The 95784-nt window shown below is 64.5% G+C and carries 92 protein-coding genes, 1 tRNA gene and 2 pseudogenes (1 of these 95 only partly in view); 61 read left to right on the top strand and 34 right to left on the bottom strand.

The annotated features are described in order from the left end of the window. The first annotated feature begins 1222 nt into the window (after positions 1–1222). The 3 genes from ACIPUD_RS26705 to ACIPUD_RS26695 all read left to right on the top strand — a co-directional run bounded on the left by ACIPUD_RS26705 (position 1223) and on the right by ACIPUD_RS26695 (position 2300). Positions 1223–1441 carry a hypothetical protein gene (locus tag ACIPUD_RS26705; RefSeq protein WP_085351389.1) on the top strand — a complete coding sequence of 73 codons (219 nt, stop codon included), beginning with the start codon at positions 1223–1225 and terminating at the stop codon, positions 1439–1441. 203 nt (positions 1442–1644) lie between these two features. Then, positions 1645–1866 carry a hypothetical protein gene (locus tag ACIPUD_RS26700; protein WP_026232889.1) on the top strand — a complete coding sequence of 74 codons (222 nt, stop codon included), beginning with the start codon at positions 1645–1647 and terminating at the stop codon, positions 1864–1866. Positions 1867–1919: 53 nt separating this feature from the next. Continuing rightward, positions 1920–2300, top strand: coding sequence for a hypothetical protein (locus tag ACIPUD_RS26695; RefSeq protein WP_018455151.1), 381 nt, complete (start codon positions 1920–1922; stop codon positions 2298–2300). Positions 2301–2552: 252 nt separating this feature from the next. Here ACIPUD_RS26695 and ACIPUD_RS26690 read toward each other — a convergent pair whose 3' ends face one another. Continuing rightward, entirely contained in the window at positions 2553–3470 is a 918-nt protein-coding gene (locus tag ACIPUD_RS26690; protein ID WP_026233559.1) for an NADP-dependent oxidoreductase, read from the bottom strand. Between the two features lie 364 nt (positions 3471–3834). Next, positions 3835–4647, bottom strand: a complete 813-nt coding sequence (locus ACIPUD_RS26685; protein ID WP_446481845.1) for an aminoglycoside phosphotransferase family protein — start codon at positions 4645–4647, stop codon at positions 3835–3837. A 212-nt stretch (positions 4648–4859) separates the two neighbouring features. On the opposite strand from ACIPUD_RS26685, the gene plsY (ACIPUD_RS26680) reads away from it, so the two are divergent. Then, a complete protein-coding gene (gene plsY / locus ACIPUD_RS26680; RefSeq protein ID WP_018458341.1) occupies positions 4860–5543 on the top strand; it encodes a glycerol-3-phosphate 1-O-acyltransferase PlsY in 684 nt (227 codons plus the stop codon). 1383 nt (positions 5544–6926) lie between these two features. Here plsY (ACIPUD_RS26680) and rpmG read toward each other — a convergent pair. Both rpmG and ACIPUD_RS26670 read right to left on the bottom strand, forming a co-directional pair. After that, entirely contained in the window at positions 6927–7094 is a 168-nt protein-coding gene (gene rpmG, locus ACIPUD_RS26675; protein WP_007603295.1) for a 50S ribosomal protein L33, read from the bottom strand. A 124-nt stretch (positions 7095–7218) separates the two neighbouring features. Next, a complete protein-coding gene (locus tag ACIPUD_RS26670) occupies positions 7219–8544 on the bottom strand; it encodes an LLM class flavin-dependent oxidoreductase (protein ID WP_446481844.1) in 1326 nt (441 codons plus the stop codon). Positions 8545–8759: 215 nt separating this feature from the next. Here ACIPUD_RS26670 and ACIPUD_RS26665 point away from each other — a divergent pair, with 215 nt between their 5' ends. Then, complete coding sequence (locus ACIPUD_RS26665) at positions 8760–9320, top strand: hypothetical protein (protein WP_446481843.1); 561 nt, start codon at positions 8760–8762, stop codon at positions 9318–9320. Here ACIPUD_RS26665 and ACIPUD_RS26660 read toward each other — a convergent pair whose 3' ends face one another. The 4 genes from ACIPUD_RS26660 to topA are packed head-to-tail and all read right to left on the bottom strand — an operon-like array spanning position 9321 to position 15644. Beyond that, the gene (locus ACIPUD_RS26660) at positions 9321–10070 is read right to left on the bottom strand and encodes an NUDIX hydrolase (protein ID WP_247369729.1); all 750 of its coding nucleotides are present in this window, start codon (positions 10068–10070) and stop codon (positions 9321–9323) included. A 33-nt stretch (positions 10071–10103) separates the two neighbouring features. Then, entirely contained in the window at positions 10104–10544 is a 441-nt protein-coding gene (locus ACIPUD_RS26655; RefSeq protein WP_446481842.1) for a DUF983 domain-containing protein, read from the bottom strand. Beyond that, complete coding sequence (rnr, locus tag ACIPUD_RS26650) at positions 10538–12892, bottom strand: ribonuclease R (RefSeq protein WP_085351395.1); 2355 nt, start codon at positions 12890–12892, stop codon at positions 10538–10540. Before rnr ends, ACIPUD_RS26655 begins: the two co-directional genes overlap by 7 nt. A 7-nt stretch (positions 12893–12899) precedes the next feature. Continuing rightward, positions 12900–15644: a type I DNA topoisomerase gene (gene topA, locus ACIPUD_RS26645; protein ID WP_446481841.1), complete on the bottom strand. Its 2745-nt coding sequence runs from the start codon at positions 15642–15644 to the stop codon at positions 12900–12902. Between the two features lie 227 nt (positions 15645–15871). Between topA and ACIPUD_RS26640 the strand changes: the two genes are divergently transcribed. Then, complete coding sequence (locus ACIPUD_RS26640) at positions 15872–16111, top strand: hypothetical protein (protein WP_085383375.1); 240 nt, start codon at positions 15872–15874, stop codon at positions 16109–16111. 33 nt (positions 16112–16144) lie between these two features. Here ACIPUD_RS26640 and ACIPUD_RS26635 read toward each other — a convergent pair whose 3' ends face one another. Together ACIPUD_RS26635 and ACIPUD_RS26630 are read right to left on the bottom strand one after the other, a co-directional pair. Continuing rightward, positions 16145–16756, bottom strand: coding sequence for a flavodoxin family protein (locus ACIPUD_RS26635; protein WP_446481840.1), 612 nt, complete (start codon positions 16754–16756; stop codon positions 16145–16147). Positions 16757–16902: 146 nt separating this feature from the next. Next, positions 16903–17373, bottom strand: coding sequence for a winged helix-turn-helix transcriptional regulator (locus ACIPUD_RS26630; protein WP_446481839.1), 471 nt, complete (start codon positions 17371–17373; stop codon positions 16903–16905). A 121-nt stretch (positions 17374–17494) separates the two neighbouring features. Between ACIPUD_RS26630 and ACIPUD_RS26625 the strand changes: the two genes are divergently transcribed. Together ACIPUD_RS26625 and ACIPUD_RS26620 are read left to right on the top strand one after the other, a co-directional pair. Beyond that, positions 17495–18268 (top strand): SDR family oxidoreductase, encoded by a 774-nt coding sequence (locus ACIPUD_RS26625; protein WP_026233555.1) that lies wholly within the window; start codon positions 17495–17497, stop codon positions 18266–18268. Between the two features lie 179 nt (positions 18269–18447). Then, a complete protein-coding gene (locus ACIPUD_RS26620) occupies positions 18448–18630 on the top strand; it encodes a hypothetical protein (RefSeq protein ID WP_085357424.1) in 183 nt (60 codons plus the stop codon). Positions 18631–18702: 72 nt separating this feature from the next. Here the strand turns inward: ACIPUD_RS26620 and ACIPUD_RS26615 are convergent, their stop codons facing one another. Continuing rightward, a complete protein-coding gene (locus tag ACIPUD_RS26615) occupies positions 18703–19311 on the bottom strand; it encodes an FMN-dependent NADH-azoreductase (protein WP_085383368.1) in 609 nt (202 codons plus the stop codon). 83 nt (positions 19312–19394) lie between these two features. On the opposite strand from ACIPUD_RS26615, the gene ACIPUD_RS26610 reads away from it, so the two are divergent. Next, the gene (locus ACIPUD_RS26610; RefSeq protein ID WP_085357426.1) at positions 19395–19805 is read left to right on the top strand and encodes a winged helix-turn-helix transcriptional regulator; all 411 of its coding nucleotides are present in this window, start codon (positions 19395–19397) and stop codon (positions 19803–19805) included. On the opposite strand, the gene dprA is transcribed toward ACIPUD_RS26610, so the two are convergent. Continuing rightward, the gene (gene dprA / locus ACIPUD_RS26605) at positions 19802–20944 is read right to left on the bottom strand and encodes a DNA-processing protein DprA (protein WP_446481838.1); all 1143 of its coding nucleotides are present in this window, start codon (positions 20942–20944) and stop codon (positions 19802–19804) included. The two genes, ACIPUD_RS26610 and dprA, sit on opposite strands and share 4 nt — an antisense overlap. Before the next feature lie 85 nt (positions 20945–21029). Between dprA and ACIPUD_RS26600 the strand changes: the two genes are divergently transcribed. Further along, positions 21030–22274 (top strand): amidase, encoded by a 1245-nt coding sequence (locus ACIPUD_RS26600; RefSeq protein ID WP_446481837.1) that lies wholly within the window; start codon positions 21030–21032, stop codon positions 22272–22274. Here the strand turns inward: ACIPUD_RS26600 and ACIPUD_RS26595 are convergent. The 4 genes from ACIPUD_RS26595 to ACIPUD_RS26580 form a co-directional block, all read right to left on the bottom strand. After that, positions 22266–23471: a patatin-like phospholipase family protein gene (locus tag ACIPUD_RS26595; RefSeq protein ID WP_162496458.1), complete on the bottom strand. Its 1206-nt coding sequence runs from the start codon at positions 23469–23471 to the stop codon at positions 22266–22268. The two genes, ACIPUD_RS26600 and ACIPUD_RS26595, sit on opposite strands and share 9 nt — an antisense overlap. A gap of 145 nt (positions 23472–23616) precedes the next feature. Continuing rightward, a complete protein-coding gene (gene plsY / locus ACIPUD_RS26590; RefSeq protein WP_085357430.1) occupies positions 23617–24213 on the bottom strand; it encodes a glycerol-3-phosphate 1-O-acyltransferase PlsY in 597 nt (198 codons plus the stop codon). A gap of 32 nt (positions 24214–24245) precedes the next feature. Then, entirely contained in the window at positions 24246–25553 is a 1308-nt protein-coding gene (locus tag ACIPUD_RS26585) for a dihydroorotase (RefSeq protein ID WP_018458321.1), read from the bottom strand. Beyond that, on the bottom strand, positions 25553–26500 hold the full coding sequence (locus ACIPUD_RS26580) for an aspartate carbamoyltransferase catalytic subunit (RefSeq protein ID WP_007603315.1): 948 nt from the start codon (positions 26498–26500) through the stop codon (positions 25553–25555). Before ACIPUD_RS26580 ends, ACIPUD_RS26585 begins: the two co-directional genes overlap by 1 nt. A 177-nt stretch (positions 26501–26677) precedes the next feature. On the opposite strand from ACIPUD_RS26580, the gene ACIPUD_RS26575 reads away from it, so the two are divergent. Genes ACIPUD_RS26575 through ACIPUD_RS26565 form a run of 3 tightly spaced genes read left to right on the top strand, consistent with a single transcriptional unit; the run spans position 26678 to position 29894 of the window. Next, a complete protein-coding gene (locus ACIPUD_RS26575) occupies positions 26678–27442 on the top strand; it encodes a M15 family metallopeptidase (protein WP_425304751.1) in 765 nt (254 codons plus the stop codon). Positions 27443–27462: 20 nt separating this feature from the next. Next, entirely contained in the window at positions 27463–29106 is a 1644-nt protein-coding gene (locus ACIPUD_RS26570) for an acyl-CoA dehydrogenase family protein (RefSeq protein ID WP_446481836.1), read from the top strand. A gap of 23 nt (positions 29107–29129) precedes the next feature. Next, positions 29130–29894, top strand: coding sequence for a CPBP family intramembrane glutamic endopeptidase (locus tag ACIPUD_RS26565; RefSeq protein ID WP_085351451.1), 765 nt, complete (start codon positions 29130–29132; stop codon positions 29892–29894). Here ACIPUD_RS26565 and ACIPUD_RS26560 read toward each other — a convergent pair. Then, entirely contained in the window at positions 29891–30814 is a 924-nt protein-coding gene (locus tag ACIPUD_RS26560) for an AEC family transporter (RefSeq protein WP_085357369.1), read from the bottom strand. The genes ACIPUD_RS26565 and ACIPUD_RS26560 overlap by 4 nt on opposite strands. A gap of 3 nt (positions 30815–30817) precedes the next feature. After that, on the bottom strand, positions 30818–31309 hold the full coding sequence (gene ruvX / locus ACIPUD_RS26555) for a Holliday junction resolvase RuvX (protein WP_007603328.1): 492 nt from the start codon (positions 31307–31309) through the stop codon (positions 30818–30820). A gap of 46 nt (positions 31310–31355) precedes the next feature. Here ruvX and ACIPUD_RS26550 point away from each other — a divergent pair, with 46 nt between their 5' ends. Then, positions 31356–31571, top strand: coding sequence for a hypothetical protein (locus tag ACIPUD_RS26550; RefSeq protein WP_446481835.1), 216 nt, complete (start codon positions 31356–31358; stop codon positions 31569–31571). Here ACIPUD_RS26550 and ACIPUD_RS26545 read toward each other — a convergent pair. Then, the gene (locus ACIPUD_RS26545) at positions 31558–32448 is read right to left on the bottom strand and encodes a LysR family transcriptional regulator (protein ID WP_085357371.1); all 891 of its coding nucleotides are present in this window, start codon (positions 32446–32448) and stop codon (positions 31558–31560) included. The genes ACIPUD_RS26550 and ACIPUD_RS26545 overlap by 14 nt on opposite strands. Positions 32449–32543: 95 nt before the next feature. Between ACIPUD_RS26545 and ACIPUD_RS26540 the strand changes: the two genes are divergently transcribed. The 8 genes from ACIPUD_RS26540 (at position 32544) to ACIPUD_RS26505 (ending at position 40584) form a co-directional block, all read left to right on the top strand. Next, positions 32544–33518: an NAD(P)H-dependent flavin oxidoreductase gene (locus tag ACIPUD_RS26540; protein WP_085357372.1), complete on the top strand. Its 975-nt coding sequence runs from the start codon at positions 32544–32546 to the stop codon at positions 33516–33518. 17 nt (positions 33519–33535) lie between these two features. Then, a complete protein-coding gene (locus ACIPUD_RS26535) occupies positions 33536–34612 on the top strand; it encodes an NAD(P)H-dependent flavin oxidoreductase (protein ID WP_085357373.1) in 1077 nt (358 codons plus the stop codon). Positions 34613–34791: 179 nt separating this feature from the next. Further along, positions 34792–35079 (top strand): Asp-tRNA(Asn)/Glu-tRNA(Gln) amidotransferase subunit GatC, encoded by a 288-nt coding sequence (gene gatC, locus ACIPUD_RS26530; RefSeq protein WP_007611211.1) that lies wholly within the window; start codon positions 34792–34794, stop codon positions 35077–35079. 83 nt (positions 35080–35162) lie between these two features. Further along, the gene (locus ACIPUD_RS26525) at positions 35163–35375 is read left to right on the top strand and encodes a hypothetical protein (protein ID WP_085351414.1); all 213 of its coding nucleotides are present in this window, start codon (positions 35163–35165) and stop codon (positions 35373–35375) included. Beyond that, positions 35372–36847: an Asp-tRNA(Asn)/Glu-tRNA(Gln) amidotransferase subunit GatA gene (gene gatA / locus ACIPUD_RS26520; RefSeq protein ID WP_446481834.1), complete on the top strand. Its 1476-nt coding sequence runs from the start codon at positions 35372–35374 to the stop codon at positions 36845–36847. Before ACIPUD_RS26525 ends, gatA begins: the two co-directional genes overlap by 4 nt. After that, positions 36838–37140, top strand: coding sequence for a hypothetical protein (locus ACIPUD_RS26515; RefSeq protein WP_446481833.1), 303 nt, complete (start codon positions 36838–36840; stop codon positions 37138–37140). Before gatA ends, ACIPUD_RS26515 begins: the two co-directional genes overlap by 10 nt. Further along, entirely contained in the window at positions 37137–38612 is a 1476-nt protein-coding gene (gatB, locus tag ACIPUD_RS26510) for an Asp-tRNA(Asn)/Glu-tRNA(Gln) amidotransferase subunit GatB (protein WP_446481832.1), read from the top strand. Before ACIPUD_RS26515 ends, gatB begins: the two co-directional genes overlap by 4 nt. 1705 nt (positions 38613–40317) lie before the next feature. Next, the gene (locus ACIPUD_RS26505) at positions 40318–40584 is read left to right on the top strand and encodes a hypothetical protein (protein ID WP_007611206.1); all 267 of its coding nucleotides are present in this window, start codon (positions 40318–40320) and stop codon (positions 40582–40584) included. Between the two features lie 290 nt (positions 40585–40874). Here ACIPUD_RS26505 and ACIPUD_RS26500 read toward each other — a convergent pair. Further along, a tRNA-Ser gene (locus tag ACIPUD_RS26500) sits at positions 40875–40967 on the bottom strand. Positions 40968–42063: 1096 nt separating this feature from the next. Here ACIPUD_RS26500 and ACIPUD_RS26495 point away from each other — a divergent pair. Further along, positions 42064–42936, top strand: a pseudogene (locus tag ACIPUD_RS26495) (porin); the annotation flags it as partial. A 318-nt stretch (positions 42937–43254) separates the two neighbouring features. Here the strand turns inward: ACIPUD_RS26495 and ACIPUD_RS26490 are convergent. Further along, complete coding sequence (locus ACIPUD_RS26490) at positions 43255–44073, bottom strand: YkgJ family cysteine cluster protein (RefSeq protein ID WP_247298797.1); 819 nt, start codon at positions 44071–44073, stop codon at positions 43255–43257. Positions 44074–44274: 201 nt separating this feature from the next. After that, a complete protein-coding gene (locus ACIPUD_RS26485; RefSeq protein ID WP_446481831.1) occupies positions 44275–46668 on the bottom strand; it encodes a transglycosylase SLT domain-containing protein in 2394 nt (797 codons plus the stop codon). Between the two features lie 294 nt (positions 46669–46962). Between ACIPUD_RS26485 and dapA the strand changes: the two genes are divergently transcribed. From dapA to ACIPUD_RS26465, 4 genes are read left to right on the top strand one after another with little or no spacing between them, the layout of a single operon-like run. Beyond that, positions 46963–47853, top strand: coding sequence for a 4-hydroxy-tetrahydrodipicolinate synthase (gene dapA / locus ACIPUD_RS26480; RefSeq protein ID WP_007603384.1), 891 nt, complete (start codon positions 46963–46965; stop codon positions 47851–47853). Between the two features lie 52 nt (positions 47854–47905). Beyond that, complete coding sequence (gene mscL, locus ACIPUD_RS26475) at positions 47906–48322, top strand: large conductance mechanosensitive channel protein MscL (RefSeq protein WP_026233574.1); 417 nt, start codon at positions 47906–47908, stop codon at positions 48320–48322. Between the two features lie 59 nt (positions 48323–48381). After that, positions 48382–48855 carry an SsrA-binding protein SmpB gene (gene smpB, locus ACIPUD_RS26470; protein ID WP_007603387.1) on the top strand — a complete coding sequence of 158 codons (474 nt, stop codon included), beginning with the start codon at positions 48382–48384 and terminating at the stop codon, positions 48853–48855. A 4-nt stretch (positions 48856–48859) separates the two neighbouring features. Continuing rightward, complete coding sequence (locus ACIPUD_RS26465; protein ID WP_018458412.1) at positions 48860–49453, top strand: peroxiredoxin; 594 nt, start codon at positions 48860–48862, stop codon at positions 49451–49453. Here ACIPUD_RS26465 and ACIPUD_RS26460 read toward each other — a convergent pair. Beyond that, on the bottom strand, positions 49450–50124 hold the full coding sequence (locus ACIPUD_RS26460; RefSeq protein WP_106944134.1) for a uracil-DNA glycosylase: 675 nt from the start codon (positions 50122–50124) through the stop codon (positions 49450–49452). The two genes, ACIPUD_RS26465 and ACIPUD_RS26460, sit on opposite strands and share 4 nt — an antisense overlap. Further along, on the bottom strand, positions 50105–50752 hold the full coding sequence (locus ACIPUD_RS26455) for a LabA-like NYN domain-containing protein (RefSeq protein WP_007603390.1): 648 nt from the start codon (positions 50750–50752) through the stop codon (positions 50105–50107). Before ACIPUD_RS26455 ends, ACIPUD_RS26460 begins: the two co-directional genes overlap by 20 nt. A 329-nt stretch (positions 50753–51081) precedes the next feature. On the opposite strand from ACIPUD_RS26455, the gene rpoZ reads away from it, so the two are divergent. The 12 genes from rpoZ (at position 51082) to ACIPUD_RS26395 (ending at position 63583) form a co-directional block, all read left to right on the top strand. Further along, positions 51082–51474, top strand: coding sequence for a DNA-directed RNA polymerase subunit omega (gene rpoZ, locus ACIPUD_RS26450; protein WP_007603391.1), 393 nt, complete (start codon positions 51082–51084; stop codon positions 51472–51474). A 209-nt stretch (positions 51475–51683) separates the two neighbouring features. After that, complete coding sequence (locus ACIPUD_RS26445) at positions 51684–53969, top strand: RelA/SpoT family protein (protein ID WP_247362571.1); 2286 nt, start codon at positions 51684–51686, stop codon at positions 53967–53969. Positions 53970–54014: 45 nt separating this feature from the next. Continuing rightward, entirely contained in the window at positions 54015–54767 is a 753-nt protein-coding gene (locus ACIPUD_RS26440; protein WP_026233571.1) for a pyridoxine 5'-phosphate synthase, read from the top strand. After that, positions 54764–55204, top strand: a complete 441-nt coding sequence (gene acpS / locus ACIPUD_RS26435; RefSeq protein ID WP_446481830.1) for a holo-ACP synthase — start codon at positions 54764–54766, stop codon at positions 55202–55204. The genes ACIPUD_RS26440 and acpS overlap by 4 nt, the downstream gene beginning before the upstream one ends. Positions 55205–55430: 226 nt before the next feature. Next, positions 55431–56195, top strand: a complete 765-nt coding sequence (gene lepB, locus ACIPUD_RS26430) for a signal peptidase I (protein ID WP_018458408.1) — start codon at positions 55431–55433, stop codon at positions 56193–56195. Beyond that, on the top strand, positions 56192–57058 hold the full coding sequence (rnc, locus tag ACIPUD_RS26425; protein ID WP_247542712.1) for a ribonuclease III: 867 nt from the start codon (positions 56192–56194) through the stop codon (positions 57056–57058). The genes lepB and rnc overlap by 4 nt, the downstream gene beginning before the upstream one ends. Then, a complete protein-coding gene (gene era / locus ACIPUD_RS26420) occupies positions 57048–57974 on the top strand; it encodes a GTPase Era (protein ID WP_446481829.1) in 927 nt (308 codons plus the stop codon). Before rnc ends, era begins: the two co-directional genes overlap by 11 nt. 21 nt (positions 57975–57995) lie before the next feature. Then, positions 57996–58376, top strand: a complete 381-nt coding sequence (locus tag ACIPUD_RS26415) for a hypothetical protein (RefSeq protein ID WP_018458405.1) — start codon at positions 57996–57998, stop codon at positions 58374–58376. 122 nt (positions 58377–58498) lie between these two features. Continuing rightward, on the top strand, positions 58499–59251 hold the full coding sequence (gene recO / locus ACIPUD_RS26410) for a DNA repair protein RecO (protein WP_085353424.1): 753 nt from the start codon (positions 58499–58501) through the stop codon (positions 59249–59251). A 99-nt stretch (positions 59252–59350) separates the two neighbouring features. After that, a complete protein-coding gene (locus ACIPUD_RS26405) occupies positions 59351–59635 on the top strand; it encodes a hypothetical protein (protein WP_018458403.1) in 285 nt (94 codons plus the stop codon). Between the two features lie 60 nt (positions 59636–59695). Then, a complete protein-coding gene (gene parC, locus ACIPUD_RS26400; RefSeq protein WP_446481828.1) occupies positions 59696–61954 on the top strand; it encodes a DNA topoisomerase IV subunit A in 2259 nt (752 codons plus the stop codon). Between the two features lie 84 nt (positions 61955–62038). After that, on the top strand, positions 62039–63583 hold the full coding sequence (locus tag ACIPUD_RS26395) for a GMC family oxidoreductase (RefSeq protein ID WP_085394303.1): 1545 nt from the start codon (positions 62039–62041) through the stop codon (positions 63581–63583). A 53-nt stretch (positions 63584–63636) separates the two neighbouring features. On the opposite strand, the gene ACIPUD_RS26390 is transcribed toward ACIPUD_RS26395, so the two are convergent. Next, the gene (locus ACIPUD_RS26390; protein WP_085353423.1) at positions 63637–64851 is read right to left on the bottom strand and encodes a YeeE/YedE family protein; all 1215 of its coding nucleotides are present in this window, start codon (positions 64849–64851) and stop codon (positions 63637–63639) included. Between the two features lie 1255 nt (positions 64852–66106). On the opposite strand from ACIPUD_RS26390, the gene ACIPUD_RS26385 reads away from it, so the two are divergent. Then, the gene (locus ACIPUD_RS26385) at positions 66107–66496 is read left to right on the top strand and encodes a nuclear transport factor 2 family protein (RefSeq protein WP_247298205.1); all 390 of its coding nucleotides are present in this window, start codon (positions 66107–66109) and stop codon (positions 66494–66496) included. A 196-nt stretch (positions 66497–66692) separates the two neighbouring features. Here ACIPUD_RS26385 and ACIPUD_RS26380 read toward each other — a convergent pair whose 3' ends face one another. The 3 genes from ACIPUD_RS26380 to ACIPUD_RS26370 form a co-directional block, all read right to left on the bottom strand. Continuing rightward, complete coding sequence (locus tag ACIPUD_RS26380; protein ID WP_018458398.1) at positions 66693–67388, bottom strand: DUF899 family protein; 696 nt, start codon at positions 67386–67388, stop codon at positions 66693–66695. A gap of 278 nt (positions 67389–67666) precedes the next feature. After that, positions 67667–69052 carry a chromate efflux transporter gene (chrA, locus tag ACIPUD_RS26375; RefSeq protein ID WP_446481827.1) on the bottom strand — a complete coding sequence of 462 codons (1386 nt, stop codon included), beginning with the start codon at positions 69050–69052 and terminating at the stop codon, positions 67667–67669. After that, positions 69052–69870: a chromate resistance protein ChrB domain-containing protein gene (locus ACIPUD_RS26370; protein WP_026233570.1), complete on the bottom strand. Its 819-nt coding sequence runs from the start codon at positions 69868–69870 to the stop codon at positions 69052–69054. Before ACIPUD_RS26370 ends, chrA begins: the two co-directional genes overlap by 1 nt. Positions 69871–70064: 194 nt before the next feature. Here ACIPUD_RS26370 and dmeF point away from each other — a divergent pair, with 194 nt between their 5' ends. From dmeF to ACIPUD_RS26355, 3 genes are all read left to right on the top strand, one after another. Next, positions 70065–71009, top strand: coding sequence for a CDF family Co(II)/Ni(II) efflux transporter DmeF (gene dmeF / locus ACIPUD_RS26365; protein WP_085357530.1), 945 nt, complete (start codon positions 70065–70067; stop codon positions 71007–71009). A gap of 89 nt (positions 71010–71098) precedes the next feature. Then, positions 71099–71938, top strand: coding sequence for an N-acyl homoserine lactonase family protein (locus ACIPUD_RS26360; protein WP_085353415.1), 840 nt, complete (start codon positions 71099–71101; stop codon positions 71936–71938). A gap of 83 nt (positions 71939–72021) precedes the next feature. After that, entirely contained in the window at positions 72022–72900 is an 879-nt protein-coding gene (locus tag ACIPUD_RS26355; RefSeq protein WP_446481826.1) for a DMT family transporter, read from the top strand. Here the strand turns inward: ACIPUD_RS26355 and ACIPUD_RS26350 are convergent. Both ACIPUD_RS26350 and ACIPUD_RS26345 read right to left on the bottom strand, forming a co-directional pair. Further along, a complete protein-coding gene (locus ACIPUD_RS26350; RefSeq protein ID WP_085353412.1) occupies positions 72897–73088 on the bottom strand; it encodes a hypothetical protein in 192 nt (63 codons plus the stop codon). The genes ACIPUD_RS26355 and ACIPUD_RS26350 overlap by 4 nt on opposite strands. Positions 73089–73119: 31 nt before the next feature. Continuing rightward, positions 73120–74277 (bottom strand): MFS transporter, encoded by a 1158-nt coding sequence (locus ACIPUD_RS26345; RefSeq protein ID WP_018458391.1) that lies wholly within the window; start codon positions 74275–74277, stop codon positions 73120–73122. 184 nt (positions 74278–74461) lie between these two features. On the opposite strand from ACIPUD_RS26345, the gene ACIPUD_RS26340 reads away from it, so the two are divergent. After that, positions 74462–75721 (top strand): adenylate/guanylate cyclase domain-containing protein, encoded by a 1260-nt coding sequence (locus tag ACIPUD_RS26340; RefSeq protein ID WP_026233569.1) that lies wholly within the window; start codon positions 74462–74464, stop codon positions 75719–75721. Positions 75722–75835: 114 nt separating this feature from the next. Here the strand turns inward: ACIPUD_RS26340 and ACIPUD_RS26335 are convergent, their stop codons facing one another. Beyond that, positions 75836–77080 carry an MFS transporter gene (locus tag ACIPUD_RS26335; RefSeq protein WP_018458389.1) on the bottom strand — a complete coding sequence of 415 codons (1245 nt, stop codon included), beginning with the start codon at positions 77078–77080 and terminating at the stop codon, positions 75836–75838. 167 nt (positions 77081–77247) lie between these two features. Between ACIPUD_RS26335 and ACIPUD_RS26330 the strand changes: the two genes are divergently transcribed. Continuing rightward, the gene (locus ACIPUD_RS26330; protein WP_018458388.1) at positions 77248–78600 is read left to right on the top strand and encodes an Nramp family divalent metal transporter; all 1353 of its coding nucleotides are present in this window, start codon (positions 77248–77250) and stop codon (positions 78598–78600) included. 121 nt (positions 78601–78721) lie between these two features. Here ACIPUD_RS26330 and ACIPUD_RS26325 read toward each other — a convergent pair whose 3' ends face one another. The 3 genes from ACIPUD_RS26325 to hemB all read right to left on the bottom strand — a co-directional run bounded on the left by ACIPUD_RS26325 (position 78722) and on the right by hemB (position 81608). Further along, entirely contained in the window at positions 78722–79498 is a 777-nt protein-coding gene (locus tag ACIPUD_RS26325) for an arginyltransferase (RefSeq protein ID WP_018458387.1), read from the bottom strand. A 133-nt stretch (positions 79499–79631) separates the two neighbouring features. Continuing rightward, positions 79632–80201 carry an RDD family protein gene (locus tag ACIPUD_RS26320; RefSeq protein ID WP_446481825.1) on the bottom strand — a complete coding sequence of 190 codons (570 nt, stop codon included), beginning with the start codon at positions 80199–80201 and terminating at the stop codon, positions 79632–79634. Between the two features lie 345 nt (positions 80202–80546). Further along, complete coding sequence (gene hemB / locus ACIPUD_RS26315) at positions 80547–81608, bottom strand: porphobilinogen synthase (RefSeq protein WP_018456862.1); 1062 nt, start codon at positions 81606–81608, stop codon at positions 80547–80549. Between the two features lie 122 nt (positions 81609–81730). On the opposite strand from hemB, the gene ACIPUD_RS26310 reads away from it, so the two are divergent. The 16 genes and pseudogenes from ACIPUD_RS26310 to ACIPUD_RS26235 all read left to right on the top strand — a co-directional run. Next, the gene (locus ACIPUD_RS26310) at positions 81731–82228 is read left to right on the top strand and encodes a DUF6163 family protein (RefSeq protein WP_247369760.1); all 498 of its coding nucleotides are present in this window, start codon (positions 81731–81733) and stop codon (positions 82226–82228) included. Positions 82229–82634: 406 nt separating this feature from the next. After that, the gene (gene ldtR / locus ACIPUD_RS26305; protein ID WP_018456861.1) at positions 82635–83153 is read left to right on the top strand and encodes a transcriptional regulator LdtR; all 519 of its coding nucleotides are present in this window, start codon (positions 82635–82637) and stop codon (positions 83151–83153) included. A gap of 202 nt (positions 83154–83355) precedes the next feature. Continuing rightward, positions 83356–83592: a hypothetical protein gene (locus tag ACIPUD_RS26300; RefSeq protein WP_026233256.1), complete on the top strand. Its 237-nt coding sequence runs from the start codon at positions 83356–83358 to the stop codon at positions 83590–83592. A 37-nt stretch (positions 83593–83629) separates the two neighbouring features. After that, positions 83630–83851, top strand: a complete 222-nt coding sequence (locus ACIPUD_RS26295) for a hypothetical protein (RefSeq protein ID WP_018456859.1) — start codon at positions 83630–83632, stop codon at positions 83849–83851. Between the two features lie 247 nt (positions 83852–84098). Next, on the top strand, positions 84099–85397 hold the full coding sequence (gene glyA, locus ACIPUD_RS26290) for a serine hydroxymethyltransferase (RefSeq protein WP_446481824.1): 1299 nt from the start codon (positions 84099–84101) through the stop codon (positions 85395–85397). Between the two features lie 29 nt (positions 85398–85426). Beyond that, positions 85427–85909 carry a transcriptional regulator NrdR gene (nrdR, locus tag ACIPUD_RS26285; protein WP_007603426.1) on the top strand — a complete coding sequence of 161 codons (483 nt, stop codon included), beginning with the start codon at positions 85427–85429 and terminating at the stop codon, positions 85907–85909. Continuing rightward, entirely contained in the window at positions 85906–87054 is a 1149-nt protein-coding gene (gene ribD / locus ACIPUD_RS26280; protein ID WP_085357405.1) for a bifunctional diaminohydroxyphosphoribosylaminopyrimidine deaminase/5-amino-6-(5-phosphoribosylamino)uracil reductase RibD, read from the top strand. Before nrdR ends, ribD begins: the two co-directional genes overlap by 4 nt. Continuing rightward, a complete protein-coding gene (locus ACIPUD_RS26275) occupies positions 87054–87677 on the top strand; it encodes a riboflavin synthase (protein WP_018456855.1) in 624 nt (207 codons plus the stop codon). The genes ribD and ACIPUD_RS26275 overlap by 1 nt, the downstream gene beginning before the upstream one ends. Positions 87678–87749: 72 nt before the next feature. Then, complete coding sequence (ribH, locus tag ACIPUD_RS26270) at positions 87750–88241, top strand: 6,7-dimethyl-8-ribityllumazine synthase (RefSeq protein WP_018456854.1); 492 nt, start codon at positions 87750–87752, stop codon at positions 88239–88241. 2 nt (positions 88242–88243) lie between these two features. After that, the gene (nusB, locus tag ACIPUD_RS26265; protein WP_007611091.1) at positions 88244–88741 is read left to right on the top strand and encodes a transcription antitermination factor NusB; all 498 of its coding nucleotides are present in this window, start codon (positions 88244–88246) and stop codon (positions 88739–88741) included. Positions 88742–88917: 176 nt separating this feature from the next. Continuing rightward, positions 88918–89916: a thiamine-phosphate kinase gene (gene thiL / locus ACIPUD_RS26260; protein ID WP_446481823.1), complete on the top strand. Its 999-nt coding sequence runs from the start codon at positions 88918–88920 to the stop codon at positions 89914–89916. A gap of 235 nt (positions 89917–90151) precedes the next feature. Next, positions 90152–92272: a sodium-translocating pyrophosphatase gene (locus ACIPUD_RS26255; RefSeq protein ID WP_085357407.1), complete on the top strand. Its 2121-nt coding sequence runs from the start codon at positions 90152–90154 to the stop codon at positions 92270–92272. A gap of 353 nt (positions 92273–92625) precedes the next feature. Further along, positions 92626–93834 carry a methyltransferase gene (locus tag ACIPUD_RS26250; protein ID WP_446481822.1) on the top strand — a complete coding sequence of 403 codons (1209 nt, stop codon included), beginning with the start codon at positions 92626–92628 and terminating at the stop codon, positions 93832–93834. Beyond that, positions 93831–94867: pseudogene (locus tag ACIPUD_RS26245) on the top strand (AMP-binding protein); the annotation flags it as partial. The gene ACIPUD_RS26250 and the pseudogene ACIPUD_RS26245, both read left to right, overlap by 4 nt. Continuing rightward, positions 94859–95383, top strand: coding sequence for an AMP-binding enzyme (locus ACIPUD_RS26240; RefSeq protein WP_446481848.1), 525 nt, complete (start codon positions 94859–94861; stop codon positions 95381–95383). The pseudogene ACIPUD_RS26245 and the gene ACIPUD_RS26240, both read left to right, overlap by 9 nt. 35 nt (positions 95384–95418) lie before the next feature. Next, on the top strand, positions 95419–95784 hold the 5' end (the start) of the coding sequence (locus ACIPUD_RS26235; RefSeq protein ID WP_026233253.1) for a hypothetical protein. The gene runs 1113 nt beyond the window's last position; only the first 366 of its 1479 coding nucleotides appear in the window; the start codon lies at positions 95419–95421; the stop codon falls past the right edge of the window.

The following is a 95784-nucleotide window of genomic DNA, read 5'->3' as shown; positions in this document are numbered from 1 at the left end:
GTTGGCTCTTGTGCAATGGTTGGTGCTCCGCCACGAACTTCCAGATCAGCACGTCCTCGATCATCGGATCGTCGCCAGCTACGCACCAATTGCCCCGCTCGTCACGATGAGCTGTCGCCTATTGCTTTGCCGTGTCGCCAGCCGCGGCGTTCTACCGCGCGAGCGGTTTAGTCCTGTGGACCCAAAGCGGACTCCAGCGCATCGCGCTGCCCCTGAGGGAGCGGCGCGCGTTAACCGCGCTGAAGCAGCGACACCCTGCCGCAGTGAGGCTGACATATTAATCCGCTATTTTACCTCTGGTAGTCTTTCACTTTTGCTACTCGCGCTCTTTTTGCTCTGACGCCGTCCTGATAGTGCTTTTTGTGCTGCGCAGGACATTTATGCGAGGCTCTCGCGCAATCCTTTACGTCGAACAACTTAGCGAACTCACGTCTCAGCTCTCAGAATTGGAAGATCTTCGAGGTCTGGTCGAAGAAGCAGAGCGCAGCGCCCGCGGTGTGCCCCCAATACGCTTGACACATCCTGCTTCGCGCCGCCTTCGAACTCGTGAACCAGGCGTCCTGTCTGTCCGCCTCCGTCGCCGCGCACCACCAAGCTGGAATGCAGGCGCTATCAGCTCCCCTGACAACGACAACCAAGTCGATCGGACTTTGCTGGTGCCATTCCCCGACGCATGGTGGGCTTCCTCCTAAAAGCTCTCCAAGCGCTCGCCTTCACTCCTGCTGAGAAGGAGGGGACGAGAGCCAGGGAAGCGCCAGCAATGATAAGCGACTTCGCACGTTGATACGCATCGCCGGCCGAGAGCCTAACCGTAGGCGTCGGTGGCTGAGAGACAATTCCGCGCTCCCGCCTGCATGTTAGGAGCGCAAAATGGCCGAAGAATTCAGCGCCTAGACACGTGCCTGCTCGAGCGAGCCAACGAACCATCGCTCAAAGTCGTCACTTAGCCACGGAACATCGCGCACTCGTCCCTGAGTGCGAACTAAATCTCCGATACAGGCTGCTCAACATAGTCACCCTGCATACTGATGACCGGAGATTGCCGGGTCCGCGCACCTGACGACGCTTGAGGGCTTCGGTCCGCTGCCCCTGAGGGAGTTCCGAAAAGTGGGAAGCCGGACGAAACTTATTGTCGCACTTTGTGACCGGGCTTATTAACATGGTTCAATTGATTTAATAATATTTAAGGTATTTAATCTCTGTGCCAGCTCCGGAGAGACCCATGCCCGACGAAGACGATGACCGCCGCGAATTTCTGAAGACCTGCGGAAAGTTCGCGGTGGTGACACCTCCAGCCATAACGCTGCTGCTCTCCACCTCCCTCACGTCCGATGCAATTGCTAAATCGGGTGCGAGCGCGGTCCATCACCACGGCAACAATGGCTGGGGTAACGGCGGCGGCGATGGTAGTCCCAACGGCAAGGACGACAGAGGCCGCTGAACATTTGTAGGCGGAACGGCAGTTTGGAACGACTCGTCAGTTACCAAGTTTTCCCAATGCCCATCCCCAAGTGGGTGATTCAGTCGGGCCCCAGCTCTTCCCCCATTGCCCCCCGGGAGCTGGGGCCCATTTTGTTGCGCCTTCCGGCGCCGGTTTCGGAGCTTCGACAACATTCAGTCATGAAGCAACAAGGAGGGATCCGCATGCCGATCCAAGTCGTGATGGACAGTACCGGCGACAGCCGTCACTTTTTCGACGCCAACGATGCACGAGAAGTAGCCAAGGCGGAGCAGCGATTCCGCGAGCTGAGGAACGTCGGCTTCACCGCCGCGGTCCGGACCGGTTCAAATCAGGTGTCGCAGATCCGATCGTTCGACCCCACTGCGGAAGAAACTCTCTTCTTCCCCAGGCTGGTCGGCGGCTGAATCGCTGAGCCGTGTGGCTGTTCAGGCCGTCCCGGCCGGGTGAACGCTCACGGATGAGGGCTGCAAAGGCGCTGTTCATTAGACACGGCGCCGAGAGCACTCCCGAAGGACGCGCGCTGCTGCTGCTGCGGCATTGCCTCTCGCCCCTCCAGCGGCGGCAATTCACGCAAACAGGCTATTTCGATGTGGTCGGCGGCGATACGGGCAACCGCTATAGGATCTATGCGGGAGCGGCTGCGAATGTCTGCGAGATCGGCGAAAACGGTCGCCCAAAGATCGGCTTGTGCTTCCTGCCCGTTGGCGATCTTCCGATTGGCGACGTCATGCTGGCCCAGAAGATCGCGCTCGAAACGTGCGAGGCCAGCGCGCTCGCGGTAGCCCGAAAGTTCACTCCCAGCGGTTTCTTGTTCAGCCGGTCCCGCCCGCTTCGCTAGCCGCGGTGTTGCGTCAGTCAAGTTTGGGTGTCGGTGACGTCGCCCATTGGCCCATCTGCGACCTCGAAGGCCTTCAGGTCTGCGGCCGATGTTGGCGGTAAACCGGACATCTGGCGGGCGGCCGCGTAATGAGTACACGCCCTAGGCAGGGCGGAAGCGCATGCTTCGTCTCCATCGCGGCGGATAATCCAGCAGGCATCCGAGCTGCTGGTGATCGCCGGCCGGCTGCGTGCATCAATGGGCGTGCGTCCCTCAGGGGCGAATGTGGATAATCGTATTCCCCTTGCGTCGCTTGGTCGGATTTAACGCGGCGACGGCATCATCGAGGGTCGAGACGTTGCCGATATTCGTCCGCAGTCGTCCGTCCCGCACCCGCCGTACGATCTCACTCAGTTGGGCTCGATCGGACTCGACGACGAAGTCGACCGCCAGACCATCGGAGGGCCGCGTCTCGGCCGGCCCCACGACGGTCACCAATGTTCCTCCGGCTCGAATCAGTGCTGCGGATTGCTTCTGGATGTCACCGCCGATGACATCGAACACCAGATCGACTTTGCCCACGTCCTTCAGGGTATCGTTGTCGAGGTCGACGAACTCCTTCGCGCCGAAGTCGAGCACCGTCTGACGGTCGGCGGCGCGTCCAGAGCCGATGACGTAGGCGCCGGCCTCTCGTGCGAGTTGCGTCACCATCGATCCGACTGCGCCGGCCGCGCCGTGTGCGAGGACGCTTTGCCCCGCCTGAAGGCGGCCGTGTTGGAACAGCCCTTGCCACGCTGTCAGGCCCGAGACCGGCAGGCTTGCGCCCGCCGTGAAGTCGACGTCGCCCGGGAGCGGCGCAAGGTTGCGTGCCTCGATCGCCACATACTCGGCCAGCGTGCCGTCGCGATACCAGTCCGCGAGGCCGAACACCCGCTGTCCGACTGATAGTCCCGTCGTGCCATATCCGAGGGCGGAGACCACTCCGGCCAGCTCGTGCCCAGGGATCGACGGTGTTCGGTCACGTTCGAGGCGATCGGTCCAGGTCGAGGGCCACGCCAGCTCAGTCGGTACAAATCCCGACGCATGAACCTGAACGACGACGTCGTTTATCGCTGCCTGCGGCTCGGGCCGGTCCATGAGCTTCATCCCGGCCCTTCCTGCGGCCTGGTCCGTTACAACGATCGCCTTCATGGGAATTATCTCCTCGGTCATTTGTCTCTCGAATAATGCAGAGAGCTTGGTCGCACCGGCTATCCACAGAATGCCAGGCTGTGTGGAACTCCTGTCTCCGTGCGCAATCTCCGCTCTCCGCATTGACCGGGGCTCCCACTCATCCTGATCGATCGGGATCGCTCCGGTCGCCGGTCGTCAGCGAATAGATGCGTTGCGCCCGGCTATAAAACAGGACCAAGAATGCCGATTTTGGCTGTACCAAGCGCGAGGGCCGCCTTCCGATACAGCCCGATTGTGCCAAACGGCTCCACTGGCTGCCGAGATTTGCTCGGTGATCGAGAGCGCCTTGAGACGGCGAACAGGAATCTAGATTGCGGACGGTTCAGTCTTTCGGGCGCAGCCCCGCTTCGATGCGCTGGATCAGTTGCTCCCGCAGCGCAGGCACCACGTTTCCGAGGACGACGAAGGTGCGGACGATAGGCAAATACGGCTCCATTGCCGCCGTCAGCTCCGCCAGAGACATGCCGGCCAGCCGCGCATATTCGGATTGCGCCGCCGCATTGGTCGCGCGCGGCCGCTCCGGATTGTCGGCTATTTCCGGGCCGAGCTCGGACAGGATGACATGCAAGAACCCAAGATCGAGGGCGGCGGGCTCGCGCATCGCGAAGGTCCAGTCGACGAGCTTGGGGCCTTCCGCAGTCATGATCACGTTGCCGGGGCTAAGGTCGCAATGGCAAAGCCCGTCGCCGGTCGACAGGCGATCGATCAGGGTGAGGATGTCAGTGGCGACGTGCTTCGGGACCTTGCCGTCGTCGTGCCGCAACTCGCTCTCCATATACGCGCGCATGGAGGGGAGCTCCGGCGGTGGCGACGTCTTGTGAAGAGACATGGCCAGAGCCGCGATGATCGCGCCCGCCTGTTCGAACGTCACCGCGCCGGTCCGCGAGAGATGCCGCAGGGTCGGTCCGTCGAGGCGCTCCAGCACGATGCCGAAGCGCCCGTCCAGCGTCACCTCTCCCAACACCGCCGGCACGGGGACGCCGGCGGCGTGCACGGCGCGGATCATGCGTACCTCGTGTCGGCCGAGCAGATGAGAGACGCCGGCCTTAAACAGCTTCACGACCTGACCGGGCGCCCAGGCGTAGGCCTCGGAGAAGGCGCCTTCACCGATCTTTTCCCCCAGCGATCCCTGCATGTCCGTTCTCCGCCGCGCAGATGAAACACCGGCGGCGAGAAAAAAGGAACCCTTCCCGTCGCGGGGGCAGCCGGACATTATCATCGCGTTTCAACCTGCAGAGACCTTCGATCGCAGTCGCAGCCTCGGGGCCGTGATCGGCCACTTGTGACGTATAGCGGTCAGACGAAGTCGCGGATAAAACAGCGTTCAAGAAACTGGATCCAAAACCCATGGCTTTTTGGACAGCGGGCGCGGTTGGGTTGTTGATCGCCTATCTCCTTGGCTCGGTCCCCACGGGCTATCTGGCGGGGAAGCTGCTCAGGGGCATCGACATCCGAAGGCATGGCTCCAAGTCCACCGGGGCAACGAATGTCTTGCGCACTCTCGGCAAAGGGCCTGCCTTGTTCGTGCTCGTCGGCGATGTGCTGAAGGGCGTGGGTGCCATCGTCGTCGCGCGTTCGTTCTGCCCTTGGCTGTACGCGGAAATATCCCCGCCGCCGACAGCGTCTGATCTGCAGGTCTGGGTGCCATGGGCTGTTTGTCTGGCTGGACTTGCTGTGCTGTTGGGACATAGCCGATCGATCTGGCTGAACTTCACGGGCGGCAAGTCGGCTGCGGCGGGGCTCGGTGTGTTGCTGGCGATGTCTTGGCCCGTCGGATTGGGGGCTGCAGCCGTCTTTGGCTTCGTGCTGGCTATGACCAGGATCGTTTCCTTGAGCTCGATGCTCGCGGCGTTGACGGCAATCGTTCTTGTCTGTGCGGTCGAGCACCCATTGCCGTATCGGTTGCTGGTGATCGGAGGCGGCCTCTACGTGATCATCCGCCATCGTGCCAACATCCAAAGGCTTTTGGCGGGAACGGAGCCGCGTCTGGTTCGAAATGGCCAAGGTACGAAAGCGGAAGCGCAGGTCTAGCAGACGACTTATTTGCCGCGCTATTGAGGTTGCAGCAACGCTCAGTTGTCGAACGGAGCTGAGCGATATCAATTCACAATAGCGAACCCAACGGAGGGAACATGGCCTTCAGATCAGCGAGCTTTGTCCTCAACGCTGGAACATGGGAGGCCAAGGTAGGAGACCGTCCGTTTCACGGTTATTACTCATCCATACTGACCAGCGAAAATGGACAACTGAGGATCATCGAAGAAACGGTTGCAGTCGCAGCGCCCTGATCGTCTCGCGTGATCAGCCGAAGCGGGAGCGCATAGCGGAGGCGACAGTTCCAGAAGCACGCTTGCTCGCGCTCTCGTGCCCCGGCGCAGCGCGGCGCTTCTTTAGCGGTGCGTTGCAGAGCCGGGGCCCAGTCGCTGGTTGTATTGTGTGGCTTTCTGGGTCCCGGTTCTGCGCAGCAACGCCTGCGCGTTGCAGCGCGCCCGGGACACGCGAGCGCCCAAGACGGGCCAGAAAAGGCTCATTCAAGCTCCGTGACGTCCGCGAACTTACGACAGGAGAGCTAAGTTCAACTGCGCCAGAAAGCCGGCGGACGCGATGGACTAACGCGTGCGTCCTGACCGCTTGAGATCGGCGACCTTAAACCTGTTGCCGGCGGCCAGACTGCTGCACAACCAGTGAGCCTTGTTTCGGTTGTCGCCCAGGAACGTCCTGGTTTCGACGCAGTCCATGTAGGATTTGTGGGTGATGGTGTCTCGGCAGGTCGGCGAGAAAGGTCCGTAGTCTATGTTGCCGCCCGACACGCTGCATCCAACCCAGGGATCTTTGCCGCTTGGGAAGCTTGATGCACAGCCACCGTTGCAGCTGCTGGCGACTTTCTCCAGGCTGGCAATCCTCCCCATCACAGAACCCGGCGCATACGAAGGCGTTCGCGCGACTGACGTTTGAGCTGTTGAGGCAGTCCGACGCGGCGCAATTGTGTTTGCTCCTCGCTCCGACACGTGCGGCCTTGCCACCTGTTTCGGCGCGTCGACCGTGACGGGAGGAATCGTGGCGGCGGAGCCGGTTGGGATTTGCGACGCTGCCGGCGCGCACAGCAAGACGGTCGACAAGACAGCGATGGTTGAAGGCACGACAAGGCTTGATGAGAATCTCATGACCATGTCCTTCCAAATCCGGACGGAAATTTCCGCCCGGCAAGTGCACGGTAACATACATTCGGGAGCGAGCAACCGAGGGTTGAAAAAAATCTGGCCATGACTCGCTGTGCCGAGCTCAGCCCTGGTGCCCAGCTCGCAGCGTAGCGTCACGTCCACGGGGCGCTGCTGCGTATCCGGACACGAGAGAGGGGCCAAAATAAAACGGGGCCCGAAAGGGCCCCGCAAAAGTCTTCTACGTTCCGCGATTTTACTTGATCTTGGCTTCGCGGAATTCGACGTGCTTGCGCGCCACGGGGTCGTACTTCTTCTTGACCAGCTTGTCGGTCATGGTGCGCGAATTCTTCTTGGCGACGTAGTAGAAGCCAGTGTCGGCCGAGGACACGAGCTTGACCTTGATGGTGACCGCTTTGGCCATGTTCAGAACCTCAGGAATGAAGGGAATCTGGAGCCGGCCAAATGGCCCGCGTTGGCCGGCAACCTAGCCAGAAACCGCCTGATGTCAAGATTTTAGGGCTCGAAAAGCACTCAAATCGGGCCGATCACGTCTCGAAGAACCGGTTTTTGGGCCGCGGCAGGCCCAGATTCTCCCTCAAAGTGGGCCCTTCGTACTCTTTGCGGAAAATCCCGCGGCGCTGCAGCTCCGGGACCACCTTGTCGACGAAATCGTCGAGGCCGGCGGGCAGGAACGGGAACATGATGTTGAAGCCATCGGAGCCGCGCCCGACCAGCCACTCCTCCATCTGGTCGGCGATGGTTTTCGCCGTGCCGACGAAGGATAGCCCGCCATAGCCGCCGACGCGTTGGGCAAGCTGGCGCACCGTGAGCTTGTCGCGGGAGGCGAGGTCGACCATGCGCTGGCGACCGCTCTTGCTGGCATTGGTCTCCGGGATTTCCGGCAATTGCCCATCCGGATCGAAGCCGGAGGCATCCGTGCCGAGGATGACCGAGAGCGAGGCGATGGCGCTGTCGTAATGCACGCGGCTGTCGAGCAGCGCGCGCTTCTCCCTGGCCTCGTCGACGCTGTCGCCGACCACGACGAAGGCGCCGGGCAGGATCTTGAGGTGTTCAGGATCGCGGCCGACCTTCTCCATGCGGCCCTTGATGTCGGCATAGAGTTTCTGGCTGTCGGCAAGGCTGCCGCCGCCGGTGAAGACGGCTTCCGCGGTCTCGGCGGCAAGCTGCCTGCCGTCCTCGGAGGCGCCGGCCTGCACGATCACCGGCCAGCCCTGGACCGGGCGGGCGATGTTGAGGGGACCGCGCACCTTCAGATATTTGCCGTGATGGTCGAGCACATGCATCTTGGCGGGATCGACGAACACGCCGCTTTCGACGTCGCGCACGAAGGCGTCGTCGGCAAAGGAATCCCACAGGCCGGTGACGACGTCGTAGAACTCGCGGGCGCGTTTGTAGCGCTCGGCGTGCTCCATGTGGTCGTCGAGGCCGAAATTCAGCGCCGCATCCGGGTTCGAGGTGGTGACGATGTTCCAGCCCGCCCGCCCGCCGCTGAGATGGTCGAGCGAGGCGAAGCGCCGTGCGACGTGATAGGGCTCGTCGAACGTGGTCGAGCCCGTCGCGATCAAGCCGATCCGCTCGGTGACGGCCGAGAGCGCCGACAACAGCGTGAAGGGTTCGAACGAGGTGACCGTGTGGCTGCGCTTGAGCGCATTGACCGGCATGTTCAGCACGGCGAGGTGATCGGCCATGAAGAAGGCGTCGAACTTGCCGGCCTCGAGCTTCTGGATCAGCGTCTTGATGTGGCCGAAGTTGAAATTGGCGTCGGGCCAAGCCCCCGGATAGCGCCAGGCGCCGGTGTGGATGCTGATCGGGCGCATGAACGCGCCAAGCTTGAGTTGCCGTTGTGCCATCGCCCGGTGTCCGTTTTTGGTGTCGTTCCGGAAGACATAGGCATGCCGCGGAACTCCGCCATCGGGGAAGGCGGGAAGATTATTTTGTTTTTCGATGCGCTCTCAGCACATTCGCGTCATTCCGGGCCGCGCCCGGAATGACGGAGGAGTCCCATCGAACCGATCCACGGCTCACTCCGACCAAGCCATGACTTTCGCTCCCGAGGAGACCTTCGATGGCAGGTGCAACGACCGTGGACGGGCGCATCGTCCGCATCGACCGGCCCATGCCCTGGGTCGGGCGGCTGCTGTCATTGCCGCTGCTGGCGGCGAGCTTCTATCTGCTGTGGAATGTCGCGCTGGGCCTGCGGCAGGATTTCTCCGGTTTTGGCCGGCTCGCCGATGATCTCATGCCGGTGCTGGTGTTCACGGGACTCGGGCTGCTCGTCGGCATCCCCGGAATCATCCTGCTCACCTTCCGCACCTTCGTCGTACTGAACGAGACGCTGCGCCAGATCGTCATCACCAGGCAGTTCGGCCCGCTGAATTTTCGCAACCATCGCGATCTCGGCGATTATCATTTCATCAGCATTACCGACGAGGACGATCCGGAGCTGACGACATACGATGTCAATCTCTGCGGCAACAAAGGGACCGAGCCGATCACGCTGATGAGCTTCACCAAGCGCGAGGAAGCCAGTCGGTTCGCCAGCGAGCTCGGGCGAGTGCTGAACGTTCCCGCGCGCGACTATGTCGGCACCGAGCCTGACGCGCACGATGCGGACGTCACAAACTGATCAGCTCAAAATATCCTTCTGCATCTTGCCGCCGTAGAAATGGAAGAACGGCACCGGTGCATCATGGCGGAGCGGGCCGGTGGCAAGGCGCGCGTCGAGCTCGTTGAGCACGTTGCGCGTCATCGGATGCAGATCGGCGAGCGGCTTCGAGCCGAGCTCGACCCAGACCAATTCGACAAGCTCGGCATCGGCATGGATCACGCCATCGACGCGATGGGTGATCGCGGAGGCGTCCGCCGTGAAGAAGCGCGTGTCGAACCGCTTGACGCGGCCGGGCGGGGTGATCGCGCGCGCGATCAGGAACAGGCTGGAGGGATCCGGCAACAGGCCCGCATCCGCGAACGGCTTCCAGGCGCCTTCGAGTTTTGCCTTGCCCTCGGCCTTGCGTCCCAAGCAGAGACCGGTCTCCTCGCAGGCTTCGCGGATCGCGGCGATGGCCAGCGATTTTGCGCGCGAGGCCGGCGTCTTCGGGCTGCCCTTGGCGAGATTGGCTTCCAGTTCGGCGGTGATCGGCGCCGCGCATGGTACGCGATAATCGTCCTTGTCGACGCGGCCGCCCGGGAAAACGAATTTTCCGGGCATGAACACCACCTTGTCGTGGCGCTTGCCGACCAGGACTTTTGGAATGGCTCCGCTGCGGTCGACCAGGATCAGTGTCGCGGCATCCCTAGGGCGGAAATAGGGATGATGATCGGCTTCCTTGCCCTCGTGGATCTTTGCCTTGTCGGCTGCCTGCGACGTATCCGTCATGTCCTCACCCAAACCACTTCTTGTTTATTTTGCTTACACCGGCGGAATACCATCCGTCGGGTTCTCGTCAAACCCGTGCATGCGCAGAGCCCATTGCAATCCGACCACGGCTCCCTTCACCGGCTGCAGCAGTGCCAGCGAGGCGACGAAGGTGAAGGGCAGATAGGCCGCGAAGCTGATCCAGACCGGCGTGGTGTAATTTGTTTCGATCCAGAGGATGCTGGGCACCACGATATGGCCGACGATGACAATGACGAGATAGGCAGGCAGATCGTCGGCCCGATGCGGCGTGACATCGAGGCCGCAGACGGAGCAGTTATCCGCGGTCTTCAGGAAGGCGCGGAACAGCTTTCCCTCGGCGCAGCGCGGGCAGCGGCCGCGAAAGCCGCGCCTCATCGCAGCAAGGACGTCGCGCTTCTCGACGAGGCCGGTCTCGCGGGTCCAGATCTTCGGCGCCGTGCTCGTCGTCACCATGCCTTGCCCTTCTGGCCCTTGCCCTTGCTTTTTCCCTTGGCCGTTTTCCCCTTGCCGGGCTTCTTCGGCTTGTCCGGCTTGCGCTTCTTGTCGGGACTGCGCCCGGGGTGCGCCTTGAACGAGGGGCGGCGTTGCGGACCGGAGGACCTGCGGCCCCGCGGTGCGGTCTCGCCGGACGAGGACAGCAGCTCGAAGCGCAACGCGCCTGCGATCGGAGCCGCCTCGATCAGGCGGACGTCGACGACATCACCGAGCTGATGCATGGTGCCGCTGCGGGTGCCGACCAGGGCGTGGCGGCCCTCGTCATAGTTGAAATATTCCGTGCCGAGGGATCGGATCGGGATCAGGCCGTCGGCGCCGGTCTCGGCGAGCTTGACGAACAGGCCGGCGCGCGTGACGCCGGAGACGCGGCCCTGGAAGCTCGAACCGATGCGGTCGGCGAGGTGATGGGCGATCAGGCGATCGACGGTCTCGCGCTCCGCCTTCATCGCGCGCCGCTCGGTCACTGAGATATGAGCTGCGACCTCGCTCAACGTTTCCGGCGTCTCGGTGTCGGGCAGCGCGCCTTCGCCGAGGCCGAGCGCGCGAACCAGCGCACGGTGCACGACAAGGTCGGCGTAGCGGCGGATCGGCGAGGTGAAATGCGCATAGCGGCGCAAATTCAGGCCGAAATGACCGTAATTCTCCGAGGAGTATTCGGCCTGTGCCTGGGCGCGCAGCACGACCTCGCTGACCAGCGGAAAGTGGTCGTGGCCTTCGAGCTGCGCCAGCACGCGGTTGAACAGAGCGGGGCGCAGCGCGCCGCCTTTCGCGAACGGAACGTCCAGCGTCGCCAGGAATTCCGCGAGCGCGTGGACCTTTTCCAGGGTCGGCTCGTCATGCACCCGGTAGATCAGCGGCAGCGACTTCTTCTCGAGCATCTCGGCTGCCGCGACATTGGCGAGGATCATGAACTCCTCGATCAGCTTGTGCGCGTCGAGCCTGTCGGGCACGACGACGCGGTCGACCGTGCCGTCGGGCTTGAGCAGGATCTTGCGCTCGGGCAGATCGAGATTGAGCGGATCGCGCTCGTCGCGCGCGCGCTTGACGCAGGCATAGGCGGCATAAAGCGGCCTCAGGATCGGATCGAGCAGGGGGCCGGTGGTGTCGTCCGGCCTTCCGTCGATCGCGGCCTGCGCCTGCGCATAGTTCAGCTTGGCCGCGGAGCGCATCAGGATGCGGTGGAAGCTGTGCGACCGTTTCCGCCCGTCCGGCGCGATGATCATCCGCACCGCGAGCGCGCCGCGCGGCTCGCCCGGCACCAGCGAGCACAGATCGTTGGAGATGCGCTCGGGCAGCATCGGCACGACGCGGTCGGGGAAATAGACCGAGTTGCCGCGATCGAGCGCGTCGCGGTCGAGCGCGGTGCCCGGCCGCACGTAGAAGCTCACATCGGCGATGGCGACATCGACGATGAAGCCGCCCTTGTTGTTGGGATCGGGATCCGGCTGCGCGTGTACCGCGTCGTCGTGATCCTTGGCATCCGGCGGATCGATGGTGACCAGCGGCACATCGCGCCAGTCCTCGCGCCCCTTCAAATTGGCCGGCTCCGCCGCTTCGGCTTCGCGCTCTGCCGCGGGACGGAATTGTAGCGGGATGTCGTGCGCGTAGATCGCGATCAGGCTGATCGCCTTCTCCGACTTGACCGAGCCGAGCTTCTCCTTGACGCGGCCTGACGCCAGCCCAAAGCCGCGCGAGCGGATGATGTCGACGCTGACGAGATCGCCGTCCTGCGCGCCGTGCGTCTCGGTCGGGGCGATGTTCAGCTCGCGGTCGGCGGACTTCTTGTCGACCGGGATGATCCGTCCGCCGCCTTCGGGCAGGCTGCGGAAGACGCCGAGGATGCGGCTCTTGGTCTTGTCGAAAACCTTGATGATGTGGCCGCGATAGGCCGGGCCTTCGGTCTCGTCGGATCGCTCGACCCGCAGCAGCGCGCGATCGCCAACGCCGGCCGCGGTGCCGGGCTTCGGCCGGCGCGGCATCGTGATGAGGATCTTTGGCGGCTCGCCGCTTTCGACCTCGTCCCATTCAGTGGGGGAGGCGACCAGCTCGCCGTCGGCGTCGCGGCCGGTAATGTCGGCGACCAGCGTCGGCGGGAGGCTGTCCGGCTCTGAAATCGTATGGCGCTTTTTCTTGACGAGCCCGTCGTCGGCGAGCTCGCGCAGCATGCGCTTGAGCTCGATGCGGTCGGCGTTCTTCAGGCCGAACTCGCGTGCAATTTCGCGGGTTCCGACCTTTCCGGGATTTGCCTTGATGAAGGCGACAATGGCTGCCCTGTCGGGAAAGCCACGGTCATTCTTGCGTTTCACTTAGCCTCTATTTGGTGCCGGCACTTTTCTTGGCCGGAGCTTTGGCGCCAGCTGCCTTGGTCGGTGACGTTTTGGCCGTCGACGACACGGCTGCGCGCGCCTTGCTGGTGGATTCGGATTTGGGTTTGGCCGCCTTCTTCGCGGCCGGCTTTTTGGTTTTTGGTGCGGCGTCATCGCCGTCGGCGGCCTTCGCCGCAGCCTTCTTGGCCTTGGCCGGCTTCGCCGCCTTCTTCGGCTTCTTGCCGCCGCCCTTGGCCGCACGCTCGTCGATCAGCGCGATTGCCTGCGGCAGCGTGATGGCGTCTTTCTCGATGTCGCTCGGGATCGTGGCATTGACGCCACCCGCGGTGACATAGGCACCGTAGCGGCCGCCCTTTACCGTGACGGTGCCGAGGGTGGGATGATCGCCGATCGCCCTGCCGGGATCAGCGCCGAAGCGGCGGCTCGGGCCCTTGGCGATCTTCTCCGCGATCAGCGTCACCGCGCGGTTGATGCCGATGTCGAACACCTCATCGCCGGCCTCGAGGCTGGCATAAGTCTTCTCGTGCTTCACGAACGGCCCGAAGCGGCCGAGACCCGCGGTGATCGGCTCACCGGTTTCCGGATGCTTGCCGATCTCGCGCGGCAGCGACAGCAGCTTGAGCGCAAGCTCGAGCTCGACATCTCCAGGGGACATCCCCTTCGGAATGCCTGCGCGCTTCGGCTTCTCGCCCTCCGCATAATCCTTCTGCTCGCCGAGCTGGATGTAGGGGCCGAACCGCCCGGCCTTGACCCAGACATCGCGGCCCGTATCCGGGTCCTGGCCGAGCGAACGATCGGCCGTTGCCTCGCCGTCGGCGGCGAGCTGACGGGTGTAGCGGCATTCCGGATAGTTCGAGCAACCGACGAAGGCGCCGAACTTGCCGGCCTTGAGATTGAGCCGTCCGTTGCCGCAGCTCGGGCATTGCCTGATGTCGCCGCCATCGGTGCGGGCCGGATAGATGTGCTGTCCGAGCATGTCGTCGAGCACGTCGAGCACCTGGGCGACGCGCAGATCCTTGATCTCGTCGACCGCGCCGATGAAACCGGTCCAGAAATCCTTGAGCACCTGCTGCCAGGAGATCTCGTTGTTGGAGATGCGGTCGAGCTGCTCTTCCAGATTGGCGGTGAAGTCGTATTCGACGTAGCGGGCAAAGAAGCTTTCGAGGAACGCGACTACGACGCGGCCCTTGTCCTCGCCGTGCAGGCGCTTCTTCTCGAGCTTGACGTAGCCGCGGTCCTTCAGCACCTGAAGGATCGAGGCATAGGTCGAGGGCCGGCCGATGCCGAGCTCTTCCATGCGCTTGACCAGCGAGGCCTCGGAGAAGCGCGGCGGCGGCTCGGTGAAGTGCTGGGTGACGGCGAGCGACTGCCGCTTCAGCGCATCGTTGGGGCTCATCGCGGGCAGGCGGCGGGAGTCCTCGTCCTCCTCGTCGTCGCGGCCTTCCTGGTAAAGTGCGAGGAAGCCGTCGAACTTGACGACCTGGCCGGTGGCGCGCAGGTCCAGCGTGCGGCCGCCGACCTTCGCCGTGATGTCGACCGTGGTGCGTTCCAGCTCGGCCGATTCCATCTGGCTCGCGATGGTGCGCTTCCAGATCAGTTCATAGAGTCTCGCCTGATCGGACTCGAGCTTGCGGCTCATGCTGTCGGGACGGCGCGACATGTCGGTCGGCCGGATCGCTTCGTGGGCTTCCTGGGCGTTCTTGGCCTTGGCCTGGTACTGACGCGGCGCGTCCGGCACATAGGCGTTGCCGTAATCCTCGCCGATCACCTTGCGTGCCTGGGTGATCGCGGACGGGTCGATCTGCACGCCGTCGGTACGCATATAAGTAATGAGTCCCGTGGTCTCGCCGCCGATGTCGATGCCTTCATAGAGCCGTTGCGCGATGCGCATGGTGTGCGCCGGCGCAAAGCCGTATTTGCGGCTGGCTTCCTGCTGCAGCGTCGAGGTGGTGAAGGGGGCCTGCGGATTGCGCCGGGCCGGCTTGGCATCGACCGTGGTCACCGCGTAGGCGGCTGCTTCCAGCGCCTTCTTGAAGTCTTCGGCTTCCGCGCCGGTGCCGATGTCGAGGCGCTGGATCTTCTTGCCGTCGGCGCCGACGAGACGTGCCTCGAAGGCGTCGCCGCGCGGCGTCAGCAGGGTCGCGATCAGCGACCAGTATTCGCGCGCAACGAACTTTTCGATCTCGAGCTCGCGGTCGCAGACCAGCCGCAGCGCCACCGACTGCACGCGGCCCGCCGAGCGGGCGCCCGGCAGCTTGCGCCACAGCACGGGGGAGAGGGTGAAGCCGACCAGATAGTCCAGCGCGCGGCGCGCCATATAGGCGTCGACCAGCGCACCGTCGATCTGGCGCGGATTCTTCATCGCGTCCGTCACCGCCTGCTTGGTGATGGCGTTGAACACCACGCGCTCGATCTTGTGGTCCTTGATCGCGCGCTTCTCTTTCAGGACCTCCAGCACGTGCCAGGAGATGGCCTCGCCCTCGCGATCAGGGTCGGTGGCGAGAATCAGGCGATTGGCGTTCTTGAGGGACTTGGCAATGTCGTTGAGCCGGCCGGCCGCCTTGGGGTCGACCTCCCAGATCATCTTGAAATTGGCGTCCGGATCGACGGAGCCGTTCTTTGCCGGCAAGTCGCGGACATGGCCAAACGAGGCCAGAACCTCGTAGGACGAGCCCAAATACTTGTTGATCGTCTTGGCTTTCGCCGGCGACTCCACAATGACGATATTCATGTAGTTCCAGTAACTTATGGGGAAATTTGGGGCCGAATTCGATGAGATTCGGGTCGGCCCTTTCGTCCCGAACATGGGTGGTGAGGCCGTCGCTGTCAAATCGAGGGCTGTTGAGAGCCCTCCCGATGGGAAAAGTTTCATATCGAGAAAGTTGCAAAATACCACCTTTGAGTTGCGGTCCATGTCGGCGTAATGTTGCCGCGGGGCATGGATTCGGGTAGGGGCTGGTGACTAAGCCAGGAAAGAAACGGGCGGGCGCCGCATCGCGCGCGGCGGCAGGCTCGCGTCACGAGGAACCGGGAGAGGGCGGCGTCGAGGAGGCGGTCGCCTTCATCGCCGAGCAGGTCGGGGCCCTGCGCAAGCTTGCCGAGCGGCACAGGCTCGACGTGCTGCATTATCTTCTGGGCATGACCAAGCTGGAGGCCGACGAGCACCTGCGGCTGCGGAGCAAGCGCAGGCTGTCGTGAAGGGGGCGATGTGCTGCTCCAACGACGGTACGGTTAGCCGTTGCGGCTTGCCATTTTGGCCAATCCCAGGCCGAGATATGCGGCCGTGCCGAGGTCGCTCTCCGGCAACGAGCCGTCAATCAAGTGTGTTGCCAGGCCAAGCTGGCTACCCAAACGATTGCGGCCGCTCGGATCCTCGCCACCGGGAATATCCAGTCCGCACCAGAGCATGCCGTGCTGCGCGGCCAGAATGGAAAAGTAGGATAGTGTGTGGAGTTGATCGCCGCTTGCGCAGGCGCCCGTGGTGAACCCGGCTGCGATCGTGTTGGCCCAGCGCTGCTGGCTCCATCGATCACTTGAAGCATCGGCAAACGCTTTGAATTGAGCGGCTGGTCCGCCCATATAGGTCGGGCTGCCAAACGCAACTGCGTCGGCGCCATCGATCGTCTCCAGTAAGCTCTCATTCTGAAAACGGCCTGACACGATGTCGCCGCCGGTGATGCGACACAGCGTGACCTGCGCTCTGCCATCTGCTCCGCGCGCAACCGCATGCGCCGGCTTCTCGGTGGTGCCCGAGATGGAAAAATAGGCGATGGCGAGCAGGGGCATGGTGGTGCCAGCTTGGTGGGACCTCGCCATCTTTGACGCTGTCGATGTCTTGTACAAGTCCGCCATCCCGTCATTGCGAGTTGGGACGCTCGGGTACATGCCGACCCGCCTTCGATGAAAGTGGGTCAACCTGCGGAGCAATCGCGGGCTGTCGTAGCCGCGAAGACCGAGCGGAATCGGTCGCCAGGAGAGACAGCGCGCCGCTATCCCGCCGACCGCCGCCGCGGCGCCGGCCGCGGCTTCAGCGTCGTGTCCGCGGGGGCGAGCAGTCGCCCATCCTCCGCGCGCAGTTCGAGCTTCTTCACCGGTCGGCCTTTCTCGCGATCGACCAGGATGGTCGCGATCTCCGACGGGCGATCGTCGAATTCCTCGCTCCATTGGCGCAGCGCTACCAACACCGGAAAGACGCCGCGGCCCTTCGGCGTCAGCACATATTCCTCGTAAGGGCTGCTGTCGGAGGCGGGGGCCATCGTCAGGATGCCGTGATCGACCAGCGCGCGCAGCCGCGTCGACAAGATGTTCTTGGCCATGCCGAGCTTGCTCTGAAATTCGCCGAAGCGGCGCAGGCCGAACAGCGCTTCGCGGATGATCAGCAGCGACCACCAGTCGCCGATCGCCTCCAGCGATCGCGCGATCGGGCAGGCGTCCCCCTCGAAGCTCGTCCGTTTCACCATGATCTGGTCCTTTCGCGATCGCACGGTCCTGTCACCGTTCACGCGGTCCTGTGGTTGCATCTTAAAACCAGATGGCCTAGATGGCAATCATAGTTTTATGATGAAACCACTGGAGGCGAACGTGAGACTGAAGAACAAGACGGCCCTGATCACCGGCGGCAATAGCGGCATTGGACTGGCAACGGCAAAGCTGTTCGTGGCCGAGGGCGCCAAGGTGGTGATCACCGGGCGCAACAAGGAGACGCTCGAGGCGGCCGCGAAGGAGCTCGGGCCGAACGCGCTCGCGCTCGCCGCCGACGCCACCGACATTGCCGCGACCGAAGCTGCGATCAAGAAGGGCGCCGAAAAGTTCGGCAAGTTCGACATCCTGTTCGCCAATGCCGGCATCGCCGGCGGTACGCCGCTGGGGTCGGCCACGCTGGAGGTCTTCGAGAAGGTCATCAGCACCAATCTGACCGGCGTGTTCTTCACCGTTCAGTCCGCGCTGCCTTATCTCAACGACAATGCTTCCATCGTCCTCAACGGCTCGGTGATCTCCGTGCTCGGCATTCCCGGCTATTCGGCCTATGGCGCCGCCAAGGCCGGCGTGCGGGCGATGGCGCGGATCATGGCCTCGGAGCTCTCGCCGCGCGGCATTCGCGTCAACGTGGTCGCGCCCGGCGCGATCCGCACGCCGATCTGGGGACCTGCGACCGCGACGCCCGAAGCCGAGAAGGCGTTCGAGAAGCGGATCGCGCTGACGACGCCGCTGGGGCGCATTGGTGAAACAGATCACGTCGCCAAGACGGTGCTGTTCCTCGCCTCCGACGATTCCGCGCATGTGCAGGGCCAGGAAATCTTCGTCGACGGCGGCGCGGCTGCCTCTCCGAGCGGCGCGCCGATCTATCGCGGCTGATCAATCTTGGTGCAAATTGAATCGGTCGGCGCAGCGGCGAGCGGTTGCGCCGGCCGGTTCCCACGTCTCGCGCGTTGTACTTTTCTGAAACCTTTGCGTGAGGCGTTGAACCTTCGCTTGGTCTGCCAAGACCCTTTTACGGGCAGGGGTCACGAAGACTCATTTCAAGGGAGCCCGAAATGCCAAAGGCAGCTCGTATTATTTCCCCTATTTCAGCACCGCGTATTTACACCGAAAACACCGCCGTTCCCGCCAAGCGTTCCGACACCTCCGAGTTCATCGGGGTGGCTCTTTTTGCCGGCATCGGCCTGTTCGTTTCGCTCGTCGCCGTCATCCTCGGCATTCAGGGCGCCTGGTTTTAGCTTCGTCGACCGTGCACCGTTCGATCAGCCGCCGCAGGCGATGTTGCGGCGGCTGATGATGTGCGCGTTGCCTCAGGCCGCGTGAAGGGTGGTCGCCGCCTCAAGCGCGCTTGCGAGCGACTTCTCGCGATGCTCGGGCCCGACCTGGATTCCATCGGCGCTGATGAATTCGGGGTGATGGATGCCCATGAAACCGAACACCCCACGTAGATAGCTTTCGAGGTGCTCCAGCGACGCGGCAGGCGAGCCCGCGCCGTAATAGCCCCCGCGCGAGATCGCGAAGATCACGCGCTTGCCGCCGGCAAGGCCCTGCGGGCCGTTCGCGCCGTAGCTGAACGTCTTCCCCGCCACCAGAATACGGTCGATCCACGCCTTGAGCTGGCTGGGAATGGTGAAATTGTACATGGGCGCGCCGATCACGACGATGTCGGCGGCAAGGAATTCGTCCAGCGCGGCCTTGCTGGCGGCGAGATCGGGGCCGAGCTCCGCCGGCGCAGGCGCGCCTTGCGCGGCTGCGAGGTGCGAGCCGGAGAGATGGGCGAGCGGGCTCTGCGTCAGGTCGCGATAGACGATGTCGAGCGATGGCGTCGCCTGCCGCAGACGTTCGACAATGGCGGCGGAGACCTGCCGGGAAACGGAGTGGGGGCCGAGCACGCTGGAGTCGAGATGGAGGAGTTTCATTCGGGATCACCCTGGTATAAGTTTGTAACCAGAGCTACATGAGTGACTATCGAAATCCCCGCAAGAACGCACCTTTTTGAGCCATGGGCACATCCTTGAAACCTGCGCACATCGATTTGCCTGCCACGCCGATGCCGGATCGCGACCACGCGGACTGCCGTGGTGTCGCCTCGATCCTCGCGCGCGTCGGTGACAAATGGAGCGTGTTCGTCATCATGATGCTGAGTGACGGGCCGAAACGCTTCAACGAGCTCAAGCGCATGATCAACGGCATTTCGCAGCGGATGCTGACCTTGACGCTGCGCGGGCTCGAGCGCGACGGCCTGGTCACGCGCACGATCTTCCCGACCATTCCGCCGCGTGTGGACTACGAGCTGACCGAACTCGGCCGCGGACTGCAACAGCCGGTGAAGGCACTCGGCGAATGGGCGATCACGCATCAGCAGCAGATCGCCTCGGCGCGCACGCGCTTCGACGAGCGGAACACTCCTTAAAGCAGCGAGACCAAGCCACCGCCGTGGCGTTCGAGCCGGCCGGCGAGTTCGAGCTCGAGCAGCACGGTGCGCACGATGGCAGGCGAGGCGCCGGACATCCGCACGAGATCGTCAATCGTGACAGGGGCGGGGCCGAGCAGGCCGGTGATCTGATCGCGGTCGTGTCCTTGCGGGTCGCTTTCGAACGGCTCGCTGTCGGGCTCGCGCGCGGTGCGCATCAGCGGCCGCTCCATGATCGGTGCGACAGCGTTGACGACATCGGCGGCTTCGGTGACGAGCGTCGCGCCCTGCTTGATCAGATCGTTGGTGCCGGCGGCGCGCGGATCGAGCGGCGAGCCCGGCACCGCGAACACTTCGCGACCCTGTTCGGCGGCCATGCGCGCGGTGATCAGCGATCCCGAGCGATGCGCCGCCTCCACCACGACGACGCCGAGCGCGGCGCCCGAGATCAGCCGGTTGCGGCGCGGGAAGTCGCGGGCGCGCGGCTCGTGGCCGAGCGGCATCTCGGAGATCGCGGCACCCTTGCGGTCGAGGATCGAGGCCAGCAGATCGCCATGCTCCGGCGGATAGATGCAGTCATGGCCGCCGGCGAGCACCGCGATGGTGCCGCTCTCAACGCTGGCGCGGTGTGCGGCCTGATCGACGCCGCGGGCGAGGCCGGAGATGACGACAAAGCCGGCTTCGCCAAGCTCGCGGGCGAGCTGACCGGCGAATTTCAAACCTGCACCGGAGGCGTTGCGCGAGCCGACGATCGCGATCATCGGCCGCATCTGCGTTGCATTGTCGCCGCGCACGGCGAGCAGCGGCGGCGCATCGTCGAGCGTTGCCAGCCGCGCCGGATAACCGTCCTCGCCGGGCGCGAGCCAGGCAATTCCGAACTTGCGGCTCGCGGCGAGCTCGGCTTTCGCCTCGTCGGCGCTGCAGATGCGCGCCGATCGCTGCGCGCCGCCGCGGCGTGCGAGATCCGGCAGCCGCTCCAGCGCCGCGCACGCCGAGCCGAAATGCTCGACCAGCGACCGGAACGTGCGCGGCCCGACATTGTCGGACCGGATCAGCCGCAGGCGGTCGATCCTGTCGGCTTCGGTCAGCTCTACGCTTCGGTTGATGGCGTCCACGGCGGCTCCTTGCAGGCACAGCATGGAACAACCTGAGGGCGTGGGCAAGCGTGAGCTTGCGCGGCTTCGTCGCGATGCTAAAAGCGGTCCCAATAAGAAGGGTATTGCCATGATCTCACTCGCCGACCTCCAGCGCCGCATCGAAGCGGGCGAGCTTTCGCCCGAGGCCGCCATCGCGCAATCGCATGCAGCCATCGAGGCGCGGGAGAAGGAGGTCCACGCCTTCGTCCGTTACGACAGCTCGGCGAAGGCGCAAGGCACCGGGCCGCTGCGCGGCATCGCGGTCGGGATCAAGGACATCATCGACACCGCCGATTTTCCGACCGAGATGGGATCGTCGATCTATCGCGGCTGGCAGCCGCGCGCGGACGCGCCTGTCGTGATGATGCTGAAGCGGGCGGGCGCCACCATCATCGGCAAGACCACGACCACGGCGTTCGCCTCGCGCGATCCGACCCCGACGCTCAATCCGCACAATCTCGGGCATACGCCGGGCGGCTCGTCCTCGGGCTCGGCCGCGGCCGTCGGTGCCGGCATGATCTCGCTGGCGCTGGGTACCCAGACCGGCGGCTCGGTGATCCGGCCCGCCGCCTATTGCGGCACCGCCGCGATCAAGCCGTCGTTCCGCATGCTGCCGACGGTCGGCGTCAAATGCTATTCGTGGGCGCTCGACACCGTCGGTCTGTTCGGCGCCCGCGCGGAAGATCTCGCGCGCGGACTGCTCGCGATGACCGGCCGCACCGAATTCGCCGGCATCGTCCCGGCGAAGGCGCCGCGCATCGGCGTTATCAGGCAGGAGTTCGCCGGTGCGGTGGAGCCGGCCGCCGAGGAGGGGCTGCAAGCCGCGATCAAGGCGGCGACGCGGGCCGGCGCCAGCGTGCAGACCATCGATCTGCCGGAAGCGGTGCAGGAGGCCTGGCGCATCCATCCGATCATTCAGGACTTCGAGGCGCATCGCGCGCTCGCCTGGGAATTTTCCGAACGACACGACGAGATCGCGCCGATGCTGCGCGCCAGTCTCGATGCGACGGTCGGTCTCACACCCAAGGACTACGACGACGCACGCCGGATCAGCCGCCGCGGGCGCCGCGAGCTCGGCGAATTGTTCGAGGGGTTCGACGTGCTCCTGACCTATTCGGCGCCGGGCACGCCGCCGGCTAAGGAGCTCGCGAGCACCGGCGACCCCCGCTACAACAGGCTCTGGACGCTGATGGGTAACCCTTGCGTCAACGTGCCGGTGCTCAAGGTCAATGGCCTGCCGATCGGCGTGCAGGTGATCGCGCGCTTCGGCAACGACGCGCATGCGCTGGCGACGGCGTGGTTCCTGGAGCAGGCGCTGGCGAAATCAGGCTAGCGCAGGTTCGAGAGCGACGATGCGCTGGCCGGATGCGGCCGGCGCTGCGCAGTGATCTGGACCTTGCTTGAGCCAGCGCCCGGCGGCTTCGCGGCCGCTGCGGTGCAGCGCGCGAATGAAGCCGCGGCCGAGATCGGTGGACGAGCGCTGCGCCAGGCCGTCGACGAAATCTTCTGCGGCGATCCTGGACAGCCGCAACGCCGATGCGGCCTGCGATTGCGCCCATTCCATCGCCGCGATCTCGGCATTGAGGGCGGCGTTGGCCGCGATCTGATCCAGCCTGCGGTCGATCGCGGCGAGTGTGATCGGCACGTAGCTGTCGCGCGCCGGCGTGACCTGGACCAGCAGGATTTCGGCGCTCGTCGTGTCCTGCACGAGCCGCAGCAGGGGCGGATTGCCGCCGAGGCCGCCATCCCAATAAGCCTCGCCGTCGATCTCGACCGCGCAATGAACCAGCGGTGGACAGGTCGAGGCCAGCGCGACGTCGGCGGTGATCACGTCGTTGCGGAAGATCTGCTGCTGCCCGTCACGGATCCGGGTGGCTGCGATCAGAAGCTTCGGGCAGCGCGGGTCGCGCAAGGCGGAAAAATTGATGTCGCGGGACAGTGCCTGCCGCAGCGGATCGAGATCGAACGGATCGAACTGGCCGGAGCGCAGCGTCGGACCGAACGCGACCGAGCTTCCCGCCGGCGAGAAGCCGCCGATCAGCATCAGCGATCGGAACGAGGCTTCGTGCATCAGCCGGATCCAGAACCGATTCAGCCGCGCGCGGGCGCCTTCACGGCCGCCCTCGGCGAAGCCGGAAGCGAGCAGCAGCGCGTTGATGGCGCCGGCGCTGGCGCCGCTGATGGTGTCGATCGCGATGGATGGCTCTTCCAGCAGCCGCTCCAGCACGCCCCAGGTGAACGCAGCGAAGGTGCCGCCGCCCTGGAGGGCCAGCGACAATTTTCGCGGCGGCCATTGCCGCGGCGTTCGATCGTGTGTGACGGTCGCTGCGACAGCCACGATTTCGATCGGTGTCCGCGCTTCCACGATCGGATCGGGCTCGCGCTGTGGGACGGAAGCAGGCGCTGGAGCGACAAGCGGCGAGGGCGCACTAGACCAGATGTCCGTCGTCGAGAGCAGCCGGCTTGCCGCGGTGCAGGCAGCACCTCGCAAATCGCCATCGTCTTGCGCGCTGAGAATCTTCTCGCTCATTCTGAGCAACCGCGTAGAGCTATGCCCATGATCAGGGCCAAGCCAGGAACCCGTTCGTCCATACAGCCGTGATTCGGCTGCAAGTTGCGAACACCGTTTGAGATATAATGCAGAAGGGGTGCCGCGGTATCCGTGGATTCCCGGCTTATGCCTTCTCGCCGATCCGGCTTTCCTTGCCCGATTGCAGCCGCTTGATGTTCTCGCGATGGGCGTAGAACAAGAGCAGCGTCAGCACCGCGGCCATCGCCGCAAGTGCGAGATGGCCGAACCACCACAGGAACAGCGGCGTGATGAAGGACGCCACCAGCGCCGAGAGCGAGGAAAAGCGGGTGGTGAAGGCGGTCGCGAGCCATAAAAGGCAAAACACCAGCGCGGCCGGCCAGAACAGCCCGAGCAGAATGCCGATATAGACCGCGACGCCCTTGCCGCCGCGGAACTTGAGCCAGACCGGGAAGAGATGACCGAGGAAAGCGCCGAGTCCGGCCAGCATCGCGGCGTTGGGACCGGCGATGTAGCCGGCGATCACCACCGCCACGGTGCCCTTGAGCGCGTCGAGCAGCAGGGTCGCCGCGGCCAGACTCTTCCGTCCGGTGCGCAGCACATTGGTGGCGCCGATACTGCCCGAGCCGATCGAGCGAATATCCTGCGTGCCGGCGAGCCTGGTCAGGATCAGTCCGAACGGAATCGAGCCGAGCAGGTAGCCGATGACGAAAGCGACCGGCAGAAACAATTCAAGCGCCATGTCTGCAAATTCCCTGGCTGCAGCTCCGCACGTCAGACATGCTCGTACACTGTCCGCCCGCCGACAATGGTGCGCACCACGCGGCCTGTAAAGCGGGCCTCGTCGAACGGGGTGTTCTTGCAGGGCGATTTGAGGTCGGCGGGATCGACCACCCAGGGCACATCGGGGTCGATCACGATGACGTCGGCGGGGCTGCCCGTGCGCAGGGTTCCGCCAGGCAATCCCAAAATCTCGGCCGGCCGGGTCGACATCGCCCGGATCAGCGTCTTGAGGTCCAATTCGTCATTGTGCACGAGGCGCAGGCCAGCCGGGAGCATGGTCTCCAGCCCGATGGCGCCGGGGGCTGCTTCTGCGAAAGGCAGGCGCTTGACCTCGACGTCCTGCGGGTTGTGGTCGGACATGATGACGTCGACGAGGCCGGAGGCGACGGCGGCGACCAGCGCGCGGCGGTCGTCCTCGGTGCGCAGCGGCGGCGACAGCTTCAGGAACGAACGGTAAGGGCCGATGTCGTTCTCGTTCAGCGCAAGGTGGTTGATCGAGGCTGAGGCCGTCACGGCGAGGCCGGCGTCGCGGGCGCGCTTGAGCACGTCGAGCGACTCGATGCAGGTCAGCGACGCCGCGTGATAGCGGCCGCCGGTGAGCGCGACCAGGCGCATGTCGCGCTCCAGCATCACGGCCTCCGCCGCGTTCGGGATGCCCATCAGGCCCAGCCGCGAGGCGAACTCGCCCTCGTTCATCACGCCTTCGCCGACGAGATCGCGATCCTCGGTGTAGTGCACGATCAGCGCGTCGAAATCGCGCGCGTAGGTCAACGCGCGGCGCATCACCTGCGCATTGCTCACGCTCTTGTCGCAGTCGCTGAAGGCGATCGCGCCGGCCGCCTTGAGGAGGCCGAACTCGGTCATCTCCTCGCCGTGCATTCCCTTGGTCAGCGCCGCCATCGGCTGGATGTTGACGATCGCGGTGTCACGGGCGCGACGCATCACGAAGTCGACGGTCGCCGAGTTGTCGATCACCGGCAGGGTATCGGGCTGGCAAATGATGGTGGTGATGCCGCCGGTCGCAGCCGCCTGGCTCGCGGACGCAAAGGTCTCGCGATGGCTGAAGCCGGGCTCGCCGACGAAGGCGCGCATGTCGATCAGGCCGGGTGCGACGATCTTGCCGGCGCAGTTGACGACGTCGGTGCCCTCGGGGACGCCGGCAGCGCCAATGCCGCGGCGGGTCTCCCGGATGATGCCGTCGGCAATCAGGACATCGCCGGGGCCATCGAAATCCCTGCTGGGGTCGACGACGCGGGCATTGGCAAGCAGGATGGGTCGGCGGTCGGTCAACATGAGCATCACGCGTTCGGCAGGTTGCGGGCGAGCGCTTCCAGCACCGCCATGCGCACGGCCACGCCCATCTCCACCTGTTCGCGAATCAGGGACTGCGCGCCGTCCGCGACCGCGGTGTCGATCTCGACGCCGCGGTTCATGGGGCCGGGATGCATGACGAGGGCGTCTGGCTTGGCGTAGGCGAGCTTCTTCTGGTCCAGCCCGAAATAGTGGAAATACTCGGAAGTCGACGGCACGAAGGAGCCGTTCATGCGCTCGCGCTGGAGCCGCAACATCATGACGATGTCGGCGCCGTTGAGTCCCTCGCGCATGTCGCGCGCGACCTCGACGCCCATCCGCTCGATGCCGGGCGGCAGCAGCGTGGAGGGGCCGACGACGCGGACGCGGGCGCCCATCGCGTTGAGCAGGATGATGTTGGAGCGGGCCACGCGCGAATGCAGCACGTCGCCGCAGATCGCGACGACTAGGCCCTCAAGCCGGCCCTTGTTGCGGCGGATGGTCAGCGCGTCGAGCAGGGCTTGTGTCGGATGCTCATGCGCGCCGTCGCCGGCATTGATCACGGAACCGTCGACCTTGCGGGCCAGCAGTTCCACCGCGCCGGAGGCGTGATGGCGCACCACCAGGATATCCGGATGCATGGCGTTGAGCGTCATGGCGGTGTCGACCAGCGTCTCGCCCTTTTTGATGGACGAGGAGGACACCGACATGTTCATGACATCGGCGCCCAGCCGTTTGCCGGCGAGCTCGAACGAGGATTGGGTCCGGGTGGAAGCCTCGAAGAAGAGGTTCACCTGCGTCCGTCCACGCAGGACGGTGCGCTTCTTGTCAACCTGGCGGTTGAGCTCGACATATTCTTCGGACAGGTCGAGGAGGCCGGTAATGTCGGCCGCGGAAAGGCCCTCGATGCCCAGCAAATGCCGGTGGCCGAGGACGAAGGTCGATTTCGATGTCATTAAAGCGAGAGCTATAGGCGGGGATGGCGGGGGGGGCAAGGGCCAAAGCCCGGGCGGGGAGTTATCCCCCGGTAGTGCTCCTTCCTCCGTCATGCCCGGGCTTGTCCCGGGCATCCACGTTCTTGCACGCTCGGCGCAAAAAGGGCGTGGATGGCCGGGACAAGCCCGGCCATGACGATGCGGAGGGATATTGTGAGATCACTTGTAATTGCGGCCATAGCCATAACCATAGTGTCGTCAGCCCACGCCCAATCGCTTCCCGGCGGTTTCGTCTATTTGCACGATATCGACCCCAGCATCATCCAGGACATCCGCTATGCCACCTCGAACAATTTCGTCGGCCGTCCGCTCGCCGGCTACGGCGCGGGCGAATGCGTGGTGAAGCGGGAGGTTGGGCTGCGGCTGAAGGCGGTCCAGCAGGAACTGGCGGCGCAAAATCTCTCGCTGAAAATGTTCGACTGCTACCGGCCGGCGCGGGCCTCGCTCGACATGGTCAGGTGGTCGCAGAACGGCCACGAGACGGCCGCCGAGCGGCGCTACAATCCCAAAATTCCCAAGACCGAGCTGTTCCGCCTCGGCTACATCGCAAGCCGCTCGCAGCATTCGACGGGCGCGGCGCTCGATCTCACGCTGGTCGATCTCAAGGCGGACAATTCAGGCAAATACGACCCGTCAAAGTCCTACGCTGATTGCACGGCGCCGGTCGAGGCGCGATTGCCGGAGGGCAGCGTCGACATGGGCACGGGCTATGACTGCACCGACGTGAAAGGGCACACCGCCGCATCGACGATCAGTCCGGATCAGCGCGCCTGGCGCAAGCGGCTGGTGGCTGCGATGGCGAGGCAAGGCTTTGTGAACTATGCGAAGGAGTGGTGGCACTTTTCGCTGCCGGGAGCGGGCGGTGCGCCGTATGATTTCCCGATCCAGCCGCGGCGGAACTGATTCCGCGCCGAGGACACGAGATGACCCAGCCCAGCTTCGCGACCCACGAGGTCTTCAACCAGTCACCGCCGTTCGAGGACGTCGATCTCTTCGCCGCGGACCAGCCGCTGGTCGCGGCGGTCAGGGTCAATGGCGCTGCGGCGGCGGAACCGGAGCTCTCGGAGTTCGGCAAGCATTGGGGCTCGGCTGCGATGGCCGATCGGGGACGCGTCGCGAACGAGAACACGCCGAAGCTGCGCACCTTCGATGCCAAGGGCAATCGGCGCGACCAGGTCGAGTTTCATCCGGCCTATCACGAACTGATGGCCCGCAGCGCCCGTGCCGGCGTGCACAATTCGACTTGGACCGCGGATGGAAGACCCGCGGGCGATGCCGCCGAGGTGGTCCGCGCGGCGAAATTCTACATGGCCTCGCAGGTCGAGACCGGCCATCTCTGCCCGATCACGATGACGCGCGCCTCCGTGGCGGCGCTGGCGATGCAGCCTGATCTGCTCGCCAAGGTGATGCCGGTGCTGTCGACGAAAAGCTACGATCCCACCTTCGCGCCGTGGTGGGAGAAGCGCGGTATGACGCTCGGCATGGGCATGACCGAGAAGCAGGGCGGTACCGACGTGCGCGCCAACATGACGCGCGCGGTGCGCGACGGAGGCGCCTACCGCATCACCGGCCACAAATGGTTCATGTCGGCGCCGATGTGCGATGCCTTCCTGGTGCTCGCGCAGGCGGACCAGGGACTGACCTGTTTCTTCATGCCGCGCTTCGCGCCGGGCGGTTCGGTGAACGCGATCCAGTTCCAGCGGCTGAAGGACAAGCTCGGCAACCGCTCCAACGCGTCATCCGAGGTCGAGTTCGTCGGTGCCTATGCGGAAGCCGTCGGCGATGAGGGCAAGGGCATCCGTACCATCATCCAGATGGTGCAACTGACGCGGCAGGATTGCGCGATCGCCTCGGTCGGCCTGATGCGCTCGGGGCTCGCCCACGCGCTGCATCACACCCGGCACCGCAGCGTGTTCCAGAGACATCTCGCCGATCAGCCGCTGATGCAGGCGGTACTCTCGGACATGGCGCTGCATGTGGAGGCGAGCACGGCTGTGGTGATGCGGCTCTGCCGCGCCTTCGATCGGACGCCGCTCGATCCGGCGGAAGCCGCCTACATGCGGCTGCTGACGCCTGCGATCAAATACTGGACCTGCAAGAGCGCGCCGCCGTTTCTCTACGAAGCCATGGAATGCCTCGGCGGCAACGGCTATGTCGAGGACGGCATTCTGGCGCGGCACTACCGGGAGTCGCCGGTCAACGCGATCTGGGAGGGCTCGGGCAACGTCATGTGTCTCGACGTGCTGCGCGCGCTCTCGCGCGAGCCGGAGGCAGCGATGTCGGTCCTGCAAGCGCTTGCTGCCGAGACCAAAAGTCTGCCAGGGGCAGGCGAGACGGCGGGATTCATCGGCAAGAGCTTCGGCCGCCCGGATGGCGAGCGCGTAGCGCGCCTTGCGGTCGAGAAGCTGGCGCTGCTTGCGGCCGCCGCCGCGCTCAACGGCGTGTCACCGCGTCAAGCAGAACTGTTCGCGGCCACGCGCCTCGCCACGAACCACGCCAGCATGTACGGCGCGGTCGAGCTCGAGAGCGGCGACGTGCGCACGCTGCTGGAGCGGGCGCTGCCGTGAGCCTGCCAAACGAAAGCCTCCTGATGGACTCCCTCAATCCCGATCTGCCGCCGCTCACCGAGACGCCGGCGCCGCCGCGAGTCTGGAAGTTCTGGGGCACGGCGCTGTGGGGCATCGCCATCTTCGCAGCCATGTTCGTCGGGCAGATCGGGGCCATCGTCTATCTGGTCTGGGTCGCCCGTGACCCAATCGACCTCGCATCGATGCAGCACATCGGTCGCGAGCCGGCGTCGCTCGCGTTTTCGGTCACGATGGGCCTGCCGGCGACGATGGCCGCGGTGTGGCTGGCCATCCGCATCAAGAAAGCCTCCTTCGTCGACTATCTCGCGTTCTATTGGCCGTCCTGGAAGCAACTCCTGTTCGGCGCCGTCGGGCTGATCCTGATCGTGGTCGCCTGGGAGACGATGTCGCGGAGTCTGGGCCGCGAGGCGACGCCTGGCTTCATGACCGACCTGTTGAAATCCGGCCGCGACAAGGGCGCGGCATTGATGCTGCTGTTCGCCTTCAGCGTGGCCGCGCCGATGTCCGAAGAGGTCCTCGCCCGCGGCTTTCTGTTTCGCGGCTGGTCGGCGAGCTTCCTGCGCGTGCCCGGCGCCATCATCCTGTCGTCGCTGGTGTGGACGGTCGTGCATCTGCAATACGACCTGTACTTCCTCGCCGAGGTCTTCTCCATCGGCCTGTGGTTCGGCTACATGCGCTACCGCAGCAGCTCGCTCTGGCTCACGATCGTGCTGCACGCGCTGAACAATCTGACGGCAGTGGTGCTGACGATGTGGCTCGGGAGTTAGGCCACCAGCGCGATCGCGATCGGCATCGTGATCGCCGCCAAAATCGTCTGCAGCGTGATGATCTGCGCCAGCAGCGGGGCATCGCCGCCCATCTGGCGGGCCAGCACATAGGCGCTGGTGGAGGTCGGCACCGCGGCGCAGATCGCGACGATCGCGAGGCTGTCGCCGGATAGTCCGAACCAGACGGCGAGCACCAGCGCGACCACGGGCATCAGCACCAGCTTGAACACCACGCCGATAGCCGCGCCCGCGCTGGGACGGAGCAGGCCTTCAAGATGCAGTCCGGCGCCGGTGACGAGCAGGCCGATGGCGAGCGAGGAGCGGCCGAGTGCGTCCGCCACCTCATGCCAGATCTTCGGCAATGGCAGGTGGATGACGTTGACGACGAGCCCGATCACGCAGGCCCAGATCAGGGGATTGCGGACAACCGTCATGACAACGGTGCGCGCGGATTGCTTCTTCGGCGCTGCGTAGTGCGCGAGCACCGCGACGCTGAGGACGTTGACCAGCGGAATGATTGCCACCATCGCGACGGAGGCGAGCGCCAGCCCGACCTCGCCGAACATATTGGCGGAGACGGACAGCGCCACATAGGTCTGCCAGCGGATCGCGCCCTGGAAGATCGAGGTGAAGGCGGGGCCGTCGATATCGAGCCGCGACAGGGCGGGGCGGAGCGCGAGGCAGAGCAGCGACATCGCGAGCGCCGACAGCAGCAGCGCGCCGCCGACGCCTGCGACCGGGACCTTGGACAGGTCGGCCTTCACCAGCGTCTGGATCAGCAGCATCGGAAACAGCACGAAATAGGTCAGCCGCTCAAGCCCGTTCCATTGCGTATCGAGCCGCATCAGGGTGCGCTTCAGCACCACGCCGAGCACGATCAGGATAAAGACGGGGAGGAGCGCCGCGATCACGACGGCCATGGATCAGTCAGGCCCCGGGGCTGCGCGCAAATTGGCGAGGCGGTCGAGCGCGCCTTGCAGGATGAAGATCGCGGCGTGCTCGTCGATCACTTCGGCGCGCTTGGCGCGGCTGACGTCCATGCCGATCAGTTCGCGCTCGACAGCGGCGGTCGACAGACGCTCGTCCCAGAGGCCGATGGGCAGCGCGGTCAGGCCGGCGAGGTTGCGGGCAAACGCCCGGGTCGATTGCGCGCGCGGGCCCTCGCTGCCGTCCATGTTGATGGGCAGGCCGAGCACGAAGCCGACGGCCTTGCGTTCACTGGCGATCGCGAGCAGCCGGGCGGCATCCTGCTTGAACGCCTTGCGCTGGATCGTTTCGACGCCGGTAGCTAACCGGCGGTCTGGATTGGAGACGGCAACGCCAATTGTCTTGGTGCCGAGATCAAGGCCGACCAACCCGCCGCGTTCGGGCCAGTGGGTTGCAGCATCGACGAGAGGCAGGATAAGAGCCGGCATGGTGTTAGCGCATATCACGCGTCGCGCTACGGAGTGAACCCGGAACATGGATGCGCTGACATTATTCGGCTTGCTCGCCGTGACAGCGATGCTGGTCGCTTACGCCCTGGAAGACCGCAGCCACTGGTTCGTGCTGATGTTCGCAATGGCCTGCGTGCTCGGTTCGGCTTACGGCTTCCTGCAAGGGGCCTGGCCGTTTGGCGTGGTCGAGGCGATCTGGGCCGTCGTGGCGCTGCGGCGCTGGCATCTCAGGCCGCGATGACGTCGTCGTCTTGCTTCAGGCAGGCGGCAAACCCGTTCAGTGCACTGGTTTGATGTCCGGCACGACGCTGGATGAAGAGCGTCTCGACCTGCGCGTGCGAATGGCTCAGCGCGTGGATCGAGACGCTGCCGTTGATCGCACTGCGTTCGACCACGGCGCGTGGCAGCAGTGTCACGCCCATGTCGGCGGCGACACAGCCGATCATGCCGTCGAGCGTGCCGAGTTCGAAGCGTGCGGCTGACGGCCAGCCGAACTCGACAAAGATTTGTTCCAGCCGCTGGCGGTAGGTGCAGCCCGTGCGGAACGTCAGTGCGGTCGGGCCCGAGTCCGGCGTGCCGGCGCGCAGCTCGGCGAGCGTGGCCCAGCGCCGCGCACTGACCAGCACCAGCTCTTCGCGGAACGCGCTTGTCGCGGTAAGATCGGAATGCACGATCGGACCTGCGACGAAGGCGCCGTCGAGCGTGCCTTCGAGCACGCAGGCGACGAGGTCGGCGGTGGGCGCGGTGCGCAGGCTCAGCCGGACGGCGGGAAAGCGGCGATGATAATCGGCCAACAGCGGCGGCAGCCGCACCGCTGCGGTCGTTTCCATCGAGCCGATCGCGAGCGGTCCCTTGGGCTCGCCGTCGTCGCAGGCCGCGAGCACGGCCTCGCGCGCTAGTGCGGACATCCGTTGCGCGTAAGGCAAAAGGCGCTTGCCCGCGCCGGTCAGGGTCATGCCGCGGCTATGGCGTTCGAACAGCGGCGTGCCGATCTCGGCTTCCAGTGCCTTCACGCGCTGGGTGACGTTCGACTGCACCGTGTTGAGCTCTTCGGCCGCGCGGGTGATGCCTCCGGTCCGGGCGACGGCGGCGAAGGTCTGGATGTCGCTGAGTTCCATAACATCGTTTCGCTTTTGAGATGGTAGCGTTCGTTAGAATTCAATTTTAGAGAATGGTATTCTGAACTAATGTTTGTGTCGAGAGCGGAGGAGCCATGCCGATCACCACGCCGCTGACCCAGCTCCTGGGGATCAAACATCCGATCCTGCTGGCTCCAATGGACACGATCGCCGGCAGCCGGCTGACACGGGCTGTCAGCGAGGCCGGCGGCTTCGGGATCCTGGGTGGTGGCTACGGCGATCAGGAACGGCTCGAGGCCGAGACCAGGCAACTAAGCGGCTTTGCTTCGTTCGGTATCGGCTTCATCACGTGGAGCCTGGCAAGACAGCCAAGACTTCTCGACATCGCACTCGACGCCAATCCGCAAGCGATCATGCTGTCATTCGGCGATCCCGCACCATTTGCAGCGCGCATCAGGGCGTGCGGGGCGCGCTTGATCTGCCAGGTGCAGAGCGAGGACATGGCGAAGCAAGCGCTCGATGCCGGTGCGGACATCCTGATCGCGCAGGGTACCGAAGCCGGCGGCCACGGCGCATCGCGCACAACCGTCGATATCGTACCTGCGATCGTCGATCTCACGGCCGGCCGCGTGCCGGTGGTTGCCGCCGGCGGAATTGCCGATGGTCGCGGGCTCGCCGCGATGATGATGCTGGGCGCCTCCGGCGTGCTGATCGGCACGCGCTTCTATGCGAGCGTGGAGGCCAATGGCGCGGAGGAAGCCAAGCAGCGCATTCGCGACGCTGATCCCAATGACACGGTGCGTGGCGTCATCGTCGACTGGTCACGCAGCCTGTTCTGGCCGGCCCCGTTCACCGCGCGAACGCTGGTCAACGATCATATCAGGCGCTGGACCGGCCGCGAGGTCGAGCTGATGCAGCGCGCCGCCGAGGTGACCGTCGAATTTGCCGCGGCAAGGGCCGCGGGCAATTTCGAGGTCGCCGCGGTCTTTGCCGGCGAGGCCGTCGGCCTGATCCATGATATTCCGTCCGCCGCCGAAATCGTCGAACGGATCGCGACCGAGGCCGAGCAACTGCTAGCCGGCCGGCGTAATTCCAGCGTGTCCGCCTAAACTGCGAGAGAACAACCATGTGGCCGAACCGTCGATTGATCGATCTCTTCAAGACCGAATTCCCGATCGTGCTGGCGCCGATGGCCGGCGTGATGGACGCGGAGCTGGTGATCGCCGTTGCGCAAGGCGGGGGCCTCGGCTCGCTGCCGAGCGCGATGCTGTCGCCGGAGAAAGCGCGCGAGCAGGTCAACATCATCCGGCAGCGCGTCTCCGCGCCGGTCAACATGAACTTCTTCTGCCACACACCGGTCGAGCTCACGGCCGAGGCGGAGACGCGCTGGAAGCAGCGCCTTGCGGGCTACTACCGCGAGCATGGCCTCGATCCCGCCGCACCCATCAATGCCGCGAACCGCGCGCCGTTCGACGCCGGCTTCTGCGAGGTCGTGGAGGAGCTGAAGCCCGAGATCGTCAGCTTCCACTTCGGCCTGCCGGAGGCCGCGCTGCTCAAGCGGGTCAAAGCGGCAGGATGTCTCGTCATCTCCTCGGCGACGACGGCGAAGGAAGCGGTCTGGCTCGAGCAGCACGGCGCTGATGCGGTGATCGCACAAGGCGCGGAGGCTGGCGGCCATCGCGGCATGTTCCTGACCGACAAGATCTCGGAACAGCCCGGCACCTTTGCGCTGGTGCCGCAGGTGGTCGACGCGGTGAAGGTCCCGGTGATTGCGGCCGGCGGCGTCGCGGATGGCCGCGGCATCGCGGCGGCGTTCGCGCTCGGCGCATCCGGCGTGCAGATCGGAAGCGCCTATCTGCGCTGTCCGGAATCCAAGGTCAGTGCGGCGGCCCGCGCGGCGCTCGCTGAGGGGCGGGATGATTCCACTGTCATCACCAATGTCATGACCGGGCGGCCGGCGCGCGGCGTCCAGAACCGCCTGATGCGCGAGGCCGGCCCTATTTCGCCGGACGCGCCGCCATTTCCCCATGCCGCAACGGCGCTGGGACCGCTGAAGGCGGCGGCGGAGAAGCAGGGCAGGGTCGATTTCACCAATCTCTGGGCCGGGCAGGCCATCGCCCTCGGCCGCGAGGTCCCGGCAGCCGAATTGACCCGCGATCTCGCCAAATCGGCGCTTGCCCGGATGAAGGCGCTGGGCGGATAGGTCCCTAAAGCGCGATGAGCTTCGCGTGAAGCCTCATCGTGCTTTAGGTTCTTGTTTGCGCATGATCTTTTCGGAAAACCGCTTCACACTTTTCCGGATCATGCGCTGGCGCCGGTTGCGGCGCAAAAGCGGCCTCTGCTATACGGCACATAGGTTTTTGCCGTGAGAGGCCTTATATAATGTCCGTCGACGCCGCTACCGTCCGCCGCATCGCGCATCTGGCGCGCATTGCGGTTTCCGAGGGCGAGGTTCCGCATCTGCAGGGCGAGCTCAACGCCATGCTCGCCTTTGTCGAGCAGCTCTCGGAGGTCAATGTCGAGGGCGTGGAGCCGATGACCTCGGTCACCCCGATGCAGATGAAAAAGCGGCAGGATGTGGTCAATGACGGCGAGATCGCCGACGATATCGTTGCCAACGCGCCTGCAACCGAAGGTCACTTCTTTCTGGTGCCGAAGGTCGTCGAGTAATTTACATAGCGTTTTCGAGCGAAGTGGAAGCCGGTTCGCGGAAAGAAAACGCGTCAAACTAAAGAGTCTTAGGACGAAGTCCGATGTGCATGCTTTGCGACGACGAGAAGGCCTATCAGGCTTACATGAACTATCTCGACAAAATGGAGCGGCAGGGCAAGGCTGCCGACCCCAACGTCGCCGTCAATGCCGTGCTCGACGAGATCGAGGCGGCTGCGAAAGCGGCCACCAAGAAAGACGACCCGGCCAACGACAAATCCCTGTCTCCGTTCTTCTGCAGCCCGATCAATAAATGACCGATTTGACATCGCTGACGCTCACGGAGGCCCGCAAGGGCCTCGCGGCAAAGACTTTCACGTCCCTCGAGCTGACCGACGCGCATCTGAACGCGATCGAAGCCGCCCGCGTGCTCAATGCTTTCGTCATGGAGACGCCCGACCGCGCGCGCGACATGGCGAAGGCCGTCGACGAGAAGATCGCCAAGGGTGACGCGGGGCCGCTTGCCGGCATTCCGCTCGGGATCAAGGACCTGTTCGCGACCAAGGGCGTGCGCACCACGGCGTGCTCGAAAATCCTCGGCAACTTCGTGCCGACTTACGAGTCCACGATCACCTCGCAGCTGTGGCGCGACGGCGCGGTGATGCTGGGCAAGCTCAACAATGATGAGTTCGCGATGGGCTCGTCGAACGAGACCTCGTGCTTCGGCCCGGTCGGCAATCCCTGGCGGCGTGATGGCTCCAACACGACGCTGGTGCCGGGCGGCTCGTCTGGCGGCTCGGCCTCCGCCGTGGCGGCTCTGCTCTGCATGGGCGCGACCGCGACCGATACCGGCGGCTCGATCCGCCAGCCGGCGGCGTTCACCGCGACCGTCGGCATCAAGCCGACCTATGGCCGCTGCTCGCGCTGGGGCATCGTCGCCTTTGCCTCCTCGCTGGACCAGGCTGGTCCGATCGCGCGCAGCACGCGCGATGCCGCGATGCTGCTGCGCTCGATGGCTGGCCACGATCCCAAGGATACGACCTCGGTCGATATGGCTGTGCCGGACTACGAGGCTGCGATCGGCAAGTCCGTGAAGGGCATGAAGATCGGCATCCCCAAGGAATACCGTCTCGACGGCATGCCGGCCGAGATCGAAAAGCTTTGGGAAGCGGGCGCGGCCTGGCTGAAAGCGGCCGGCGCCGAACTCGTCGAAGTGTCACTGCCGCACACCAAATACGCGCTGCCGGCCTATTACATCGTGGCGCCGGCGGAGGCGTCCTCCAATCTCGCGCGCTACGACGGCGTGCGCTTCGGCCTGCGCGAGCAGGGCCGGAACATCAACGAACTCTACGAGAACACCCGCGCCGAAGGTTTTGGCGCTGAGGTGAAGCGCCGCGTCATGATCGGCACCTACGTGCTCTCGGCCGGCTATTACGACGCCTATTATTTGCGCGCCCAGAAGGTGCGCACGCTGATCAAGAAGGACTTTGAGGATTGCTTCGCCAAGGGCGTCGACGCGATCCTGACGCCGGCGACGCCGTCGGCGGCCTTCGGCATCGGCGAGAAAGGCGGCGCGGACCCGGTCGAGATGTACCTCAACGACATCTTTACGGTGACCGTGAACATGGCGGGCCTGCCGGGCATCGCCGTGCCCGCCGGCAAGGACGCGCAGGGCCTGCCGCTCGGCCTGCAGCTGATCGGCCGGCCCTTCGACGAGGAGACGCTGTTCTCGCTCGGCGAGGTGATCGAGCAGGCCGCCGGCCGCTTCACGCCGGCGAAATGGTGGTGAAGATGGCGGCGTATATCGCCAGCCTCGACGGCGCCGCGCCGGCGCCGGATCTCAGCGCGCCGCTCGCCGCACTGTGGTGGGCCGCCAAGGGCGACTGGGACGAGGCGCACAAGATCGTCCAGGACGAGAGCGGCCGCGCGGCCGCCTGGGTGCACGCCTACCTGCATCGCGTCGAGGGTGACCTCGGCAATGCCGGCTATTGGTATCGCCAGGCTGGCCAGCCCGTGGCAACGGATTCATTACAGGCAGAGTGGGAGCGGATCGCTGCCACGCTGCTCGGGAGCAAGCCATGAACGCACCCCACAAACTTCTCAAGGGCTCAACCGGTGACTGGGAGATGGTCATCGGCCTGGAGGTCCACGCTCAGGTGACGTCGAACGCGAAGCTGTTCTCCGGCGCCCCCACCGCATTCGGCGGCGAGCCGAACTCGCACGTGTCGCTGGTCGACGCGGCGATGCCGGGCATGCTGCCTGTGATCAACGAGGAATGCGTCAGACAGGCTGTCCGGACCGGCCTCGGGTTGAACGCGCAGATCAATCTGCGTTCGGTGTTCGACCGGAAGAACTATTTCTATCCGGACTCGCCGCAGGGCTACCAGATCAGCCAGTACAAGTCGCCGATCGTCGGCGAAGGCGAGGTCGTGGTCGAACTGGACGGCGGCAGGACCGCCACGATCGGCATCGAGCGGCTGCATCTGGAACAGGACGCCGGCAAATTGCTGCACGATCAGTCGCCGACCATGTCCTATGTCGATCTCAACCGCTGCGGCGTAGCGCTGATGGAGATCGTGTCGAAACCCGACATCCGCGATGCCGAGCAGGCCAAGGCCTATGTGACCAAGCTGCGCTCGATCCTGCGCTATCTCGGCACCTGCGACGGCGACATGGAGAAGGGATCCTTGCGCGCCGACGTCAACGTCTCCGTGCGCAAGCCCGGCGCGCCGCTGGGCACCCGCTGCGAGATCAAGAACATGAACTCGATCACCTTCATCGGCCAGGCGATCGAGTACGAGGCCCGGCGCCAGATCGAAATCCTCGAGGACGGCGGCGCGATCGACCAGGAGACCCGGCTCTACGACCCCAACAAGGGCGAGACGCGGTCGATGCGGTCCAAGGAAGAGGCGCACGACTATCGCTACTTCCCCGATCCCGACCTGCTGCCGCTGGAGTTTTCGCAAAGCTTCGTCGACGAGTTGACGGCTGAGCTCCCCGAGCTGCCGGACCAGAAGAAGACGCGCTTCGTCGCGGATCTCGGCCTGTCGGCCTACGACGCCAGCGTGCTGGTCGCCGAGCGCGAGAGCGCGGTGTTCTACGAGACCGTGCTGGGGAAGCTCGCCAACCGCGCGCGCGACGGCAAGGTCGCCGCGAACTGGGTCATCAACGAGCTGTTCGGTCGTCTCAACAAGGAAGGCCGGGATATTACGGACTCTCCGGTCGATGCCGCACAGCTCTCAGGGATCATCGACCTGATCGGCGAGGGTACGATCTCCGGCAAGATCGCCAAGGATCTGTTCGAGATCGTCTGGCAGGAGGGCGGCGATCCCCGCGCACTGGTCGAAAGCCGCGGCATGAAGCAGGTCACGGATCTTTCGGCGATCGAAAAGGTTGTCGACGACATCATCGCGGCCAATCCCGACAAGGCGGCGCAGGTCAAGGACAAGCCGCAGTCACTCGGCTGGTTCGTCGGCCAGGTGATGAAGGCATCCGGCGGCAAGGCCAACCCGCAGAGCGTCAACGAGTTGCTCAAGTCCAAGCTCGGCATCTGACCTCGCACGTTCGAACGAGGTGACGGACAGGCGTCGTCACCTCGCTTTCGGTTCGCGATGCGACGCTCGCGCGCATCCTCTGCGACGAACTTCATCCCGATCGAATGCGATACGCCGACCGAATCGCCGTCACGCGATTCGCGCAAAACGGCGACTTGCACGCGCTCTGACGAGCGCTCGCGCCGTTAATCATGAAAATATTTTCGTTGCCAAAAGTCGCGACTCAGAGTCCGCGAAGCGCCTTCGCGAGGCGCTCGCGCGATCGGCAGGATGCATCATTGCAACGATCGTGCGCGATGCACGCGTGCAAGAAAATACTTGCTGCATAGTGTTTTTCTACAATCGCATCTTCTGCAAACGTCGATGCCGCGGGCACTCTCTGCGATCGCAAGCACACCTCATGCAGTCCGTTTGCATCGCGTTCGCCAGCGCAGGCGCGTTTCGCCGTCAACACTTCTTTAAGCGAGACGCTGTTTTTTTCGTTGTGTTGGTGTATTCGGGATGAGTGTGCACTCGATCCCCGACTGCATGCAGCGATTAAGCCATCTCACACATCGGAGGGCAACATGGCCAAGAAAGCTAAGAAGGCGAAGAAGGCGAAGAAGGCGAAGAGCGCAGTGAAGAAGACTGCGAAGAAGACCCGCAAGGTCGCCAAGAAGAAGTAACTTCGCTTTTTGAAGTTGCCGGCTCCTAGAGAGCCGGCACGTCATCAGCGCCTCTCAAAAGGTTCTGGTCGACGATAGAGGGTGTCGGCGAGACATCAGGTCAACGGTCGGATCGTTCTCTTCGCGGGTTCGCTCGCTAAGCCCGGTCCGGCAGAAGAAACAAGTTTTCTTCGTTCGGTGCGGCTCTCCGTAAGGGGCTCCGCAATTTCACAGGCGGCCTTCGGCCAACGTGGAATCTGGTCCTGACGTGTTCGCCGACGCCCTCGTTCTCATGAGGCCGGGGTATTGCCGGCATTCCCATCTCCCGACATTGTTGATCTGACCGCGATGTGGCCGTTCTGCCCTTGAGCAGTCAGGGTTGTCGCATATGACGTCAGCGGCGCCTGAGCGAGCACCTCGTCCTTCGAGAGGACCGCTTCGCGGTCCCCTCCGGATGAGGCTCGGCTGCATCCATCTGCGTTGATGCTGCCGCATCCTCATCCCTCATCCTGAGGGCCCGCCGCAGGCGGGCGTCTCGAAGGATGGCCGCAGTCGAGCTTGCAGCCATATGTTTCTTCATATGCGCGCCCTGCTTGAGCAGGGAGGCTGCAGCGCAATTGCAGGCAGTTCGCGCACCGCTTCTCCGTTCGCGGTGTCATCGCGCGGCTCCGACCGGGCGATCCAGTACCCCGCAGCTTCTCGTGGGACCATTGCTGTCTCTGGAATACGGTGACGACAGCAGGCGGGGACACCACAGGACGCGCCTCACCGTGCGCAATGGTTATCGTTCTCCCAAAATCCCAAGGTAAACCGAATCTGACGAATTGCAGAAGTCCCTGCAAAATAGGGATTTCCTGCATTTGTCGTGCGCGCCTGGCGTGGGCGCGTTTACGTCTGCTTCATCGCGATACTTAAACTGCCATTCAAATTTGCCCGCCATCATTACCTCCAACAAGCCGGCAAACGGCACGAGCAAAAAGCCTCGGGGATGAGTTGAACAGTTGATTGGACGGGAGCCGCGCTCGGGGGACGAGGCGGCATAAGAAAAAAGGGGATGCGTTATGTTTCAGGGTACTTTCGATCTGGAGACCGCGACGCCGATCGACGCAGGCGCGCTGTCGGACGTGCTGTTCGAGCGCGGCCTCTATTGGGCGAGCGGACGCTCCGGTCTCGTCGATCTCGTCGCCGCGCACAAATGGTTCAACCTCGCCGCGCTCAAGGGCCGCAAGGATGCCGTGACGCTGCGCCAGGAAGTCGCCGGACAGATGTCGGACGCCGACATCTCGGCCGCGCAACGCGAGGCGAGGGCCTGGGTCTCCGCCCACTGAGCGGTGAATCACGTCCCGGCGGTCGTTTCGCAGGCGAACCTGATTTTCGCTCATCGGGTTCCCTCGTGGTCCGCCGTCCGGATTCGGAGCGGCGTGAGCGATCCCGACGAGATGACTGGGCGCAGATCAGAGGCGGCGGATTCAGATCGCGCCCTTGCACTATGATCTGGGATACTTCGACCCGGAGCAGAAAACCCTGCAACCTCTCGACAACCCGTTCGGCACGAGGCTGTCACCCATGTCTTAGGTACGTTCCGTTACCCATGTCTTCGGGCCGGACAGCTGCGGAGTGGCGGAGAGGGAGGGATTCGAACCCTCGATACAGCTTGAGACCGTATGACGCTTTAGCAAAGCGTTGCCTTCAGCCACTCGGCCACCTCTCCGGTGCGAGCCTTATGCATCTAATTACTTGGGCTGGTCAATTTGGAAGCGTGTGTTTTTGCTCGAATATTCCCAGCGAATTCCGAAACCAGGCGGTTTGCTCTCGGGCCGAGAACGTAACGCCGCGATAACGGACGCCAAGCTGAGGTTCTGGCGCTTGTATTAAGAGTGGTTCTGGCGCGGACAACGGCTCCCTTCATCCATATAAACGATTGATTTTGCTTTCAAATTGGATCGGATGGCCCGCGTGTGGGACGACTGCCTTCGTCGCCGACCGCCTCATCAGTGATTCATTTGCAAGCGATTGATTTGATTGTCTCTTTCCGTGATTCGCCACAAACTATGAGCGGTGATTGCCCTCAGATCGGCCGACGGGGCTGCGGGAAGGGCGCTCTCACTTGGGATAACTCGCTCGCCGGCCGAGGATCTGCCCCGTCGCGCCAGGCGTCGCCGCAATCAGGGAGGGCCTTGTCTGGCGATTTCTCTTTCCGTGGAAACGGCCCTTGGAAATCAAAGCAGGGACGATCTGGCACGCTGTTTCATTCTTCAACTATCAGGACTCCGCCGCTACGGATCTCATCTTACAATAGTCAGGACGTAGAGCATCCAGCTGGGTAGCTCACTGCGAGATATCGATAGGCAATATCCCGATCGCTTCGAGACGTACGCGTTTTCAATCGGTCCTGACGACAACAGCGATCTCCGCAAGCGGCTCGAAGAGTCATTTCATCGCTTTGTCGATTGCGAGACAAGCTCGACGGTGAAGTCCTGCAAGCGATCGACGATGCGCAGATCGATATTTTGTCGATCTTGCAGCCGCTTGATGGTCAGGCCAGCCAGTTCCCGAAGGACTGGCGCACGGCGAGTCCCTGGTTGATTCCACGATTCGGGCGCCCCAGACCCACAGCGAGGCGTCTCCACGGATGTGAGGGGCTGGTGCGGGAACTTTTGATGGCAGATGAAACCTGTCGAAAAAGATCAGCAGATTCAACGTGTTCCAAAGTCACCCTGATCACATCTGCGTGTTATTTGTGCAACACCCGCTGGAAAACACGCTCGATCGGCCGGTTCTGAAGCGTTCTGTTGTTGTGTGTGCAAGGGGGTTCGGTAATTGTGACTGAGCGACGGAGGGGGACATCCTACACCGCTGACTTCGGTCAGGGCGTGACGGCGTCGTTCTCGGCTGAAGATGCGACGAATGCCATCGGCGGTTCGCGTTCGCCGAACCTCGTCGGTATGGTCCGTGTCGACCAGGCTTGGGGTCTGTTCCAGGCGTCGGTCGCTGCGCATGACAACCACGTTGCCTACTACGGCGCCACCGAGCCGACTGGCCATCCCGACGACAAGTGGGGTTGGGCGGCTCAGCTCGCTCTGTCGATCAAGAACATCCCGACTGGCGCGGGTGACGTGATCAACATCCAGGGCGTCTACACCGACGGCGCATCCCGCTACAACTTCCCGAACCTGGCGGGCGGCAGCTACTCGATGTTCGGCAGCTCCGGCGTTGCCTACCAGAGCGTCGGCTTCGCCATCGCTCCGGACACCGTGTTCGTGACCGGCAGCGGTCAGGAAACCGTCAAGACCTGGGGCTTCCGCGGTGCCTACACCCATAACTGGGATCCATACTGGAACACCGCGATCTACGGTGCTTACGCTCAGGCGCAGTACGGCACTCTTGCCAAGACCACCCTCTGCGGCGCTGGCGGCGCTGGCGGCGTGTTCGGCGGCCTGGCGGGCGTGACGGGTTGTAATCCTGACTTCGCCATCGGCCAGGTCGGTGTCATCACCCGCTGGACCCCGGTCAAGAACCTGACGTTCTCGGCCGACCTCTCCTGGACCCATCTGGACCAGAAGTACGCTGGTACGGTTGCTTACGCTGGTGCCGGCACGACGGCCAAGCCGGCCGCCGTGTACGAGCTGAAGGATCAGGACACGCTCGTTCTGCTCCTCCGCGCTCAGCGCAACTGGTAAGTTCGGTCTAACGACCTGACAGAGAGCCCCGGCGGGAAACCGCCGGGGCTTTTTTTTGCACCAGGCGGACCACGGATCTCCGACATGTTCTGAAGAACGAGTGGAGTGTGGAATGATGAGTAGCTTTGGGTGATCAAGAGCTGGGTTCGGATCGCGCGATCAAGACCACTTCAGCCGCCGCGGCAAGAGGCGGAGTCGCCGGCAGGTCCTTGAGATTCATGGCCACCACGGCGTCCAACGTGGTCTGCCCGTCTCGACCGCAACCAGCGCGAGTCGAGCGGCATAGAGCGGACTAGGCCGCGTCGACGACGTCGGAGTTCAGGCGTGGTGCGACAGCCGTAGAAGAGCCGGCCGATAGGGGGCTTGCGGATCGTCGTCCTCATTCGAGGGAATGGTGCAGGAGCCGAATTCCTGTCTGATCCGCTCGATCTCGGCGATGCGCTCGTGCAGCCGCTGCAGATGCTCCGGGGATTTCGCCCGCCAGAATCGAAATGTGTCGGCGGTGAGCGGGAGGAACGCGGTGCCGAACAGCGTCGGCTCCGGAACGACGGTTCGCCCGAGCAGCAGGAACCGCTCGGCACCGGAGACGACGAGGGTCGCGTAGCCGCGGTTTCCGATCCTCTTGATGCCATTCAGCGACCATTCGGCGAGCTTGCTGAAATAGGGCTCCTCCCGCCAGCGATCGGGGCAATGGTCATCGACGGTAACGTTGACCGCGTCCTGGCTGAAATGCACGATGATGCCCGATTTCGCCGGAAACCAGTCGTCATCCAGATGGCCCTGCAGCCAGGCGCAGACGAAGGACCGGCACATCTGCGGACGGCGCTCGTAGATGGTGCATCCAGTGCCAGTCTGCCAATGCCTGCACAGCTGGTTCACCGGCTTGTCGACGGCCGCCACTTCGAGGATATCGCAGCAGGCATTGCACGAGCCGCATTGCCGGGCTGGCTGGGCTGTCCTCGTCGGGCTGGTTCCGCGAAAACCCTGCCCGTCGCGGACCAGCAGCTTCTGCTTTTCCAGCGCATTCAACGCACGTTCGATTTTGAGACGAGATAGTCCCGTGGCGTCGATCACACCCTTCATCGTCGTCGCGCCTGCCTCTACTGCACGGGCGACGCTCAACATTGCCTGATCCATGTTTGTAGTTCTTTTCTTCTCTTATTGCGGCGCGCCCGATCCGCCCTGCACGATCTTCTCGTTCAGCTTCTCACCGTACGGTCTGGAGCACTCCGGCCCATGTTGATGGCCCCGCCTCAAACGCCGGGAGCTGACCGCGTTACCCCCTCGCGCGGATACCTTGTTATCGGATCGCCGCAAGCGAGTCTCATAGGCACGCCGCTATTCCACGCTGCCGGCGCCACGGCGCAAATCAGCCTCGATCTGCAACCGGGTGCCGCCGCCGAAGCGGGCGCGGTAGACCTGAAGGTTCTCCATGATCCGCTGCACATAGTTGCGCGTCTCGGAGAACGGGATCAGCTCGACCCAGTCGACCGCGTCGACCTTGGGGTCACGCGGATCGCCGTAGCGGTCGATCCACTTCTTCACACTGCCGCGGCCGGCATTGTAAGCGGCGAAGGTCATGATGTAGGAGCCGCGATAGTCTTCGAGCAGTCCACCGAGCTCGGCCGAGCCGAGCGTGGCGTTGTAGGCCGAATCGTTCTTCAGACGCCCCAGATCGTAGGTCCCGCCGTGCCGCTTGCAGACATAGCGTGCAGCGTCCGGCGTCACCTGCATCAGCCCATAGGCCTGCGCCGGCGAGACGACCGAGGGATTGAAGGCGCTCTCCTGCCGCGCGATGGCGTAGATGATGCTGCGCTCGACCTCGGGTCCGATCGGCGTGAATTGCGGAATGCCGTTGACGGGATAGGCATAGAAATCGAACGGCAGCCCGCGATTGAGCGCGGCCTTGCCGAGCAGCAGCATGCCGCGCGCGTCGCTGTGGCGCTGGGTGAGCTCGCCGAGGCCGGCTAGCGCTTCGGGATCGCCGTTCTCGCCCATGTCGGCGAGCAACGGTATCACCATCTCGCGCTCGTCGAGCTCGTAGAGCAGCTGCGCGGCGCGCACGATCTCCAGCCGTTCGGCACCGCGGCTGCGCGGCTGAGCGTTGAGCTCGATCTGCTGCAGGCCGAGCTTGGCGCGTGCGAGCTGGCCGTAATAGCTGGTGGATTGCTCGGCGGCCCGCGCGTAGGCGTTGCGCGCCTCCTGCTGGCGGCCTGCAGCTTCGGCGGCGCGGCCCTGCCAATAGCCGGCGCGCGCCAGCGTGGTCGGATTGACGCTGCCGATCCCGATGCGGGCAAAGTGCTGGGTGGCGGCCGCGGGATCGTTGAGGAAGCGCAGCGCGATCCAGCCGGCGGTGAACTCTTGCTCGGTCTTGTAGATGTCGCGCGAGGGCAGGGCCGCATCGCGCGCGATCAGATAGGCGCTGCGGAATTCCTCGGTGTCGATCATCTTGCGCGCCAGGAGGCGCCGTTCGATCCACCATTCGTCGAGATTGTAGAGCCGGCCCGGATCCTTCGGTGCCGACAGCATGAGCTGGGCGGCTTCCGCAAATTTCTCCTCGCGGCGCAGCAGCTGGATCTTGCTGAAGATGAAGCCCGGATCGCCGTGCAGCTCGCGCGGCACGGCTTCGAGCAGCGCACGAGCGTTCGGCGCTTTCTTGAGGGAGGCGATGCGGGCTTTGGCGAGTGCGACATAGCCGGCCCCGAGGCGCTTTGCAGCCCGCAATGCGGCCTCGTTCTCGCTGCCGTACAGCAGCGTATCCATCCGCGCCTTCTGATCGCCGGGCGTCAGCAGCGCGCCGAACTGGTCGAGTGCGTTGTTTTCGGTCTCTTCCGACATCGGGTCGCTGCGCCAGGCATCGCGCACCAGACGTTCGGCGTTGGCACGGTCGCCGCGCGCCAGCATCGCCTTGGCGAGCGTGAAGCGGCCCTTGGCGGACACGGGGGATTCGTTCTCGAACCACGACCACGCGACCTGGTCGTCGCGCCCGTCGTCCCACATCGCGGCCTCCAGGCGCCGGCGCAGGAAGGTCTGCGAGGGCCAGCTCGGATTGGCGGACAGGAAGGCGCGGTAGCGCTCCACAGTCGCGCCATTGTCCTCGCTGCGAAGGATGATCCATTCCGCGAGTTTTCGCGCGACCGGATCCGAGATCGTGGCCGCGGCACTGGTGGCGTCGCCCGCCTTGCGCTTGCGCACGAGCTCGATCACGGTCTCCAGCGTGTCCTTGTCGGCTTGCGGCGTCGAGGAGGTCGCAGCAACCGCAGCCGGTGTGACCGGCTTGCGCGGGGCGGCATGCTGGCGGGTCGCCGGAGCCAGGACAGGAGCCGCGACGGGCTTGGCGGAGGCCGGGGCGGTCGGTCTGACGATGGCCGTTGCTGCCGGTGCGGGTGCGGTCTTCGGGACCGAGCCGCCAGCGGCCGGCTGAGGTTTCGGCGCGACAGCCGCAGGCTTCAGCTTGTCCTTCGCAGGTTCCTTGGCTGCGTTCTTGCCAGCATCCTTGCCAGCGTCCTTGGCAGGCTTCTTCGGGGCATCCTTGGCGGGTGGACTGGTCGCGCCTTTGCTTGCGCCCTTGGCGGCGTCCTTCGAAATGTCCTTGCCGGTTCCCTTGGACGCCCCCTTCGCGGTGTCCTTGGCGGCTGGCTTTGCGATTTCCTTCGCGGTTTCCTTCACGGTCTCCGCGGTTGTTTCATTGGATTTGGCCCAGGCGGCGCAGCCGGCCGACAGCCCTGCCATCAGGCACACGACCAGACAGATGGATCGCCATGCGGCGCGCGGAAAGGAGATCACGGCGTTTCGTCGCCCCGAATCAGTCAATTGGCTCAAGACCTAGCTGTACAAGATCTGGCTATATTTGATTGAATATGCGGACAAAATACCAACAGCCGCTTACCTTTGCCGGGTTTGCACCACCACCGCGGCAAAATCGCGGCCTAAACCCGTGCGTCACACGGAAGCGGGTCTTTTACCGGCGGGATAGACCCGATATGAATGCGGCTTGCTCGAGATCGCCGCGTACGGAGGAAGTCCATGGCAGCCAAGACGAAATTCCGGGGATCGTTCACCGCCTTGGTCACGCCGTTCAAGAACGGCTCGCTGGACGAGGCGGCGTTCCGCTCGCTGGTCAACTGGCAGATTTCGGAGGGCACCAACGGCCTGGTCCCGGTCGGCACCACCGGCGAAAGCCCGACGCTGAGCCATGACGAGCACAAGAAGGTCGTCGAATGGTGCATCGAGGAAGCGAAAGGCCGCGTGCCTGTCGTCGCCGGCGCCGGCTCCAACTCGACCAAGGAGGCGATCGAGCTCGCCCAGCACGCTGAAAAGGCGGGCGCCAACGCGGTTCTGGTCGTGACGCCCTACTACAACAAGCCGACCCAGGAAGGCATGTACCAGCACTTCAAGGCGATCAACGACGCGATCGGGATTCCGATCATCATCTACAACATCCCGCCGCGTTCGGTGATCGACATGTCGGTCGACACCATGGCGCGGCTGTGGGAGCTGAAGAACATCGCCGGCGTCAAGGACGCCACTGCCAGCATGGTTCGCGTCTCGCAGCAGCGCGCGGCAATGGGCGAGGACTTCAACCAGCTCTCCGGCGAGGATGCGACCATCCTGGGTTACATGGCCCATGGCGGCCATGGCTGCATCTCGGTGACCTCGAACGTCGCGCCGCGGCTGTGCTCGGAGTTCCAGGCCGCCTGGGCGAAGGGCGACCATGCCACCGCGCTGAAGCTGCACGACAAGCTGATGCCGCTGCACAACAACCTCTTCATCGAGAGCAATCCGGCGCCGATCAAGTACGCGCTGTCGCTGCTCGGCAAGCTGGACGAGACGTTGCGGCTGCCGATGGTGCCGGTCACCGAGCCGACCCGCGTTGCCGTGCGCAGCGCAATGGTTCATGCCGGCCTCATCAACTGACGCGCTGGCCGATCGGGGAGCTTTCATGGCGATCGAGGAAAGAGGCACGCGGATGCTCAGGGAGTTCCGCGAGTTCGCCATGAAGGGCAACGTCGTCGACCTCGCGGTCGGCGTCATCATCGGCGCGGCCTTCGGCGCCATCGTCACATCGCTGGTGGGCGACGTGATCATGCCGATCATCGGTGCGGCCACCGGCGGTCTCGACTTCTCGAACTACTTCACGCCGCTTTCGAGCAAGGTCACCGCCGCAAATCTCGCGGACGCGAAAAAACAGGGCGCCGTCTTGGCTTGGGGCAACTTCCTCACGCTGACGATCAACTTCATCATCATTGCCTTCGTGCTGTTCCTGGTGATCCGTGCCATGAACAAGTTGAAGCGCAAGGACGAGGCGGAACCTGCCGCTCCGCCGAAGCCATCGGCCGAGGTCGAGCTGCTGACCGAAATCCGCGATCTCCTCAAGAAGTCTTGACGCGCGGGCTTCATCCAAACTGTTAGCGTCCTCGCGCATCTCGATCAGGTTTGTCTCGCATGGCCGACAAGAACGAACGTCCGATCAAGGTCATGGCGGAAAATCGCAAGGCCCGCTTCAACTATGCGATCGAGGATACGATCGAGGTCGGCATTGCGCTGACCGGCACCGAGGTCAAGTCGATCCGCAACGGCAAGAGCACGATCGCGGAATCCTACGCCGATTCCAAGGACGGCGAGATCTGGCTGATCAACGCCACCATCCCGGAATATCTCCAGGGCAACCGCTTCAATCACGAGCCCAAGCGGCCGCGAAAACTGCTGCTGCATCGCAAGCAGATCAACAAGCTGATGGGCGCGGTCGACCGCGAAGGCATGACGCTGATCCCGCTCAAGCTTTACTTCAACGAGCGTGGTCGCGCGAAATTGCAGCTCGCGGTTGCAAAGGGCAAGAAGCTGCACGACAAGCGCGAGTCCGAGAAGAAGCGCGACTGGAGCCGGGAGAAGGGCCGCCTGATGCGGGCGAGGGGATAGCAGGATGACTCAGAGAAACCTGCTCGAGGTCGATTGGACCCGGATTCCCGCCCCTGCGGACGACGGCGGCGCCGCGCACCTGAAAGGCATGACGCTGCCGCCGGTCAGCCTGCTCGCCACTGACGACACGTCAGTTGCGCTGTCGGGGCTGCGTGGCCGGACCGTGGTGTTCGCCTATCCGCGCACCGGCGAGCCCGGCAAGATCGCGCTGGTCGACGATTGGGACATGATCCCGGGCGCGCGCGGCTGCACGCCGCAGACTTGCGCGTTTCGCGATCTGTTCGCCGAGCTGAAGGCCGCCGGCGCCGCGCAGGTGTTCGGCCTCTCGACCCAGAGCAACGCGTACCAGACCGAGATGGCCTCGCGGCTGCATCTGCCGTTCCCGGTGCTCTCGGACGAGAAGCTGGCGCTCACGCGCGCCCTGAATTTGCCGACCATGGAGGTTGCGGGCCTGACGCTGATCAAGCGCCTTGCGCTGATCGTCGACGACGCCAGGATCACGCATGTGTTCTATCCGGTGTTTCCGCCCGACCGGAACGCCGGCGATGTGCTGGACTGGCTGAAGGCCAATCCGGCCAAAGGCTTGTCTAGGGATTAGTCGAGGTCGGCCTTCACCTTCGCGAACACGGAGCGGAACATGTCCGGCGTCAGCACGCGGGTGTTCGTGTTGTAGCGGGAGCAGTGATAGCTGTCGTAGAGCCTGAATGCGCCGGCCTGATGCACGGCGCCGTGGCCGAAGGGGGCTTGCGATCCCTTCAGGTTCAGCGGCTTGAGCACGGTGTCGTGCGCAATGCGCCCGAGGGCGACGATCGCGCGCAGGTTCGGCATCGTTGCGAGATTCGCGGCGAGAAACTGCCGGCAGGTGTTGATCTCGACCGGCAGCGGCTTGTTCTGCGGCGGCACGCAATGCACCGCATTGGCGATCCGGCAGTCGACCAGCTTCAGGCCGTCGTCGGGACGCGCCTGATATTGGCCCTTGGCGAAGCCGTATTCGAGCAGCGTGGCGTAGAGCAGGTCTCCGGCATAATCGCCGGTGAAGGGACGGCCGGTGCGGTTGGCGCCCTGCATCCCCGGCGCAAGGCCGACGATCAGCAGGCGCGCCTTGATGTCGCCGAAAGGCGCAACCGGTGCATTGTGCCACAACGGCTCGCGCGCGCGGTTCGCCTCGCGAAAGGCGACCAGGCGGGGACAGAGCGGACAGTCACGGTCGGGGACGAGGCTGAGAGGCTGGCGGCTTGACCGGGCCGCCTCACTCCTCGAAGTCGTCATCGCCCCTCGCCGGCGCCATCGTGGTTGCGCGCTGGAGGAACTGCGGAGCGTGGTGGCGCGCCTCGCGGTCGCCGCGGTCACGCGGGGCGGGGCGTTCGGACGGGTCGCGACCGAGCTTGGACTGCAGCTCGACGAGGTCGGTGAAGACGTCGGCCTGGCGGCGCAGCTCGTCGGCGATCATCGGCGGCTGGCTCGCGATGGTGGAAATCACGGTGACCCGCACGCCGCGGCGCTGAACGGCCTCGACCAGGGAGCGGAAGTCGCCGTCGCCCGAGAACAGCACCATCTGGTCGATGTGCTCGGCGAGCTCCATGGCGTTCACAGCGAGCTCGATGTCCATGTTGCCCTTGACCTTGCGGCGGCCGGAGGCGTCGATGAACTCCTTGGTCGCCTTGGTGACGACGGTGTAGCCGTTGTAGTCGAGCCAGTCGATCAGCGGCCGGATCGAGGAGTACTCCTGATCCTCGATGATCGCGGTGTAGTAGAACGCCCTAAGTAGCGTCCCGCGGCTCTGAAACTCCTTCAGCAGGCGCTTGTAATCGATGTCGAAGCCCAGAGTTTTTGCCGTCGCGTAGAGATTGGCTCCATCGATGAAGAGCGCGATCTTGTCGGTAGAGGAAGGTGACATTCAGTTTGCTCGCGTAGAGTTCGTGATTGATCGTTTATTGTTGGCGCGGCGACAGCAAGCCGCGCGCTTCTAAAGTCCCGCCGAAACCCGTCGAAACCGCAAATCCGGAGAAGTCGGGGCAATCAAGGTATAGTTATGGCCAACTTGCACATACCCGGCGCCGCCCTCGCCGGCGGCCCGGGTAACCACCCATCCCAGCGCCAATGTGGGGGTAGCAGAGCCGTTTGGCGAGGCCAAATCACAAATTGGCCTTGCGAAACCCTCCCGGTCGCTATAACTACCGGCATTCATCCACATATTTCGTCCCACCCACAACGGAGCGACAGTCGATGGCTCGCGTCACCGTAGAAGATTGTATCGACAAGGTCGACAACCGGTTTGACCTGGTCCTGCTGGCCGCCCACCGCGCCCGCATGATTTCGTCTGGTTCACAACTAACGGTTGACCGCGATAACGACAAGAACCCTGTTGTGTCTTTGCGCGAAATTGCTGAGACCACCATTTCGCCGGAGGACCTCCGCGAGGAGCTGGTGCACTCGCTGCAGAAGTTCGTCGAGGTCGACGAGCCCGAGCCTGACACTGTGCCGCTGATCGGTTCCGCCGGTGCAAGCGTGGATGCAGACGATACCGAAGTCGCCGTTGAGCGCATGACGGAAGAAGAGCTCCTGAAGGGTCTCGAAGGCCTCGCGCCGCCCGAGGAGCAACCCGAGGAAGACGAGTAAATCGTCCCGTCGCGCTCATCGACTTCTTTGTGATCTGATCAAAGGCCCGAACCGTTGTTCGGGCCTTTGCTTTTGTTGGCGTTTTCGTGGTTACCATAGCGTCGTCGGTTCGCGCCTGTCCCTGTCACTGAATTGATCGGACACGCGCGCGATCGGAGCTAAGATGTATACAACGGGCTCTGTCGTGGTCCGTTTGAAGGCAGGACGGCATGGCATATCGACGCCGCACACCAACGCAGATGCAGGCCGCAACCGAATCGGTTGCCGTGGCCCCGACTGCGCCGGTAGCGCGCCCGGCGAAGCCTCGCGCCCGCATGATGCGTCAATATGACCTCGTCGAGCGCGTCCGGTCCTACAATCCCAATACCGACGAAGATCTGCTGAACCGCGCCTATGTCTACGCCATGAAGGCGCACGGCTCGCAGACCCGCGCCTCGGGCGACCCGTACTTCTCCCATCCGCTCGAAGTGGCGGCGATTCTCACCGACCTGAAACTCGACGACGCCACCATCGTGGCTGCGCTGCTCCACGACACGATCGAGGACACCGAAGCGACGCGGGCCGAGATCGACCAGATCTTCGGGCCCGAGATCGGCGCGCTGGTCGAAGGCCTGACCAAGCTGAAGCGGCTGGAGCTGGTGTCGCGGGAAGCCAAACAGGCCGAAAACCTGCGCAAATTGTTGCTGGCCATTGCCGACGACGTCCGCGTGCTCCTGGTGAAGCTCGCCGATCGCCTGCACAACATGCGCACGCTGGACTTCGTGCCGACGGAATCGCGACGGCGCATCGCCGAGGAGACGCTCGACATCTATGCGCCGCTGGCCGGGCGCATGGGCATGCAGGAAATGCGCGAGGAGCTGGAGGACCTGTCCTTCCGGACGCTCGACCCGGAAGCCTATTCGGTGGTGATGCAGCGGCTCGATGCGCTGGCCGAGCGCAACCGCAATCTGATCGGCGAAATCGAGGACCAGCTCTCCAACAATCTGCGCCACCGGGGCCTGGGGGCGCGGGTCTATGGCCGCCGCAAGAAGCCATTCTCGATCTGGACCAAGATGGAGCGCAAGTCGGTCGGCTTCGAGCAATTGTCCGACATCTTCGGCTTCCGCGTCGTCGTCAACGACATCGAGGCCTGCTATCGCGCGCTCGGCATCGTCCACACGAACTGGCCGGTCGTGCCCGGGCGGTTCAAGGACTACATCTCGACGCCGAAGCAGAACGACTACCGCTCGATCCACACCACCGTGATCGGCCCCGGCAACCAGCGCGTCGAGTTGCAGATCCGCACCGAGGCAATGGACCAGATCGCCGAGCGCGGCATCGCCGCGCACGTGTTCTACAAGGAAGGCGTGGGCTCGCCGACCGAATTCCTCAAGCGCGAGTCCAATGCGTTCGCCTGGTTGCGCCACACCATCGGCATCCTCTCGGAGAGCGCCAACCCCGAGGAATTCCTCGAGCACACCAAGCTCGAGCTGTTCCACGACCAGGTGTTCTGCTTCACCCCAAAGGGCAAGCTGATCGCGCTGCCGCGCCATGCCAACGTGATCGACTTCGCCTATGCCGTGCATACCGACGTCGGCAACAGCGCGGTGGGCTGCAAGATCAACGGCCAGTTTGCGCCGCTGTCCTCGGAGCTCCAGAACGGCGACGAGGTCGAGGTGTTGACCTCGGAAGCACAAGCCGCGCCGCCGTCGGCCTGGGAAACGCTCGCGGTCACCGGCAAGGCGCGCGCCGCAATCCGCCGCGCCACCAGGACTGCGGTGCGCGATCAATATGTCGGTCTCGGCCGGCGCATCGTCGAGCGCCTGTTCGAGCGCGCCAAGATCGAATATGCCGACGACAAGCTCAAGGGCGCGCTGCCGCGGCTGGCACGAACCTCGATCGAGGACGTCATGGCGGCTGTGGGACGCGGCGAGATCAAGGCCTCCCACGTCGCGCGTGCGATGTATCCCGACTACAAGGAGGAGCGCATCGCGCGCTACGGCGTCAAGAAGGGGCTTGCCGGCAAGCTCAAGGAGAAGTCGTTCGAACCGCCGCGCACCCCGGTCGCGATCCCGATCCGCGGCATCAATTCCGACCTGCCGGTGAAGTTCGCGCCGAATGGCGGTGCAGTGCCCGGTGACCGCATCGTCGGCATCGTCACGCCGGGCGAGGGCATCACCATCTACCCGATCCAGGCGCCGGCCCTGAAGGATTTCGAAGAAGAGCCGGAGCGCTGGCTCGACGTGCGCTGGGACATCGAGGACTCCGCGCCGCAGCGCTTCCCGGCCCGCATCAAGGTCGAGAATGTCAACGAACCCGGCGCGCTGGCGCAGATCGCGACCGTGATCGCCGAGCACGACGGCAACATCGACAACATCAGCATGCAGCGCCGCTCACCGGACTTCACGGAGACGACGATCGATCTCGAAGTCTACGATCTCAAGCATTTGAGCGCGATCCTGGCCCAGCTGCGCGCGAAGGCGGTCGTCGCCCGCGCCGAACGTGTTAATGGATAGACGCCTTCCGTCATGGTCCATTCCTATGATTCCGTGAGTCCTGAAATGCCTGCACCTCCGCTCCGCCTCGGCGTCAATGTCGACCATGTCGCGACCCTGCGTAACGCGCGCAGCGGCCGCAATCCCGATCCGGTGCGCGCGGCGCTGCTGGCGATCGAGGCCGGCGCCGACGGCATCACCGCTCATTTGCGCGAGGATCGCCGGCACATCCGCGACGAGGACATGGCGCGGCTGAAAGCCGAGATCTCCAAGCCGCTTAATTTCGAGATGGCGGCGACCGAGGACATGATGCGTATTTCGCTCGCCACCAGGCCGCATGCGGTGTGCCTCGTGCCGGAGCGGCGCCAGGAGGTGACGACCGAAGGCGGGCTCGACGTCGTCGGCCAGCACAATGCGCTGGCGCCTTATATCGCGCGGCTGAACGATGCCGGCATCCGGGTGTCGCTGTTCATCGCGGCCGATCCCGCCCAGATCGAGACGGCGGCGCGGCTGCGCGCACCCGTGATTGAGATCCACACCGGCGCCTGGTGCGACGCCGTCGTCGAGGGTCACGCCGACAAGGCCGAGGCCGAATGGCGGCGGATCGTGGCAGGGGCGAAGCTGGCGAAAGAAGCAGGGCTGGAGGTTCACGCCGGACACGGGCTGGACTACGCGACGGCGGAGACGATCGCCGGCTTGCCGGACATCATGGAGCTCAACATCGGCTACTACATGATCGGCGAAGCCCTGTTCGTCGGTCTCGCCGAGACGGTTCGCAGCATGCGCGCGGCGATGGACCGCGGCCGGAGCCGGGCATGATCATCGGCATCGGCTCCGATCTGATCGACATCACCCGGGTCGGCAAGGTGATCGACCGCCATGGCGAGCGCTTCCTCGACCGCATCTTCACCGCGGCCGAGCGGGCCAAGGCGGAGCGGCGCGCCAAGAACGAGAAGATGGTGGTGGCAACCTACGCCAAGCGCTTCGCCGCCAAGGAGGCCTGCTCCAAGGCACTCGGCACCGGCATCAGGCGCGGCGTGTGGTGGCGCGACATGGGGGTGGTCAACCTGCCGGGAGGGCGGCCAACCATGCAATTGACGGGCGGGGCGCTGGCCCGGCTCCAGGCCCTGACGCCCGAAGGGTTCGCGGCGCAGATCGACCTGTCGATCACCGATGACTGGCCGCTGGCACAGGCCTTCGTCATCATTTCGGCCGTGCCGCTGGCAAACCCTGACGGTGCTCCGATAATTTTATAATTCGCATTCAAAATCAAGCGCTTATGCAGTTTTGACGCGATCCTTGATTGCGTGGCCTCCGACAACCGTCTAAAAGTCCGCGGACGCAAATCAGGCTGGGCGAATTCGGCTTTACGCCGGAATTGGCCCTCATTATCAGAATCAGGACAATCTCCTTGGGCCGCGAGCGATGGGCTATTCGCGGGAGGAGGGCGCGCTGTGACCGCCCGCCGGAATTGAGAGAGCAATGAGCGTGACTTCAGGAACGAAAACTGAGAGCGGCATCGGCGAAACGATCCGGGTCGTGATCCACGCTCTCCTGATCGCTCTGGTGATCCGCACCTTCCTGTTTCAGCCGTTCAACATCCCATCCGGCTCGATGAAGGCGACACTGCTGGTCGGCGACTATCTGTTCGTCTCGAAATATTCCTACGGCTACAGCCACTACTCGATCCCGTTCTCGCCGCCGCTGTTCTCGGGGCGGATCTGGGGCTCGGACCCGAACCGCGGCGACATCGTCGTATTCCGCCTGCCGAAGGACGATTCCACCGACTACATCAAGCGCGTGATCGGCCTGCCCGGCGACCGCATCCAGATGCGGGACGGGCTGCTCTACATCAACGACACGCCGGTCGAGCGGCAGCGCATGAGCGAATTTGTCGGCGAGGACCCCTGCGGCGCCGAAGGCAGCGGCGTCTCCCGGGTGAAGCGCTGGAAGGAAACGCTCCCGAATGGCGTGTCCTACGAGACGCTGGACTGCGCCGACAACGGCTACGTCGACAACACCAACGTCTACACCGTGCCGACCGGCCACTTCTTCATGATGGGCGACAACCGCGACAACTCCACCGACAGTCGCTTCCTCGGCCAGGTCGGCTACGTGCCGCAGGAGAATTTGATCGGGCGCGCCCAGATGATCTTCTTCTCGATCGCCGAAGGCGAGCATGCCTGGATGTTCTGGCGCTGGCCTTGGGCGGTGCGCTGGAATCGCTTCTTCAAAATCGTCCGATGAAAGACGAAGCCAAGGACATCACGACCCTACCGACCGAGGCGCAAGCGGGCCCCGACGGCGAAGCTGCGACCAAGACTCTTGATACCAAGACCCTTGAGGTCAAGACGCCTGAGATCAAGACGCCCGCAAAGAAGAAGCGGGTGCGGAGCAGCAAGGTCAGGGGCTCGGATGCGAATGCGGGGCTCGAGGCACGCATCGGCTACAGCTTTGTCGATCCGAACCTCTTGATGCAAGGCATCACGCATGTCTCCGCGCTGAAGTCCGGGCGCAAGCGCGGCGACAGCTATCAGCGGCTGGAATTCCTCGGCGACCATGTGCTCGGGCTCGTCGTCTCCGACATGCTCTATCACGCCTTCCCGAACGCCGACGAAGGCGAGCTGTCCAAGCGACTTGCCGAACTGGTGCGCAAGGAGAGTTGCGCCGATGTCGCCAAGTCGCTCGGTCTGCTCGACGACATCAAGCTCGGCTCGGTCGGCTCCAGCGCCGACGCGCGCCTGCGCAAGAGCGTGCTCGGCGACATCTGCGAGGCCGTGATCGGCGCCGTCTTCCTAGACGGCGGCTACGCGGCAGCGGCCGATTTCGTCAAGCGCAACTGGACCGAGCGCATGCACAAGCCGCGACGTCCCTTGCGCGATCCCAAGACCGTTCTCCAGGAATGGGCACAGGGCAAGGGATTGCCGACGCCGGTTTATCGCGAGGTCGAGCGCACCGGCCCGCATCACGATCCGCAATTCCGCGTCGCGGTCGACCTGCCGGGGCTGGCACCGGCGGAAGGCATCGGCGGCAGCAAGCGCGCGGCAGAGAAAGTGGCAGCTTCAGTGATGATCGAACGTGAAGGCGTTGGCGGCGGCAATGACGGTTGAAGCAAGCGGCGAGGCGCCCACTGCCACGCGCTGCGGCTTCGTCGCGCTGATCGGCGCGCCGAATGTCGGCAAATCCACGCTGGTCAATGCGCTGGTCGGGGCCAAGGTCACGATCGTCTCGCGTAAGGTGCAGACCACGCGCGCGCTGATCCGCGGCATCGTGATCGAGAACAACGCGCAGATCATCCTGGTCGATACGCCCGGAATCTTCCTGCCCAAGCGCCGGCTCGACCGCGCCATGGTCTCGACCGCCTGGAGCGGCGCGCATGACGCCGACCTCGTCTGCGTGCTGCTGGATGCCAAGGCCGGCATCGACGAGGAAGCGGAGGCAATCCTCACCAAGGTCGCCAGCGTCAAGCACGAGAAGATTTTGGTCATCAACAAAGTCGACCTGGTCCAGCGCGAGAAGCTGCTGGCGCTGGCGCAGGCTGCCAACGAGCGCATGGCCTTCGCAAAGACGTTCATGATCGCGGCGATCTCCGGCGACGGCGTCGATGACCTCAGGCGTACGCTGTCCGAGATCGTACCGCCGGGGCCGTTCCTCTATCCCGAAGACCAGATGTCGGACGCGCCGATGCGGCAGCTCGCGGCCGAGATCACGCGCGAGAAGATCTTTCGCAAACTGCACCAGGAACTGCCCTACCAGTCCACCGTCGAGACCGACAAGTGGGAAGAACGCAAGGACAAGTCGGTGCGCATCGAGCAGACGATTTTCGTCGAGCGCGAAAGCCAGCGCAAGATCGTGCTCGGCGCCGGTGGCGCCACCATCAAGTCGATCGGCGCGGAATCGCGCAAGGAGATCGGCGAGATCCTGGGCGTGCCGGTGCACCTGTTCCTGTTCGTCAAGGTGCGCGAGAACTGGAGCGACGATCCCGATCGCTACCGCGAGATGGGCCTGGAATTTCCCAAAGAATAACCAAGAAAAGATCGGTCGACGATGAGCGTACCCAGCAACGTACGGCGCTTCGAAGCGTTGCTCTATGCATCGTTGATGCTGGATGCCTTGTCGGTGGCGGTGCAGGACCGCACGCCGACTGCCGAGATGACCGAACAGATGATCATGACGTCGTCGCTGCTCGCTGGCGGCATGATCCTGCTGCTGGTGTATTTCGTCCGGCTGGCCGCGCACGGGCGCAAGAACTGGCCGCGCTGGGTGCTGGCGGCAGCGCTCGTGCTGTCGGTGATCTCGCTCGGCCAGATCATCGGCGAGAAAGGCATGGAACTCGACAGCGCCATCGAGATCGTCTCCTGCGTGCTGACCGCGATGGGATTGTATTTCTCGTTCCGCGGCGACGCGCAGGGCTGGTTCAACGCGTGAGGCCGTGTCGGGTGGATTGGCGGCGCGCAATTCACCTTCCAGGCGTGCCCCCGCGATTGGCCGATTAGGCCTTCGGCCAATCCGCCCTACGATTGAAGACCGGAATCCGCTAGACTTCACCGATGGAATGGACCGACGAAGGCATCGTGCTGGGGGTGCGGCGGCATGGCGAGAGCAGCGCCATCGTCGAGTTGCTAACCCGTGCCCACGGCCGCCATCTCGGTCTCGTCCGCGGCGGCGCCGGCTCTCGGATGCGTCCGTTGCTGCAGCCCGGCAACAGCCTCCGCGTGGTATGGCGGGCGCGGCTCGACGAGCATCTCGGCACCTATGCCATCGAGGGCCTCAAGCTGCGGGCGGCGACGCTGCTGGGATCATCCCACGGCGTCTACGGCATCACCCATCTCGCCTCGATCGCGCGGTTGCTGCCGGAGCGCGATCCGCACGAAAACCTCCTGGCGCTGCTCGAACATTCGCTGGACGATTTCGACGACATCGGCAGCGCGGCCGTGCACGTGATCCATTTCGAACTGGCAATGCTCACCGAACTCGGCTTCGGGCTGGCGCTGGAAAACTGCGCGGTGACAGGAGAGACCACCGACCTGATCTACGTCTCGCCCAAATCCGGCGGCGCGGTGTCCCGCGGGGCGGGCGAGCCGTGGCGCGACCGCCTGTTGCGGCTGCCGCCGTTCCTGCGCCAAAGCGAGGTGCAGGGCGACCTCACCGATCAGGATCTCCAGGACGGCTTTCGACTGACCGGCCTGTTCCTGCTGCGCCACGTGCTGGAACCACGCGGGCAAGGCCATTCCGATGCGCGGGCAGGCTTCATCAACGCGCTGACGCGACAGCAGGCAAAGGCCGCCATTCCCGCGCCATGAGCTTGGCGCGGCTCTGCGTTGCGTCAGTGGACCAGCCCTTGCTGGAACAAAACTCGGTTCCCCGGACTTGCCATTTGGGTTCCAACCGGGGATAGCCTCATGCTGATAAAGGGACTTGTGATATCGGCAGCGCTGATTGCGCTGGCGCCGGACGCCCTCGCGGGTGAGCAGCCGGGCGTCTTTCGCCGTGCTTCCTGTACCGTCGTCAGATTCTATGTGGCTAAATATTCCGCTGCAGCCGCAGAGGCATGGGCACGGTCCAAAGGCGCGACGGAGGCCGAGATCGACACCGCGCGGCGGTGCCTGACCAATGCCCCGGCCACCACGCAGGCTAAAGCCGCGCCACCCACCCAGACCTTCACCGCAGGCTGGGCCGGCCAGTAGGCCGCCACAGGGAACCAATCGATCCTTGCCCGATTCGCTTCCACGGTTTAACCGGGCGGCATGGGAAAACGATTGATTCCGCCGGAAGAACCGGCCGAAATTCACGAGGTGCCGCTGCGTGAGGCGTTGGAAGAGCGCTATCTCGCCTACGCGCTCTCCACCATCATGCACCGCGCGCTGCCGGATGCGCGCGACGGCCTGAAGCCGGTACACCGGCGCATCCTCTATGGCATGCGGCTGCTCCGGCTCGACCCGGGCACGGCATTCAAGAAGTCCGCCAAAATCGTCGGCGACGTGATGGGCTCGTTCCATCCCCATGGCGACCAGGCGATCTACGACGCCATGGTGCGCCTGGCCCAGGATTTCTCCTCGCGCTACCCGCTGGTCGACGGCCAGGGCAATTTCGGCAATATCGACGGCGATAATCCCGCCGCCTATCGCTACACCGAAGCGCGCATGACCGACGTCGCGCGGCTTCTGCTCGACGGAATCGATGAGGACGGGGTCGAATTCCGCCCCAATTACGACGGCCAGTCGAAAGAGCCGATCGTGCTGCCCGGCGGCTTCCCGAACCTGCTCGCCAATGGCGCGCAAGGTATCGCAGTCGGCATGGCGACCTCGATCCCGCCGCACAACGCCGCCGAGCTCTGCGACGCCGCGCTGCATCTGATCGAGAAGCCCGACGCGAAGTCGAAGGCCTTGCTGAAATGGGTCAAGGGTCCGGACTTTCCAACCGGCGGCATCTGCGTCGATTCCAAGCAGGCGATCGCTGAAGCCTACACCACCGGTCGCGGTTCGTTTCGCGTCCGCTCCCGATGGGAGCAGGAAGAGGGCGCGCGCGGCACCTGGGTCGTCGTCATCACCGAGATACCCTTTCTGGTGCAGAAGTCCCGGCTGATCGAGAAGATCGCCGAGCTGCTGGACCAGAAGAAGCTGCCGCTGGTCGGCGATATCAGGGACGAGTCGGCCGAAGACGTTCGCATCGTGATCGAGCCGAAATCGAAGAACGTCGATCCCGCGCTGATGATGGAATCGCTGTTCCGGCTGACCGAGCTCGAAAACAAGATTCCGCTGAACCTCAACGTGCTGATCAAGGGCCGCATTCCCAAAGTCGTGGGGCTCGCGGAGTGCTTGCGCGAATGGCTCGACCATCTGCGCGACGTGCTGATCCGTCGCACCAACCATCGCAAGGCCGAGATCGAGCGCCGGCTGGAGATCCTCGGCGGCTTGCTGATTGCCTATCTGAACATCGACGAGGTGATCAGGATCATCCGCAATGAGGACGAGCCGAAGCCGGCGCTGATCAAGGCGTTCAAGCTCAGCGAGGTGCAGGCCGAAGCCATCCTCAACATGCGGCTCCGAAGCCTGCGCAAGCTCGAGGAGATGGAGATCCGCGGCGAGGACAAGGATCTTCGCAAGGAGCTGAAGGGCATCGAGGGACTGCTGGCGTCCGAACCCGAGCAGTGGAAGAAAGTCGGCGAGCAGGTCGGCAAGGTTCGCGACATGTTCGGACCGAAGACCCCGCTCGGCAAGCGCCGCACCACCTTTGCCGACGCGCCAGAGCATGATCTCGCTGCGATCGAGGAGGCACTGGTCGAGCGCGAGCCGGTGACGGTGGTGGTCTCCGACAAGGGCTGGATCCGCACTCTCAAGGGCCATGTCGAGGATCTCTCGGGGCTGGCCTTCAAGCAGGACGACAAGCTCGGATTCGCGTTCTTCGCGGAAACGACCTCGAAGCTGCTGCTGTTCGCCACCAACGGAAAATTCTACTCGCTCGATGTCGCAAAACTTCCGGGCGGCCGCGGTCATGGCGAGCCGATCCGCCAGTTCATCGATCTCGAGCCGGAGGCCGCGCCGGTCACGCTGTTCGTCAACAAGGGCGGACGCAGATTCCTGGTCGCGAGCCACGAGGGCCAAGGGTTCGTCGTCAGCGAGGACGATTGCGTCGGCACCACCAAGAAGGGCAAGCAGGTCCTCAACGTCGACATGCCGAACGAGGCGCGCACAGTCACCGAGGTGATCGGCGACACCGTCGCGGTCATCGGCGAGAACCGCAAGATGCTGGTGTTCCCGCTCGACCAGGTGCCGGAGATGGCGCGTGGCCGCGGTGTGCGTCTGCAGAAGTACAAGGACGGCGGCCTCTCCGACATTGCAGTGTTCGACGCCAAGACGGGCCTGACCTGGAAGGACTCCGCCGGCCGCGAATTCTCCGCGACCATGAAGGAGCTCGCCGAGTGGAAAGGCTCTCGCGCGGACGCCGGCCGTCTGCCGCCGAAGGGATTCCCGAAGTCGAACAAGTTCGGCAGGGGGATCGGGTAGTCGGGCGACAGTCTGGTTCCGCCGGTGCGCGCGGTCTGATACCGTCCGCCATCCCGGTGTTCTGGAACGTTGAGAAGTAGCGCGATGTACGATGTCATTGTTGTCGGCGGCGGCTCGGCCGGCGCTGCTGTTGCGGCGCGGCTCTCGGAAGATCCCGCACGGCGCGTCCTGCTGCTGGAGGCGGGTCTGGACTGGCGCGCCGACGAGGCGCCCTGGGAGGTGATGACGCCAAATCCCATCCCGATCATCCACAAGCGCGAGTACCAGGAGAAGTGGCAATGGCCGGATCTTCTGACGCGCCGTGTGGCCGGCCAGGAGCCGCGCTTCTACTGGCGCGGCAAGGGGCTCGGCGGCTCGTCGATGATGAACGGCCAGATCGCCATCCGCGGCGTCGCTGCTGCGTTCGACGAATGGGCCGCCAATGGCTGCACCGGCTGGTCGGCCACGGACGTGATGCCGTTGTTCTCGGTGATCGAGGATGATCTGGAATTCGGCGACGCCGCCGGCCACGGCCGCGGTGGACCGCTGCCGGTCTATCGGGCGCCGCCGGAAAAATGGGGGCCGATCGACCGCGGCTTGCGCGATGCGGCGTTGGCGAGCGGCTATCCCTGGTGCGCCGACGTCAACGGCCCTGACGGCGAGGGCGTCGCCTGCTATCCCATCAACAGCCGCGACAGCCGCCGCATCACGACCAATGAGGGTTATCTGGAGCCCGCGCGGGGCCGCGCCAATCTGGAAATTCGCGGGCATGCGCTGGTCGACCGCGTGCTGATCAGCGAGGGCCGGGCAACCGGCCTCCGCGTTCACATCGAGGGGCAGGGCACCAGCGAGATCAGCGCGCGCCAGATCGTGCTGTGCGCCGGCGCCATCCACAGTCCAGCGATCCTGCTGCGCTCGGGCATCGGTCCTGCGGAGGAGCTGAAGGCGATGGGGATCGCGGTCGAGCGCAACCTGCCGGTCGGCAAGCACTTCTTCGATCATCCGCTGTTCCGTGCCACGATCCAGCTCCACCAAGACCTGCGGCCGACCGATCCGGACACCCGCCACACCAATTGCTGCGTGACCTATTCGTCGGGCCTCGCCGAGGGCGGCAAGCGCGACATGATCCTGATCGCCTTCAATCACCGCGGCATCGGCGTGCCGGGCGCGATCGGCGCCGGGCTGTTCAACGCGTATTCGCGTGGAACGCTCAAGCTGGCCTCGACCGATCCCACGATCGATCCCGTCGTCGAGGAAAACATGCTGGCCGATCCCCGCGACATGCTGCGCATGAAGGATGCGGTGAAGCGGCTCGCCGTGATCACCTCCCAGCCGGCGCTATCAGGCATCGCCGACTGGATCCGGCTCGCGGACACCGATCTGACGCTGCCGCAAGCTGCGGCCTTGCCGGAGCATGAACTGGATGCGCTGCTGCGCCGTGAGACCGGCGATATCCAGCACGCCGCCGGCAGTTGTCGTATGACCGGCTTTGAGAGCGCCGACGGCGTGGTCAACCCTGACGGCACCGTGAAGGGCATCTCCGGCCTGCGCATCGCCGACGCCTCGATCATGCCATCGGATTGCCGGGCCAACACGCATTTCACGACCGTGGTGATTGGCGAGGCGATCGCGCGGATGATGATGCGTTAGGTTCAATCGTCGTCCGCCATGGCGGTCTGATGAAACGGCGCGCAGACGAAAACCTACCGCTCGACGGCCAAGCCGAACAGCGGTCGGAGATGTGTCCCCAGAATGTTGCCGACGAAAGCCGCCACCAGCCAGCACCAGCCATGCAGGCTGCCCGATGCGATCCCGCTGAAATAAGCGCCGATATTGCAGCCATAGGCGAGCCGGGCGCCATAGCCGAGAAGCAGGCCGCCGATGATGGCGGCGAGGAGCGAGGATGCGGAGATGCGCCATGTCGGATGGAATTTGCCGGCGAGGCCTGCGGCCAGCAACGCTCCCAGGATGATGCCGAAATCCATGACGGAGGTGATGTCGGCGAAGACGCTTTGGTGCAGCGAGGTCGCGCGAGCACCCTGCCAATAGGGCCATGACGCGACGTCGACGCCGAGGCTCATCAGGATCTTCGATCCCCAGAGCGCGAAAGCGGAGGTGATGCCCCAGGGACGTCCCGCAAGATACAGCGTGGCGAAATTTCCGATCGCGAGCAGGATCGCGCCCCACAGCAGCGGCCATGGCCCCTGCATGAAGCGGCGCGCGCCGCGGAGCTTCGTCCGCGCTCCCGGCTCGAGTTCGCCGTGGCGGCCGATCTCGGCCCTGAGGGTGATGAGATAAATTGCAGCCATAACAGCCCAGCAGAGCACGAGCGCCGGCAGCCATCCGAGCCGTTCGATCAACGAGACGGCGCCGATGTTCGGCAGCGCGCTCCACCACGGCAGATGCAATGCACCGAGCGTCGATCCGGCGATGAAGGCCGCCAGTGTCACCAGCATGCGGGTGTTGCCGCCGCCGGCGGTATAAAGCGTTCCCGACGCGCAGCCGCCGCCAAGCTGCATTCCAAGGCCGAACAGGAATGCCCCGGTGAGCATGCCCACGCCCACCGCGCCGAGCTCGCCACGCACGGCGACGCCGAACAGCGTGCCTTGCGCCAGGGCCGGGAAGAAGAGGGCGGTTGCCAGCGCAAGCATGACCATTTGGGCGCGAAGGCCGGCGCCTCGTCGTGCGACAATGAAGACGCGCCAAGCCGAGGTGAACCCGAACAGCGCATGGTACAGCGTCAGGCCAAGTGCGCCTCCGAGAAGAAACAACAATCCCTGTTGCCACGAAATCGTGCCTGACAAGGCCGCTGCGCCCGCCAGAAGAATTGCCGCCGCGACAGCGACGACCGTGAGATTGGCGCCGTGCCGGTCATTGTCAGGGGCAAGCAGCCGCGCATCGATAGATAGATCGGTCATGGCTCATCCAAAAGCGGATTTCTTCGGCAGTGAGAGCTAACCGGGGCGAATTCTCCCCGTTCCAATCTTTCCACCTTGGAACTGATGCGATAGCGCTAGCCTGTCATGCCCAGGCTCGACCGGGGCATTCAGTACGCCGCGGCCTCTCCTCTCAAATCTCGACTGTCTTGGGCTACCGGGTCGCCCGGTCAAGCCGGGCGACGACAGCGAGAGTGGGCAAGATTAGTCGTCGCGCCGATGCACGTTTCAAACGGCGGACGAGAGTTCGCGATCTCGCGGCGCGTTCCGCCCGAGTCTTGCGTCGTCGCATCGCCCTCATTGAGACAAGGGCGCAGGGAAGGCCGGGCGCCGGCTGGCACCCGCAGGTCCGTGCGCGATAGAAATGCACACGGGGTGGACCACAGGTTCGCCGGATCGCCCGGCCTTCCCTGCACGATGGTTTTAACGTGTCCTTCGTGCTCTCCCCGGGGAGCGATGCACTATTGCCCCCGTCGCCTTGCGGATAACTGATGCACGTGCCCGGTCGGGCCGCCACATCACCGCAGGACTTGACGCACAGACCCGGGCGTCAGGACCACACGACTTGTTCGTCCGCGCACGTCCTCGCTGGGACTTCGAGTGCTGGCGTGTGCTCACACCCGAAGCCATGCGAAGACGCTTTCGGCATCGTGTCGCAGGCACGAAGGCCATTGCTCACAGCCAAAGCCGCCCTGCAATGCCTATCGTGCCCGAAGCCGTCGCGTCCATCGCTGCCCAGCCCGCGGTTCGTGACGATCGCGATCCGCCCCTTGTCTCGGGCCAGGGTGTGTCGCTTATACGTCAAATCCGAATTTCGGTAAAGTGGAATATTTTACGAGGTGGGCTTGACGGGCGATGTGGCGGAAGTGGTCGTCGCTGTTTTGCCCGACGGGCACGGGCAGGCGAGGATGACGGCTTCGCCCAAAGAGTTGAGACGGCAGCTTTGGAGGACAGAGAGTAAGTCCGCCGGCGCGGTCATCATCGACGGCTTGGGCCCCTGGACGGACATTCAACGGAAACCTCGAAATTCCTCATGGAATTCTGGCCAAGCGCGTGCAGCGCGAGCCCGGAACGATTTTTACCGAAGGTTGTTAAGGCTCAAATTATCTGATGTCGCTTCTATCGTGGCATGACGCCAGCAAGGGAGGGCGCTTTCGCCCAGCTTGAGGCCCCGAGCTCTTTGTTGAGGAGTCGCGGTCGGCCTTACGTTCGGTCGAACTCTAAAAGGAAAAACGGCATGACGAAAAGCACGCTCGATCTGGCACGTGCCAGGTTAAAGGCATACGTCGATAAGGATCGGACAGCGATCGAAGCGCTTCTTGCGGACGACTATCACTTCTCAAGTCCAATCGACAATGAGTTGGATCGTGCGACTTATCTGCGCCGTTGCTGGCCCAACAGCGAGAAGACCAATTCGTTCGATGAAGTCATCGCGACCGAGGATGGAAGCCGAGCAGTCATCGTCTATGAGGCAGCTGCCGCAGGGGGGCACAGGTTTCGTAATTGTGAGGTAACCACCGCTCGCGGAGACAAGATCGTTCGGGTGGAAGTCTACTTTGGATGGGATATGCCTCACAAAGCGCCGAAAGGCGGCTCCGTCGAAAATGACGGCGAGGGTCACGCTTAGCGGGATGCCGGTCGAGCTACGATCAACAACGCAGCTTTGGCATTTGTAGGCCCTTGGTCTCATCCCATGCGCGGTCATGCACGTCTCGACCTCGTCCGGGTTCGTCAGGATCACAGGCATCGCTTTCGCGCGGATGGCATTGCAACCTACTAGCGAAGCCGCGCGCGCATTATCACTATCACTGACGGCAGGAGGCTCAGTAAGCGAGCTTTGGGTACCAGTCGGTGCCGCGGCCTTCTGGCGTGGTATCGAGGATGGTCCAGAGCGGATCGAAGTCGGGCGCGCCGCGCGGATCCTGTTGGGGGTCGGCCATCGTGCCGCTCATCTCGCCGGACCAAAAATGTCGGATCGTGCCGTCGCGCTGTGTGAACACGCTGTAGCCGGGCACGTCGGCATCCTCGGCGCTGACATAGTCGCGCGTGTAATCGCCGGAGATGTCAGAGAAGACCTTGTGCCGCGTCCAGCCGCGCGCCTTCTTTGCCTCGATCAACCTGGCGATCGGTGACCGCGCGATGAAGACGAACCCGATACGCTGCTCGATGTCGGGTAATTTGTGCTCCCATGTGCTCATGAATGAGGTGCACATCGGGCAGGGCGTCTGCCGCTGCGGCCCGAACATGTAGCTGTAGACCGCGAGCGTCTGCTTGCCGTCGAACAAATCGGCGAAATTCACTTTGCCATTCTCGCCTTCAAACACGTAGTTTTTCTTCACCTCGCCGCCGGGCGGAAGCGCCCGGCGCAGTTCAGCGACACGCTCGATCTGACGACGCAGCTCGATCTCCTTCGTCAGGAGGTCTTGCCGGGCGCGGCGATAATCGACGCTTTCGTTGGGAAAATGAGCCTTGTTCGTACCAGCAAGCTCCGAAGCAGGCTTCAGGATGGAACTATCCATTGCATGACCTCTGGTTGGGGCCGATATCTGGGAAGACGTCCGGCGGCACCTCGTTCCGACACCTTCGCTCAACTATTTGGAAAGCGCTCGGTTGGTCCAAAAGATCCTGCTGCGGGTCGCTGCGGTGTTTCGAGCGCGCGTGGCCTCTAGGCCAAACGCCTGCTCATCAAGGTCGGTCCTTGGGTCCTTGCCCCTGAGCATAGTCGCCATTCAACCCTGACCGCTTAGCGATGCCTTCCATTGGCAAACCGGACGTGACGAACCAATCAGTCGGTGTCCTAGATCACCCCCGCCAGCCGCAACGCCACGCCCGCCGCGCAACTGCCGGCCAGCACCGTCAACATCCCCAGCTTGAACCGGAAGATCGCAGTTGCCGCCGCGATCGACAGCAGCAGCGCGGGGATGTCGATGCTGGTCAGCACCGGCATGTCGAAGTCCAGCGGAAACGCATGCACCGGCACGGTGTCGCGGAACAGCGTGTGCAGCGCGAACCAGATCGAGAGGTTGAGGATCACGCCGACGACGGCGGCGGTGATAGCGCTCAGCGCGCCCGCAAGCCCGGTGTTGCCGCGCAGCCGTTCGATGTAGGGAGCACCGACAAAGATCCAGAGGAAGCAGGGCGTGAAGGTGACCCAGGTCGCGAGCAATCCGCCGAGCGTGGCCGCAAGCATCGGCGACAGGCCGCTGGCGTCGCGGTAGGCGGCCATGAAGCCCACGAACTGGAGCACCATGATCAGCGGACCCGGCGTGGTCTCGGCCATGCCGAGGCCGTCGAGCATCTCGTGCGGCTTGAGCCAGTGATAGTGCTCGACCGCCTGCTGGGCGACATAGGCCAGCACTGCGTAGGCGCCGCCGAAGGTGACCATCGCCATTTTCGAGAAGAACAGCGCGATGTGACTGAAGACATTGGCCTGCCCGAGCACAAGCACGAGCGCGATCACCGGCACCACCCAGAGCGCAAGCCACAGCGCGCCGACGCGAATGGTGCGGGCGGTGTTGGGTCGGACATGATCGGGCACGGCGTCGCCCAGCATGCTGTCGATCAAGGCGCTGCTGCCGCCGTGACCATGACCGGCCGGCGCGAACTCCGGACGGCCGCTTCTCGCGCCGGCATAGCCGATCATGCCTGCGGCGATGATGATGATGGGGAAGGGGACGGCAAAGAAGAAGATCGCGACGAAGGCCATCGCGGCGAGCGCGATCATGATGCGGTTCTTCAGCGCGCGCTTGCCGACGCGCACCACGGCCTCGACGACGATGGCGAGCACGGCGGCTTTCAAGCCGAAGAACAGCGCCTCGACGAAGCTGACATTGCCGTAGGCGGCGTAGACGTAGCTGAGGCCCATGATGGCGATGATGCCGGGCAGGATGAACAGTCCGCCCGCCATCAGCCCGCCGGCAGTGCGATGCATCAGCCAGCCGATATAGGTTGCGAGCTGCTGCGCCTCCGGGCCCGGCAAGAGCATGCAGTAGTTCAGCGCATGGAGGAAGCGGCCTTCCGAGATCCACTTCTTTTCCTCGACCAGGATGCGGTGCATCACCGCGATCTGGCCCGCGGGCCCGCCAAAACTCAGGCAGGCGACACGGAGCCAGACGCGAAAGGCTTCACTGAAGCTGACGCCGTGACCGGCATCAGCTCCGGTTTCGATCGTACGCGTATCCATCAAGCCTTTGCCTTGTTGGTCGGCCAGTTATGGGTCTCAGACGTCGCGTCGCGGCACCAGCGATAGAACGCGTCGTAGAGCAGCATACCGGCCTCGAGCTGTTCGAGGTCGTCATCATACATCCGCGACAGCCCGAGCGAAGCCGCGAGCAGACCGGGAGCCTCCGGCGCAAGGTCGGGCCGCCCGGTGTCGGCGCCGCGCACCAGCGTTGCGAGCCGGAGCAGCGCCGGCGCAGCAATCCCGAACTCCTCGATCATCACGTCGAAGGTGCAGAGCTCGCCACGGTGGCTCCAGAACACGTTCTCGATGTCGAACGGGGCTGCCTTGAAGCGTTCGCCGACGGCGACCACTTCGGACGGTGCCACGAACAGGAACACCGCATTGGGATCGACGAAGCGTCGGATCAGCCAGGGGCAGGCAATGCGGTCGACCTTGGGCCGCGCCCGCGTCACCCAGACGGTGCGTCCCTTGGCGTCGCGCGGCGGCAGCTTGCGGGTATCGAGCAGCGGCAGCTTTGCGTCCTTCCAGCCCTCGAATCCGCCTTCCAGCGTCTCGGCCTGGACCCCAAGCTGCCTAAGCCAGGCCGCCGTGCCCTGCGCCAGCTTTGCGCCGCGCAGGCAGGAGACGATGGCGGTGCGGCCGGCGAATTCGGCACCCCATTCCGGAACATTGTCGTGGCTGAGCTTGATCGAACCTGGGATCAACCGCCGGTCGGCGGCAAAATCCTCGTCGGTGCGCACGTCGATCAGGGCAGGGGCGTTTGCCGTGCCGATCAACCGTGCCAGCTTGTCAGATGATATCGTCGTGTAGGAAGACATGATGCGCCCTCGTGAAAAACAACGGGACGCGATACTTGGGCATGTCGCCTCGTGGGGAGATCGCTCAAATCCCCATGGCGTTCATTACACCGAAACGGCACCTACCTGTCAATCGGCTCATTCCGGCGATTTTGCCCAGAAGACTCGCAGGTCTATATAGGGGTTAACGGCCCGGGCCTTTCGGAGACTTTGCGATGCATTCCCATTCCGTCGAACAATGGACCCATGACCACGCCTTCCTGGGCGAGAAGCACGACGAGAACGAGCGACGCACCTGGCTCGTCGTCATCCTGACGCTGGTCATGATGGTCGGCGAGATCGTCGCCGGCTCGCTGTTCGGCTCGATGGCACTGCTCGCCGACGGCTGGCACATGGGCACGCATGCGGCAGCGCTAGGGATTGCCGCGTTCGCGTATCGCTTTGCACGGCGGCACCTGGGGAGCTCGCATTTCAGCTTCGGCACCGGCAAATTCGGCGATCTTGCCGCCTTCGCCAGCGCGATCATCCTCGGCCTGATCGCGGTCGAGATCGCCTATGAGAGCGTGCTGCGGCTGATCAATCCGGTGCCGATCGTCTATGGCGAGGCGATCGTGGTCGCTGCCCTCGGCCTGTGCGTCAACCTCGCCAGTGCCTGGCTGCTCCGCGACAACCATGGTCATCACCATCATGGCCATGCGCATGATGATCACGATGATCATGACCATGATCACCACCACCACGACAACAATCTCCGTGCTGCCTATGTCCACGTCATGGCGGACGCAGCGACCTCGGTGCTGGCGATCGCCGCGCTCGTCGTCGCCATGTATTCGGGATGGGCCTGGGCCGATCCGGCGGTCGGCCTGATCGGCAGCGCTGTGATCGCGAGCTGGGCGTTCGGCCTGATCAAGACATCGGGCGCGGTGCTGCTTGACGTGCGCGCCGACGAGAAGCTCGAGCGTGTGATCCGGGCGCGCATGGAGATCGGCGACGACCGCGTCACGGATTTGCATCTCTGGCAGGTCGGCCCCGGCCATTGCGCCGTGCTGGTGTCGGTGGTGTCGGACCAGCCGAAGCAGCCGGCGGTCTACAAGAAGCGGCTCGCCGGACTGAAGGGGCTCAGCCACGTCACCGTCGAGGTCGAGACCTGCCCGCACTGAAGCGGTCTGCGGGAATTCTGCGAACGGACCAGGGTTGATCCTCGGTCACAGCCGACAAGACAGCCGACCTGGCTGCAAGGGAGGAACGAATGATGCCAAAGATCAAAAAGATCAAGCTCGCCGTCGTTGTCGCTGCACTCGTTCTGTCCGGTCATGCGGTGCTCGCGCAGTCCGAAAAGACCGGTGTCGAAAAACTCTACGTGCTCAATTGCGGCGAGGGCACCGCCGGCGACATCTCGCGCTGGACGCCCGGTCTCAATGAGGGCAAGACGATGGACTTCGTCGACAGCTGCTATCTCGTGAAGCACGCCAAGGGCTGGTTCCTGTGGGATACCGGCATCGCCGACGCAGTCGCCGCGATGCCGAATGGCCTTGCGCCCGCCGATCCCAAAGCCGTGACCTGGCGCCGGCCGAAGACGCTTGCCGCGCAGCTCGAACAGCTCGGCCTCAAGCCCGGTGACGTCAAGATGATGGCCGTCTCGCACACCCATCCCGACCATACCGGCAATGTCGAGCTGTTCCCGCAGGCCATGCTCTATGTGCAGAAGGCCGAGTATGACTGGCCCGGCGCCAACAACGAGCCGCGCTTCAAGCCGTCGCATCCGGTCGAGCTGCTTGCGGGCGACAAGGACGTGTTCGGCGACGGCAGCGTGACCATCCTGTCGACGCCCGGCCATACGCCGGGACACCAATCGCTGCTGGTGAAGCTGCCGAAGACCGGCGCCGTCGTGCTGTCGGGCGATGCGGTGCACTTCAAAGACAATTGGGACAACCGCCGTGTGCCGAGCATGAACGCCAACAAGGACCAGAGCGCGGCCTCGATGCAGAAGATCGCCGACACGCTCGGCAAGGAGAAGGCGCAACTCTGGATCAACCACGACAAGATCCAGCGCGACAGCCAGAAGATGTCGCCCGAGTTTTACGACTAGCTTCCCGCGACGCCCCTGTTGCCACTACGGTGGCAGCAGGGGCGTGCTAGCGCCCTCAGCAAGCTCCGCAACGGGAGACGATTGTGGGTGAGTGGGCCGGGGTTGCGATCGCGCTGGCGTCGAGCAGCCTTGGCGGCACTGCCGCGGCGATCACCCGCTATCTGGTCGGCGGCGCCGATCCGATCCTGCTCGCGATCCTGCGCTGGGGGATCGGCTTTCTCTGCCTGCTGCCGTGCGCGCTTCTGCTCGGCGTGCGCTGGCCGCAGCGGTCCGACTGGCCGGCCGTGGCGCTGCTCGGCATCTGCTTTTTCGGCGTGTTCTTCATCCTCTACAACATCGCGGTGTCCTACACGACCGCCGCGCGCGCCAGTCTCGCGCTGGCGACGCTGCCGCTCCACACCATGGTGGTCGGCGCCATCCTCGGCGTCGAGCGGCTGACGGCGCGCAAGATCACCGGCGTCGGCATCGCGGTGCTCGGCGTGGCGGCGGCACTGGCCGCGGGCCTGGCGCAAAGCCCGCCCGAGGCCTGGCGCGGCGAGCTGATCATGACCGGTGCCGTGTTCTGCATGGCGTTCTACAACGTGCTGTCGCGCCCGCTGATGCAGCGCTCCAGCCCGCTCGGCTTTCTCACGGTCGGCATGGGAGCAGGCGCCGCCGTGCTGGTGCTTGCGGGTATCGTGAAGGGCAGCTTTGCAGCGCTGGGGCAGTTCACGACGGCGCAGTGGATTGCCGGCATCTATCTCGGCATCGGCGGCGGTGCGCTCGCCTTCATCCTCTGGGTCATGGCGCTGGCGCGCGCGACGCCGACCCGGGTCGCCAATACGATGACGGTCAATCCGATCGCCGCCACCTTGCTCGCCGCGCTGCTGATCGGCGAGCCGATCACGCCAAATCTACTGATCGGGCTGGTCGCCGTGTTCGCCGGCATCTGGATCGCGACCGGCGAAACGAGGCCGGCCTAGGTGCGCGGTGCCGTGACCGGCGGCGGGCTCGCTTCCGGCGCCTTCTTCGGTTTCAGCGAGCCGGCGTAGAAGGAGATCAGCCAGACCAGGATGACGGCGAGGAGATAGACACCCCAGGCCTGCGGCGGCGTAGTCGCCCAGCGCAGGAGGCCTTTGAATGTGCGGGGTGGGCGCGTGTCTTCGGTCATGCTGCGCTTGTGCGCGAAAGCTCCGGCCCGGTCAATCCGGCCGCGGTTGCGCGCGGATCATGAACAGCGCGGCCAGCGCCGAGAGGCTGAGCGCGGAGGAGACGATCAGCACCTTGGCGCCCATGACGTCGATGAGCAGGCCAAAGGCCAGCGGCGCCACGGCCTGCGCCATCCGTGCCGGCGCGCCGATGATGCCGAGGCGATAGCCGAAATCCTTGGGGCCGAAGATCGACAGCGGCAGCGTGCCGCGCGCGATGGTCAGGATGCCGTTGCCGGAGCCGTGGAATAGCGCAAACGCACTGGCCGCGGCGCCGCCGAAGATCGCCACGACCACCGCGCCGATCGGGTGAGTGAGGCAGGCGAGCCGCGTCGACCACAGCGGATGAAAGCGGCTGAGGAAGCCTGCCTCCAGAACCCGTGCGGCCACTTGCGCGGGGCCGATCAGCGCACCGGCCGCGATCGCCTCGACCGGCGTCGCGCCGGTTGCCTCCAGGATGCGCGGGAAATGCGCGGCCATCGCGCCGGTGACGGTCCAGACCGCGGCAAAGATGAAGGCGAGCAGCACCATGGTGCGGTCGAGCGGCAGATGCGGCTTCGCCGCTGTCGCCGCTGCTTGCTTGGCGCCCTTGATCGTCGGCAGCAGGAAGAAATTGAGCGGCAGGCCGATCAGGATATTGGCAGCGGCCCAGGCGAAGCAGGTGTCGCGCCAGCCAAAATGCGACAGGCCCCAGGCGGTGAGCGGCCAGCCGACGGTCGATGCAAAGCCCGCCATCAGCGTGATGCCGGTGATCGGCCTGCGCGCCTCGGTGCCGTAGATGCGCCCGAGCGCGGCGAAGGCGGCGTCGTAGAGACCCATCGCCATGCCGATGCCGAGCACGAGCCAGGCCATTGCCATCACCGCCACCGATTGCGAGAGGCCGAGCAGAACGAGGCCGGCGGCGATCGTCAGGTTCGACACCGAGAGGACCTGCCGGCCGCCGACCAGATCGATCTGTCGCCCGATGCGCGGCCCGAGCAGCGCCGAAATCACCAGCGAGGCCGAGAACGCGCCAAACACCCAGTTGGAGGAGATACCGAGATCGCGCGCCATGGGATCGGCGAGCAGCGCCGGCAGATAGTAGCTCGAGGCCCAGGCCAGGGTCTGCGTGGTACCGAGCGCCAGGATGATCGGAAGCTGGCGCTGGCTCATATCCCCGTATTTCTGATCGGCGGTGTCATCATTCGCATTTGCCGCCCGAGGCGGGAGCGCGTCAACAGCGTCCGCGACATATGCGACCTGCCGCGGGCGGGAGCCTTGGCCGTGAGCGGAGCTTTGGCGACGCAAGCTCCGCGCGCCGCCTTTCGCTCGTCACGAATGCACGCCATAATGGCGCATGCAATTGACCTCTCGCCTTGCGCTGATGAACTGGTTGGCCGGCCAGGGGCTCACCGGCCTGCCCGAACCCGAACTGCTGCGCGGCTTCTGCGAGCGCTGCCGCGCCGAGGGGCTGGAACTCTCGCGTGGCCTTGTCGTCATCGATACGCTGCACCCGATCTACGAGGGTCGCGCCTTCCGCTGGAGCGATACACCGACCAACGAGAGCGACGTCGTCGAATACGGCTCGACGGCCGAGGGCGACGCGGCCAACAATTGGCGCCGGTCGGTTTTCTATCATTTGCTCGAGCACGGTCACGACGAGATGGTGATCGACCTCGCCGACGCGCCCTCGCTCGATTTTTCGCAAATCGGCGAGCTCGCCGAAACCGGTCATCGCCATTTCCTGGCCTTTGTGCACCGCTTCGGGGAGACCGGAGCGCTGGGGCAGATGGACTGCCTCTACTCCTCCTGGACAACGCGACGCGACAGCGGCTTCGCCGACGCCGAACTCGCCGCGCTGCGCGATCTCGTGCCGGTGCTGGGGCTCGCGATCAAGTCGGCGCAGCAGGTCGACATCGCGCGCACGCTCGGCCGCGTCTATCTCGGCCGCGATGCGTCAGAGCAGGTCTTGAGCGGACGTATCTCGCGCGGCGTCACCGAGCGCATCAACGCCGTGCTGTGGTATTCGGATCTGCGCGGCTCGACCGGAATCAGCGAGAGCATCGGCCCCGACGAGATCATCCCGTTCCTCAACGACTATGCGCAGGCCGTGATCGACGCGATCCACGACGCCGGCGGCGACGTGCTGAAGCTGATCGGCGACGGCGTGCTTGCGATGTTCACCGGTGAAGACATGGCGCATGCCCGGCGCGCGGCGCTGCGCGCCGAGCATCTGTTCCGCAAGAACGTCGCTGCGCTGAACCTGAGGCGGGGCGCGGAGGGCCGTCCCACCACGTCCGCCTATATCGGCCTGCATGTCGGCGAGGTCTTCTACGGCAATATTGGCAGCGAGGACCGGCTCGACTTCACCGTGGTCGGTCCGACCGTGAACGAGGTCAGCCGCATCGCCTCGATGAGCCGTTCGGTCGATCGCGAGCTGCTGGCATCGGCAGAATTCTACAAGGGCCTCGACGCCGCCGGCCGCCGCTATCTCGTCTCCACAGGCCGCTACGCGCTGCGTGGCATCGGCCGTGCGCAGGATCTCTACACGCTTGATCCGGAGGTGGACGCGAGCGAGCCGGTGACAGGCAGCTACGAGCGGTATCTGGCGAACTAGGCTGGCTGCTTCAACATACTCCGTCATTGCGAGGAGCTCTTGCGACCAAGCAATCCAGACTGTCTCCGCGGACGGATTCTGGATTGCTTCGCTTCGCTCGCAATGACGGTGCAGCTAACACCGCGCCACCGCCTCATCGCCCACCATGTCCGGCTGCCGGTCCAGCGCCACCGCGGGCGAGAGCCAAATGACCAGCGCCTGCACGCCGAACACGGCGGCGGCGAGATAGAGGCACGCTTCGGCGCTCCACAGGCCGCCGACGATCGCACCCAGCGCCGAGCCGACCGGACGGGCGCCATAGCTCATGATGTTGATGGCGGAGACGCGGCCGAGCAGGCGAGGCGGCGTCACCGACTGGCGCAGCGTCGTGGTCGAGATCACCCACAGGATCGGCCCGACGCCGAGCAGAAAGAAGCTCAAGGCCGCAAGCCAGGGCGAGGGGACCAGCACCGTCAGCGCCATCACCACCGCCGCGACGAAGCCGGTAACGGGGCCGAGGCCGACGACCGTGCCGAACGCGATGCGCTTCATCACCCGCGTCGCGAACAGCGCGCCGATCACCATGCCGACACCGTACATCGTCAGCACGGTGCCGACGCCGACCGCGTTTAGGCCGAGGTGACGTACGGCATAGGGCACGAACACCGCGATCTGCAGGAACCATCCGGTGTTGAAGATGAACTGGGTGATGAACACCGGCCGCAGCAGCGGATGATGAAACACGAAGGCCGCGCCTTCGCGGATGTCCTGAAACGGATGCCGCCGTGGCGCCGGCGTGCGGGCGGGCTCGTAGATGCCGGAGAGCAGCACGACGGCGATCGCGGACAGCGCGGCCGCAAAGCCGAAGGCCGGGCTCGCGCCCCACCACCCGACCAGCGCGCCGCCGAGCGCAGGGCCGCTGGCGAAGGCGATGGTGCGTGCGAGCTCGATCCGCGCATTGGCCGCCGGTAGCAGGTCCGAACTCACCAGCGAGGGCACCAGCGCCGGCGCGGCCACGCTGTAGACGACGGTGCCGCACACGGCGGCAAAGCCGAGCAGCGCCAGCAGCGGCAGATTGAGCGCGCCGAGCGCGAGCAGCAGCACGATCGCTGCAAGGGCCGCGGCCCGCAGCGCCTCGGCGCCCGCCATCAGCGAACGGCGGGAGATGCGGTCGGCCAGCAGGCCGGCGGGGATGGCGAAGAGGACGAAGGGCAGGGTCAGCGCGGTCTGGAGCAGGCCGGTCTGGCCTTCTGCCACGCCGAGCGTCAGCACCGCGACGATGGGGGCCGCGGCCAGCGCGATCTGTTCGGCCGACTGTGCCGCCAAATTGGACCAGGCGAGGCGGTTGAATGTCTCGGGGAGGCGCGGGGGAATTGACATGGCTCGTTTCCTGCAAAGTCGGGTTGGCGCCAGTATCCGCCTCGGGAGGCTCCCAAACCCACCCGCTTCCCGACAGGGGCGACACATAGCGACCGCCGAGGGACCGACGCGGCTAGATGCAGTTGCAAATGAGTTGCAATAAGGCTCGACTTCGGTATTCTCGCCGCATGGATGCTCGCTCTCCCGATCTGACCCGAGATGCTGCCGGCTGGCGCAATGACGCGCCGATGACAAAGAGCCTGGCCGAGGTGAATGCCTCGGTCGCCCTCCCCATCGCGGGGGTGTGGTGGCGGCGCCTGCTCGCCTTCGTCGGCCCGGGCTATCTGGTTTCGGTCGGCTACATGGACCCCGGCAATTGGGCGACGGATCTCGCCGGCGGGTCCAAGTTCGGCTACACGCTGCTCTCCGTCATCCTGCTCTCGAATTTGATGGCGATCCTGCTGCAATCGCTGGCGGCACGGCTCGGCATCGTCACCGACCGCGACCTCGCGCAGGCCTGCCGCGGGACCTATTCGCCGGCCGTGAACTTTCTACTCTGGCTTGCCTGCGAGGCGGCGATCATCGCCTGCGATCTCGCCGAGGTCATCGGCACCGCGATCGCGCTCAAGCTGCTGTTCGGCATTCCCCTGATTGGCGGCGCGCTGATCGCCGCGCTGGATGCCTTTTTGCTGCTCATCCTGATGAATCGGGGCTTCCGTTTCCTCGAAGCCTTCGTCATCGCGCTGCTCGTCGTGATCGCAGTCTGCTTCACCGTCCAGCTTGCCGCGGCAGCCCCGCCGGTCGCCGAGATGCTGAGGGGATTTGTGCCGAAGACCGAGATCTTCACCAACCCCGAAATGCTCTACATCGCGATCGGCATCATCGGCGCCACCGTGATGCCGCATAATCTCTATCTGCACTCCTCGATCGTGCAGACGCGCGCCTATGAGCGCAACGACGAAGGCCGGCGCGAGGCGATCAAATGGGCGACGACGGATTCGACCATCGCCCTGATGCTGGCGCTGTTCATCAATGCCGCGATCCTCGTGGTGGCTGCTGCAACCTTCCACAAGAGCGGCCATTCCGACGTCGCCGAGATCGGCCAGGCCTTCGAGCTGCTGTCTCCGTTGCTCGGCCTCGGCATCGCCTCGACGCTGTTCGCAGTGGCGCTACTCGCCTCGGGCCTGAATTCAACGGTGACGGCGACGCTCGCCGGCCAGATCGTGATGGAGGGCTTTCTCGACCTGCGCCTGCCGAGCTGGGCGCGGCGGTTGCTGACCCGCGGCATCGCGATCATTCCCGTGATCGTCGTCACCGCGATCTATGGCGAGCGCGGCACGGCTGATCTGCTGGTATTCAGCCAGGTCGTGTTGTCGATGCAATTGCCCTTCGCCGTCATCCCGCTGGTCCGCTTCGTCTCCGACCGCCGCAAGATGGGCAAGTTCGTCATACCGGTATGGGTCGCGGCGATCGCGTGGATCGTCGCCGGCATCATCGTGGTTTTGAACTTGAAGCTGCTCGCGGACACGCTGTTCGGGTGACCACACCACGGCTGTCGTCGTCCGGCTTGACCGGACGACCCAGTATTCCAGAGACAGTAGTGACTGAGCCGAGGCGCCGCGGCGTACTGGATGCCCCGCTTTCGCGGGGCATGACGGAGAGCTAATCCTGCGGCTCGGACGTCGCATCGCCTTGCGCGTCGATGCGCAGCCAACCTGACGGCGCGAGGCGCTGCTGCGGCAGGAAGCGGGCCTTGTAGTCCATCTTCTTGGAGCCCTCGATCCAGTAGCCGAGATAGACGTAAGGCAATCCCTGCCGCCGGGCGCGGGCAATGTGGTCGAGGATCATGAAGGTGCCCATCGAGCGGCTGACTTCGCCCGGCTCGAAGAACGAATAGACCATCGACAGGCCGTCGCTGAGCACGTCGGTCAGCGCCACCGCGATCAACTCCTCGCCGCGGCCGGTGATGCCGCTGTCGGGACCGCGCTTGCGGTACTCGATGATACGGGTCTCGACGTGGCTGTCCTCGACCATCATGGCGTAGTCGAGCACGGTCATGTCGGCCATGCCGCCATGGCGGTGACGGGAATCGAGATAGGCGCGGAACACCGAATATTGCTCGGAGGTCGGCACCGCGCTGCGCTGCTCGCCGATGATGTCGGCGTTGCGCGCGATGACTTTGCGGAAGTTGCGGGAGGGGCGGAACTCGTTGGCGATCACCCGGACCGAGACGCAGGCGCGACACTGGTCGCAGGCGGGACGGTAGGCGATCGACTGGCTGCGACGAAAGCCGCCATGGGTCAGGAGGTCGTTGAGGTCACCGGCGCGCTCACCTACGAGGTGCGTAAACACCTTGCGCTCGTGCCGGCCCGGCAGATAGGGGCAGGGGGAGGGCGCCGTGAGGTAAAATTGTGGGGTGTCGCGCGAGTGCTGGGTCAAGGGACGTCGTGGGCCTCCAAAATGTGCATCAGCATCGCGCTACGAAAGCCCCCGGTCAATCGGTCTACTCGGCAGGTCAGATCGGACAGCATAGCGGGTCCAGGTTGATAGGTTCTTGATCCAGGTTGGTTGATCAGTAGGTCCTTGATCGAAAGGTCGCTGATCGGTAGGTCCTGGCGCCCTGGGGCACCGGCGCACGAACGGAATTGTTGATCACGACCGTTCCCAACAAGAAATCCTGCAGCAAGCGCCTGCGGCCGTTGAAGAGGCCGACCAGGACGACGAAAGGCGACAGGAACGAGACGGTCACCCAGAACAGCACGGCGTGGGTGGCCCCGAGCACGAAATAGCCGGGCGCGCCGTACCAGGTGCGCAACTCAAGATCCATCACGCGCATGCCGATGGTCGCGGACGACGGACCGCCGATGCAGGCGCCGTAATAGACGATGGCCCAGATCACGGAGGCCGGCCAGGCCAGCCAGAACAGCGCCCAGCCGATGCCGAGCGTGACCACGCCGAACACCGCGATGAAGAGGTAGCCGAGGATCACCGGCACCGAGATCACAACCATGTCGATCAGGAAGGCGAAGACCCGCCGCGTCGCAACGCCGCGGAACAGTTCCGGGTGCAGATAGGGATCGTAGGCATGTGGCTGCGCCCCACCGTCATTGCGCCAGGCATTGCCCGAGTCCGAGTACGACATGACCATTCTCCCGAGGGAAACTCCCGTGGCAGGACTCCCGTGGAAGGACATGGGAACAGGCCGTCCGCGTGCCAAGGGCGCCGAGATTAACAAGCCGAAATATTCCGGCGATTCGGGGGCGGCGGAGGCGGGAGGAAAGGACGCGGCGCCACACCCTCAGTGTCGTCCTGGCGAAAGCCAGGACCCATTACCCCAGGGACAAGCTTGGCGAAAACTGGAAGTTAGTACGTTCGCCGGTATCGATACCGCGTGCTCTCGCTAGATCACCCGGTATGGGTCCTGGCTTTCGCCAGGACGACGATTAGAGACAGGGGCGCTCGGCCTTCGCCGGGACGACCTTGGGGCCTACCCCTGCGTCCGCAGCTTCTCCGCCGCCTTCGGTGCGAAATAACTCAGCACACCGTCGGCGCCGGCGCGCTTGAAGGCGAGCAGGCTCTCCATCATGGCGCGGTCGCCGTCGAGCCAGCCGTTGTTGGCGGCGGCCGCGATCATCGCGTATTCGCCGGACACCTGATAGGCGAAGGTCGGCATCGCGAACGTGTCCTTCACGCGACGGACGACGTCGAGATAGGGCATGCCGGGCTTGACCATCACCATGTCGGCGCCCTCGGCGATGTCGAGCTCGACCTCGCGGAGCGCCTCGTCGGTGTTGGCGCTGTCCATCTGGTAAGTGCGCTTGTCACCGGTGAGCGTCTTGGCCGAGCCGATGGCGTCTCGGAACGGGCCGTAAAAGGCGGAGGCGTATTTTGCGGCATAGGCCATGATCTGCACGTCGAGCAGGCCGGTGCGATCCAGGCCCTCGCGGATCGCGGCAACGCGGCCGTCCATCATGTCGGAGGGCGCGATGATGTCGCAGCCGGCTTCGGCCTGCACCAGGGCCTGACGCACGAGCACAGCGACCGTCTCGTCGTTCAGGATCTTGCCGTCGGAGATCAGGCCGTCATGGCCGTGGCTGGTGAAGGGATCGAGCGCGACGTCGCAGAGAATGCCGATCTCCGGGAATTCCTTCTTGATCGCGCGCACCGCCTGGCAGACCAGATTGTTCGGGTTGGTGGCTTCCGAGCCCTCCTCGTCGCGCAGGGACGGATCGGTGTAGGGAAACAACGCGAGGCACGGGATGGTGAGCTTCATCGCCCGCTCGGCGTCGCGCACGGCCTGGTCGACACTGAGACGCTCGACACCCGGCATCGAGGCGATCTGCTCGCGCTTGTTGTTGCCGTCGATCAGAAACAGCGGCCAGATCAGATCGTCCGTCGTGAGCACGTTCTCGCGCACCATGCGCCGGGCCCATTCGGCCTTGCGGTTGCGGCGCGGGCGGACGGTCAGATCGAGGGCAGGGGAGGCCCCAGTGCCATCCCGGCGCGAGACCTCGCGCAACTCGATCGGACGTCCGTATTTGATCGCCATTACTTTTCCTCCGGCTGGAATTATTCTTATACCAGCTCGCATGGTTCCCGTCACCGCGGGTTGACCTGTCGCAAAAGATGGCAGCCGATTGATTTTGCGGGGCAAAGCAGCCAGAAGGGGGCATGTCCGAGATCTCCACCCGCGATGCGGCCCGCGACAGCACCAGGGATGCCGTCCGAGACAATGCCAGAGACAGCGCCATGTCGGTGGCGGCGATCTCGTCGGAGCGGGCTGAATCCGACGACAATGTCTGGACGCGCCGGCTCGTGCTGTTCCTGCGGGTGATGGCGCTGCTCTCGATCCTCAAGGGCCTCTATCATTGGGCGCAGGTGACGGGCTTCGTGGGCGGCGAGGACGAGGCCTTCGAGAACCAGTCGATGGCCTGGCAGGCCTCCACCATTTACTTCGCCGTGATCGAACTCGTTGCCGCGGTCGGGCTGTGGCTGGCGACGCCTTGGGGCGCCGTGGTGTGGCTGACGACCGTGGTGTCGATGGCGGTGATCGAGCTGATGTTCCCGGGCATCTACGGCGGCAGCCTGATCGTGGTCGGCGTCGAAGCCTTCATGCTGGCGGCCTATCTCGCGCTCGCTTGGATGGCCGCACGCGAACGACCGCCATAGCAAACTCTCTTGCCCCGACTCTGCGCTCGGCTTCGCTGTGCTGGTCCGGGACACGAGATTGTCGCGCTTGGTTGACGGTTGGTTGCGTAAAATTCGACGTAAGTTTTCGCTAACCAGCGTGTTCCGCCACAGCTCTTACGCGGCCGTTTCGAAACGGGGCGGGGCTGTTCTGGAATGCGACAATCGGGGCGGACGGAGGGTGAACAGGACCTTGCGAGAGTCAACAGACTGTTGCGAAAAGTGCTTGTGGGACAGGCTTAATCCGCAATTCACTGTCTTAAATTCATGATCTCTTTATTCTCTTATTTAAGCCGATCTTCAAACGAGCCCCTTAAGTTGCACCTATCAGACGGGACACAAGTTTCGTCGAATGAGTGTCGATAAAAACGACAACAGGGGAAGTGTCATGATGAAAGCCGTCGCAACTGCGGCAGATACCGCAGAGCGCGTCTCCGGCCAGCAGGGTTCGGTGCAGACGCTCTATCTGGAAGCTTTGACTCTGGTGGAGCGGCTGCATCGCCGGCTGCTCGACGTCATCAAGGACGAGTTCGATCGCCGCGGCCGTGCGGACATCAACTCGGTGCAGGCGCTGCTGCTCTACAACATCGGCGACAAGGAGCTGACCGCGGGCGAACTGCGCACGCGCGGTTATTACCTCGGCTCCAACGTTTCCTACAATCTGAAGAAGCTCGTCGAGCTCGGCTTCCTCGACCATCAGCGCTCGCGCGTCGATCGCCGCTCGGTGCGCATCCGCCTGACGCCGCAGGGCCAGGAAATCCGCCGCATCGTCGACTCGCTCTACCAGAAGCACGTCAAGACGGTCGAACAGGTCGGCGGCATCTCGGGCGAGGAGTTCTCGACCCTGAACAAATCGCTGCACCGCCTCGAGCGGTTCTGGACCGACCAAATCCTGTATCGTCTCTGAGTTCTTTTCGACGGGACAAGGCCAAGCCGGCCCGCAACAAGACCGGCAAGCCTCCCGAACGTGCCTGAGCTTCCCCAAGCGCGCCGGCCCGGCTGTGTCCGGACCGGTGCGTTTTTCCATTTCGCGGTTGCGAAAAAAATCCCCGACACCAGGGAACGAGTTCCCGGTTCGATGCTTATCTCCTCCGGATCGGAGGCTGACGATGCTGGTCGAGCGTGGCGTGGGGGTGATGAACGTGGAACTCGTGAGCGAGGCCTACGCCATCGCCGCGAACTATCTTCGCCGCTCCGGCGCGATCCGGGACACCCTCGTCACCGACGAACGCCTGCTCGAGATCGTCATCAAGCTGCTCCAGCACGGCGAATTCAACAAGATCAGGCTGGCCAACAAGGCCATTGTCAGGTTCGAGGCGCAGTCCGAGGCCAAAGCGGTTGCCTGATCTCAACTCCCAAACGCGGCAAGAACCAGAGGGTGCCATGGAAGCTGCCATCGACCGGATCATGCATACCTACGATTTGCTCGCCAACCGCACGTCCGCGGCGAGCGCGGAGGCGCGGGAAAAGGTCACGAACTACATCACCACCTTGATGGAAGCCGGCGAGAAGGACACCCACAGGTTGACGGTTTGCGGCCTGACCTATCTGCGGCAGCTCGACGGTAGCGTGGATCCCGTGAAGGCGGGGTATACCGGGCTGTAGAGGCCGGCCGCTCGCACCCGCGCGGCCTTTCGAGTCCAAAGCGGACCTTTCCTGGACATGGACGCCGGATACCACCCCGTCGTCCCAATCCTCCAATCCCACCATATCTTGCATAAATCATAGGTCCGACCCGCAAACCCTTGGCCTGTTGCGGGCGATGTGGTAGATCGCGCTCGCCGCTTCCGATCGCCACACCAGACCCGCCCGTAGCCCGCCAAAAGGCTGCGGCGGTGGAGATATTCGCAAGATGACCTTCGCCAAAACCGCCTCCGCGCCCGATTCGTTTTTCACCGCCTCGCTCGAGCAGACTGACCCGGAAATCGCAGCCGCCATCAAGGGCGAGCTCGGCCGCCAGCGCCACGAGGTCGAGCTGATCGCCTCCGAGAACATCGTCAGCCGTGCCGTGCTGGAAGCGCAGGGTTCGGTGATGACCAACAAATACGCGGAAGGCTATCCGGGCGCGCGCTACTACGGCGGTTGTGAGTGGGTCGACGTCGCCGAGAACCTCGCGATCGATCGTGCCAAGAAGCTGTTCGGCGCCAACTTCGCCAACGTGCAGCCGAACTCCGGCAGCCAGATGAACCAGGCGGTGTTTCTGGCGCTGCTTCAGCCCGGCGACACCTTCATGGGCCTCGATCTCGCGGCCGGCGGCCATCTCACCCACGGCTCCCCGGTCAACATGAGCGGCAAGTGGTTCAAGGCCGCGCACTACACCGTGCGCCGCGAGGACCAGATCATCGACATGGACGCGGTCGCCAAGCAGGCCGAGGAGGTCAAGCCGAAGCTGATCGTGGCCGGCGGCTCGGCTTATTCGCGCGCCTGGGACTTCAAGCGCTTCCGCGAGATCGCGGACAGCGTCGGCGCGTATCTCCTGGTCGACATGGCGCACTTCGCCGGTCTCGTCGCCGGCGGCGTGCATGCCTCGCCCGTGCCTCACGCGCACATCACCACCACCACGACCCACAAGTCGCTGCGCGGTCCGCGTGGCGGCCTGATGCTGTGGAATGATGAGGCGCTGACCAAGAAATTCAACTCGGCGATCTTCCCGGGCCTGCAGGGCGGCCCCCTGATGCATGTCATCGCGGCCAAGGCGGTCGCCTTCGCCGAGGCGCTGCGGCCGGACTTCAAGGTCTATGCCAAGAACGTCGTCGAGAACGCCAAGGCTCTGGCGGAGGCGATGAAGGGCCACGGGTTCGACATTGTCTCGGGCGGCACCGATAATCATCTGATGCTGGTTGACCTCCGGCCGAAGGGCCTGAAGGGCAACGCCTCGGAGAAGGCGCTGGTTCGCGCCGCCATCACTTGCAACAAGAACGGCATTCCGTTCGATCCCGAGTCACCGTTCGTCACCTCCGGTATTCGTCTGGGCACGCCGGCTGCGACCACGCGCGGCTTTGGTGTCGCTGAATTCCAGCAGGTCGGCGGCATGATCGCCGAAGTCCTCAACGCGATCGCGCAGTCCGACGACGGCAAGGCGCCGCTGGTGGAAGCCGCGATCAAGGAACGGGTCAAGGTGCTCACCGACCGTTTCCCGATCTATCAGTAAGGCTCAAGAAAACCGGTCAAGGTCAACGGATGCGCTGCCCGAACTGCAACAGTCTTGATACGCAGGTGAAGGACTCGCGTCCGACCGAGGACTCTTCCGTGATACGCAGGCGGCGCGTGTGCGTCGCCTGCAATTTCCGCTTCACCACCTTCGAGCGCGTGCAGCTGCGCGAGCTCACGGTGATCAAGCGCAACGGCCGCCGCGTGCCGTTCGACCGCGACAAGCTGATGCGCTCGGTGTCGATCAGCTTGCGCAAGCGGCAGGTCGAGCCGGAACGGGTGGAGAAGATGGTCTCCACCATCGTGCGCGAGCTCGAGACCGGGGGCGAGGCTGAAATCTCCTCGGAGGTGATCGGCGAGACCGTGATGGAGCATCTGCGCACGCTCGACGACGTCGCCTATGTCCGCTTCGCCTCGGTCTACCGCAATTTCCGCGAGGCCAAGGATTTCGCCGACGTGCTCGGCGAGCTCTCCGGCGAGGAGGAAGCGCGGCTCGCCGCGATCCGCAAATGATCTTCCGCATCCTGGAGGATCAATTCGCGCAGAAGGCGCGCGAGTCCAGGGATGCCGACCGGCGCTTCATGGAGCTTGCGCTGGCGCTCGGCCGGCGCGGGCAGGGAAGTACCTGGCCCAATCCCGCCGTCGGCGCCGTCATCGTCAAGGACGGCGTGATCGTCGGCCGCGGTTGGACCCAACCTGGCGGACGGCCGCATGGCGAGCCTGAAGCGCTGCGGCGCGCAGGCGAGGCCGCGCGAGGCGCCACGCTCTACGTCACGCTGGAGCCGTGCTCGCATTTCGGCAAGTCGCCACCGTGCGCGGACGCCGTGATCGCCGCCGGCATCAAACGCGTGGTGGCCGCGATCGAGGATCCCAATCCGGAAGTCGCCGGTCAGGGCCACGCACGCCTGCGCGCCGCCGGCATCATGGTGGATGTGGGTCTGTGCGCGCGCGAAGCCGCCTTCGATCACGCCGGGCATTTCCGTCGCATCAGGGATCGCCGCCCGCATGTGATCCTGAAGCTCGCGGTCTCGCCCGACGGCAAGATCGGCGCGGCCGGCGGCAAGCCGGTCGCGATCACCGGCGAGGCGGCGCGCAACCGGGTGCATCTCCTCCGCGCGCAAAGCGACGCCATCCTAGTCGGCATCGGCACCGTGCTGGCGGACGATCCGCAGCTCGACTGCCGCCTGCCGGGCATGGCGGTGCGCTCGCCGGTGCGGGTGGTGCTCGACCAGAATCTGCGTATTCCCGGCGCAAGCAGGCTCGTGGGCTCCGCGCGCGAGATTCCGCTATGGGTGGTGGGTTCCGAACTCGCGGAGGCCGCGGCCGCCACGCGGCTCGGTGCGGCCGGTGCGCAGGTGATCCGCGTGCCGCCCGGCAATGCCTCGGGACTCGATCTTGCGGCCGTGCTGCATGCATTGGCCGGCAAGGGCATCACGCGGCTGATGGTCGAGGGCGGCAGCCGCGTCGCGGCGTCCTTCATCGCCGCGGACCTCGTTGACGAGATCTGGCTGTTCCACGGCGCGGAAGCGGTGGGCGCCGACGGGGTGGATGCGCTCGCTGCATTGCCCCTGTCGAAAATCACGCAGTCGCAGGCCTACAAGGTTCATGCTAGCGAGACCTTCGATCAGGATACTCTCACCATCTACGAGCGCGCGTGATGTTCACCGGCATTGTCACCGATATCGGCGAGATCGTCGGCTTCACGCCGACGGCGCAGGGCCAGTTGCACCGGCTGCGCATCGCCTGCCGCTACGAGCAGACCACCATTGCGGACGGCGCCTCGATCGCCTGCAACGGCGTCTGCCTGACGGTGGTTGCTTCCGGCGTCGAAGGCGGCAAGGACTCTGCTCAAAGGACCTGGTTCGACGTCGATGCCGCGGCCGAGACGTTGGCGCTGACGACCGCAAAGCATTGGAGGGTCGGCACCAGGCTCAATCTCGAGCGTGCGCTCAAGATCGGCGACGAGCTTGGCGGGCATATCGTCGCCGGCCATGCCGATGGCATCGCGACCCTCGTCAGCCGCGAGGACCTGCCCGACATGGCGCGGTTCGAGCTCTCCACGACGCGGGAGCTGGCGCGGTTCATCGCGACCAAGGGCTCGATCACGCTCGACGGCGTCTCGCTGACGGTTAATACGGTGAAGGACGTGACCTTTTCGGTGCTGATCATCCCGCACACCCTGACGGTCACGACGATCGGCGGCTGGAAGGCGGGAGATGAGGTCAATATCGAGGTCGATCTGATGGCCCGCTACGCGGCGCGGCTGACGGAAATGAAGTGACGGCGTCTTTAAACTTGGCTTACCCGCTGGTGGCGACTACATAGCGCCAACCCCTGTGGAACGGATTTGACGATGGCAGACGCGCGGCGCGCACCCCTGAAGGACCAGACCGACGTTTCCGGCGCACGCGCGCTGATCGTCGAGGCGCGGTTCTATGACGATCTCCAGGACGCGATGCTCGAAGGCGCGGTGGCCGAGCTGAAGGCGGCCGGTCTGACCCACGACGTCATCACGGTTCCCGGTGCACTGGAGATTCCTGCGGCGATCGCCATCGCGGTTGACGCCGCGGCGACCAATGGCAAGCCCTATGATGCCGCGATCGCGCTCGGCTGCGTGATCCGTGGCGACACCATCCATTTCGAGATCGTCTCGCAGGAATCCTCGCGCGCGCTGATGGACCTGGCGGTGGCGCGAAAGCTGCCGCTCGGCAACGGCATCCTCACCGTCAACACCGAGGCGCAGGCCTGGGCGCGGGCGCGCGCCAGCGAGCTGAACAAGGGCGGCGATGCCGCGCGGGCCGCGATTGCGATGCTGCGCATAAAGCGCCGGCTGGCGCGGGCTTGATCATGGCCGATAACAACAAGAAGCCGCCGGCCGGCACGGAGAAGAAGGCGAACCGGCGCGGTGCGGCGCGGCTCGCAGCCGTGCAGGCGCTGTACCAGATGGATATCGGCGGTGCCGGCATCAACGACATTTTTGCGGAGTTCGAGAGCCACTGGCTCGGCAACGAGGTCGAGGGCGACACATATCTCCCGGCGGAAGCGGCGTTCTTCCGCGACGTCGTCTCCGGCGTCGTGCGCGACCAGAAGAAACTCGATCCGCTGATCGACGAGGCGCTGTCGAAGGGCTGGCCATTGAAGCGCATCGAAGCGATCCTGCGCGCGGTGCTGCGGGCAGGGGCCTACGAATTGGAACACCGCAAGGACGTGCCGGGCCGCGTCGTCGTGTCCGAATATGTCGACGTCGCCAATGCCTTCGTCGACCGCGAGGAGACCGGCATGGTCAACGCGGTGCTCGACCAGATCGGCCGCCAGTTTCGCGGTGACGAGTTCGGGCGGGGGTGAATTGAGGCGCAGGGCGGTGAATTGATGCAATGTGGCTGCCCCATATTCCGCCGTCATCACCCGCGAAGGCGGGTGATCCAGTACGCCGCGGCCTATCGATGTCACACGATCGTCTCTGGAATACTGGATCGCCCGGTCAAGCCCGGCGATGACAGCGAAGTGTGTGGCTGACGCTGATGACAAACCCGCACAATCCCTCCGCCGAAGACTCCCTCATCGCGCGCTATTTCAAGCCGCTGGCGACTGATCCCGGCGCCTTGGGGCTGGTGGACGATGCCGCCATCCTGCAGGCGCTCGGCAGCGACATCGTCGTCACCACCGACGCGGTGGTCGAGGGCGTGCATTATCTTGCCACCGATCCGCCCGATACCATCGCGCGCAAGGCGCTGCGGGTGAACCTGTCCGATCTCGCCGCCAAGGGGGCCGTGCCGGCCGGCTTCGTGCTGACATTGGCGCTGCGCAGCAAGGAAGACGCTTGGCTCAGGCCGTTCGCGGACGCGCTCGGCGAGGATGCGAAAACCTTCGTCTGTCCGCTGCTCGGCGGCGACACGGTGTCGACGCCGGGGCCGCAGATGATCTCGATTACCGCCTTTGGCCGCGTGCCGCAGGGGCGGATGGTCGGCCGCACCGGCGCCCAACCGGGCGACCGTATCCTGGTGACGGGGACGATCGGCGACGCCGCGCTTGGCCTTGACGTGCTCAAGGGCGGCGCGGTCGCGAATGCGCTGGCCTCCGATCCGCACGCGCGCGAGACGCTGATCTCGCGCTATCGCGTGCCGCAGCCGCGCAATGCTCTCGCGCAGTCCGTGCGTGACCATGCGACGGCTGCGATGGATGTCTCCGACGGCCTTGCTGGAGATCTGACCAAGCTCTGTGCGGCATCAGGCGTCTCGGCAACGATCGACGTGACGAGCGTGCCGCTCTCGGCCGCTGCCGCCGGCCTGATCGCAGGCAAGGTCGTTTCCGTCGAGACGCTGCTGGCCGGAGGGGACGATTACGAGGTGCTGTGCACCGTTCCGCCGGCGCAAGCCGACGCGCTGATTGCCTTCGGGCGTGCGGCAGGCCTTGCCGTCACGGCCATCGGCACGATCGTCGCGGGCCATGAGCGGCCGCGCTTCCTGGACGGGCAGGGCCAGGAGCTGGTCTTGAAGCGGCTCTCCTACAGCCACTTCTAGGAATTGCTCCAAACCGGCGTCCCGGCTGCCAAGACAGGCTAAATACCTGCCGAGATCGGCTTTTCGGCCTTATCTGGCGTTGCACCCTCAATTTGATTTTGGCAAGGTCGTGACCGACTAAGGCCGCGCCTTCGGGCAAGGAGCGGCCTTCTTCAAAATCAAGGCGCCGCACCGCACGACGGAAAACAAAAGGCGCCGGGGGTACGTTCATCAAGGATCTGAGGCAAAAAATCACATGACAGCAATATGGTTGATTGTGCTCTGCGGAGTGCTTTCCGTCGTCTACGCGATCTGGGCGACGTCTTCGGTGTTGAGCGCGGATGCGGGGTCTCCGCGCATGCAGGAAATCGCGGCAGCGGTGCGCGAAGGCGCCCAGGCCTACCTGCGGCGTCAATACACCACGATCGGGATGGTCGGCATCGTCATCTTCGTGCTGCTTGCCTATTTCCTGGGACTCTACGTCGCGATCGGTTTTGCCATCGGCGCGATCCTGTCGGGGGCGGCCGGCTTCATCGGCATGAACGTCTCGGTCCGCGCCAATGTGCGCACCGCCCAGGCGGCGACCACGTCGCTCGCGGGTGGTCTCGAGCTCGCCTTCAAGGCGGGCGCCATCACCGGCATGCTGGTGGCGGGTCTCGCGCTGCTTGGCGTGACCCTCTATTTCGGCTTCCTGGTCCATTCGCTGAAGCTTGCGCCTGACAGCCGCGTCGTCATCGACGCCATGGTGGCGCTCGGCTTCGGCGCCTCGCTGATCTCGATCTTCGCTCGTCTCGGCGGCGGCATCTTCACCAAGGGTGCGGACGTCGGCGGCGACCTCGTCGGCAAGGTCGAGGCCGGCATCCCCGAGGACGATCCGCGCAACCCGGCCACCATCGCCGACAACGTGGGCGACAATGTCGGCGACTGCGCCGGCATGGCCGCCGACCTGTTCGAAACCTATGCGGTGACCGCGGTCGCCACCATGGTCCTGGCGGCGATCTTCTTCGCCAAGACGCCGATCCTCGCCGACATGATGACGTTGCCGCTCGCCATCGGCGGCATCTGCATCATCACCTCGATCATCGGCACCTTCTTCGTGAAGCTCGGGCCGAGCCAGTCGATCATGGGCGCGCTTTACAAGGGTCTGATCGCAACCGGCGTCCTCTCGCTGGTCGGCATCGCCGGTGTGATCCATTACCTGATCGGCTTCGGCAAGCTCGCCGGCGTCGACTATACCGGCATGGCGCTGTTCGAGTGCGGCGTGGTCGGCCTTGCCGTCACCGCGCTGATCATCTGGATCACCGAATACTACACCGGCACCGACTATCGTCCGGTGAAGTCGATCGCCCAGGCCTCGGTGACCGGCCACGGCACCAACGTGATCCAGGGCCTCGCCATCTCGATGGAAGCGACCGCGCTGCCCGCGATCGTCATCATCGCCGGCATCCTGGTCACCCACAGCCTCGCCGGCCTGTTCGGCATCGCGATCGCGACCGCCACGATGCTGGCGCTCGCCGGTATGGTCGTCGCGCTCGACGCCTTCGGTCCGGTGACCGACAACGCCGGCGGTATTGCTGAGATGGCAGGCCTGCCGAAGGAGGTTCGCAAGTCGACCGACGCGCTCGATGCAGTCGGCAACACCACCAAGGCGGTGACCAAGGGCTACGCGATCGGCTCCGCCGGTCTCGGCGCCCTGGTGCTGTTCGCGGCCTACAACGAGGATCTCAAGTTCTTCATTGCGGACTCCGCGCACCACGCCTACTTCGCCGGCGTCAAACCGGACTTCTCGCTCAACAATCCCTACGTCGTGGTAGGCCTGTTGTTCGGCGGTCTCTTGCCGTATCTGTTCGGCGCGATGGGCATGACCGCCGTGGGCCGCGCGGCGAGCGCGATCGTCGAGGAGGTCCGCCGACAATTCCGCGAGAAGCCGGGCATTATGCAGGGCACCGACAAGCCGGATTACGGCAAGGCGGTCGATCTTCTGACCAAGGCGGCGATCAAGGAAATGATCATCCCCTCGCTGCTTCCGGTGCTGTCACCGATCTTCGTCTACTTCGTGATCTATGCGATCGCGGGGGGCGGGGCGGCCGGCAAGTCGGCGGCGTTCTCGGCCGTGGGCGCGATGCTGCTCGGCGTGATCGTGACAGGCCTGTTCGTCGCGATCTCGATGACCTCGGGCGGCGGCGCCTGGGACAACGCCAAGAAGTACATCGAGGACGGTCATTTCGGTGGCAAGGGCAGTGACGCCCACAAGGCGGCCGTGACCGGCGACACCGTCGGCGATCCCTACAAGGACACGGCCGGTCCGGCGGTGAACCCGATGATCAAGATCACCAACATCGTGGCGTTGCTGCTGCTGGCAGTCCTGGCGCACTGAGGTAGACGTTGCTGAACGAAGACCCCGCGGCGCAGGCCTGCGGGGTCTTTCTTTGCGTGTGTGCTGCCGGAGGCCGGCGCATCATCTGAACATGAAACCCGCCCGGCGGGACGCGGAACGCAACAATCCGGTCATCAGAGCGATCCATCGATGCCAAGGGCGTAAGCCGCCCGAAAATGTGCACCCTACGCGTGCGCACATTTAGGGTTGCTTAACCGGCCGAGTTCTAGAAATACGAGAGACTGTCAGCGGCATCTTAGGGAGCTCCGCAGCACGCGTGTGGTGCTCCGCGCGCGGCGCGCTCTCGACATGCTCAGGGGTTCGCTGCTGCCGTCCGCGAGAGGGAGGTTTCGTTGCCTGCACGGCCTGTGAACGAGATTGAGCGGGCATTGATGGCGCATCCGGGCGTGGCGGATGCTTTCCTCAGCGCCGAGCCTGGCCACGGCGGTCAGTCCGAGGTCGCTTTCGTCGCGATTGACCCCGATCATCTGAGCGCCGGCAAGGCGAAGCGTCTCCAGGCCGAGTCGGATCGCAGAGTTGCGCAATGGCGTCGCGCTTTCGATCAAGCATATCGCCATGACGCCGACGGTGTTGTGCCGTCATTCGTCGGTTGGACCAGCAACTTCACCAACAGGCCCATTCCCGAACCCGATATGGTCGATTGGCTCGATCATACGATCCTGCAAATTCGTGCTCTTGGCGCAAGGCGGTTGTTGGAGATCGGGTGCGGCGTCGGCTTGCTCGTCGAAAAGCTCGCGCCCGGCTGTGACGTATATTGCGGGACCGACCTCTCGCCGGTGGCCGTTCAGCGGCTGCGTGCGTTCGCGCAGTCGAAGCCCGAGCTTCGGCATGTCGAGTTTCTAGAGCGGGAAGCCGCCGATTTGAGCGGCTTGCCGCTGAATTCGTTCGATGCAGTGGTGCTAAATTCGGTCGTGCAATACTTTCCCGGCATCGAATACCTGCACGTAGTCTTGGAGCAAGCCGCAGGCCTAGTGGCTCCTGGGGGGCACATCTTCGTCGGCGACGTTCGTAACCTCGAGCTCCTGCCGGTCTTCCATCGCGAAGCTCAATCCGCGAAAGTTTCGGGAGCCACGGATGCCGCGCTCGCGCGAAAGATCTTCCTGTCGATCGCCCAGGAGCGCGAGTTGGTGATCGCCCCCCGCTACTTTCAGGGCATTTCCGGATCCATCCGGCGGATATCGGGTGCGGAAATCCTGCTCAAGCGCGGATCAAGCTACGAACTGACCCGCTATCGCTATGACGTGGTGCTGCGTGTCGATGGCGAAGCTGCTTCAGCTGGCAGCGAGAACAGCAGCCTCGTGCCGGACATGAAGCAAGGGGCAAGTGAGGGCAGGCCGCTGGCGACCGATCCGATGGCCGCCGCGTTCCTTCAGCATCTCGGCATGGAGCTCGGGGACGTGTTGCAGGCCCAGTTTCCGGACGCGAAATTGCCCGCGGCCGTGATCGCGCTCAACCAGCGAGATCTTGCCGAGATCGTGCAGGCCTCGTCGAACGCGCCGGGCAATCCCGGCGACAATGAATTGATCGAGGCGTCGGTATGACCGCCCATAATCTGGCGCTGCGTTTCGAAGAGACCGTTGCGTCCTCGCCGGACGCCGTCGCCCTGTTGTGCGAAGGCGACAGCTTTGCCTTTTCGGAGCTCAACCGGTTGGCAAACCGGTCGGCGCGCTGGTTGACATCGCGGGGCGTCAACAAGGGCGCCGTGGTGTGCCTTGAATTGCCGAAAATCGCCGAGGCCTATGCGCTCGCGATCGCCTGCATCAAGATCGGAGCACCCTATGCCTTCCTCGATCCTGCGGCCCCCGAGGAACGTGCCCGGCTGATGCTGGAGCGATGTCGGCCCGCGCTGATCGTCAGCGTGCGCGAGGGAGTTGGGCCGCGGACATTGATCGGCGATGCAAGTGCCCGGGCTGCCTTCCGTCTTGCCCTGTCGCAGCTTGAAGACGGCAATCTGCCGCTGACATCCCTGATCACCGGGGCCGATCCGGCCTATGTCATGTTCACCTCGGGATCGACGGGCGAACCGAAGGGCGTGGTCATCCCCCATCAAGGGGTGCTTCACCTGATCGCCTGGGCGAAGAACGATCTTGGAATTGGACCCGGTGACCGGCTGACGAATGTCAACCCGATCTATTTCGACAATTCGGTCTTCGACATCTATGCCGGCCTCCTGAACGGAGCGGCGGTCGTCGCGCTGGACGCGCAGAAGGGGCGGCCCCCCCCGCAGAGCTGGTGTCGGAGATCACCAAGCATCAGTGCACGTTCTTCTTCGCCGTGCCGACCCTCTTCATGTTCCTGGACTCCATGCACCTTCTGAGCCCGAACTGGCTGCCGAGCGTCAGCCGGTTCATGTTCGGCGGTGAAGGGTTTCCGCTGGCCCGGCTTCGTCGTTTCCACGACGCGTTTGCCGGCAAGGCGAAGCTGATCAATTGCTACGGCCCGACCGAGACGAGCTGCATTTGCAGCGGTTTCGAGATCGTCGAATCCGTTTTTGAGACCAAGGATGGGTTGGCCCCGCTGGGGCGACTCAATCCCAATTTCAGCTACCGGATCCTGGACGAAGAGATGAAGCCGGCGCTTGCGGGCACTGCCGGCGAGTTGTGGCTGGGAGGCCCTGGGGTAGGGCTCGGCTACATCAACAACCCGCAAGAGACCGCCCGCCGTTTCTGTCAGGACCCTCTGATCGACGGCTATCGGTCGATCCTCTATCGGAGCGGCGACCTCGTGGAGGCCGACCTTGAAACCGGCGTCCTGCGTTTCCGCGGTCGCGCGGATAATCAGGTCAAGCTTCGGGGGTATCGGGTCGAGCTGGAGGAGATCGACCACGCGCTGATGGCGTGCAGGGGAATAACCCGTGCGCTCGCCGTGGTGCAGCACGACGCCAGTGGCGCCAGTCGGCTGCTGGCCGCGTATTCGGGTGCAAGAATGGCGGAAAGCGATCTGCGCCAGCACTGCACTGCGCACCTTCCCGCCTACATGGTGCCGGGCCGGTTCATCTGGATGGAAGACATTCCCGTCAATGCCAATGGCAAGGCGGACCGGCGCTCGGTAGCGTCACTGCTCGGCGAAGCTGTTGCAAGGGCCTCGTAGATGCAACAGCTCGTAGTGATCGCGCGCGTTGTCCGATGAGTGTTGAAAGCCAGCCCTACGGCTACGCGCCATCGGGTCCTCTTGCGAAGCCGTCGTGGCGGTTGATCCCCAAGATCGATCGGGACCCGAGGCTCGTGGCGGGGGTCCAGGACATCGGTGGCCGCGTGCTGCTCTGCTGCGCGGTCGGACTGCTCGCGGTTTTGTTTCGGCAGATAGGTATCGATTTTTCAGCGGCGGGACTCGCGCTGGTGTGCGCCTATGCCGGCCGGTACCGGCGCGTCCTGATCTTGCTAGCAACCTTGTTGCTGCTCTATCGCAGCGGCTTCCTGATCGACCGCGGTTTTCTCGAACGGCTGACGATCGACGAAGGCGTCGGCGACCGGATCCATCAGCCGCTGCTG

The organism is Bradyrhizobium sp. CAR08 (genome assembly GCF_052871955.1).
Note: the sequence above shows the minus strand (reverse complement) of the source record. Positions and strands in the feature narration are given on the sequence as shown.

Bases quoted from the DNA above. Each gene is read 5' to 3' on its own strand.
- ACIPUD_RS26600 (WP_446481837.1), top strand. From the start codon at position 21,030: ATGATCTCACTCGCCGACCTCCAGCGCCGCATCGAAGCGGGCGAGCTT.
- dmeF (WP_085357530.1), top strand. From the start codon at position 70,065: ATGCATTCCCATTCCGTCGAACAATGGACCCATGACCACGCCTTCCTG.
- ACIPUD_RS26295 (WP_018456859.1), top strand. From the start codon at position 83,630: ATGGAAGCTGCCATCGACCGGATCATGCATACCTACGATTTGCTCGCC.
- ACIPUD_RS26550 (WP_446481835.1), top strand. From the start codon at position 31,356: ATGGATGCGCTGACATTATTCGGCTTGCTCGCCGTGACAGCGATGCTG.
- ACIPUD_RS26525 (WP_085351414.1), top strand. From the start codon at position 35,163: ATGTGCATGCTTTGCGACGACGAGAAGGCCTATCAGGCTTACATGAAC.
- ACIPUD_RS26670 (WP_446481844.1), bottom strand. From the start codon at position 8,544: ATGGCACAACGGCAACTCAAGCTTGGCGCGTTCATGCGCCCGATCAGC.
- ldtR (WP_018456861.1), top strand. From the start codon at position 82,635: ATGATGAAAGCCGTCGCAACTGCGGCAGATACCGCAGAGCGCGTCTCC.
- ACIPUD_RS26505 (WP_007611206.1), top strand. From the start codon at position 40,318: ATGTTTCAGGGTACTTTCGATCTGGAGACCGCGACGCCGATCGACGCA.
- ACIPUD_RS26300 (WP_026233256.1), top strand. From the start codon at position 83,356: ATGCTGGTCGAGCGTGGCGTGGGGGTGATGAACGTGGAACTCGTGAGC.
- ACIPUD_RS26705 (WP_085351389.1), top strand. From the start codon at position 1,223: ATGCCCGACGAAGACGATGACCGCCGCGAATTTCTGAAGACCTGCGGA.
- gatC (WP_007611211.1), top strand. From the start codon at position 34,792: ATGTCCGTCGACGCCGCTACCGTCCGCCGCATCGCGCATCTGGCGCGC.
- dapA (WP_007603384.1), top strand. From the start codon at position 46,963: ATGGCAGCCAAGACGAAATTCCGGGGATCGTTCACCGCCTTGGTCACG.
- ACIPUD_RS26560 (WP_085357369.1), bottom strand. From the start codon at position 30,814: ATGGCCGTCGTGATCGCGGCGCTCCTCCCCGTCTTTATCCTGATCGTG.
- gatB (WP_446481832.1), top strand. From the start codon at position 37,137: ATGAACGCACCCCACAAACTTCTCAAGGGCTCAACCGGTGACTGGGAG.
- ACIPUD_RS26610 (WP_085357426.1), top strand. From the start codon at position 19,395: ATGGGCACATCCTTGAAACCTGCGCACATCGATTTGCCTGCCACGCCG.
- ACIPUD_RS26490 (WP_247298797.1), bottom strand. From the start codon at position 44,073: ATGGATCAGGCAATGTTGAGCGTCGCCCGTGCAGTAGAGGCAGGCGCG.
- ACIPUD_RS26255 (WP_085357407.1), top strand. From the start codon at position 90,152: ATGACAGCAATATGGTTGATTGTGCTCTGCGGAGTGCTTTCCGTCGTC.
- recO (WP_085353424.1), top strand. From the start codon at position 58,499: ATGGAATGGACCGACGAAGGCATCGTGCTGGGGGTGCGGCGGCATGGC.
- ACIPUD_RS26665 (WP_446481843.1), top strand. From the start codon at position 8,760: ATGGCAGGTGCAACGACCGTGGACGGGCGCATCGTCCGCATCGACCGG.
- ACIPUD_RS26345 (WP_018458391.1), bottom strand. From the start codon at position 74,277: ATGAGCCAGCGCCAGCTTCCGATCATCCTGGCGCTCGGTACCACGCAG.
- ACIPUD_RS26340 (WP_026233569.1), top strand. From the start codon at position 74,462: ATGCAATTGACCTCTCGCCTTGCGCTGATGAACTGGTTGGCCGGCCAG.
- ACIPUD_RS26415 (WP_018458405.1), top strand. From the start codon at position 57,996: ATGAGCGTACCCAGCAACGTACGGCGCTTCGAAGCGTTGCTCTATGCA.
- ACIPUD_RS26580 (WP_007603315.1), bottom strand. From the start codon at position 26,500: ATGACATCGAAATCGACCTTCGTCCTCGGCCACCGGCATTTGCTGGGC.
- ACIPUD_RS26445 (WP_247362571.1), top strand. From the start codon at position 51,684: ATGGCATATCGACGCCGCACACCAACGCAGATGCAGGCCGCAACCGAA.
- ACIPUD_RS26515 (WP_446481833.1), top strand. From the start codon at position 36,838: ATGGTGGTGAAGATGGCGGCGTATATCGCCAGCCTCGACGGCGCCGCG.
- ACIPUD_RS26380 (WP_018458398.1), bottom strand. From the start codon at position 67,388: ATGGATAGTTCCATCCTGAAGCCTGCTTCGGAGCTTGCTGGTACGAAC.
- ACIPUD_RS26460 (WP_106944134.1), bottom strand. From the start codon at position 50,124: ATGACGACTTCGAGGAGTGAGGCGGCCCGGTCAAGCCGCCAGCCTCTC.
- ACIPUD_RS26700 (WP_026232889.1), top strand. From the start codon at position 1,645: ATGCCGATCCAAGTCGTGATGGACAGTACCGGCGACAGCCGTCACTTT.
- mscL (WP_026233574.1), top strand. From the start codon at position 47,906: ATGCTCAGGGAGTTCCGCGAGTTCGCCATGAAGGGCAACGTCGTCGAC.
- ACIPUD_RS26395 (WP_085394303.1), top strand. From the start codon at position 62,039: ATGTACGATGTCATTGTTGTCGGCGGCGGCTCGGCCGGCGCTGCTGTT.
- plsY (WP_018458341.1), top strand. From the start codon at position 4,860: ATGGCTTTTTGGACAGCGGGCGCGGTTGGGTTGTTGATCGCCTATCTC.
- gatA (WP_446481834.1), top strand. From the start codon at position 35,372: ATGACCGATTTGACATCGCTGACGCTCACGGAGGCCCGCAAGGGCCTC.
- ACIPUD_RS26535 (WP_085357373.1), top strand. From the start codon at position 33,536: ATGTGGCCGAACCGTCGATTGATCGATCTCTTCAAGACCGAATTCCCG.
- ACIPUD_RS26390 (WP_085353423.1), bottom strand. From the start codon at position 64,851: ATGACCGATCTATCTATCGATGCGCGGCTGCTTGCCCCTGACAATGAC.
- ACIPUD_RS26385 (WP_247298205.1), top strand. From the start codon at position 66,107: ATGACGAAAAGCACGCTCGATCTGGCACGTGCCAGGTTAAAGGCATAC.
- era (WP_446481829.1), top strand. From the start codon at position 57,048: ATGACGGTTGAAGCAAGCGGCGAGGCGCCCACTGCCACGCGCTGCGGC.
- ribH (WP_018456854.1), top strand. From the start codon at position 87,750: ATGGCAGACGCGCGGCGCGCACCCCTGAAGGACCAGACCGACGTTTCC.
- ACIPUD_RS26575 (WP_425304751.1), top strand. From the start codon at position 26,678: ATGCGGAGGGATATTGTGAGATCACTTGTAATTGCGGCCATAGCCATA.
- rpoZ (WP_007603391.1), top strand. From the start codon at position 51,082: ATGGCTCGCGTCACCGTAGAAGATTGTATCGACAAGGTCGACAACCGG.
- topA (WP_446481841.1), bottom strand. From the start codon at position 15,644: ATGAATATCGTCATTGTGGAGTCGCCGGCGAAAGCCAAGACGATCAAC.
- acpS (WP_446481830.1), top strand. From the start codon at position 54,764: ATGATCATCGGCATCGGCTCCGATCTGATCGACATCACCCGGGTCGGC.
- ACIPUD_RS26630 (WP_446481839.1), bottom strand. From the start codon at position 17,373: ATGGTGAAACGGACGAGCTTCGAGGGGGACGCCTGCCCGATCGCGCGA.
- glyA (WP_446481824.1), top strand. From the start codon at position 84,099: ATGACCTTCGCCAAAACCGCCTCCGCGCCCGATTCGTTTTTCACCGCC.
- ACIPUD_RS26620 (WP_085357424.1), top strand. From the start codon at position 18,448: ATGCCAAAGGCAGCTCGTATTATTTCCCCTATTTCAGCACCGCGTATT.
- ACIPUD_RS26310 (WP_247369760.1), top strand. From the start codon at position 81,731: ATGTCCGAGATCTCCACCCGCGATGCGGCCCGCGACAGCACCAGGGAT.
- ACIPUD_RS26615 (WP_085383368.1), bottom strand. From the start codon at position 19,311: ATGAAACTCCTCCATCTCGACTCCAGCGTGCTCGGCCCCCACTCCGTT.
- ACIPUD_RS26570 (WP_446481836.1), top strand. From the start codon at position 27,463: ATGACCCAGCCCAGCTTCGCGACCCACGAGGTCTTCAACCAGTCACCG.
- ACIPUD_RS26545 (WP_085357371.1), bottom strand. From the start codon at position 32,448: ATGGAACTCAGCGACATCCAGACCTTCGCCGCCGTCGCCCGGACCGGA.
- chrA (WP_446481827.1), bottom strand. From the start codon at position 69,052: ATGGATACGCGTACGATCGAAACCGGAGCTGATGCCGGTCACGGCGTC.
- ribD (WP_085357405.1), top strand. From the start codon at position 85,906: ATGATCTTCCGCATCCTGGAGGATCAATTCGCGCAGAAGGCGCGCGAG.
- ACIPUD_RS26330 (WP_018458388.1), top strand. From the start codon at position 77,248: ATGGATGCTCGCTCTCCCGATCTGACCCGAGATGCTGCCGGCTGGCGC.
- ACIPUD_RS26350 (WP_085353412.1), bottom strand. From the start codon at position 73,088: ATGACCGAAGACACGCGCCCACCCCGCACATTCAAAGGCCTCCTGCGC.
- ACIPUD_RS26360 (WP_085353415.1), top strand. From the start codon at position 71,099: ATGATGCCAAAGATCAAAAAGATCAAGCTCGCCGTCGTTGTCGCTGCA.
- lepB (WP_018458408.1), top strand. From the start codon at position 55,431: ATGAGCGTGACTTCAGGAACGAAAACTGAGAGCGGCATCGGCGAAACG.
- ACIPUD_RS26440 (WP_026233571.1), top strand. From the start codon at position 54,015: ATGCCTGCACCTCCGCTCCGCCTCGGCGTCAATGTCGACCATGTCGCG.
- parC (WP_446481828.1), top strand. From the start codon at position 59,696: ATGGGAAAACGATTGATTCCGCCGGAAGAACCGGCCGAAATTCACGAG.
- nrdR (WP_007603426.1), top strand. From the start codon at position 85,427: ATGCGCTGCCCGAACTGCAACAGTCTTGATACGCAGGTGAAGGACTCG.
- ACIPUD_RS26685 (WP_446481845.1), bottom strand. From the start codon at position 4,647: ATGCAGGGATCGCTGGGGGAAAAGATCGGTGAAGGCGCCTTCTCCGAG.
- ACIPUD_RS26370 (WP_026233570.1), bottom strand. From the start codon at position 69,870: ATGTCTTCCTACACGACGATATCATCTGACAAGCTGGCACGGTTGATC.
- ACIPUD_RS26335 (WP_018458389.1), bottom strand. From the start codon at position 77,080: ATGTCAATTCCCCCGCGCCTCCCCGAGACATTCAACCGCCTCGCCTGG.
- ACIPUD_RS26405 (WP_018458403.1), top strand. From the start codon at position 59,351: ATGCTGATAAAGGGACTTGTGATATCGGCAGCGCTGATTGCGCTGGCG.
- ACIPUD_RS26320 (WP_446481825.1), bottom strand. From the start codon at position 80,201: ATGTCGTACTCGGACTCGGGCAATGCCTGGCGCAATGACGGTGGGGCG.
- ACIPUD_RS26540 (WP_085357372.1), top strand. From the start codon at position 32,544: ATGCCGATCACCACGCCGCTGACCCAGCTCCTGGGGATCAAACATCCG.
- ACIPUD_RS26655 (WP_446481842.1), bottom strand. From the start codon at position 10,544: ATGGTGACGACGAGCACGGCGCCGAAGATCTGGACCCGCGAGACCGGC.
- ACIPUD_RS26595 (WP_162496458.1), bottom strand. From the start codon at position 23,471: ATGAGCGAGAAGATTCTCAGCGCGCAAGACGATGGCGATTTGCGAGGT.
- ACIPUD_RS26690 (WP_026233559.1), bottom strand. From the start codon at position 3,470: ATGAAGGCGATCGTTGTAACGGACCAGGCCGCAGGAAGGGCCGGGATG.
- ACIPUD_RS26660 (WP_247369729.1), bottom strand. From the start codon at position 10,070: ATGACGGATACGTCGCAGGCAGCCGACAAGGCAAAGATCCACGAGGGC.
- ACIPUD_RS26695 (WP_018455151.1), top strand. From the start codon at position 1,920: ATGAGGGCTGCAAAGGCGCTGTTCATTAGACACGGCGCCGAGAGCACT.
- ACIPUD_RS26485 (WP_446481831.1), bottom strand. From the start codon at position 46,668: ATGGCAGGGCTGTCGGCCGGCTGCGCCGCCTGGGCCAAATCCAATGAA.
- ACIPUD_RS26455 (WP_007603390.1), bottom strand. From the start codon at position 50,752: ATGTCACCTTCCTCTACCGACAAGATCGCGCTCTTCATCGATGGAGCC.
- plsY (WP_085357430.1), bottom strand. From the start codon at position 24,213: ATGGCGCTTGAATTGTTTCTGCCGGTCGCTTTCGTCATCGGCTACCTG.
- rnc (WP_247542712.1), top strand. From the start codon at position 56,192: ATGAAAGACGAAGCCAAGGACATCACGACCCTACCGACCGAGGCGCAA.
- thiL (WP_446481823.1), top strand. From the start codon at position 88,918: ATGACAAACCCGCACAATCCCTCCGCCGAAGACTCCCTCATCGCGCGC.
- ACIPUD_RS26585 (WP_018458321.1), bottom strand. From the start codon at position 25,553: ATGCTCATGTTGACCGACCGCCGACCCATCCTGCTTGCCAATGCCCGC.
- rpmG (WP_007603295.1), bottom strand. From the start codon at position 7,094: ATGGCCAAAGCGGTCACCATCAAGGTCAAGCTCGTGTCCTCGGCCGAC.
- ACIPUD_RS26275 (WP_018456855.1), top strand. From the start codon at position 87,054: ATGTTCACCGGCATTGTCACCGATATCGGCGAGATCGTCGGCTTCACG.
- hemB (WP_018456862.1), bottom strand. From the start codon at position 81,608: ATGGCGATCAAATACGGACGTCCGATCGAGTTGCGCGAGGTCTCGCGC.
- ACIPUD_RS26240 (WP_446481848.1), top strand. From the start codon at position 94,859: ATGAAGCCGGCGCTTGCGGGCACTGCCGGCGAGTTGTGGCTGGGAGGC.
- dprA (WP_446481838.1), bottom strand. From the start codon at position 20,944: ATGCTGTGCCTGCAAGGAGCCGCCGTGGACGCCATCAACCGAAGCGTA.
- smpB (WP_007603387.1), top strand. From the start codon at position 48,382: ATGGCCGACAAGAACGAACGTCCGATCAAGGTCATGGCGGAAAATCGC.
- ACIPUD_RS26565 (WP_085351451.1), top strand. From the start codon at position 29,130: ATGGACTCCCTCAATCCCGATCTGCCGCCGCTCACCGAGACGCCGGCG.
- ruvX (WP_007603328.1), bottom strand. From the start codon at position 31,309: ATGCCGGCTCTTATCCTGCCTCTCGTCGATGCTGCAACCCACTGGCCC.
- ACIPUD_RS26465 (WP_018458412.1), top strand. From the start codon at position 48,860: ATGACTCAGAGAAACCTGCTCGAGGTCGATTGGACCCGGATTCCCGCC.
- nusB (WP_007611091.1), top strand. From the start codon at position 88,244: ATGGCCGATAACAACAAGAAGCCGCCGGCCGGCACGGAGAAGAAGGCG.